Source organism: Haemophilus haemolyticus, assembly GCF_003490595.1.
Lineage (GTDB): Bacteria > Pseudomonadota > Gammaproteobacteria > Enterobacterales > Pasteurellaceae > Haemophilus > Haemophilus haemolyticus_L.
On the sequence record NZ_QQGY01000003.1, the window covers coordinates 115,343 to 207,310 of the forward strand.

Genomic DNA, 91,968 nt, shown 5'->3' on the forward strand with positions numbered 1-91,968 from the left:
CATTTCTTCTTTAGAACCAAAACGAATAGCACCAGTTGGACAGGTTTTCACACATGCAGGCTCTTGACCTACAGAAACACGGTCCACACAAAGGGTACATTTGTACACGCGGTTGTCGTCTGGGTTCATACGTGGAATGTTGAACGGACAACCAGCGATACAGTAACCACATCCGATACATTTATCAGATTGAAAGTCCACGATACCGTTTTTGTACTGAATGATAGCACCAGGTGATGGACAAGCTTTTAAACAGCCTGGTTCAGCACAGTGCATACATCCATCTTTACGGATTAGCCATTCTAAACGATCGTTTTCTTCCACTTCGTTAAAACGCATCACAGTCCATGCTTTAGCATTTAGATCTACAGGGTTATCGTAAATACCATGACACTGCGCATTTACATCAGAGCGGATGTCATTCCACTCTGAGCAGCCAACTTGGCAAGCTTTACAACCGATACATGTACTGACATCGATTAATTTTGCCACTTCAACTTTATGATCACGCGCTTGTGGTGCAGGAGTTAAACCTGAAGTTGCGGAGATTTTAATAATATCTTGAGATTGTACATCCATTGCTCGCATATTATGCCTCCGCCTTTTCTACGTTCACCAAGAAAGTTTTGTATTCTGGTGTTTGTGTAATTGATTCACCCCAAGATGGTGTTAAGGTATTTGCTGAGAAACCGCGGTTACCTTTACCATTTAAGGATTTCATATTCCAGTGAATTGGAATACCAATATGGTGAACTGTGCGTCCATCGATTTCTAAATCTTTCAAACGTTTAGTCACAACAGCAACCGCTTTGATGTAACCACGTCTTGAAGTGACTTTTACCATATCACCTTTTTGGATGCCTTTTTCTGCAGCTAATTTCTCACCAATTTCCACAAACTGTTGTGGTTGAGCGATGATGTTTAGAGCAGATTGAGCTGTCCAACTGTGGAAGTGTTCAGTTAAACGATAAGTTGTAGCCACAAATGGATACTCTTTATTTGAACCAATAAACTCACGGTCTTCCTTATAGATACGGATAGTTGGATCCGTTACTATACTTGGATGAAGTGGGTTCGTATCAATTGGGCTTTCAATTGGTTCGAAGTGTTCTGGTACTGGACCATTATTGATTTTATCAACCGCAAATAGACGACCAACACCTTCCGCAGACATAATAAATGGACCCGCATCTGAACCAGGTGGTTGCGCACCGTAGTCAGCAATGTCATACCAGTTCCAGTTTTTACCATTCCATTTAATTAATTGGCGGTGTTTGTCCCATGGATTACCGTTGATATCTAATGATGCGCGATTGTAAAGAACACGACGGTTTGCAGGCCATGCAAAGCCCCAACCTACAGTACAACCTAATCCTGAAGGGTCAGAATTATCACGATTTGCCATTTGGTTACCTTTTTCTGTCCATTGACCAACATAGAGCCAGTTTCCAGATGTGGTAGTACCGTCATCTCTTAAGTGAGCAAATCCATTTAATAATTGACCTTTCTTATAGATGAGATTGTTATTCGCATCATAAAGATCCTCAAGTGCATAACCATTAAGTTCTTTGGCTAGTTCAGTTGAGCTTGGTGAATGTGGTTGAGCATAATTCCAGGTCATCGCTTCAAAGGATTCAATACCACGACCACCTTCTTTTTTATAAAGGTCATGCATTTCTTCACGAATCATAGAAAGAATTTCAACATCAGGCATCGCTTCGCCAGGTTGATCACAACCTTTCCAGTGCCATTGTGCCCAACGACCTGAGTTGGCAATAGAACCATCTTCTTCTGCGAAACAGGTTGTTGGTAAACGGAATACCTCAGTTTGAATCTCTGCTGGATTTACATTGTTAGATTCACCAAAGTTTTTCCAGAACTCAGAACTTTCAGTTTGTAATGGATCAAGTACAACTAAGTATTTTAATTTACTCATACCAGCAACAGTTTTGTTTTTGTTCGGTAAAGAGTTTAATACGTTGAAACCTTGTAAAATCCAGCCGTTTAATTCACCATCATGCATCATTTTTACGTGCGTGATAGGGTCATAAACACGGTCAACTTTAGGGATGAAGTCAAAGCCCCAGCCATTTTCTTTTGTAGCTTTATCTCCGTAGAAGGTTTTCATCATACTTACGAAGAATTTTGAGGTATTACGATAATAGTTGACTTGATTAGGCACGATATCTTTCGGCGTAATCGCATTCATATATTGTTCGTAAGAGGTTTCTTTTTCGTTTGGTAAACGCATATAGCCTGGCAACATTGTTGGTAGTAGGCCCATATCAGTTGTACCTTGAACGTTTGAGTGTCCACGAAGTGCATTAATACCGCCACCTGGCATACCTATATTACCTAAAAGTAATTGGATCATCGCCATAGAACGAATATTTTGTGTACCGATTGTGTGCTCTGTAAAACCTAATGCATATAAGTGCGTCATTGTTTTATTTGGCGCAGAAGTTTTACCAATTTCTTCACAAATTTGTAAGAATACTTTTTGTTTTACGCCGGTAACGCGTTCAACCATTTCTGGAGTATAACGAGAAACGTGATCTTTTAAGATATTAATGACACAACGAGGGTGTTGTAATGTCATATCACGTTTTGCATTGCCGTTTTCATCAAATTGGTAATTCCAAGTTGATTTATCGTAATTGCGTTTTTCTTCGTTAAAGCCGGAGAATAAACCGTCTTCAAACTTATAGCCTTCATTAATTAAGAATGATGCATTGGTATAGTGTTTAACGTATTCGTGTTGGATCTGATTAGTTTCCAATAGGTAACGGATTACGCCCATTAAGAACGCAATATCAGAACCAGAACGAATTGGTGCGTGAAGATCAGCAACAGACGCAGTACGGTTAAAGCGAGGGTCTACCACGATGATTTTCGCACCGTTTTTCTTCGCTTCAATTGCCCAACGGAAACCAACAGGGTGAGCTTCGGCAGGGTTACCACCTTGAACAAGAATAAGGTTTGCGTTTTTGATATCAACCCAGTTATTTGTCATGGCACCACGACCAAATGATGGAGCAAGACTTGCTACCGTTGGTCCGTGTCAAGTATTCGCTTGGTTACATACCGGCAACATCCCTAACATTCGGATCCATTTATGGGTGAGTAACGCGGCTTCATTACTGATAGCGGATGCGGTCATAATCCCAGTGGTGGTCCAACGGTTTACAGTATTACCTGCAGCATTTTTTTCAACGAAGTTGGCATCACGGTCATCTTTCATTAAACGGGCAATACGCTTAATAGCATCATGCCAAGAAATGCGTTCCCATTTATCAGAGCCCGGTGCACGATATTCAGGATATAAACAGCGGCTTTCGCTATTTACGTAATCAAGGGCGCCAGCACCTTTAGGACAGAGTGCACCACGGCTAACCGGATGATCTGGATCGCCCTCGAGATGGAATAATTTTGAACGAGTATTGGTGCCAGTGTGGCTGCTTAACGTATCGTAAGGTTTGCCTGTGCTATAAAGCAACATACCACAGCTTACGGAACAATATGTACAAGTGTTACGAGATTCAAATGCGCGTAATAATTTGTATTCACGCGGCGCAGCTAACGCACTTGCTGGAGCAAAGCCCAACATCGCAGCCGATGTTCCCGCCATACCACCTGCACAGACCTTAAAGAATTTTCTTCTTGAGATCTGCATAATCACTCCTTTCAACAACAAGTTGTTGAGATATTTAGATAGTAATAAATTCGTCTAGTGTAACTAGATAATTTGGTTGATTTCGTTAAAATAACGTTACTCAACATCGCAAATTGGTTCAAAAGTGGGCCAATTTATGGGCGCCTAGAATAACGATTTTTTAACGATAAATCTATAATCAAATGGCATTATAACGCAGAAATATTGTGATCTAGATCATGATTTTATAAAAATATTAACATTTTTTTTACATTTTAGTAATGGGTAGGTAAAGAATGGATTGGCTGATTAAACAAACGATTAACTTTTTTAAAAGAAATAAAAGTATAGAAAATTCAACCGCACTTTTACAATCAAAAGAAGATTTTCTAGCTGTCGAAATGCCAGTTTCATTAGTTTATAACGGTATTTCTCATGCGGTTATGATGTGTTCACCGAAAGATTTAGAGGTATTTGCTCTGGGGTTTTCTCTCACGGAAGGCATTATTGAAAAACCTTCGGATATTTACGGCATCGATGTTGTGGAGGTTTGCAATGGTATTGAAGTGCAAATCGAACTGTCTAGCCGAAAATTTATGGCATTAAAAGAGCATCGTCGTAATCTTACAGGACGTACGGGGTGTGGCATTTGTGGCACGGAGCAGCTTAATCAAGTGTATAAAAACTTTCCAAAATTAGACCGCACTTTTAAGTTTGATTTGAATTTGCTCGATGGCTGTTTGTCAGAGCTTCATAAAAATCAACGATTAGGTCAGCAAACAGGTTCGACTCATGCTTGTGGCTTTTTTGATTTAGAAGGTAATATGCTTGCTATTTTTGAAGATGTGGGTCGTCATGTTGCGCTTGATAAATTACTTGGCTGGCATGCAAAATCAGGCAAGCCTAATGGAATTATTGTCGCTTCGAGTCGCGCAAGTTATGAAATGGTTCAAAAAACTATTTCTTGCGGGGTGGAAATGTTAGTGACCATTTCTGGGGCAACTGATCTTGCTGTGAAAATGGCTGAAGCCCATCATTTGACTTTGATTGGCTTTGCAAGAGAAGGTAAAGGGAATATCTATAGTGGAGATGGACGAATTAATAGTTAATATCTGAAGTAACTTTATATACATACGAGATATTTTTTCTATTTATTTGTAATCCAACTAGCCAGCGCGATAAAAATAGCAAAGATGCAAAACCAAATTATGTGGAGTTTTGTACTTTTTCGATTGATTTCAGCATTATGCAGCCGACGTCTTTCTAATTGTTGTTTATAAATTTCTAAATCTGCTTGTTTGAAAGAAAAACCACAATTAGGGCAGTTTTCTGTATTTTCACTAATCTTTTTTCTGCATTCAGGGCATCGAGTTAAGGCCATCTTTTTCTCTATAATTATAAAATTACTTATTTATTAGTATTCTAATAGAATTCTTCGGTTTTACAAATGTGATGTAAGTCACAAATCCATAAAATTTCTTAAATTCAATTTTTGATTTTAAACAATTTGAAATAGAATACCGCGGCTTGTTTAGGGCATACACTAAATATTTTTGTTTATCTTTGAGGAGCCTTTCTATGTTATGGTTTTTCTTTTGTGTAGCCATTTTGATTCTTGGTTACTTTGTTTATGGAAAAATTATCGAAAAAATCTTTGTGATTAATCCACAACGTCAGACCCCTGCTTACCAGGTAAATGATGGCGTGGATTATATGCCAATGTCAAAAACCAAAATTTGGTTAATTCAATTATTAAACATTGCTGGAACTGGTCCTATTTTTGGTCCGATTCTTGGTGCGTTATACGGACCAGTGGCAATGCTTTGGATTGTAATCGGTTGTATTTTTGCCGGTGCAGTACATGATTATTTCTGTGGTATGTTGAGTATCCGTCATGGCGGTGCAACTATGCCTCATTTAGCCGGTAAATTCTTAGGTCGTCCTGTAAAAGTATTTATTAACACATTAGCACTTGTACTTTTATTATTAGTAGGTGTTGTATTTGTATCAAGCCCAGCTCAATTAATGGGTACGATTACCATGGACTTATTGGGCGCATCTCAAGGCGCGTTACAATTAGGTGATGCTGAAGCTGTTCATCATGCAGTTGAAGCCGGTGGTATCAAAGTATGGGGAATGGATAAAGCAACTGTTGTTGCAGTTTGGACTATTATTATCTTTGCTTACTATATTCTTGCGACTTTATTACCGATCGACAAAATTATCGGTCGAATCTATCCGCTCTTTGGCGCGTTGTTGCTATTTATGTCTATGGGTATGGTGTATGGCTTAGTTTCTGCACACTTTAGTGCTGTTGATCCTATTGAGTTCTTCCGTACTATCAATGTAGATGGTCAAGGCTTAACTTTAGAGAAATTCACGCAAAATTTCCAAGTGAAAGGTGATGTTCCAATTTGGCCATTATTATTCTTAACTATTTCTTGTGGTGCATTATCTGGTTTCCATGCAACTCAAACTCCTTTAATGGCGCGTTGTGCTGAAAATGAAAAAGAAGGCCGTTTTATCTTTTACGGTGCAATGATTGCTGAAGGTGTAATTGCGTTAATCTGGTGTATGGTTGGTCTTGCATTCTATGAAAACCCACAAGCATTACAAGATGCAATTGCAGCAGGTTCACCATCTAAAGTTGTATATGATAGTTCATTACACTTCTTAGGTTTTATCGGCGGTATTTTTGCTGTATTAGGTGTGGTGGTTTTACCTATTACTTCTGGCGATACCGCATTCCGTGCTGCTCGTTTACAATTAGCAGAAATTTTCCATATCGACCAACGTTCATTACCTAAACGTTTATTAATTGCTGTACCATTATTCGTATTAGGCTATTTCGTTTCAACCATTGACTTTAGCGTGTTATGGCGTTATTTCACTTGGGCAAACCAAATGACAGCAATGGTAATGTTATGGACAGCAGCAGCATACTTATATCGCTACCATAAATTCCACTGGGTTGCGTCTATTCCGGCTTGGTTTATTACAACAGTATGTGCAACTTACTTGTTCTACAACAAAATCGGTTTTGGTTTAGATTATCAACTTTCAGTTTATCTTGGTTTTGCAACAACAATTGTTTGTATCGTGTTATTCTTCGCTATGCTTAAGCCATTAGGCGAGCGTGATGAAGAAGCGTATGTGAATAATTAATCAAGATAATTTGGTTTAAAAAGCCGTTTGGGATATTTTCTCAAACGGCTTTTATTTTGATAAAAAATAGGGTTGTTTCAGGGTTAATCGCTTGCAACTTAATCAAACAAATTATAAACTTACGGCAGATGTGGAGAAAAGTGGTGTTTTGTGGAGATTTTTAGAAAAATTTCTCAAAATAAGTTCAATTTTTAAGGCGTAATATGTTTCGTGGTGCAACAGCGGTTAATTTAGATTCTAAGGGACGTGTAGCGATCCCAACCCGCTATCGCTCTGAAATTCTTGAAAAGAACCAAGGGCAAATGGTTTGTACTGTGGATATTCGCCAACCCTGCCTTTTACTTTATCCCCTTGATGAATGGGAAAAAATCGAACAAAAACTTCTCGCACTTTCTAACTTTGATCCTACCCAACGCCGTTTGCAACGAGTAATGCTTGGTCACGCTACTGAATGTGAGATGGATGCTCAGGGCCGTATTTTACTTAGTGGACCATTACGTCAACACGCAAAATTAGAAAAGGGCTTAATGTTGGTAGGGCAGTTGAATAAATTTGAAATTTGGAGTGATACCGAATGGTATGCACAAATTGAAGAAGATATGGAAATTGGTTCAAGTGCAGACTTTGCGTCTGAGGCTTTGAAAGATTTCTCATTATAGAAAATGATTCACCGTTTTTTACTTTTATATTGTATTTATGGATACCGAAAATTCCTTTTCTTCACCTGAACATATCACAGTTTTACTTCACGAAGCCGTGAATGGCTTGGCATTGAAGGAAAATGGAATTTATATTGATGGTACTTTTGGTCGTGGTGGACATTCTCGTTTAATCCTTTCTAAATTATCCTCAAATGGTCGCCTCATTGGCGTTGACCGTGATCCTAGAGCCATTGCTGAAGCGCAAAAAATTCAAGATTCACGTTTTCAGATTGAACACAACAGCTTTTCCCATATTCCTGAAATTTGTGAAAAATTAAATTTAGTGGGCAAAATTGACGGTATTTTGCTTGATCTTGGTGTGTCATCCCCACAGCTTGATGAAGCAGAGCGTGGTTTTAGTTTTATGAAAGATGGCCCGCTTGATATGCGTATGGACACGACTCAAGGCTTGTCAGCAGAAGAATGGTTAAAACAAGTATCGGTTGAGGATTTAACTTGGGTTTTGAAAACTTTTGGCGAAGAGCGTTTCGCTAAACGTATTGCAACGGCCATTGTTGATTACAACAAAAGTGCGGCCAAAAATGGCACCGAATTTTTATCGCGTACTAGTCAATTAGCTGAGCTTATTTCACAAGCGGTACCTTTTAAAGATAAACATAAACATCCTGCGACTCGCAGTTTCCAAGCTATCCGTATTTTCATCAATGCAGAATTAGATGAATTGGAAAGTGTACTTAATTCTGCTTTAGACATGCTAGCGCCAGAAGGCCGTTTATCAATCATTAGTTTCCATTCTTTAGAAGATAGAATGGTAAAACATTTTATGAAAAAACAAAGTAAAGGTGAGGATATCCCTAAAGGTTTACCGCTGAGAGAAGACCAAATTCAACGTAATCAAAAATTAAAAATTATAGGTAAAGCAATTCAACCAAGTGATGCAGAAATTCAAGCAAATCCTCGTTCAAGAAGTGCGGTATTGCGTGTGGCGGAGAGAATTTAGTGATGTCTGAAAATAATAAACCTCGTTATCCGTTACAGCAGATTTTGGTTGAAGACCTATTTTCTTCAAATAAATTAATTGTGTTGCTATTGGTGGCGATTTTGATTTCATCAATGAGCGTGATTTGGGTAACTCATCAGACTCGTCGATTAATTTCTGAAAATGGTCAATTGGTTTTGCAGCGCCAAGCACTGGAAAGTGAATATCGAAATTTGCAAGTGCAAGAAGCAACAGAAGGAGACAGTACTCGAGTCGAGTCTATTGCTGTTGGCACCTTAAAAATGAAAACATTATCCCCAGAACAAGAAGTTGAAATTAGAGAATAATAGGTAGAAAAGATGGTTAAGTTCAATTCTTCTCGTAAATCAGGTAAAGCAAAAAAAACAATTAGAAAATTGACCACACCTGAAACCGTAAAACATAACAAACAGAAAATTGTGTTTGAAAAATGTTTTATGCGTGTTCGTTATGGAGTTTCTGCTTTTTTTATTTTGGCTGGTTTATGTGCTTTAGTTGCTCGTGCGGCTTATGTGCAGTCTGTTGATTCGAGTACCTTATCTGGAGAGGCTGATAAACGTTCTTTGCGTAAAGATGAAGTGTTATCTGTGCGTGGTTCAATTTTAGATCGTAATGGTCAGCTTTTATCTGTAAGTGTACCGATGAATGCTGTGGTTGCAGATCCGAAAACCATGTTAAAAGAAAATGCACTTGCGGATAAAGAACGGATTACTGCTTTGGCCCAAGAATTGGGTATGAGCGAAAATGATTTGGTGAAAAAAATTGAGAAGAATTCCAAATCAGGTTATTTGTATTTGGCCCGTCAAGTAGAATCGAACAAGGCAGATTATATTCGTAAACTTAAGATTAAAGGTATTAATTTAGAAACTGAGCATCGTCGTTTTTATCCTCGCGTAGAAGAAGCTGCGCATGTGGTGGGTTATACCGATATTGATGGAAACGGTATTGAGGGCATTGAGAAAAGCTTTAATTCCATGCTTGTGGGTAAAGATGGTTCACGTACTGTTCGTAAAGATAAACGCGGAAATATCGTTGAACATATTGCGGATGAGAAAAAATATGATGCGCAAGATGTCACCTTGAGTATCGATGAAAAATTACAATCCATGGTATATCGTGAGATTAAAAAGGCGGTGTCTGATAATAATGCCGAGTCTGGTACTGCGGTATTAGTCGATGTTCGAACCGGTGAAGTGTTGGCTATGGCTACTGCACCATCTTACAATCCAAACAATCGTGTCGGTGTGAAATCCGAGTTAATGCGTAACCGCGCAATCACTGATACGTTTGAGCCAGGTTCTACTGTAAAACCTTTCGTAGTTTTAACCGCACTTCAACGCGGAGTAGTGCGCCGCGATGAAATAATCAACACGGGATCATTCACCGTGAGCGGCAAAGAAATTGTGGACGTTGCACCTAGAGCACAACAAACGTTAGATGAGATTTTAATCAATTCGAGTAACCGTGGTGTGACCCGCCTTGCATTGCGTATGCCACCTAGTGCATTGATGGAAACTTATCAAAATGCAGGTTTAAGTAAACCGACAGATTTAGGCTTGATTGGTGAACAAGTTGGGATTTTGAACGCAAACCGTAAACGCTGGGCAGATATTGAACGTGCAACAGTCGCTTATGGTTACGGTATTACTGCGACACCTTTACAAATAGCTAGAGCATATGCAACCCTTGGTAGTTTTGGTGTTTATCGCCCGCTTTCTATTACTAAAGTCGATCCGCCAGTCATTGGAAAACGTGTTTTCTCTGAAAAAATAACCAAAGATATCGTGGAGATTTTAGAGAAAGTAGCAATTAAAAATAAACGCGCAATGGTGGAAGGCTACCGTGTTGGTGTGAAAACAGGTACAGCGCGTAAGATTGAAAATGGTCACTATGTGAAGAAATATGTGGCATTTACTGCGGGTATTGCACCGATTAGTGACCCTCGTTATGCATTAGTGATTTTGATTAATGATCCAAAAGACGGTGAATATTATGGTGGTGCAGTCTCTGCGCCAGTATTCTCTAGCATTATGGGCTATGCTTTGCGTGCAAATGCTATTCCACAAGATGCTGAACCTGTTGAAAAAACAGCAACTAAAAGCGCAAAACGTATTGTATATGTTGGTGATCACAAGAATCAAAAAGTGAATTAAGGAAAAATTATGAAAAAACTCACCGCACTTTTTAATTTGCCTCAATTAAAGAATGATATAGAACTCCATAATATGGTGTTGGATAGCCGTAAAGTTAAAGCAGGAGATCTTTTTGTGGCGATAAAAGGTCATCAAGTTAATGGAAATCAATTTATTGATTCGGCTATTCATTCTGGTGCGAGTGCGGTGGTGTCTGAGACAGAATTATCTGGCGAGCATTTAACTGTAGAGTTTATTGGGAATGTGCCAGTAGTTAAATATTATCAACTTGCGCGTCATCTTTCATCTTTGGCGGATGTTTTCTATGATTCGCCTTCTAAAAAATTAACGCTTGTTGGTGTCACGGGGACAAATGGTAAAACCACTATTTCTCAATTATTAGCGCAATGGGCGGAGTTATTAGGTCATCGTGCGGCTGTGATGGGGACTATTGGCAATGGCCTTTTAGGTCAAGTTGTCGAAGCCAAAAATACAACTGGCTCAGCAGTAGAAATCCAATCATCACTTTCCAGTTTTAAGCAAGCTGGCGCAGATTTTGCCTCTATTGAAGTTTCATCGCATGGTTTGGCACAACATCGTGTTGAGGCGCTGCGTTTTAAAGCAGGGATTTTTACGAACTTAACACGTGATCATCTAGATTATCACCAAACTATGGAAAATTACGCTTCCGCTAAAAAACGCTTGTTCACAGAATTAGATACGCAAATTAAAGTGATTAATGCTGATGATGAGATTGGAAGCCAATGGTTAAGTGAATTACCTGATGCTATTGCGGTAAGTACGAGCGCTGACTTCCAATCAAACTCACATCAATGGATGAAGGCAACAAATATCCACTATCATGCTAAAGGCGCAGATATTACTTTTGAATCTAGCTGGGGTAATGGTGTATTGCATAGTCCATTAATCGGTGCTTTCAATGTAAGCAATTTGTTATTGGTGATGACCACGTTATTATCATTTGGTTACCCATTGGGAAATTTACTCGCTACGGCGAAATCTTTGAAAGGAGTATGTGGAAGAATGGAAATGATTCAATATCCAAATAAACCAACAGTTATTGTAGATTATGCGCATACACCTGACGCACTAGAAAAAGCCTTGATGGCAGCACGTGAACATTGCCAAGGTGAGTTATGGTGTATTTTTGGCTGTGGTGGAGACCGCGATAGAGGCAAACGTCCATTAATGGCACAAGTTGCAGAGCAGTTTGCTGAAAAGGTGATTGTGACAAAAGATAATCCTAGAACAGAATCACAAAGCCAAATTGAATCAGATATTGTCGCCGGCTTTAAAAATATGGATAAAGTTGGCATTATTCCTGATAGAGAACAGGCCATTCAGTTTGCGATTGAAAGTGCGGTTGAAAATGATGTGATTTTAATTGCTGGCAAAGGCCATGAAAATTATCAAATTATTGGCACTGAAATCGTGCATTTTTCCGACCAAGAAATTGCCCATGATTTTTTAAAATAATAACAATTAAATTATGATTAAACTCTCTACTGAACAATTAGCACAGATTCTTCAAGCTAAATTAATTGGCGATAAAAATGTGCAAGTTGAAGATATTAATACAGATACCCGAAAAAGCGTATCAAATAGTTTATTTTTTGCGTTGAAAGGTGAAAAGTTTGATGCTCACCAATATCTTGAACAAGCGGTAGCTCAAGGTGCGGTAGCCGTTGTTGTTCAGCAAGAAAATTCTTCCATTTCTGTTCCTCAGCTGGTGGTTAAGGATACTCGAATTGCTTTGGGCGAACTTGCAAAATGGTTACGCAAGAAAATAAATCCGCATACTGTTGCGATGACAGGGTCTTCAGGTAAAACCACGGTAAAAGAAATGACGGCAAGTATTTTGCAACATACCGCGAGTGATTCAGACGCGGTACTTTTTACCAATGGTAATTTTAATAACGATATTGGTGTGCCTTTAACCCTTCTTCGCTTAACAGAAAAACATCGTTTCGCCGTGATCGAACTTGGTGCAAATCATCGAGGTGAAATTGATTACACCACAAAATTAGCTCAACCTGATGCTGCATTGATTAATAATATTGCGCCTGCGCATTTAGAGGGCTTTGGTTCTTTAGAGGGCGTAGTGCAAGCTAAAGGTGAGATTTATCGTGGTTTAACATTGAATGGTGTAGCGATTATTAACTCTGAACATAATCATTTAAATGTTTGGCAAAAAGAAATCGGTGAACATGAGATTCAATATTTCAACGGTAAAGATTATTCTGCAAAAAATATTCATCATACTGCCCAAGGTTCCACTTTTACACTTATTTCCCCACAAGGTGAAATTGAGATTAACTTACCTTATCTGGGGGAACATAATGTAAAAAATGCCTTGGCAGCGACCGCACTTGCAATGAATGTCGGTGCCACTCTTACCGATGTAAAAGCTGGGTTAGAACAACATTCACAAGTGAAAGGGCGTTTATTCCCAATTCAAGTAACGCCTAATTTATTGTTATTAGATGATACTTATAACGCAAATAAAGATTCTCTCTGCGCGGCTATTGATGTCCTAAAAAGTTATGATGCTTTCCGTATTTTGTGTGTTGGTGATATGAAAGAGTTAGGGGAAAACTCTCTCTCTATCCACCGTGAAGTAGGACAACATGCCAACTCGGCAAATTTAGATTTAGTTTGTTCTTATGGCAATGAAAGTGCGGTTATTTCTGAGGCTGTTTCGGGTAAGCATTTTACTGATAAGGTGGAAATGGTTGATTTTCTTGTGCCATTGATTGAAACCCAATTACAACAAAATAACAAAGTCGTAGTGCTAGGAAAAGGCTCGCGCTCAATGAAAATGGAAGATGTGATCTATTCATTAAAGGATAAAATTAAATGTTAGTCTGGCTTGCTGAATATCTTGTTCGTTATGAAACCGCATTTAATGCGATTTCTTATATTACCGTCCGTGCAATTCTTGCATTATTAACCGCACTTTTTATTTCACTTTGGATTGGCCCAAAAGTGATCAAACGTTTACAGATCTTAAAATTTGGTCAAGAAGTGCGAAATGATGGTCCTGAAAGTCATTTTGCCAAAAAAGGCACCCCTACTATGGGCGGTGTGATGATTTTATTCTCTATTGGAGTAAGTACGTTATTATGGGCAAATCTTGCTAATCCTTATATTTGGGTTTGTTTATTTGTATTATTTGGATACGGTGCAATTGGTTTTGTGGATGATTTCCGTAAAATTACCCGTAAAAATACAGATGGTTTGATTGCGCGTTGGAAATATTTCTGGATGTCTGTTGTGGCATTAGTGGCAATCCTTTGGCTTTATTGGCTTGGCCACGACACTGATGCCACCCGTTTAGTGATTCCATTCTTTAAAGACATTATGCCTCAATTAGGTTTGTTCTATATTGTGTTGTCTTATTTTGTGATTGTTGGAACCGGTAATGCGGTGAATTTAACAGATGGTTTGGATGGATTGGCGATTATGCCAACCGCGCTTGTCGCAGGCGCGTTTGCCTTAATTGCATGGGCAACGGGTAACGTGAATTTCGCAGAATACTTGCACATCCCATACATTAAATATAGTTCTGAGGTGGTTGTATTTTGTACCGCCATCGTTGGTGCAGGGTTAGGATTCTTATGGTTCAATACTTATCCCGCACAAGTCTTTATGGGCGATGTAGGTTCTCTTGCATTAGGTGGAGCACTTGGTGTCGTGGCGATCCTAGTTCGTCAGGAATTTTTACTTGTGATAATGGGCGGAGTATTTGTTGTTGAAGCGCTCTCTGTTATTTTGCAAGTAGGGTCTTATAAGTTACGCAAACAACGCATTTTTAGAATGGCACCGATTCACCACCATTTTGAATTGAAGGGATGGCCAGAGCCAAGAGTGATTATTCGGTTTTGGATTATTTCCTTAATGTTGGTGTTGATGGGATTGGTCACCTTGAAGTTGCGTTAATGAATATAGCTAGGTTCGCTCTTTCAGTTTTTGAAAGGGCGACCTTTTTTACGTTAGTAAAGGAAATTTATATTTCCATTGATAATATAATTTTAAAATTTATAGCAATTAAGAAGAAAGAAAATGAACGCCTATCAAAACAAAAATATTACTATCATCGGGCTTGGCAAAACAGGTCTTTCTTGCGTGGATTATCTCTTATCCCAACAGGCTAATATTCGTGTGATTGATACCCGAAAAAATCCTACTGGTGTTGATAAACTTCCTCAAAATATCCCTCTTCATACTGGTAGTTTAAATCAGGAATGGTTACTTGAAAGCGATATTATTGTTATCAGTCCAGGGCTTGCGGTAAAAACACCTGAAATTCAAACCGCACTTAAAGCCGGCGTAGAAGTAATCGGTGATATTGAATTATTTTGCCGCGCGGCGACGAAGCCAATTGTGGGAATTACCGGTTCAAATGGAAAAAGTACCGTAACTACTTTAGTTTATGAAATGGCGAAAGCTGCTGGCGTGAAAGTTGGTATGGGCGGCAATATTGGAATTCCAGCTTTGTCATTATTGAATGAAGATTGTGAACTTTATGTATTAGAGCTGTCTAGTTTTCAGCTTGAAACAACTTATAGCTTAAAAGCTGCGGCTGCAACTGTCTTGAACGTAACTGAAGATCATATGGATCGTTATGTGGATTTAGAAGATTATCGCCAAGCAAAATTACGCATTTATCATAATGCTGAGGTCGGCGTTTTGAATAATGAGGATACGCTGACTTTTGGTGAAGGTGAAAATCAAGCGAAACAAAACGTTTCTTTTGCGGAAAATACAGCAGATTATTGGCTAAAAACGGAAAACGGCAAGCAATACTTAATGGCAAAAGATGAAGTAATTTTGCCTTGTGAAGAAGCAACATTAGTCGGTCGCCATAATTATATGAATATTTTGGCGGCAACGGCATTGGCACAAGCTGTCGGTATTAATTTAGATTCAATTCGTACCGCACTTCGTCATTTCAAAGGGTTAGATCATCGTTTTCAATTAGCGCATCAAGCTAATGGTATCCGTTGGATTAATGACTCTAAAGCAACAAATGTGGGGAGTACAGTTGCCGCATTAGCAGGCCTTTATGTGGAAGGCAAATTGCACTTGTTGTTAGGCGGTGATGGAAAAGGGGCTGATTTTTCAGAATTAGCTGACTTAATTAATCAACCACACATTATTTGTTATTGTTTTGGTCGAGATGGTGCGCAACTTGCTAAGCTTTCATCGCAAAGTTATTTGTTTGATACAATGGAGCAAGCGATAGAATTTTTACGCCCAACATTGCAAAGCGGAGATATGGTATTATTGTCGCCAGCTTGTGCAAGCCTAGATCAGTTTGCCTCTTTTGAAAAGCGCGGTGAAGAATTTACTCGTTTAGCTCAATATTCAGCCTAATTTAGTCATTAATAAAAATAAGATGGAATTTTTACAAAACATCAAAAAAAATTACGATGAATGGACACGCATCACACCGCAAGGTTTGCTGTATGATCGTGCGCTATTTTGGTTATTTGTTATTTTGCTTTTAATTGGTTTAGTGGCAGTAACATCTGCATCTATTCCTTATAGCTCTCGTTTATTTAATGATCCTTTTTACTTTGCAAAACGCGATGCTTTTTATGTATTTCTTTCTTTAGCGACTTGTTATGCCATGTTGTATATTCCAACTGAAAAGTTGGAAAAATGGAATGTAAATATTTTCTGGGCAGCCGTGGTTTTATTGATAGCCGTATTATTTATCGGTACATCAGTGAATGGTGCTAAACGTTGGATTTCATTGGGGATTTTGAATTTTCAGCCAGCTGAATTTGCGAAGCTGGCACTGACTTGTTTCTTGGCAAGCTACTTTACTCGTCGTTATGATGAGGTTCGAGGTAGAAAATTTAGTGCGATAAAACCCTTTATTGTGATGGGCGTAATGGGGATGTTCCTATTAGTTCAGCCTGATATGGGAAGTACAGTTGTACTGTTTGTTATTACTTTCGGTATGCTATTTATCGTTGGTGCGCACTTTTTCCAATTTATTTTACTTGGTGCAACAGGTGTAATTCTTGGCGCTTGGTTAATCATCTCTGCTTCTTATCGTTTAAAACGTTTCACTGGTTTTTTAGATCCATTTAAAGACCCTTATGGTACAGGCTTCCAATTAACGAACTCTCTTATGGCATTTGGTCGTGGAGAAATAACGGGGGAAGGGTTAGGTAATTCAATTCAAAAACTAGATTATTTACCTGAAGCGCATACTGACTTTATCATGGCGATTATTGGTGAAGAGTTTGGCTTTATAGGCATTTTAATTGTTGTTATTTTACTCGGCTTGCTTGTATTTCGTGCGTTGAAGATCGGAAAGGAATCTTTAATGTTAGAACAACGTTTTAGAGGATTTTTAGCGTTAGGCATTGGCTTTTGGATTTTCTTCCAAGGCTTTGTTAATTTAGGTATGGCGCTTGGAATGTTGCCGACTAAAGGTTTAACCTTTCCACTCGTGAGTTATGGTGGTTCGAGTATTATTATTATGTCAGCGACTATTGGCATTTTATTACGTATTGATCACGAAAACCGTTTACTTCGCGCAGGTCAAGCACGCCTACGCGATGATTAGAGATAAAGAAGATGAAAAATAAAAAATTATTAGTAATGGCTGGTGGAACTGGCGGTCATGTTTTTCCAGCGATAGCTGTGGCCCAATTTTTACAAAAACAAGGATGGGATATTTGCTGGTTAGGTACGAAAGATCGAATGGAGGCCCACCTTGTACCAAAATATGGAATCCCGATTAGATTTATCCAAATTTCGGGTTTGCGTGGTAAAGGTATAAAAGCTTTATTAAGTGCTCCTTTTGCTATTTTCCGTGCCGTGTTGCAAGCAAAAAAAATTATTCAAGAAGAAAAGCCTGACGCTGTACTTGGAATGGGGGGATATGTTTCAGGCCCTGGTGGTATTGCTGCAAAACTTTGTGGTGTCCCGATAATTTTACATGAACAAAATGCGATAGCGGGTTTAACGAATAAATGGTTAGCTAAAATTGCAACTCGTGTATTGCAAGCATTTCCAAGTGCTTTTCCTCATGCTGAAGTTGTAGGAAATCCAGTTCGAGAAGATTTATTTAAGATACCATATCCTGAAGTTCGTTTTGCGGGGCGTGAGGAAAAATTACGTGTCTTAGTGGTCGGTGGTAGCCAAGGCGCGAGAGTGCTTAATCATACTTTACCTAAAGTAGTCGCCCAACTTGCAGATAAATTATACGTTCGTCATCAAGTAGGTAAAGGTGCGGTAGAAGAAGTTACCAAACTTTATGGTGAGAATTCAGAACAAGTTAAAATAACAGAATTTATTGATGATATGGCTGAGGCTTATGCTTGGGCTGATGTTATAATTTGCCGTTCTGGCGCATTAACTGTATGTGAAATTGCGGCAGTTGGCGTTGCAGCTATTTTTGTACCTTTTCAACATAAAGATCGTCAACAATATTTGAATGCGAAATATTTGGCTGATGTGGGGGCTGCAAAGATTGTAGAACAGGCAGATTTAACGCCTGAAATTCTGGTGAATTATTTAAAAAACTTTACTCGTGAAAATTTATTACAAATGGCTGAGAAAGCGAAAGCAATGTCGACCCCTCTCTCTGCACAGCGAGTTGCTGAGGTTATTATAGAACATTCAAACTAATTGATATTCCAAAGAATAAGAAAAACATTGCGATTTTCAACCGCACTTTTAGAATAGGCACCAATATTTTGCCAATGTGTCAAAAAGGAAAAATAAATGAAACATTCCCACGAAGAAATTAGAAAAATTATCCCTGAAATGCGTCGAGTGCAACAAATTCATTTTATTGGAATTGGTGGCGCGGGAATGAGTGGTATTGCTGAGATTTTATTGAATGAAGGCTATCAAATCTCTGGCTCAGATATTGCTGACGGCTTAGTAACTCAACGTTTAGCTCAAGCTGGAGCAAAAATCTACATTGGCCATACAGAAGAACATATTGAAGGAGCTAGTGTTGTTGTCGTATCTAGTGCGATAAAAGATGATAACCCTGAATTAGTTGCAGCGAAACAAAAACGCATTCCTGTGATTCAACGAGCACAAATGTTGGCTGAAATCATGCGTTTCCGTCATGGTATTGCTGTTGCAGGAACACACGGGAAGACGACAACAACTGCTATGATTTCTATGATTTACACTCAAGCAAAACTCGATCCAACGTTCGTTAATGGTGGTTTGGTGAAATCTGCAGGTAAAAATGCACATCTAGGCGCAAGTCGTTATTTAATTGCCGAAGCCGATGAAAGTGATGCCTCGTTTTTACATTTGCAGCCAATGGTATCTGTTGTGACTAACATGGAACCAGACCATATGGACACCTACGAAGGTGATTTCGAAAAAATGAAAGCCACCTATGTGAAATTCCTGCATAATTTGCCATTCTATGGTTTAGCTGTGATGTGTGCAGATGATCCTGTATTAATGGAACTTGTGCCAAAAGTTGGTCGCCAAGTGATTACATATGGTTTTAGTGAACACGCAGATTATCGCATTGAAGATTATGAACAAACAGGTTTTCAAGGTCATTACACAGTGATTTGCCCAGATAATGAACGTATTAATGTTCTGTTAAATGTTCCTGGAAAACATAATGCGTTAAATGCAACGGCTGCACTTGCTGTAGCAAAAGAAGAAGGTATTGGCAATGAGGCTATTTTAGAAGCCCTTGCTGATTTCCAAGGTGCAGGTCGTCGCTTTGATCAGTTAGGTGAGTTTATTCGTCCAAATGGTAAAGTTCGTTTAGTTGATGACTATGGTCATCACCCAACAGAAGTGGGCGTAACGATTAAAGCCGCACGAGAAGGATGGGGAGATAAACGTATTGTGATGGTTTTCCAACCTCATCGTTATTCTCGTACTCGTGATTTATTTGATGATTTTGTACAAGTGCTTTCGCAAGTGGACGCATTAATTATGCTTGATGTGTACGCAGCAGGAGAAGCCCCAATTGTTGGGGCTGATAGTAAATCTCTTTGTCGTTCCATTAGAAATTTAGGAAAAATCGATCCAATCTTGGTTTCTGACACATCACAATTAGGCGACGTTCTTGATCAAATTATTCAAGATGGCGATTTGATTTTGGCACAAGGTGCGGGTAGCGTAAGTAAAATCTCTCGTGGCTTAGCTCAATCTTGGAAAAATTAAGACTTTTATAAATAGATTTTAGAAATTTGAGATGGTCTTATCTATTAATTAAGGCAACCAGAATAAGATATATAAGTAGGATAAAATGAATTTAAAACAAGAAAAAATTGTAGTGTTATTAGGCGGAACATCCGCTGAGCGTGAAGTTTCTCTTAATTCAGGTAAAGCGGTATTAGAGGCTTTATTAAATCAAGGTTATGATGCTCATCCTATTGATCCTAAAGAATATAATGTTGCCAATCTTAAAAAGGATGGTTTTCATCGAGTGTTTAATATTTTGCATGGCCGAGGTGGTGAAGATGGCACAATGCAAGGTTTATTAGAGCAAATTGGTTTACCTTACACTGGTTGTGGAGTGATGGCTTCCGCATTAACTATGGATAAAATGCGTACAAAAATGTTGTGGAAAGCATTTGGATTACCTGTAGCAGATATGGAAGTAGTAACCCGAGAAACCTTTGCTGAATTAGACGCTCAGGCTGTAGTGGTAAAACTAGGTTTACCATTAATGGTGAAACCTTCTTTAGAAGGATCTAGTGTTGGATTAACTAAAGTTAAAACAGTGGATGAGCTAAAAAGTGCGGTGGAATATGCACTTAAATTTGATAATACGATTCTGATTGAAGAATGGTTAGCTGGCGATGAATTAACAGTGCCTGTATTGGATAGCCAAGTGCTTCCCGCTATTCGTATTGTTCCTGAAGGTGAGTTCTATGATTACAATGCGAAATATATTTCTAATAATACTCAATATTTCTGCCCAGCAGGTTTAACGCCTGAGCGTGAGCAAGAGTTAGCTCTATTAGTAAAACGCGCTTATGATGCAGTGGGCTGTCGCGGTTGGAGCCGTATTGATGTCATGTGCGATGCGAAAGGTGATTTTCGTTTAGTTGAAGTGAATACGAATCCAGGAATGACGAGCCACAGTTTATTCCCAAAATCTGCCGCAAGCGTGGGTATTTCTTTTGAACAGCTTGTTGTGAAAATTTTGGAGCTAAGTGCGTAATGAACATTCTGAAAAGGAAAACTCCACAGAATATTCGTTTTGGTGAACAAAAGCCTAAATATTATTTTCATATTCGGGCTTTCTTGGCTTTGCTTGGTATACTTTTGGCTCTTGGTATCTATTTTAATTGGCAAACGCTGCTAGAGAAAATGGATGATAAGCCTATTAGTGGTTTTGCACTGGCTGGACAAAAGGTTTTTACTACAGATGCCGATATTAAGGAAAGCTTATTAAAAATGGGCACTCTTAAAGGCTTTTGGGGGCAAGATGTTGAGCCAATTCAAGCGCAAATAGAAGCTTTACCTTGGGTTAAAAGCTCAATTGTGCGAAAAATATGGCCAAATCGTTTAAGTATTTGGATTACTGAATATCAACCAGTGGCATTTTGGAATCAGAACCAATTTGTTACTCAGGATGGCGTTGTATTCCAACTTCCAATTGAACGCTTAAAAGAAAATACTTTGCCTTATTTAGGGGGGCCTGATTATCAAAGTTTAAAAGTATTGGAAGCATGGAATCAGATTTATGCCGATTTCAAATCAAAAAATTTAATTGCAAAAGGCATGAATATTGATGAACGCGGTGCATGGCAAGTAACACTTGATAATGACATTGTGTTAAAGTTAGGTCGTGGAGAATGGAAATCTAAGCTTGAACGATTTATCACGATTTATCCGCAAGTTGATGTTCCAGAAAATAAAAAAATAGATTATGTAGATTTACGATATGCGGCAGGCGCTGCAGTGGGTATGGCTGATAAATAAAAACTAGGTGCGAAAATGGTTAAAGGTGTGGAAGCTAAAACAATTGTAGGATTAGAAGTCGGTACGTCAAAAGTTGTTGCCGTAGTGGGCGAGGTATTTCCTGATGGCGTAGTGAATGTGTTAGGTGTTGGTAGTTGCCCATCTAAAGGGATTGATCGTGGCAGTATCACCGATCTTGAAGCTGTCGTAAATTCTATTCAAAGAGCCATTGAAGCTGCTGAATCTATGGCTGATTGTCAGATTATGAGTGTCACTTTGGCAATTACTGGGGAACATATTCAAAGTTTAAATGAAAGTGGTTTTGTGCCAATTTCAGATGGCGAAGTAACACAAGATGAAATTGATTCCGCACTGCATACAGCGAGCTCCATCAAGTTGCCTGAAGGCTTATCCTTATTGCATGTGATTCCACAAGAATATGCGGTGGATCGCCAGTTAAATATTAAAAATCCATTGGGTTTGCAAGGTGTCCGTTTAAAAGCACAAGTACATTTAATCGCCTGTCATCAAGATTGGCAAAACAACCTGAAAAAAGCGGTTGAGCGCTGCGGTTTACAGGTAGATAAAGTCGTTTTTTCTGGTTTTGCAGCAACACATTCAGTATTAACCGAAGATGAAAAAGATCTTGGTGTTTGCTTGATCGATTTCGGTGCAGGCACAATGAATGTGATGGTTTATACAAACGGCGCATTACGTTTCAGTAAGGTTATTCCTTATGCAGGAAATATTGTGACTAACGATATTGCCCACGCTTGTACTATTTCGCGTGCAGAAGCTGAACGAATTAAAGTTAATTATGCAAGTGCATTTTACCCAGCTCGTTTGCACGGTGATAAAAAAATTGAAGTTGCAAGTATTGGTGGGCGAGCACCTCGTTCATTAACAAAGAGTGATTTATCCTTAATTACATCTGCTCGCTACACGGAACTTCTAGGTGTGGTGAAAGATGAATTAGATAAATTAAAGGCTGAGTTGGAAACAAAACATGTGAAGTTTGAGCTTATTGCTGGCGTAGTGATTACTGGTGGTGGAGCACAAATAGAAGATTTGAAAGAATGTGCATCTGACGTATTTAATTGCCAAGTACGTATTGGTAGCCCGCTGAATATTACTGGATTGACAGATTACGTGAATCGTCCTCAATATTCAACGGTAGTGGGATTGTTGCAGTATAACCATAGTAACAGTGATGATGATTTGATTTCAGGAAATGATGAATCTGATGACGGAGTACTAAAAACAATTTGGAATGGAATTAAAAAAATTGTGAATAAAGTGCGGTCAGAATTTTGATTATTTTAATTTTTCATCTACAATAGAGGGAATTTATATTTTATATATTTAGTCAGCTTATCTGGCAGTAACGGAGAACATCAATGCTATACCCAGAGTACCCTGAGTACGACAATTTTAACGAATCCGGCGCACTGATCAAAGTCGTAGGTGTAGGCGGTGGCGGTGGCAATGCCGTAAACCATATGGTAATGAATATGGTAAAACAAGAAATGGGCGGAACCTTTGTTGGCGAAAGTTCATTAACATCAGAGGAACACGGTCGCATAGTATTTTATGCTGTCAATACTGATGCTCAAGCATTGCGTAAAAGTCAAGTTCAACAGACCGTACAAATTGGTGGAGAAACAACCAAAGGTTTAGGTGCTGGGGCAAATCCGAATATTGGTCGTAAGGCAGCAGAAGATGATCAGGATGAAATCCGCAAAATGCTTGAAGGTGCCGATATGGTCTTTATTGCAGCTGGTATGGGCGGTGGTACTGGTACTGGTGCAGCGCCTGTTGTCGCAAAAATAGCTAAAGAATTAGGCATTTTAACTGTTGCTGTAGTGACGAAACCTTTTGCCTTTGAAGGCAAAAAACGTATGCAATTTGCAGAGCTTGGTATTAAAGATTTATCCCAATATGTTGATTCAATGATTATTATTCCGAATCAACAAATCCAAAAAGTTCTCTCTAAAAATGCTAAATTAATTGAAGCTTTTGCTGCTGCAAACGACGTATTGCGTAATTCTGTAATGGGAATTTCAGATATGATTACCTCTCCTGGTTTAATTAACGTGGACTTCGCTGATGTAAGAACGGTAATGTCAGTTCAAGGGCAAGCTATGATTGGTTTTGGTTCAGCTGTGGGAAAACCCAGTGAGGGTAGAGCAGAAGAGGCAGCTCGTCTTGCAGTACGCAATGATCTTCTAGAAAAAATCGATCTTTCTAACGCTCAAGGAATTTTAGTTAATATTACTGCTGGAATGGATTTAGTTTTTGAAGAGTTTAACATTATAGGTGAGACAATAGGTAGTTTTGCTTCTGAAGAAGCGACAGTTGTTGTTGGTACGAGTTTAGTGCCTGAGATGAGTGATGAAATTCGAGTGACTATTGTGGCAACAGGATTGGGGGAAATCGCTCCAAATGAGTCTGTTCAAGTATTGCGTCCTTCTCGTCCAGTTGAGCCAGAAGGTACAGGTCGCGTAAATATTGTGCCTGATATACATACTCGTGAGCCAGTAGAAACTCAAAAAACTCCAGCAGAAGAATACCATCGTCCGTTGGATAAACCTATCACAGATCGTTTAGAAGCATTTAAGAAAAACAGTTTCTTTAATCCTGCGCAACGTGAAGAGAATTAATTTAATTGGTTTTGAGAAATACCTGGAATATTAAGGTAGTAGAATGATTAAACAAAGAACATTAAAACAAAGTATTAAAGTAACTGGCGTTGGTTTGCATAGCGGTAAGAAAGTGACTTTAACATTACGTCCAGCTATGCCAAACACTGGTGTTGTTTACTATCGTACAGATTTAAATCCAGCTGTGGCATTTCCAGCTGATCCTAATTCAGTACGTGATACAATGCTTTGTACTGCATTAATTAATGAGCAAGGTGTACGTATTTCTACTGTTGAACATTTGAATGCTGCACTATCAGGTCTTGGTATTGATAATATCATTATTGAGGTTGATGCGCCTGAGATTCCTATTATGGATGGTAGCGCAAGTCCATTTATTTATTTGTTGTTAGATGCTGGAATTGAAGAACAAAATGCGCCTAAGAAATTTATTCGTATTAAAGAATATGTTCGAGTTGAAGATGGTGATAAATGGGCTGAATTTAAACCTTACAATGGTTTCCGTTTAGATTTCACTATTGATTTTGATCATCCCGCTATTGGCAAAAATGTTCGCAATTATGTCATGGATTTCTCTGCTCAAGCATTTGTTCATCAAATTAGTCGAGCAAGAACATTTGGTTTCATGAAAGATATAGAATATCTTCAATCTCAAGGGCTAGCATTAGGTGGTAGCCTTGATAATGCTATTGTTCTTGATGATTATAGAATTTTAAATGAAGATGGTTTACGCTTTAAAGATGAACTTGTTCGTCATAAAATGTTAGACGCAATTGGCGATCTTTATATGGCTGGTTATAACATTATTGGTGATTTTAAAGCTTATAAGTCTGGTCATGGTTTAAATAACAAGTTACTACGTGCTGTATTAGCAAATCAAGAAGCATGGGAGTTTGTAACTTTCGAAGATAAAGAACAAGTACCGCAAGGATATGTTGCGCCTGTTCAAGTATTTATCTAATCATTTTATTTTTGAAAAAGCTATATTTCTGCTAAGAAGTATAGCTTTTTTATTTTCATCGCACTTTAAATGACTAAGGCTTAAAAGTGCGGTTTATTTTTCTCGTTTTTTATAAGGGGATGCTATGAAGCTAGAATTATCTGAAATTCGCCAACAAATTACGCAAATAGACCGTAGTTTATTAAAATTGCTTTCTGAGCGTCATCGTTTAGCTTTCGATGTAGTGAGAAGTAAAGAGATCTCGCAAAAAGCTTTACGTGATGTAGAGCGAGAACAACAACTTTTACAAGAATTAGTTCAATTTTCAGAAAATGAGAATTATCAACTTGAACCACAATATATCACTTCAATTTTCCAAAAAATCATTGAAGATTCAGTATTGACACAGCAAGTCTATTTGCAGAATAAACTTAATGAACAACGTAATCAAAATTTACATATTGCTTTTTTAGGTAAGAGAGGGTCTTATTCAAATTTAGCTGCACGTAATTATGCTGCCCGTTATCAAAAACAATTTGTAGAACTAGGATGTCAGTCTTTTGAGCAAGTATTTGAAAAAGTGCAAAATGGTGAAGCGGATTTTGGTGTATTACCTTTAGAAAATACAACATCAGGCGCTATTAATGAAGTCTATGACTTGCTCCAACATACTGACTTATCATTAGTAGGCGAGCTCGCTTATCCAATTCAGCATTGTGTTTTGGTAAATGGCAAGACTGAATTAAGCGAAATCGATACTTTATATAGTCATCCGCAAGTGATTCAACAATGTAGTCAATTTATACATAGTCTTGATCGAGTACATATTGAGTATTGTGAAAGTAGCTCCCATGCAATGCAACTTATTGCAAGTTTAAATAAGCCGAATATTGCGGCATTAGGGAATGAAGATGGTGGTAAATTGTATGGACTTAGTGTATTAAAAACTAATATTGCTAATCAAGAGAACAATATTACGCGTTTTATTGTTGTTGCTAAAGAACAGCGTGAGGTTTCACCACAGATACCGGCAAAAACATTATTGTTAATGACAACTTCACAGCAAATTGGCTCATTAGTTGATGCACTTTTAGTTTTCAAAAAACATCAAATTAATATGACGAAATTAGAGTCTCGTCCAATTTATGGAAAACCTTGGGAGGAAATGTTTTATCTCGAAATAGAAGCGAATATCCATCATCCTGATATTCAGCAAGCGTTGGAAGAGTTAAAGAATTGTAGTAACTATCTAAAGATTTTAGGTTGTTATCCTAGCGAGATTGTAAAACCAGTTAATTTATAAGAAAGTGCGGTCAATAGAATTATTTTTGACCGCACTTTTTTATGCCTTTTTATTTCGTTCTAAAGATTTGTGCTGAATTTGGACGATTTTCCCTTTCGCTTGAAAATATTCGCCTAACTGCTGTGCAATATAAACGGAGCGGTGTTTTCCCCCAGTACATCCAATGGCAATGGTTAAATAGCTACGATTGTTTTTTTCTAACATTGGCAACCAAGTATCAATATAGTTACGAGTGAGGTAGATAAATTCATTTACTTGCGTGTGACTATTTAGAAATTCTGCTACTGGCGCATCTAATCCTGTCATTGGGCGTAACGTTGGATCCCAATGCGGGTTAGGCAAGAAACGCACATCGAAAACATAATCAGCGTCTAAAGGAATCCCATATTTAAAGCCAAAAGATTCAACAACGATTTTTAGTTCTTTATCACTATTTCCTCGTAAAAATTCGCGTAGGCGTTCCGCAAGGGTATGAGTAGAAAGATGGGTGGTATCAATAATAAAGTTTGCGTGTTGAATTAATGGCTCAAGGTAGCGATATTCTTCATCAATTGCGGCTTCAAGAGATAGATCTTTCAAGGAAAGTGGGTGCAGACGGCGTGAATCGCTATAACGACGAATCAATGTGCCACGATCTGTTTCAAGGAAAATAATCTTTAATTGATGATATTTTTGTAAGGTATTTAGAGTTTGTTCGAGAGTATTGGCTGAATTAGGAATATTACGAATATCAAGGCTGATTGCGACCGAAGATTGGGATTGAGATAGAATATCAGTCAACTGAGGAAGTAAATCTAGAGGAATATTATCAACACAATAATATCCGGCATCTTCTAATGCTCGTAAGGCTACGGATTTTCCTGCGCCAGAACGTCCACTAATAATGATAATTTCCATAATTTCCCCTTTAAATTATTCTTGGGTTTCTTCAGGCGAAGTTTCTTCCCTATCTGAAATCTCAAAAACTTGCCAAATTTCATCCGCACTTTTGGCGGAACGTAATTGTTTTAACATATTTTTATCGGTAAGCTTTTCGATTAATGATGCCAATATAGGGGTGTATGTTTCGCACTGCTTCTCTGGAATAAGTATGGCAAAAATTAAATCTACAGGTTTACCATCAAGCGAATCATAATTAATTGGGTTATCCAATTGCATAAACATGGCAATTGCTTTGTCACATACTTCAAGAGGCATTTTCGCCTTAGGCATTGCTATGCCATTGCCTAGTCCTGAGTTACCTAGCTTTTCGCGCTCAAAAAGGGATTCAAAGCACGCTTGCTCACCTTTATCACAGTGAAGTTTTTCTTCTACAAAATGTGCGATAGATTCAAATAATCGTTTTTTGCTAGAAAAACTAACGCCCTGACGAATATTCTCAGGGCTTAATAGTTCAGTTATTTTCATTTTTATAATTTGAATTGTTCGCCCAAATAAACGCGTTTAACGTGTTCATCGTTCATAACTTGTTCTGGTGTGCCTGTTGCGATAATTTTGCCTTCACCTACAATATAAGCGCGTTCGCAAACATCAAGGGTTTCACGAACATTATGGTCAGTAATTAATACGCCTAATCCACGATTGCGCAAATCAGTAATAATTTTCTTAATATCGCTCACAGAAATAGGATCTACACCAGCAAAAGGCTCATCTAATAGAATAAACTTAGGGTTTGCAGCTAATGCTCGTGCGATTTCAACTCGACGACGTTCACCGCCAGATAATGACTGACCTAAATTATCCCGAATATGGCCAATATTAAATTCCTCAATCAACTCATCAGCTTTTTCTCGACGTTGTTGAGAGGTTAAATCTTTGCGGATTTCTAATACAGCCATTAGATTTTCATATACAGTCAAACGGCGAAAAATAGAGGCTTCTTGTGGTAAATAACCGATTCCACGTTGCGCACGATTATGCATTGGGAGTAAACTAATGTCTTCTCCGTCAATAATAATTTTACCTTGATCTTGGCGAACTAACCCGACAACCATGTAGAAGGTTGTTGTTTTCCCCGCTCCGTTTGGTCCGAGCAAACCAACAATTTCATTAGAGTTTACAGTTAAACTTACATCTGAAACAACTTTACGGCTTTTATAGCTCTTAGCTAAATTTTCAGCAGTCAGAATTGACATAAATTACTTCCCTTTAGCTTGTTGTAATTGAGATGGAATAAGGACTGTGGTTACACGTGATTTTCCATTGCCATTAGCTTTAAGTTGCTGTTTTTTCACATCGTAGGTAATTAGTTGTCCATTAATCTTACTATCAAGTTGCTTTAATTCAGCATTGTCAGTTAATGTCAAAAATTCAGTACCAAGATCATAGTGAACTTTGTTTGCTTTCCCATCCACTGGCTTACCATTATCTAGCTGTTGATGGAATGTTACTGGAGTACCAAATGCTTCTACGGTTTCTTTTTTACCTGAATTTTCAGGTGGGCGTGTAATGACAACTTTATTTGCCTTGATTAAAATTGAACCCTGAGTAATTGAAACGTTATCAGTAAAAGTGACAACACTTTTTTCCATATCTAATGATTGATTATCAGAAACAATGTTGATCGGTTGATTGGTATCATCTTTCAAAGCTAAAGCAGAGAAAGAGGTCATGATTAATGCAGCGAGTAAAATAATTTTATTGTTTGTTAATTTCATAATATGTTTTTACCTGTTCTTTTAATGTTGCAATTTGTTGGCGTAGATTGCCAATCATTTTTAAGCCTGTTGAGTTAAAATTTTGTCCGTTTATTTTCACCATTGTATCTGATGAAATATCTTGAGTTTTTAAGTTAACCTCTGCAACTTGTGTTTCGATTCGCTGTAACCGAGAAGTTGGTTCTAAACTTTCAGCAACGACATCACCCTCTAAATAAAGCATTTCATCTTTCGTCAATTTGGCTTTTTTTGCGCTAAGTTTCCAACTTTGTGATTCTAATAATTTTGCTGAATTATTTGATTTTTCAGCATTATTAGATGTAGAGACATCGAATAAGTACACCAAAGGCATTTCAAACTCAGTATGGCCATCAACTGTATAATGTTTCACTTTGTCTGCGGTCGAGAGATATTGTTTCTTACCTTCAGGGGAAAACACCGTAGTTTCCATTTTATTTCCAATATAATCTGGACTATCTGGTTTTTTTACTAAGTTTGACAAATCAGGTTTATCGCTATTTAAAGAATAAAACCATCCCAGTGAACCGAGAGCGATAAGACCTAAAATTACATTCCAACGAATATTCATATTTTTAAATTTGTTACTCGAGAAGTGCGGATAAAAATTTGATATTTTTTAATCTTCTAACATCAATGCTTTGAGCATTTGATAAATTTCTCGATAGGCTTTCGATGGTTTATTCTGCTCACGTTCTTTTTGTGCTGAACGAATAAGATTACGTAGTTGTTGACGATCTACATCGGGATAATCATTTAATAAATCGGTTAGAGCCACGTCACCTTTTTCTACTAATTCATCCCGCACTTTTTCGATTTTGTGCAGCATGGCCTGCTGTTGGTTATGTTTATTTTCGATTTTATCTAATGCTTCACGAATGGGCTCAACATCAATGCCTCGAAATAATTTTCCGATATACTGTAATTGACGGCGACGAGCTTCTTTTTGTAAACGCTGTGCAAGCTCAATGGCATCAAGTAAGGATTCATCAAGTGGGATTTTAGCAAGATTAGCTTTGGTTAAATTTACAATCTTTTCACCAAGTTGTTTTAAGTCTTCAGCATCGCGTTTGATTTCGCTTTTACTTACCCAAATAATTTCTTCTTGGTCTTCATCTTCCCAATCGAAAGCTTCTTTTTTCTTACGTTTCGCCATAATTTCTCTCAACTAAAATTTGGCGCGTATTTTAGCACAAAGTTTCAAAATAATATAAAATGTGACAAATTTTTAACGGGAAAAAATAATGAAAATAGCCGAAAATCAAACCGCACTTTTGAAAGCTCAAGAACAAGAATTACGTCAAGCAGTTAGCTTTGCTGTTGAATTAGCAACAAAATCAGGCGCGAGTGCAGAAGTCGCGGTCACTAAAGTGAGCGGATTGTCAGTATCCACACGTTTGCAAGAAATTGAAAATGTTGAATTTACTAATGATGGTGCATTGGGGATTTCCGTTTATATGGGACAACAAAAAGGCAATGCATCAACATCAGATTTAAGTGAAGGCGCTATTCGAAACGCAGTAGAAGCCGCACTTGCTATTGCAAAATATACTTCACCCGATGATTGCACAGGCCTTGCGGATAAGGATTTAATGGCTTTTGAGGCACCTGATTTAGAGCTTTATCATGCTGCTGATGTGAATGTTGATAAAGCAACAGAACTTGCACTTCAGGCTGAAAAGGCGGCTTTAGAGGCGGACGAGCGTATTATAAATAGTAATGGTGCAAGTTTTAATTCTCATACAGGCGTGAAAGTGTATGGAAATAGCCATGGCATGTTGCAAAGTTATTTATCAAGCCGTTATTCCTTATCTTGTTCGGTTATTAGTGGCGTAGAAGATGCCTTAGAAAATGATTACGAATATACGATCTCTCGTGAATTCGATAAACTCCAATCGCCAATTTGGGTTGGTGAAAATTGTGCAAAGAAAGTCGTTTCTCGTTTAAATCCTCAAAAATTGAGTACACGAGAAGTGCCTGTCATTTTTTTAAATGATGTTGCAACTGGTCTTATTTCTCACTTTGCTGCTGCAATAAGTGGTGGCAGTTTATATAGAAAATCGAGTTTCTTGCTCGAACATTTGGGTAAACAGGTCTTACCTGATTGGTTCAATATCAGTGAGAGACCACATTTATTACGTCGTTTGGCTTCAACGCCTTTTGATAGTGAAGGTGTTCGTACGCAAGATCGTGAAATTGTTGAAGGTGGAATATTACAAACTTATTTAGTGACAAGTTACAGTGGTAAAAAACTCGGTATGCCAAGTACAGGGCACGCTGGAGGCATTCACAACTGGCTTGTTAAGCCAAATTTGGCTGGTGGATTGACCGCGCTTTTACATCAAATGGGAACTGGATTGTTAGTAACGGATGTCATGGGACAAGGTGTCAATATTGTTACGGGCGATTATTCGCGTGGTGCATCAGGTTTTTGGGTGGAAAATGGTCAAGTTCAATATCCAGTCGCCGAAATTACCATTGCAGGGCAATTACAAGATATGTTGAAGAATATGGTTGCTGTAGCGGATGATATAGAGCATCGTTCTAACATCCAAACTGGTTCTATTTTGTTAGATAAGATGAAAATTTCAGGAAATTAAAAAATATTTTTAAAATTGAGAATTATTCTTATTGACAATAACTAAATGTCTGCTACTATACGCACATCTGTTAAGCGATTGCAGGTTGCTCCAACAGGTAGAGTAGAAAGTAAATTCGTTAGGGTTCAAAAAGGCTGAAGGTTTAAACTTCAGCCTTTTTTTTGTAAAATAGCAAACGATTTTATCCCCTGTCATTTCATAAGGAAACACAATGAAAAAACACCACGTTGACGTTTTAATTTCAGAGAACGATGTTCATGCTCGTATTGCTGAATTAGGTGCTCAAATCACAAAATTTTATCAAGAAAAACAGATCGATAGCCTTGTTGTTGTGGGGCTTTTACGTGGTTCCTTTATGTTTATGGCGGATATCGTTCGTCAGATAAATTTACCTGTGGAAATTGAATTTATGACAACTTCAAGTTATGGCACAGGTATGACCACTAATCACGACGTTCGTATTACCAAAGATTTAGACGGTGATATAAAAGGTAAGCACGTTTTAATTGTGGAAGATATTATTGATACGGGCTATACATTGGAAAAAGTGCGTGATATTTTGAATTTGCGTGAGCCTGCGAGCCTTGCAATTTGTACTTTGCTTGATAAACCTTCTCGCCGCGAAGTGGAAGTGCCTGTTGAATGGGTTGGTTTTGAAATTCCTGATGAATTTGTGGTGGGGTATGGTATCGATTACGCACAACGCCATCGTAATTTAGGCTATATCGGTAAAGTTGTTTTAGAAGAATAATTTGATTTTATTGAAAAGTGCGGTTGAAATTTTAAATGAATTTTTAGCCGCACTTTTATAACTTAAATCGATGAATAATTTGATTTGCTGAACCTCGCCAAACTAAACTTGGGTCTGCCTGTTCTTGAATAAACTTCCCATCAATTAACACATCAATATAAGGCAAAATAGCACGTTGTTGTTCATCTAATTCATCTAGTTTATAACCCGTCCAAACCCAGATGTCTTTATCGGGACATTCTCGTTTTACACGTTGCACAAAGGGCAATAATGTTTCTACGTTAAGGGGATGAAGTGGATCGCCACCTGAAAGCGTCAACCCTTGGCGTTTAATGCGTGTGTCTTTTAAATCATTGATGATTTGTTGTTCCATTGCTTCATCAAATAGTACACCCGCTGAAAATGACCAACTTTTTTGGTTATAGCAACCTTTGCAAGCATGCGTACATCCACTGACGAAAAGTGTGCATCTTGTACCTTCGCCATTGATCACATCGGTCGGGTAGTATTGGAGATAGTTCATTTCATAAAAATCCTAAAAATGTGGCTTAAATTCTCGCCAAATTCACCGCACTTTTTAATTAATCTTTGCAATGCGGCGGTAATTTCTGCATAATAGCGCGCAATCGCATTGCGATATCAATGGAAACCTTCTCGGTCTCTCGCAACGGTGTCTGGTTTACTCGGTCAGGTCCGGAAGGAAGCAGCCAAAGTCGGAATTACTGTGTGCCGAGAAGAAGCTGGGAAGGTTTCCGCCCAACTTCCTTTTCTTATACCCGCTCAATCAATCTTTTAAAGAAACCATTTTCTTTTGTGATTAAGCTATTGTAATCACCTTCTTCGATTAATCTTCCGTTATCAATTACACAAATTTTATTGAATTGTTCAATTGAACTGAGACGGTGAGTGACCATAATTAGGGTTTTATTTTCGGCATGTTGCAGAATTAAACGTAAAATCTGACGTTCAGTTTCGCGATCTAAGCCTTCTGTTGGTTCATCTAATAATAAAATTGGCGCATTATTGAGTAAAATACGTGCTAAACCTAAACGGCGTTGTTCTCCGCCAGAAAGCGGACGACCGCCATCTCCCAGCCAAAGATTTAAACTATCTTCTTGCTCAAGTAATTTGCTTAAGCCAACTTGATGTAGCACTTCAATCATTTTTTCATCGGAAATTTTATCCGCACTTGCAAATTGTAAATTTTGACGAAGTGTATCGCTGAATACGTGAACACGTTGAGTTAAAAAACAAATTTGGCGGCGTAATGTTTCTTCTGAATAGGCGGAAATGGGTTTTTCTGCCAATAAAAGCTCACCTTGATTCGCATCATAATTGCGTACTAAAAGTTGAAGAAGTGAAGATTTTCCACTTCCAGTTTTGCCTAAAATAGCAATTCTTTGGCCTTGTTCTAAATCTAATGTAAGATTTTTTAATACAAGCGTTTCTTGCCCTGGATAGGAAAAACTTAAATCCTTCGCAGAAATTAACCGCACTTTTGTTTCAAATTCCTCGTTGCCATTAAACTCAACAAGCGGTTTTTGCTCAATGATTTCGGTCACACGTTCTGCTGCCGCAATAACTTGACCTATATGTAAAAATGCCGCACCCAATGGCATGATGATCTCAAAGGCGGCAAGTGCAGCAAAAGTGAAAAGTGCAATATAAGCCGTGCGATATTCATCTGTGCCAAAATCGGCGTTACTTGCAAACCATAGCATTCCAGAAATCAACAAACCATTAAGAAACAGAACAAGTGCGGTAGAAAATCCACTTAATTTTGCTTCTTTGGCTTGATCTTCCTGCCATGTTTTTTCTGTGGCTGACATTTTCTCTTTTAATTTATCTTCTGCATTAAATAATAAAAGCTCGGCTTGTGCTTGGATAAATTCTAAAAACTGGGTTCGATAGGTCGCGCGTGCTTGGATTAAGCGTTCGCCAAATTGCTGTCCTAAGCGATAAAAAATGGTTGGGATAATTATTAATAAAATCAACAAAAATAAGCCTAAACCAAGTGCGAGTGGAATATTGATAAAGCTAAGTCCAATCGTCATGGCAATGATTACAAATGCAGCAGTGAAGAATGGTGCAAGTAAACGTAAATAGAGGCTATCAAGTGTATCAACATCGGACACTAAACGATTTAACAAATCGCTGTTGCGATAACGATTTAATACCGCTGGGCTTAAAGGAATAATTTTTTCAAAAACTTGTACGCGTAATTTGGACAAAATGCGGAATGTTGCATCATGCGTCACTATTTTTTCAAAATAGCGCATGACGGTTCGTCCGATAGCTAAACCTCGCACACTGGCTGAAGGGTAGAAAAAGTTAAATAGCGTGCCTAGTCCTGCAATGGCTGTGGCGGCTAAAAACCAGCCTGAAACGGTAAGCAAGCCCATGCTGGAGCCTAAACCTAAAATCATCAGCACCAAGCCTAAAATGAGAGGGAACTTGGCGAATTTAAATAAACGTATAAACGGAAGTAATGTGCCCATTATTGGATATCCTGTTGTCGTTGAGCGAGTAGTTCAGCAAAGAAACCTTCATGTTGTAATTCAGCAAATTTACCTTGCTGTACTATTTCTCCTCGTTGCATCACAAAAATTTGATCACATTGTTTCAAATCTTCAATTCGGTGGGTAATCATCAGCGTAGTTTGATGCTGGCTTGCTTCATTCAATGCTTGTAAAACAAGATTTTCTGATTGCGCATCTAAGCTTGCGGTTGGCTCATCGAGCAAAAGTAAATCGCCTTTGCGTAATAGTGCACGAGCAATAGCAAGGCGTTGCGCTTGTCCCACCGAAACGCCTAATCCACCATCTTTGATTTCGTGATGAAGTCCAAGTTTATCGGTAAATTCTTTCGCTTGAGAGCGTATTAACGCTTGATTAATTTCTTCATCGTTAGCTTGAATATCGCCAAGGAGTAAGTTTTCTTCAATTGTACCTTGTAATAACAATGGATTTTGTCCTACCCAGGCAATATGTTTGCGCCAATCAGCTAGATTGCTTTCGCGAAGTTCTTGACCATTAATTTTGAGAGAGCCCTCATAAGGCAAAAAGCCCAAAATTACATTCATTAATGAGGTTTTCCCTGCACCACTTTGTCCTACAAGCGCAACATTATGATTCGCTGGAATCTGGAAGTTTAACGGCTTAGTTAATGCTGATCCTTGTGTCGAAAGCACCACTAAATTTTCGGCAGAAATTTCAACCGCACTTTCTAAAGAAATTGTTTTTTCGTTTTGATGAACGGTTAAATAATCGGATTCTAAAAAATTAACAATGGCATCTGCTGCACCAATGCCCGCTGCGCGGTCGTGGTAATAAGCGCCAAGATCGCGTAAGGGTTGATAAAATTCAGGTGCAAGAATTAAACAAAAGAAACCTGTGAAAAGTGTAAGCGGTGCATTATAGGTGCCAAATTCAATTTGGCCCAAGTAGCTAAAACCAAAATAGACCGCCATCAGTGCAATGGAAATAGAGGTAAAAAATTCCAATACGGCAGAAGAGAGAAAAGCGAGTTTTAGCACATCCATTGTGGTTTCTCGGAAATCTTCAGTGGCGTTTTCAATATGTTCAGTTTGTTCAGAAGTGCGGTTAAAAAGACGCAAGGTTTCCAAGCCACGTAAGCGATCTAAAAATTGGGCGCTGAGGCGAGAAAGGGTATCCATATTTTTTTGGCTGTTGTCAGCCGCAGCAATACCGACAATAATCATAAACAGAGGAACAAGTGGTGCGGTAATCATTAAGATTAAGCCAGCAGCCCAGTTCAACGGAAATACAGCAATTAAAATAACGACTGGAACAATGGCTGAAAGACTTTGTTGAGGCAGAAAACGAGCATAGAAATTATGTAAGTTTTCAACCTGTTCCAACATAATGCTTGCCCAACTTCCAGCTGGTTTTTGATTGATTGTCGCAGGGCCGACAAGATGGATTTTATCCAGAATCTTTTGACGAATATGATTGCGTAATAATTGTCCGCTTTGGAAACCTATTTTTTCGCGTGCCCATAAAATAATTGCACGCATCCCGAAGCCGATAATTAGCCCGAGAAAATAAGGAATGAGTTCATCACGAGGCACATTTTGCATAATCAGTTTATCAAGCAACGTCGCAAGAAAATAAGTTTGCGCGACTAAAATGAGTGCAGAAAGCGTAGCCAGGACAATGTTTGCGCGCATTAATTTTTTGATGGGTTCTTGTTGTGCGCGAAGCCATTTTTGTAAATATTTTTGGCGAAGTTTGTTCATAGTTTTATCGTGATATAGAAAAAGTTCCCCTCTTTTAAAAAGAGGGGAATGAGTTAGAGAATTTATGCTTCTTGAGCATCTAAATAGCGTTCTGCATCTAATGCTGCCATACAACCAGTCCCCGCGGAGGTAATGGCTTGTCGATAATTGTGATCCATTACATCGCCTGCTGCGAATACGCCTTCTACAGAGGTGGCTGTTGCATTTCCTTCAAGACCAGATTTTACAACGATATAGCCATTATTCAATTCTAGTTGCCCTTGGAAAATTTCCGTATTTGGCGAGTGACCAATCGCTACGAATAAGCCATCTAATTTGAGTTCTTCTTTCTCCCCTGTTTTAGTGTCGGCTAAACGTAATCCAGTTACGCCCATGTTGTCACCCAACACTTCATCTAAAGTGCGGTCAGTATGAAGAACGATTTTTCCTTCTTCTACTTTTTTGTATAAACGGTCGATAAGAATTTTTTCCGCACGGAAGCTATCGCGACGGTGAATTAAATGCACTGTACTTGCGATATTGGCTAAGTAAAGTGCTTCTTCTACCGCAGTATTTCCACCACCAATCACACCAACAGGTTTATTACGATAAAAGAAACCATCACAGGTTGCGCAAGCCGAAACACCACGGCCTTTGTAGTTTTCTTCTGAAGGTAAGCCAATATAGCGTGCAGAGGCACCCGTTGCGATAATTAACGCATCACAAGTGAAATTTTGTACATCGCCAAAAAGTTTGAATGGGTGAGAGGATAAATCGACGCGATTGATATGATCGAAGACGATTTCTGTCTCAAATTTTTCTGCATGTTGCAACATACGTTGCATTAAACCTGAACCAGTAGTCATCTCAAAATCACCCGGCCAGTTTTCGATTTCATCTGTGGTGGTAAGCTGGCCACCTTGTTGCAAACCAGTCACTAATACAGGTTTTAAGTTTGCACGTGCCGCATAAATGGCTGCTGTATAACCAGCAGGGCCTGAGCCTAAAATTAAAAGTTTTGCGTGTTTGATATCTGACATAAAGAATCCTTGTTTTTCGTAAAGAGAGAATTAATTAAATTCAAGCCTATTCTAATGATTGCAATGCATGGAATTATTCCATACACCTTATCAATTATAAACCTTTCGATTAATAGAGCAGTGAATAAAGCAATCGGCGAAACTTATTTGTTAACGGATCAGCATTGCCCATTGCACTTAAAATGGATAAAAATTGTTGTTTCACTTCACCATTCTGCGCGCCTAAGTCGGTTTTTAAAATACCGAAAAGTAGTGTCAGTGCTTCTTCATTTCGTTCAGCTTGATGAAGTTGTATGGCAAGTTTTATAGCGATTTCAGGTGTTGGGTTTTTAGCATAATCAGCCTGTAATTGTTGGATTTCAGGTGTATCGGCAGCTTGAATCTGTAGCTCAATTTGTGCTTGTAATCCGTGCCAACGACTATCACGATCTTGCAATGGAATTTGTTTTAGAATTTCCTGTGCTGGCTCTGTTTTTTTCATTGCAATATAGGTTTCAGCGTAGAGTAGGGCGACATCACTATTTTTCTTATCAGAAAGTTCCCATGCATCTTTCAATAATGGCAATGCTGCCTCATAATTTTCTACTTGCAAGAAATCTAACGCTTGCTGGAATTTTAAATCTTCTTCTTTCGGTAAAATAATACTTAATCGTTGGATTAATGACGCTTTATCAAGTGCGTCTGGAAATGCATCTAATGCCTGTGCTTCTTTAAACAAATAGGTGGTTGGCAATGCTTGGATGCGGAATTGTGCGGCAATCATTTGCTCTTTTTCACAATTTACTTTTCCAAGAATAAATTGTCCTTGATATTGTTCTGCAACTTGCTCAAGTAGCACCAAAAAATCCGCCGATTCTTTATGTGTTGGCGCGTAAAAATTGATGACAAGTGGTTTTTCTAAGGATTGTTGCAGTATTTCAGTAAGATTTTGTTTGTTGATGTCAACGATAAAAGGAAAATCAGCCATGTTTTATCCTTGTGAAAAAATAATGGCTGATTTTAGCAAAGTGCGGAAGATTTTAGAAACGTTTTACCATTTCTGTTATTAAGCAAGTTTTTCTAGGATCAATTTTCCCATCATTTCAATATGTGTATGCTCTACATTAAGTGCGGGAATATATTGATAAGATTGTCCGCCATTATTTAGGAAATTTTCTCGATTTTCTTTGTCAATTTCTTCAATGGTTTCTAAACAATCAACGGAAAAACCAGGGCAAACAACGGCAATTTTTTGAATGTTCTGTGTTGCAGCAGATTCTAAAAATTTATCGGTGTAAGGCTGTAGCCATTCTTCACGCCCAAAGCGAGATTGAAACGTCATTCCCCATTGGTTTTCTGTTAAGCCCAGTTTATTAACAACTGCAATAGTTGTTTGTTTACAATGTTCACGATAATAATCGCCCATTTTTTCATAACGCAGAGGAATACCGTGATAAGAAAATAGTAAAAACTCATCAGAGTTTAACCGCGCTTTTATGGAATTGGCTAAGGCGTTAATGTAATTTTCATCAATATGATAAGAATGGATGAAATCAAAAGGCACTAATCCTCGTTCTTCTTTAAGGGCGTTAGCGAAAGCATCAAATACTGCGCCCGTGGTTGAGCTAGAGTATTGAGGATAAAGAGGCAAAACAATAATTCGCTCAACTTGATTTTTAAGCAAGTTTTTCACCGCACTTTGCATTGAGGGATTGCCGTACGTCATGGCAATTTCTACTTGAGTATCGATATTTTGTTTATCTAAATAGGCTTGTAATGCGTCTTTTTGTTGTTGTGAAATGGCAAGTAAAGGCGAGCCTTGTTCTGTCCAAATCGCTTGATAATTTTTAGCGATACGTTTTGAACGCAATGGCAAAATAATGGCTTTTAGCAGTGGATACCATTTGCAACGTGGTAAATCTACCACGCGAGGATCCGTTAAAAATTGCCATAAATAACGGCTAATTGACTTCGGTGTCGGACTATCTGGCGTACCTAGATTGGCAAGTAATACGCCGATTTTTACTGGTTTTGTCATAAATTGATTACGGAAAGGGTTAATCTAGAAACACAACAAAGTTTATTCTCTTCTGTGCGGATGTCAATTTGCCAAACCTGGATATTTCTGCCCAAATTAATTGGCGTGGCTCTCGCGGTCACTTTACCTGAACGAACTGGGCGAAGATGATTGGCATTAATATCCAATCCCACCGCAGTTTTGCCTTCTTCTAAACAAAGCGAACCCGCAAGGGAACCAATTGTTTCAGCTAAAGCAACCGAAACCCCGCCATGTAATAAGCAAAACGGCTGCATAGTACGATGATCCACTGGCATTGTCGCTTCAATCCAATCCTCGCCAAACGCAGAAATTTCAATGCCAAGATGGCTAACTGCACTGTTAGCACAAAGTTGATTTAAGTTTTCAAGGGTAAAAGTTTTTTTCCAGAGCATTTAATCTATTCCATATTATCAATTATCTTGGCTCCACCTATTTATGGGGAGCTGCCGAAGGCTGAGAGGGGATAAATGTTCAATTTCAACATAAATTGTTTTAGGTACATTATCTATTTTTTTAATATTTCATCATTCCAAAATTTTATTTCGCATATCTCTATATCCCCCTTCCGCCCTTCGGGCATCTTCCCCCGCAAGCAGGGGAAGGTAAGTTATCATTATTTATTTTATAACTTCTAATCTTGGCTCCACCCATTTATGGGGGGAGCCGCCGAAGGCTGAGGGGGGATAAATGCTCAATTTCAACATAAATTGCCTCAAGTACATTATCTATGTTTTTTAGTACTTCATCATTCCAAAACCGAATAACTTTATAGCCTTGTGCTGTTAAGAATTTTGTTCTTTCTAAATCATATTGTTCTTGTTCTACGTGCTGAATGCCATCTAATTCAATAACAAGTTTTAATTTTCTACTGCAAAAATCCACAATGTAATGACCAATAATAACCTGTCTATTAAAACGGATACCACAAAAGAGTTTATTTCTCAAATGGTACCATAGTGCATACTCTGCATCTGTCATATTATGTCTTAATTCTGTAGCATATTGGGCTAATCGTTTATTTTTATTTCGCATATCCTTATATCCCTATATCCCCCTTCCGCCCTTCGGGCACCTTCCCCCGCAAGCAGGGGAAGGCAAGTTATCATTCTTTATTTAAATATCTCAAGTAAGGCCTGCACAGGGTGTTTTAGCACCACATGTTCATAACGTTTTACCTGACTGCGGCAAGAATAACCAGTAGCTAAACAAAAGTGCGGATCTTTTCCATGCAGTTTTTTATGCCACGATACATCGTAGATTTCTCGGCTCATTTTTTGATTTTGCACTTCATGTCCAAATACACCAGCCATACCGCAACATCCTACTTTTTCTACATTCAGTTGTTGCCCAAATCTTCCAAAAATTTCTTGCCATTCTTTTAGACTGTTTGGCATAAAGGTAGATTCCGTACAATGCGGGAATAAATACCAATTGGAAGTGCGGTCAGTTTTGGCGATGTTTTTCAGTTTATCTTGTAACGTCGCATTTTGTAATCTTTGTTTTAACCATTCGTGTGCGGTGAGAACGTGAAAGTCGCCACGTTTTTCTTGTAGTGCCTCTTTGTATTCATCTCGATAAGACAGCACGATGGCTGGATCAACGCCTACAAGTGGAATGCCTAATTTTGCCATTCGATTTAAAAACTCTGCTTGGTTTTGTGCTGTTTTGCTAAAGCGTTTTAAGAAGCCTTTAATGTGCATTGCTTTGCCGTTTGGTTTAAATGGCAACAGAATTGGTTTAAAGCCTAATTTTTGTGTAAGCATAACAAAATCGCGTACCACTTTTGCATCATAGTAAGAGGTATAAGGATCTTGCACAATAAATAAAATATCGTTTTTTTCTACCGCACTTAGGTCTTCCAATTCTTCCAAGGATTTGCCTTGATAATGAATTTCCACCAGCTGTTGTTGCAAATTAGGTTCTGAAAGCAAGGGCAAATCGGTCATGCCTAGCGTTTTTTCCACTAATGTTTGCGTGACTTTTAGCTTGGTAAAATAATTAAAGAATTTTGCCTGTTTTGCCATATAAGGCGCTGCGATTTCTAAATTTGCCACAATGTGATCTTTTGCGGGCCGTAAGTAGCGGCTGTGATAAAAATGAAAGAATTTCGCGCGGAAACTTGGTACATCAATTTTAATCGGGCATTGGCTTGCACAGGCTTTACAAGCAAGGCAAGTATCCATCGCAGCTTTCACTTCGTGAGAAAAATCATAATCGCCTCGCCATTTTTGAACTGTATTGCTTAGTCTTTTCACAAGTGCGGTTAGTTTTATTTCTGTTTTACGGAAGTCTAATTGTTCGGGCGAAACATTTTCATTCGCCATTAATCTAAGCCATTCTCGAACCATGGCTGCGCGACCTTTCGGCGAAAATACACGGTTTTTACTGACTTTCATCGATGGGCACATAATGCTGTGTTCATCAAAATTGAAACATAAACCGTTTCCATTGCAGTTCATTGCACCTTTAAATTCATCGCGTATTGTGATAGGAATTTGCCGATCGTTATCAGCTCGCATCGGCGAAAGAATAGAATAAAGTTCCTCTTTGGAATCCAAAGGCGTACAGATTTTACCAGGATTTAAGCGATTGTTCGGATCAAACAAGGTTTTGATATAACTAAGTTCCTGCCAGAGTTCTGGCGTAAAGAATTTTTCGCCGTAATGGGAACGCACGCCTTTTCCATGCTCTCCCCAGAGTAATCCACCATATTTAATCGTAAGTTCTGCCACTTCATCTGAAATTTGTTTAAATAATTTCACTTGTTCTTTATCGCATAAATCAAGCGCAGGGCGAACGTGCAACACGCCCGCATCGACGTGACCAAACATGCCATATTGTAAATTGTGTTGGTCTAATAAAGCACGAAATTCACTAATGTAATCCGCAAGATTTTCTGGAGGGACACAAGTATCTTCTACAAAAGGAATTGGTTTGGCTGCACCTTTTGCATTACCAAGTAAGCCCACGGCTTTTTTTCGCATTGCATAAATACGTTCAATAGAATGTAAATCAGAACAAACTTGATAGCCAATAATGTGATCTTGGTTGTGTTCGATTTTTTCATCAAGTAAGCGATAAAGTGCGGTAACTTGGCGGTCTATTTTTTCTCTATTATTACCAGCAAATTCCACAATATTTAAACCAAGAATTGGATCTTTTTCATCTTCTGTAAGAAGTTCATTCACCGAGTGCCAAATAATATCTTGTTTGGCGAGGTTTAAAACTTTGGAATCAACGGTTTCCACAGAAAGTGCATTGGCTTTTACCATAAAGGGCGCATTGCGTAATGCTGCATCAAAAGAACGATATTTAATATTGATGAGCGTGCGATACTGCGGAATAGGCAGAAGATTGAGTTTGGCTTCGCAAATAAATGCGAGAGAACCTTCAGAACCAGTGAGAATTCTAGTGAGATTAAATTCACTTTCATCTTCATTGAATACATTTTTCAGATCGTAACCTGTTAGAAAACGGTTAAGTTGTGGCAGATCTTTAATGATTACCGCTCTTTTTTCTTTACAGTGTTGTGCGATTGTTTGATGGAGTCTTTTGCTACTCTCACTTAATTCAAGCGCATCAATGTTTTCTAAAACATCAACAGAATTGACCGCACTTGTATCTAAAATTTCACCGTTCATTAATACGGCACGCAATGCCAAAACGTGGTTAGATGTTTTACCGTATTGTAATGAACCTTGCCCCGAGGCATCTGTGTTAATCATTCCGCCTAAAGTCGCTCGATTGCTGGTGGATAACTCTGGAGCAAAGAATAAACCATGTGGTTTTAAAAATTGATTAAGTTGATCTTTTACGACACCTGCTTGTACTTTAACCCAACGTTCTTTTACATTGAGTTCTAAGATGGCAGTCATATGACGAGAAAGATCCACTATTATATTGTTATTAATGGATTGACCATTAGTGCCAGTGCCTCCACCGCGAGGCGTAAAGCTGATAGATTGATATTCAGGTAAATTTGCCAATTTTGTTATACGCACTATATCAGCAACAGTTTTTGGAAAAAGAATAGCCTGTGGAAGCTGTTGGTAAACGCTGTTATCCGTAGCAAGACTTAATCTATCTGCATAATTTGTAGCGATATCTCCTTCAAAATGTTGTTTTTTAAGTGCTTGGAGATAGTTAAGGACATCTTGTTCAATTTGTGGAGTGCGATTTAGGCTTGGTAACATAGCATTTAACTCATTTAAAGATATAAATAGCTGGGTGTTCTCGATAATATCTTAAGGTGCGAACAATGTCGAATTAGATTTTGAGCGTTTTTAAGAAGCTTTTTATGGAGTAAATTAGTCAAGAAAAGAGTATTTTTGGATAAAAAAATAAACAAAAAGTTCAAAAGAATTTGATCTTTTCAATTTTTATAGGATAATAGGCGCACTTTTGAACGTTCCTTTGGCGTAAACAAAGGAATTGAATTTGTCAAAAGGTAAAAAGTAGGGCAAATTCAAAACCCTAGTTAAGCGACTGTTTAGAATGTAACTTTAATTAAAAGTTCAGTATAAACAAGGACACTTTTTTATTACTATTCGATGACTAAATAGAGGACATCAAAATGAAAAAAACTGCAATCGCATTAGTAGTTGCTGGTTTAGCAGCTGCTTCAGTAGCTCAAGCAGCTCCACAAGAAAACACTTTCTATGCAGGTGTTAAAGCTGGTCAAGCATCTTTCCACGATGGCGTTCGTGCTATAGCTCGTGAAGGTGGTTTTGGTTATCATCGTAATTCTTTCACTTATGGAGTATTTGGTGGTTACCAAATCTTAAATCGTGATAACTTAGGTTTAGCGGTTGAATTAGGTTACGATGATTTCGGTCGTGTTAAATTCAAAGATGCTGGTAAAGTAGCAGTAAAACACACTAACCACGGTACTCACTTAAGCTTAAAAGGTAGCTATGAAGTGTTAAATGGCTTAGATGTTTATGGTAAAGCAGGTGTTGCTTTAGTTCGTTCTGATTATAAATCCTACGATCCAGATGGCGTTCGTGATCACAAAGAAGGTCGTCACAGCTTACGTACCTCTGGCTTATTTGCAGTGGGTGCAGAATATGCAGTATTACCAGAGTTAGCGGTTCGTTTAGAATACCAATGGTTAACTCGTGTAGGTAAATACCGCGAACAAGATAGACCAAATAGTGCAATCAACTACAACCCTTGGATTGGTTCTATCAACGCGGGTATTTCTTACCGTTTTGGTCAAGGCGCAGCGCCAGTTGTAGCAGCACCTGAAGTTGTAAGCAAAACTTTCAACTTAAACTCTGATGTGACTTTCGCATTCGGTAAAGCAAACTTAAAACCACAAGCTCAAGCAGCTTTAGATGGTATCTACGGTGAAATCGCACAAGTTAACAACGCTAAAGTAGCTGTTGCTGGTTACACTGACCGTATCGGTTCTGACGCTGGTAACTTAAAACTTTCTCAACGTCGTGCTGACACTGTAGCTAACTACTTCGTGTCTAAAGGTGTTTCTGCAGATGCAATCTCTGCAACTGGTTATGGTAAAGCAAACCCAGTGACTGGCGCAACTTGTGACCAAGTTAAAGGTCGTAAAGCGCTTATCGCATGTCTTGCTCCAGACCGTCGTGTAGAAATCGCAGTTAACGGTACTAAATAATTTTAGTATTCGTTTAACGAAAGATTAAATACAGCAAAAGGCTTAAACTTCGGTTTAGGCCTTTTGTTTTATATGAATCTAAAACCAAGCATTTCAATCAAGTTTTAACTTGTGATAGAATGAGGTACTCATTTATTTATAGGGAACATTATGGAAACCTTAGACAAAATCAAAAAGCAAATTAGTGAAAATCCAATTCTTATTTATATGAAAGGTTCACCAAAATTACCATCTTGTGGCTTTTCTGCTCGTGCATCTGAAGCATTGATGAATTGTAAAGTACCTTTTGGTTATGTGGATATTTTGCAACATCCAGATATTCGTGCTGAATTACCAGCATATGCAAACTGGCCAACTTTCCCGCAATTATGGGTAGAGGGGGAATTAATTGGTGGTTGTGATATCATTTTAGAGATGTATCAATCTGGTGAATTACAAACTTTATTAGCAGAAGTGGCAGCAAAACACGCTTAAGATATGAGAAAAATGAAACCCGCTTATAGCGGGTTTTTTATACAAATAAATTTGTTTTTATTGAACACATAGTCTAGGCAAGTTTTAATACCTTAGAAAGTGCGGTAAAAAATCGATCATTTTCTTCAGGTAAACCAATACTTATGCGTAAATGATTCGGCATGCCATAACCAGCAATAGGGCGAACAATTACGCCTTCGCGTAATAACGCATCATAAATTGGGGCTGCAGATTGTTTGAAATCAATCGTTATAAAATTTCCTTTGGAAGGAATATATTCTAATTGATGATGTTGGCAGAACTCTTCATAACGTCGCATTTCTACTCGATTATTTTCAGCTACTTTCTCAACAAATTCATCGTCATTCATTACGGCAACTGCAGCGGTTAATGCCAAAGAATTACAGTTAAATGGTTGTCGAACTCGATTTAATAAATCTGCGATTTCTGGATTAGATACAGCATAACCAATGCGTAAACCTGCTAAACCATAGGCTTTAGAAAGAGAGCGTGAAATAATTAAATTTGAATATTTTTTTAATAAACGGAATGAGTCTACTCGTTCTTCAGATCTGGTAAATTCAGTGTAGGCTTCATCTAATACCACGATTACATTTTGGGGAACTTCTACTAAAAAATCTTCAATTTCTTGTGACGTTAAAAAATTACCCGTTGGATTATTGGGATTAGCAATGTAAATGAGCTTTGTTTTATCAGAAAGTGCGGTCAAAAATCCTTGTAAATCGTGCCCCCAATTTTTAGCTGGAACTTCTTTCGAAATTGCATTAATCGCTTTAGTTACTAAAGGATAAACGATAAAGGCATATTGTGAATAAATGATTTCATCGCCTTCGGTTGCGAAAGTGTGAGCAAAAAGTTCTAATAAATCATTTGAGCCATTTCCGAGCGTAATTTGATTTGGTTGAACGCCAAATTTTTTTGCGATAGTTTGTTTTAGTTCAAAGCCATTCGCATCTGGATAACGAGTCAGTTTATCTAATTGTTCGAAAATTGCTTTTTTTGCACTTTCTGGAAAACCAAATGGGTTTTCGTTTGAGGCAAGTTTAACGATATTGGAAATACCAAGTTCTCGTTCTAATTCTTCAATGGGTTTGCCTGCTTGATAAGGGGATAAGGATTGTACGCCACGATTGGCAATGTTGATGTACTGCATAGTGTTATTTGAAAATATTGATGTGGATTAGGATGAATTTTCAAGTAAATTTGGGCGTAGTAAATACGCCCATTGAAAATGTTCTTTAACTATTGAGGAAGATTTTCAGCTTCAAATTTTTTCATAAATGAAATGAGTGCCTCAACGCCTTCCTGTGGCATAGCATTATAAATAGATGCTCGCATTCCACCTAAAACCTTGTGGCCTTTCAAAGCTTGTAAGCCCGCAGCAGTAGATTCTGCGACAAATTTTGCATCTAATTCAGCATTACCAGTGATGAAAGTGACATTCATTGTTGAGCGGTTTTCTTTTGCTACCACATTGCGGTAAAGTTTGCTCGAATCAATATAATCATAAAGGGTTTGTGCTTTTAGCGTATTACGTTTTGCGATCACTGCTAAGCCCCCCATCTCTTTAAGATGTTTAAATACGAGGGAACATAAATACCAAGCAAATGTTGGTGGTGTATTGATCATTGAGTCTGCATCACGTTGAGTAGCATAATTCCAAATAGATGGGGTTTCTTTACGTGCATTGCCGATTAAATCATCACGAATAATGACTAATGTAATGCCCGCAGGACCAAGATTTTTTTGCGCACCAGCATAAATTACACCAAATTTACTGATATCGATTTGGCGTGAAAGAATATTTGAAGACATATCAGCGACCAATATGGCATCGCCCACATTTGGTACATCAAAAATCTCTACACCACTAATAGTTTCATTCGGGCAATAATGAACGTAGTCATATTGATCAGCAATATGGCTAAAATCAAGATCGGTAATTTGAGTCTGTTCGCCATTTTCTACGATAGTGATTTCATCAATTTCTGCAAAATTTCTTGCTTCTTTTGCCGCTGTCGCTGACCAATGTCCACTATTTAAATAAAGGGCTTTGCCTTTTTTACCGATTAAGTTCATCGGAATCGCTGCAAATTGACCGCGAGCACCACCTTGTAGGAAAAGTACGCGATAGTTATCAGGAATATTGTAAACCTCACGTAGATCTTTTTCTGCTTGAGCAATAAGTTCCATGAAATATTTACCGCGATGGCTTACTTCCATCACGGACACACCTTGATTGAGCCAGTTTGTCAGTTCACCTTGTGCTTTTTGTAGCACTTCTGGAAAAATCATCGCTGGGCCAGCGCTAAAATTAAAGACTTGTGACATTGTGTTTCCTTATTTTTGTAGATAGTTGGATCTGTTTTATCACTACAAAAGCAGAGAATCAACGGTTTTTCGGTAAATAAAAAATTTTTTTGAGCTGACTCACAAAATTTACTTTCAGCTTTTGACGAATTACCAAAAAGAGGCTACATTACCGCCATCAATTTTCTTACTAAAAGAGAGTCATTATGGAAACTGTAAACAAGCAATCTTTCCAAGAAGTGTTGGAATACGTGCGTATGTATCGTTCGAAAAACAAAATTAAGCGCGACATGGAAGACAATAATCGTAAAATCCGTGACAATCAAAAACGCGTATTATTGTTAGATAACTTAAATCAATATATTCGTGATGATATGACCATAGAAGAGGTGCGTGGAATTATTGAAAGTATGCGTGATGACTATGAAGGTCGTGTTGATGATTATACGATTCGTAATGCAGAGCTTTCTACGCAACGTCGAGAGATCAGTGCGAAAATGAAAAGTCAGAAAAAAGCTCATGCGGAATTATTGAAAAATTCTGAAAAATAAAAAATAAGCCGACTGAATCAGTCGGCTTATTTTTTATAAGCTATTCATTGCATTAATGATTTTAATTTCATCAAAATTGACAATATCTTCTTGGAATATTGTGCTTTCTTGAATTTTCCCCTCTTGTAATAATTTTTCTCGTTGTGTGCCTCTAAGTAATGGGGTGTCTGGTGTGTACCATTTTTCTCCTTGGCGGAAGATTAAATTCCCAATGGAACAATCTGTCACTTTTCCATTTTTGATAATAATAATTTCATCACAAGTGCCTCGTTGAGTAAATAATGTATTAATTAAACTGCGATCAGAATATTTCAAGCCATATTCGATATCGTCAAAAATTATAGGTTGAAAAGTGCGGTAAATTTTTCGATAGTATTCAAAATATTGAATTTGTGTGGTTTCGGCATTGTAATCAATGCGGCAGCGAACTAATCGATTTTGTAAGTAAGCAGGCAGTTGAATGAGTGAAAAAAGATTAAAAATTTTCACCGCACTTTCGCCATAATATTCACGCAAACTACGTTCATATCGCGCTTGGTGTAAATCGATATTTTGAATTTTCCCGTTTTCAATACAAAGGGTTTCAAATAGAGGATACATTAATGAGCACCTTCAATCGGTAAATAGACTTTTTCTAACAATTCTTCATATTCATCTTGCACATTGCTATGAATGGTAATTCCGCCTCCGCTATGAAAATAGAATTTTTCATCTACTTGGGAAATAAATCGAATTGCCACCGCACTTTGTAGTGTTTTACCATCAAATATGCCAAAAATTCCTGTGTAATAACCGCGTTTTTGTTTTTCTGCCTGTTGAAGAATTTGTGTGGTTTTTTCTTTTGGCGCGCCACTAATGGAACCGGCAGGCAAGAGTGTCGCTAAAATATCCCCAATTTGATTTTGCCAGTTTTCATTCAATTTTCCGCAAATTTCAGAACTGGTTTGCAGTATTTCACCTTTTTGTGTTTTGATACGATCGATATAACGAAATTTTTTCATCTGAATGTTTTGTGCCACCATGGATAAATCGTTACGCATCAAATCAACAATCGTGTAATGTTCGCGTTGTTCTTTTTCATTTGTGAGCAACTGATTTTCTGCATCGAGCAGAGATGCATTAATTGTCCCTTTCATGGGATAAGTAAAAATGTTGTTGTCATGAATATTGACAAAACATTCTGGTGAGAAGCAAACAAATTGATCTTTTAACCACAATTTATAAGGTGCATTTGTTTGATGAAAAATCTGTTCAAGTGAAATATTTCCTGAAATTTCAGTGGGGTAGGTGAGATTTAATAAATAAGAATTGCCTTTTTGCAATTCACTTTGAACAAGTTCAAAACCTTGTTGATAACGCGAGAAGGGCATTGGATGTTTGGTAAAATTAAGAGGGATAGGTTGTGGAAAAATTGTGCTATTTTTTTTCCCTAAAATATCAAAATAAATGCCTTGTTGTGCAGAATTTTCGAGAGGACAAATCAATGGCTTTTCTTTTTCAAAATCAATGAGAAAGAAAAATGGCGTGCGTTGTTTGCCATAATGATTAGCCTGTTCAATAAAATGTTGCATTGTGCTTTGTGCCATTTTGCGTAAAATTGCCCGATTATAACGAATGCCGAGCGGTTATGAAATTACTCATCATTAATAATCACGATTCTTTTACTTTTAATTTGGTGGATTTAATTCGAAAATTAAATGTGCCTTATGATGTTTTAAACGTGGAAGATTTGAAAGAAAATACAGCGGAGAACTATAGTCATATATTGATTTCACCGGGGCCTGATGTGCCACGCGCTTATCCACAACTTTTTTCCATGTTGGAAAAATATTATCAGCAAAAATCTATTTTAGGTGTGTGTTTAGGGCATCAAACCTTATGCGAATTTTTTGGTGGTACATTGTATAACTTACAGAAAGTCCGTCATGGGCAGAAACGAACATTAAAAGTGCGGTCAAATTCTCCATTATTTTTTAGCCTTCCAAGCGAATTTAATATCGGGCTATATCATTCTTGGGGCGTACAGGAAGAAGATTTTCCTGATTGCCTAGAAATTACCGCACTTTGTGATGAGGGCGTGGTAATGGCGATTCAGCATAAATCGTTACCAATTTATAGTGTTCAGTTTCATCCAGAATCTTATATGTCTGATTTTGGTGAACAAATTCTGCGTAATTGGTTGGCTATTCCTGCTACGATTAACCCATAATACCGCTTGCTTATTAAGCAAAAATACGTATTATAGCCGTCTATACGTCAATACATCCAAATTTAAAAGAAAAAGAGAGAAAATATGTCTAGCTATTTATTTACATCTGAATCTGTCTCTGAAGGGCATCCAGATAAAATTGCCGATCAAATTTCTGATGCGGTACTTGATGAAATCCTAAAACAAGATCCAAAAGCTCGAGTAGCTTGTGAGACCTATGTAAAAACTGGTATGGCATTGGTTGGTGGTGAAATTACAACATCAGCATGGGTCGATATTGAGAATTTAACGCGTAAAGTGATTTGTGATATTGGTTATGAACATTCTGAAATGGGTTTTGATGGCCATTCTTGTGCGGTGCTTAATGCGATTGGTAAACAATCTGCAGATATTAATCAAGGCGTTGATCGTGAAAATCCATTAGATCAGGGCGCAGGAGACCAAGGTATTATGTTTGGTTATGCCACCAATGAAACAGATGTATTAATGCCAGCAGCTATTACTTATGCACATCGTTTAATGGAAAAACAAGCTGAAGTGCGTAAAAGCGGTAAATTAGCATGGTTGCGCCCTGATGCGAAAAGCCAAGTCACGTTAAAATATGAAGATAATAAAATTGTTGGTGTGGATGCGGTTGTACTTTCTACTCAACATTCTGAAGAAGTTAGCCAAAAAGATTTACATGAAGGTGTGATGGAAGAAATTATCAAACCTGTATTACCAAGTGAATGGCTTTCTAAAGAAACAAAATTCTTCATTAATCCGACTGGCCGTTTTGTTATTGGTGGACCGATGGGGGATTGTGGTTTAACTGGTCGTAAAATTATCGTAGATACTTACGGTGGTGCCGCTCGTCACGGTGGTGGCGCATTCTCAGGAAAAGATCCATCTAAAGTAGATCGTTCCGCTGCTTATGCTGCACGTTATGTCGCAAAAAACATTGTGGCAGCTGGTTTGGCAGATCGTTGTGAAATCCAACTTTCTTATGCGATTGGTGTGGCTGATCCTACTTCTATCATGGTTGAAACCTTTGGAACTGGAAAAGTTGCGAATGAATTATTAGTGTCATTAGTGCGTGAATTTTTTGATTTACGTCCTTATGGCTTAATTAAAATGTTAGATTTAATCCAACCAATCTATCGTGAAACGGCAGCTTATGGTCATTTCGGTCGTGAACAATTCCCTTGGGAAAAAGTGGATCGCGCAGCAGAATTGCGTGTTGCAGCAGGATTAAAATAATAGGCTTGAATTTTTAGTTTGAAAGGCTTATATTTAGAAGGCAACAAGGTTTCTTGTTGCCTTAGTTGGTTTAGGTTGCTACCAAGCTGGGGAGCTAAAGGACAGCAACAAGAACCCGATAATAATCATTAAGATGATTTTTATCATAAGGCTATCTCCTTTCAGAGTTGTTAAACAAAGCTGATCGAGATTGAGTTACTGCCTGACCCGCCAGTCAGGCAATAACGTACCTGACCAACCACTGGTTATTCTATCATATGAAAGCTGCTTATTTAGCAGTTTTTTCTTTTCAATCATGACATCAATATCACTCATTCCATTTCGTCATTTAAAAATGCAAGTGCAACGTAAATTGAATCAGTCTTTTCAGCTTGCAGAGGCTTATTTTAAGCGAAAATTTACAATGCCTGAGGTAAATTATGAGTTGCGTGGCATAAAGGCAGGCGTGGCTTACCTACAAAAAAATGAAATAAAATTTAATCGCACTTTGTTATTAGAAAATGCAGATGAATTTATTCGACAAGTTGTACCGCATGAGCTTGCGCATTTGATTGTGTATCAAATGTTTGGCCGTGTAAAACCTCATGGGAAAGAGTGGCAGCTTGTAATGAATAAAATTTTTAAGCTTCCTGCGGATACTTGTCATCAATTTGATATAAAAAATGTGCAAGGTAAAACCTTTGAATATTGTTGTGCATGCCAAACACATTTTCTAAGTACTCGTCGTCATAATAGAATAGTGAGAGAAAAGATTGAATATTTATGTAGAAAATGTAAGGGAAAATTAGTTTTTGTCGATGAAATAGAATAATTTTTGTGATATATTCTTCCAGTTTATTCAATAAATAAAGGAGTGATCCAATGAAAAAATCTTTATTAGCAGTTATTGTTGGTGCATTTGCCTTTACTTCTGTTGCAAATGCGAATATCTATGCTGAAGGCGATATCGGTTTATCTCAAACTCAAGCAAACGGCAGTAATAATACTCGAATTGAACCTCGTGTAGCGGTTGGTTATAAATTAGGAAATACGCGTGTTGCGGGTGATTATACTCATCATGGAAAAGTTGATGGTGCTAAAATTCACGGTTTAGGTGCATCAGTATTATATGATTTTGACACGAATTCTAAAGTGCAGCCTTATGTAGGTGCTCGTGTTGCAGCTAACCAGTTTAAATATGATAACAGAGCTAACCAACCATATAGAAGTTCTTCAGAAATTAAGCTCGGATATGGTGTTGTAGCAGGTGCGAAATATAAATTAGATGGCAACTGGTACGCTAATGGTGGGATTGAGTACAATCGTTTAGGTAATTTTGATAGTACCAAAGTTAATAACTATGGTGCGAAAGTTGGTGTGGGTTACGGATTCTAATTTTTAGAATACAAAAATCTTTTTTATAAAACACTTTAATTTAACGGTGATCGTTTAAAACAATCACCGTTATTTATTTTGGGATTATTTCAATACGCTAAAACCCAAAACTTACCCCAGTTGCAGCACCCACACCGTTATTGGTATCAGCAGAGCCTGAAAGGCTAATTACCATATTCGGTTTAGGTGTATAACGAACCCCAACTGCAACAGCAGATTGTCCTCGATAAGTCCCTGCTGCCGCCCCAACGGTAAAACGTTTTCCTTGTACTGGGTAAATTTGCCCCATTGCCATTGCTGCGGCAATACCCGCACGGCTTTCACGAGTGGTTTTTCGGATTTGTCGATTGATTTCGCCAGTCGCTTGATTCAATCCTTTGATTGCTGCACGAGTGAGATCAGTTTCATTGGCAGAAAGTCCATTTGTTCCATTGTTACCATTTATACCGTGATTAGCGTTTGCTCCATTTTGTCCGTTAGCACCGCTTTGACCTGCCGAACCATTGTGACCTGTTGTTCCATTTGTACCTTGATTACCAGCAGAACCAGCATTACCTGTCGAGCCTGCGCCACCAGCTTGTCTATTTTGTCCGTTGGCACCGCTTTGACCTGCTGTGTTGTGATTACCGTCTGTTCCATTATTCGGGGTTTGTGGTTTTTCTTTGACTGCATTGTCTGTTTCAGGTGCTTTTTCTGCCTGAATTAAATGGGCTTTACCATCATCGCCTGTTTTAGCATAAAGTTCTAAAGATTTACTCGGATCATCTTTATTGACTAAGGTTAAACGGTCAAATACTGGATTAGTTTTCATTGCAATGCGAATACCGTCATTGTCGTTATAAGTAATCAAGTTGCGACTGCTATACAAATCTGCTTTATAGCCAACACCACTCTCGCCTAAAATAGAGAGCGTTTCGCCCACGTGTTTGTAGAAGTTGTGGGTTTTATCCGTATCAGCAAAACCTTGATTGTCGGAATTAACTGCAAAACGCAAGCCTGCAGATTTCAACTGTGCCAAGTTTACGGCATCAGTGTCTTCCGTCCCTGCAGCTACGCCAGTAATTTGGCGGGTTATGCCTGTTATTTCATTACCCACTGAAACCGAACCCGCAGTGCCTTTCCAAGTTGAAACTAATTTATTTTGCTCTTGTTGTTTTTTATTTAGGTCTGATTCGGCTTTATCTGCTTTCTTTTCCGTTTCAGTTAATTTAGCTTCAATTAGTGGTTTTGCTTTATCATAATCCTTTTCTTGAATAGTTGTTTTGGTTTGAAGAGCGGTCAATTTTTCCTGCATTTTTTCTAATTCATTTTTAGCTGTTTCATAAGATTTAGTTGCTTTGTCAATCTCAGCTTGATTTGGATTAGTTGCAGCTTTCAATTTTTCCATATTGGCTTTTAATCCATTAACTTCCTCTTCTTTTTTCGGCAAATCGTAAAGAATATTACGTAATTCTGCCAAGTCGGCATAATTTTGACGCTCTTTTTCATAAGCCTCTTTTAGAGGAGCAATTTCAGCTTGCAATTCCTGATATTTTTTACCCGCTTCGCCTAACAAGGTCATTTGTTTCTTATTGCCATTTATTTCAAGTTTTGTTGCTTGCTCACTAATGTCATAGCCGATAGTAGCAAGATCACGATTATTAAATGAATCTGAACCTAAAGCTACCCCGCCATTTACGCCCTCGTTAATACGAGTATTCGCTCCTAAAGCTAAGGAATTTTCTGCACGAGCGGCGGAAAAATGTCCAAATGCAGAAGAATAATCTTTATAAGCAATAGCGTGAGAGCCGAGTGCAGATGAATAGAGTCCTCGTGATTCTGCCCCAATACCAACTGATAAAGAATCAGATCCTGATGCCTCTGCCGTGCCGCCTATGGCAATAGTTTGAAAGCCATAGCCTTTTGCGTTCAACCCGATAGCAATTGAGCCTTTGTATCGTTTTTCAGGTTCAGGATTAGCAATGCTATAATCATTACTTTTAGTACGGTGACTACCTGTTTCTCCAACCTTACCATCTGCCACGAGAGTATCACGCTCTTTATCTATATAAAGAATACTGCCTGCTGCTGGAGAACGTTTTTTACCAACGTATGCACCGTTACCCATTGCGATGGAATAATTAGATGCATCTTCAATTTCACTATTTCTCCCAATAGCAATGGTATCTTCTCCACGAGATAAAGCATAATCTCCAATGGAGATACCAGCATAATTGTAGGATTTTGCACTGTTTCCTAGTGCTATTGTTCTATCGCCTATCGCTCTAGCACCAGTGCCTAGTGCAGTAGAATATTTTCCTAACGCATTAGTACCAGCCCCAATAGATACCGCTTGAACAGCTTGTTCTCCAGTCGTATTCAATATACCAATAGAAATTGAGCTATCAGCTTGAGCTTTTGTCTCGTATCCTCCTAAAGCAATACTTCCAGATTTCGTAACAAGAGAACCGTAACCAATTGCAACGCTAAAGCCTCCAGCAAATCTAACAGTGGCACTATTTCCTATAGCCACAGAATTGTTCGCAGCATTCGTTTTATAGCCAATTGCAACACCTCCTTTACTATTTACTCTAGACTCTACACCAATAGCCACATCTTCAAGATTATTAATGTATGCATCTTTTTTATCTTTTACTTTATCGTAAGGCATTGTGCCAACATATTTTTTTAATACAGCTAGTTTTTTCTCTTGTTCCTCTATTTTTTTCTCTTGTTCCTCTATTTTTGTTTGTTGGGCTTGATATTTCTTTTCTAAATCTGTTAATTTCTGAGTATTATCCGCAGCAGGTGCTGACGTAGACGTAGGTTCATCTGCCAACACCGCACCACTCACTAATGCCATACAAAGTGCGGTTAATTTTACCGATGTTTTTGCAGATTTTACTTTTCCTTTAGCAAGTTCAGAGACCACTTGAAAAACGCCTGATGCCCGATTAAAAATAATTCTATAAATATGATTCATACTAACCTCGATTTGATTTTTCGTTTATGTTTACAATAAAAAAGACAAAGAAAACCCCAGCCGTGTTTTAACGTTGAAAAACACAGTGAGACTAAAGAATGATGTTTTCTTTAAAATGAACTGGATTTGTGTGAGGAAGTGCAGAAAAAATAAATCCACACAACACAGAAGAGATGTATCGCCTCAGCTTAAAAGGTGTTGTGCCTCTGGCGGAAAGTGCTAGTATTGTTTGTTTGTTTGTTTGTTTGTTTGTTTGTTTGTTTGTTTGTTTGTTTGTTTGTTTGTTTGTTTGTCATTACGTTTATCTTTTTTTGATTTTGAGATATATAAAATTAACGTGCTTTTAACAAATTACTATATACAACCTGTAGTAATTAATATTAAATGATCAGAGATTCGATTTCTCGCTAAGGTAGTCTTTTTATTGGGCGAATAATTGTTTAACAAATAATAGTTCTTGTCGTTCAAATTCTTCATTGGTAATCGGTGCGCTAGCTCTTTCAAGCATAGTAGAAAATGCGCTATCGCCCATATCCGCTCCTTCAATTTGATTACTGATATGGGCTTCTTTTAGGGCTTTAATACGTTGTTCAATAATTTGCTCAAAATTCATTATTTTCCTCGCTAATACTATACTTTGGCAAAGTATAGCACAAGGCAAGGATGTGACGAAGTAGCTTTTACTTTTCAAATAGAAAATCCCAATCTAGGTTGGGATTTAAAATCACTAAAAATTTTACCGCACTTTATGCTTTGCTTACTTCAAAACGTTCAAATGCCAATACTTTTTTCTCTAATTTACGTAGTAATAATGTTGTAATGCCTGTGATAATTAAATAAATACCACCTGCGATGCCATAAATTGTTAGTGCATCATATTCTGTACCATAGAGTTGGCGTGCGTAACCCATAATATCCATAATGGTAATGGTGGAAGCTAACGCCGTGCCTTTAAATACCAAAATAATTTCGTTACTGTAAGACGGCAATGCGCGTTTTAAGGCATAAGGAATTAAAATTTTTAAAGTTTGTATGCGGTTTAGTCCTAATGCGGCACAACTTTCCCATTGTCCTTTTGGAATAGCTTTCACTGCACCGTGAAATAATTGGGTGGAATAGGCTGCGCTGTTTAGTGCTAAAGCTAATGCGGCACAGAACCACGCATTGGATAAGACATACCATAATGGGCTGTCAATAATCCATTGGAATTGACCGGGCCCTGCATAAATTAAAAAGAACTGTACTAACAGTGGCGTGCCTGTGAATAAAGTAAGGTATAAATTGACCGCACTTTTTATCCATTTATTTTCCATTGAAAGTAAAAAAGTAAGAAATAAGGCTAAAAAGAAAGCAATCAGTAAGGATACGACTGTGAGTAGTAAACTCGTTGGGATCCCTTGTGCGATCACAGTTAAATATTCTTGAAACATTATTTCACGCCCCTTTCAAAACGAGTAAAACGCAGCTCTAATTTTCGAATACCAACTTGGCTAATTAATGTCACCGCTAAATAAATTAACGCAGCAATACCGTACCAAGTGAAGGGTTGATGTGTATTGGTATTAATCAGATCTGCTTGGCGCATCAAATCGTCCACGCCGATTAATGAAACCAATGCTGTATCTTTTAGTAATACAAGCCATTGATTGCTTAAACCCGGTAAAGCGTGACGCCATACTTGTGGCATGACAATATGAATGAACGTATAGCTTTTGCTTAAGCCTAACGCTGCACCTGATTCCCATTGTCCTTTTGGTATGGCTTGAATTGCGCCGCGTAATGTTTGTGAAGCATAAGCTGCAAAAATGAGAGAAAGCGCAAACACACCACAGCCAAATGCCCCAAATTCAATGTATTCTCCTGTCAGCATTTCGACTAATTCGGTGGAACCAAAATAGACAAGTAATACAACGAGAATTTCAGGTAAGCCACGTAATAAGGCAATGAGTATTGCTGTTGGTTTTCCAACAAAACGATTTGCTTCAAGCACGGCAAAAATTAGGCTTAAAAATAAGCCTAAGATTAATGAACAGACCGCAAGCCCTAAAGTCATTAGGGCTGCGGTAAGCATTAAAGAAAGAAAATCATAACTCATAGATTATTTTGTCATCCATTTATCATAGATTTTTTGGTATTCACCATTTGCTTTAATTGCAGCTAAACCTTTGTTTAATTGTGCAGCCAAATCTTTGTTTGATTTGTGCATTGCAATACCTAAACCATTACCAAAATATTTTTTATTTGCTACTTTCTCGCCAACAAATTGCATTTCTGGTTCTTTGCTAATCATGTCAGCAAGCACGGCGGTATCGCCAAAAATCATATCAATTCTACCGCTCTTTAAGTCTAAAATTGCGCTTTGTAAGCTCGCATAAGCCTTAGTTGTATATTGTTTAGTTTCAGCTACTGTGTATTGTTGGAATGTGGTTCCATTTTGAACGCCAACGTTTTTTGCACTTTCTAATGTCGCTTTGCCTTTAAGAGCAACATAGCTTGCTGTGCTGTCGTAATACGCATCAGAGAATAAAACCTGTTTTGCTCTCGCATCTGTAATATCAATAGCGGAAATGGATGCGTCAAAGCGTTTTGCTTTTAAATTTGGAATTAATGCATCAAAAGCTTCGCCTTTGAATTTACAGGTTGCTTGGATTTCTTTACAAATTGCATTCGCTACATCGACATCAAAACCAATAATCTCGCCTTTTTCATTTGTGGTTTCAAATGGTGGATAGCTAGGTTCCATTGCAAAAGTGAGTTCTTGTGCGCTTGCTGCTACGGATGCGCCTAATAAAATTGCAGTTAATAATGTTTTTTTCATCGTAAGCTCCTTATTTTCTAGTGAGAAAGATAGTGTTTAAATTGTTCCGTTTTTGGATTTTCAAAGCAATCAGCCGATCCCATTTCGACGATTTTACCTTGTTCCATATAGACGACTTTTGTTGCCACTTTTTGCGCCACATTGACTTCGTGGGTCACAATCACTTGCGTAATGCCAGTTTCTTGTAATTCTTTAATTATATCTACAACTTGCGCTGTAATTTCGGGATCCAATGCTGCCGTTGGTTCATCAAATAACAGAACTTGTGGTTTCATCATCAGGGCGCGGGCTATTGCTACACGTTGTTGTTGCCCGCCTGACAAATGTAATGGAAAGCGATCAGCAAGTTGTTCTAAACGTAAACGTTTTAACAACTCCATTGCATCTGCTTTGGCTTCATTTTCGCTTACGCCACGCACTTTCATTGGCGCTTCAATTAAGTTTTCAATAACAGTTAAGTGCGGCCAAAGGTGATATTGTTGAAATACCATTCCTACATCTTGGCGTAATTGTCGGATTGCTTTGGGATTTGCCATTGCATTGGATAAATTAAAATCATTATTTGCAATGCTTAATTCGCCAGATTTTGGCACTTCTAACAAATTTAATGTACGAATTAATGTGCTTTTTCCTGCGCCACTTGGGCCCAGTAACACAACGGTATCGCCTTCTTCTGCTTCAAGGTTAATATCAAATAACGCTTGTGATGAACCGTAAAAGAAATTGAGATTTTTAACACGAATAGCCATTTTTCTTCTCTATGCTTTACAAGATGAAAAAATATTACATTTTTATGCATAATTATGCAAGTGGCGTAAATAAAAAATCCCAAAAAAATTTGGGATTTTAAAAATTTGATTGAAATCAACCGCACTTTAGGCTTCTTTAGCCATCTCGAATTCAATTAACATCATTAAAATATGAATAACTTTGATATGGATTTCTTGAATACGATCTGCATAACGGAAATGTGGCACACGAATTTCAACATCCGCTAATCCAGCCATTTTGCCCCCATCTTTGCCTGTCATCGCAATGACTTTCATGCCTTTTGCTTTTGCGGCTTCAATGGCGTTTAAAATATTTTTTGAATTGCCAGAGGTCGATAAACCGAATAACACATCGCCTTTTTGACCCACCGCTTCAACATAGCGTGAAAAGACATATTCATAGCCAAAATCATTACTTACACAGCTTAAATGGCTTGCATCTGAAATCGCAATGGCGGGATAACCTGGGCGATTTTCACGATAACGACCCGTTAATTCTTCTGCAAAATGCATCGCATCACAGTGTGAACCGCCATTACCACAAGAAAGCACTTTTCCGCCTTGTTTAAAACTATTGGAAATTAATAATGCGGCTTCTTGAATTAATTTACTGTTATTTTCATCAGCAATAAATTTGTTTAACACATCTTGTGCTTCCACAAGTTCTGCTTTGATTTGATCTAAATACATTGATTGCTCCTTGTTGGGAATAAAATCGCGTTGGCATTGTATAGCAGATAAACATTCTCCGCTAGCCTAAATAAAAATTCATCTTTTTCCAATGAAGTAAAGATTTTTTGCGATTTAGATCGTAATAGTGAATTTGCGTGCTTTTAGATTATTCCAGATAAACTTATTCTGAGAAAAATGACCAGTACTAAAATTGACAAAAATATCATGAAATTTTACCGCACTTTGTTACTTTTCTTCGTGAGCTCTTTCGCTTTAGCTAACACAGATTTAATGCTTCTTCATACCTACGATAATCAATCAATAGAAGGTTGGGTGATGTCTGAAAAATTAGATGGTGTACGCGGTTATTGGGATGGAAAGCAATTATTAACTCGACAAGGGCAACGTTTATCACCGCCAGCCTATTTCACTAAGGATTTTCCGCCTTTTGCCATTGATGGTGAATTATTTAGTGAGCGAAATCATTTTGAGGAAATTTCATCAATCACAAAGTCTTTTAAAGGCGATGGTTGGGAAAAACTGAAATTGTATGTTTTTGATGTGCCTGATGCGGAAGGTACTTTATTTGATCGTTTGGCTAAATTGAAAGCGTATTTAGTTGAACATCCAACAACTTATATTGAAATTATTGAACAAATTCCAGTGAGAGATAAAGCGCATTTATATAAGTTTCTTAATCAAATCGAATCTTTGAAGGGGGAGGGCGTCGTAGTACGAGATCCTTATGCACCTTATGAACGAAAACGTAGCCATCGGATTTTAAAATTGAAGACAACTCAAGATGAAGAGTGTACGGTCATTGCACACCATAAAGGCAAAGGACAATTTGAAAATGTGATGGGGGCTTTAACTTGTAAAAATCATCGGGGAGAATTTAAAATCGGTTCAGGTTTTAATTTAAACGAACGAGAAAATCCCCCTCCGATAGGATCCGTGATTACTTATAAATATCGAGGTCTCACGAGTCGTGGAAAACCTCGATTTGCAACCTATTGGCGAGAGAAAAAATAAGCCTATTTATCAGTCTGACAAAATGAATTTAATCAATATGGAAACAAGCGATTAATTTTCCATCAGTATATTGTTCCAAGTGCGGTTGATTTTCACGACATTTTTCTGTTGCTTTCCAACAACGAGGATTAAATGCACAGCCTTTGGGCGGATTAATCGGGCTTGGTAATTCTCCTGTCAGTTTTATACGTTCACGGCGCAAGTTTGGTGACAAACGTGGTGTTGCTGAAAGTAACGCTTTGGTATAAGGATGTTGAGGATTAGAGAAAATTTGTTCTGTTGTTCCTTTTTCGACACAACGACCTAAATACATCACCATCACTTCATCAGCGATATGTTCTACCACAGAAAGATCGTGAGAAATGAACACGTAAGACAAGCCTAATTCATCTTGTAAATCCATCATTAAATTCAGTACTTGCGCACGCACGGAAACATCCAATGCAGAAACAGGTTCATCGGCAACGACAACATCAGGTTCTAACATTAATCCACGTGCAATAGCGATGCGTTGGCGTTGTCCACCTGAAAACATATGGGGATAACGATCATAAAATTCAGCACGCAATCCCACTTTTTCCATCATTGATAAAACTTTTTCTCGACGTTCTTTGGCGGAAAGTTTTGTGTTGATGATTAATGGTTCTTCCAAAATTGAACCAATCTTTTTGCGTGGATTTAATGACGCGTAAGGATTTTGGAAAACTATTTGAATTTTTTTACGACGTAGTGCTTTTGTTTCTGAATCATTTTCTAAAAAATTATGCCCTTTGTAATACAATTCGCCTTCGCTGGGTTCTTCAATCATTGTCAATAAACGACCTAGCGTTGATTTTCCACAACCAGATTCCCCCACGACAGCTAAAGTTTTACCACGTTCAAGCTGAAAAGAGACACCGTCTAAGGCTTTTACTTGCTGTGGTTTTGCAAATAAGCCTTTTTTTACAGGGTAATATTTTTTTAAGCCAATCGCATTTAATAATGGCGTATTTTCTTTTACTTCATTCGTCATTATTAAGCTCCTTGATATTCAACTGGATTGCCTTGCTCGTTCAGTGGAGTATGGCATTTTACTTTGCGAGAACCGATATGATGCAATTGAGGTTCGACTTGGCGACAGTATTCGGTTGCATAAGGACAGCGAGGATTTAATAAACAGCCTGTTGGGCGATCGTATTTTCCAGGTACCACACCTTGTAATGACGCTAAGCGAGATTTTCCTTCTGCAAATTCAGGCAATGAACGTAACAAGGCTTGAGTGTAAGGATGTTTGGGCTCGCGGAAAATATCTTTTGCAGTGCCTTCTTCAACGATTTGTCCTGCATACATCACGATAATTCGATCTGCAGCTTCAGCAACAAGCGCAAGATCGTGAGTAATCAAAATTAGGGACATGCATTCTTTTTTCTGCAATTCGAGTAAGAGTTCCATAATTTGTGCTTGAATAGTGACATCTAGCGCAGTGGTTGGCTCGTCTGCAATCAATAATTTAGGTCTGCAAGCAATTGCCATCGCAATCATCACGCGCTGGCTCATTCCACCAGACAGCTGATGGGGATAAACATCAATCCGAGATTCAGGATCTGGGATACCGACCAATCTTAAAAGCTCTAAAGTGCGGTCTTTTCTCGCCTTTTTTGTGCCACCTTCGTGAGTTTTTAACGCTTCCATAATTTGGAAACCCACAGTATAAGCTGGATTCAAGCTTGTCATCGGATCTTGGAAAATCATCGCAACATCAGCACCAATAAGCTGCCGTTTAGCTTTACTCTCTAAAGTGAGTAAATCAGTATTTTCAAATTGCAAGGATTCTGCCGATACACGTCCTGGATGATCAATTAATCCCATAATAGCGAGCGAACTCACCGATTTACCTGAGCCCGATTCACCCACAATGCCAAGTACTTCGCCTTGTGCGACTTGATAGCTGATGCGATCCACTGCTTTAAATGGCGTTTTTTTATCGCCAAAGTGAACAGAAAGTTCTTTTACGTCTAATAATGCCATTCTGTTTTCCTATTGTTTGAGTTTTGGATCAAGGGCATCACGCAAGCCATCGCCCATTAAGTTGAAAGCTAATACCAAAGATAAAATAACTAAACCGGGAATTGTAACCAACCAGTTTGCCGCTTGCATAAAACCACGAGCTTCTGAAAGCATTGTACCAAGTTCAGGTGTTGGTGGCTTTGCACCAATGCCTAAGAAACCAAGTGTCGCGAGTTCTAAGATAGCATTGGATATTCCCATTGTCATTTGTACAATCAAGGGCGCTAAACAGTTTGGTAAAATCACAATAAACATGAGGCGTAAAATACCTGCCCCTGCCACTTTAGATGAAGTTACATAATCACGATTTTTTTCATTCATTACTGCCGCTCTGGTTAAACGCACGTAACTAGGAATCGATACTACGGCGATCGCTAAAGTGGCATTGGCGAGTGATGGCTCTAAAATAGAGACGACTACAATCGTTAAGAGCAAGTTTGGAATCGCGAGCATAATATCAATTAGGCGAATGATAATTGTATCTAGCACGCCGCCATAATAACCAGAAATCAAGCCAAGACTGGTACCAAAGGCGCAGGATAGCAATACGATGACAAATCCCGCAAAGACGGAAATTCGCGTTCCGTAAATGATGCGAGAAAGGATATCTCGCCCAATATCGTCTGTACCGAGTAAATAGGCAGGATTGCCGCCTTCATACCAAGCAGGGGGAAGTAAAAGTGCGGTACGATTTTGTTCTGTTGGATCAAAAGGCGCAATATAAGGCGCAAAAATGCTGATTAAGGCAACAATCAAAATAAAAATTAAACCAATTAGCGCACCACGATTTTGTTTAAAGTAAAACCAAAATTCTTGCAAGGGCGTTTTCGGCGCGAAAGTTGAAGGCGTGTCAGACATAATTTCTCCTACAATTAATGACGGATACGCGGATTGACCACGCCGTAAAGTAAATCGACAGTTAAATTCACCACAATAATAATCGTCGCAATAATCAGTACAGAACCTTGCAACACAGGATAATCACGCGCTTGAATGGCATCAATAATCCATTTTCCAATTCCCGGCCAAGAAAAAATGGTTTCTGTCAGTACGGCGCCAGAGAGTAATTGACCAACGATTAATCCCACCACAGTGACAACAGGAATTAACGCATTACGCAATGCGTGAACAATAACAATTCGAGTATAGCTTAAACCTTTTGCTTTTGCCGTGCGAATGTAATCTTCGCCTAATACTTCCAGCATCGCAGATCGTGTCATACGCGTAATAATGGCGAGAGGAACGGTGCCTAAGACGATGGCAGGAAGAATTAATGATTTCACCGCATTTTCGAAGGCACCAGAAACACCTGAAAGCCAGCTATCAATAAGCATAAATCCTGTTGGTGTATCGATCCAAAATTCATTATCTAAACGCCCGCCTTGTGGCAAACCGAGTTGTGGCGAAACATATAAAATTAAAATTAAACCCCACCAGAAAATTGGCATAGAATAACCGGTGAGCGACGCAGCTGTAACGGTGTGAGAAATCCAACTGTCTTTTTTTACGGCAGCAATCGTGCCTAAAATAACGCCGCCTAATAACGACCAAAATAACGCAGAAAAAGCTAATTCAGCGGTAGCAGGAAAAAGCGTAAAAAATTCAGTAAGGACAGGTTGTTGAGTGCGGAACGATGCACCGAAATCCCCTTGAATTACATTGCCAATATAGTGGAAATATTGCTGATAAAGAGGTAAATCTAAACCCAATTGGTGCATCATTTGTTGATGTGCTTCTGGTGTTAAGCCACGTTCACCCATCATTATTTCAACTGGATCGCCAGGAATAAAATGCACAAGGGCAAACGTGATAAAAGTAATGGCAATAAAAGTTGGAATTACCATTAAGATACGTTTGAAGAAAAATTTAAACATTCAATCACTCAAATACAAAAAAAGCGCAGTTAAAATTCACCGCACTTTTCAAAGAAATTAATCGGTAGAAGTAAAACTCTCTTGGATTCTACCGCACTTTTTCCAGTTTTGCCAAATGTGCAATGAGCCATTTAATGCCTTGCGCTTGGAAGGCAATTTGGAGGCGAGTATTGTTATCTAAGCCTTCGACATTAATGACTGTGCCAAAACCGAATTTTTCATGTTTGACTTTTTGCCCCATTTTCCATTCATTTTCGACCGCACTGGTATTAGACAATGAACCGACTTTGGCTAGATTCATCGCGCGAGTAACTGTTCCTCGTAAACGAATTTCTTGGATACACTCTCTCGGTAATTCAGCGATAAAACGTGATGGTAAATGGCGTTCTTCTTTTGCATATAACCGACGGCTTTCCGCATAAGAGATGGTCAGCTTTTTCTTCGCGCGAGTAATACCTACGTAAGCTAAACGACGTTCTTCTTCTAAACGTCCCGGTTCTTCAAAAGAACGGAAACTTGGGAATAAACCTTCTTCTACGCCAACCATAAATATACGAGGAAATTCTAAGCCTTTCGCAGAGTGCAACGTCATCATTTCTACACAAGATTGATGTGGAGAGGCTTGTTCTTCACCAGCTTCTAAAGAAGCATGAGTTAAAAAGGCAGTGAGTTCCGTCATATCTTCTGCATCATCAGGTTTGATGAATTCACGGGTTGCGGTAACTAATTCTTCCAAGTTTTCAATACGCACTTCGCCTTTTTCACCTTTTTCTTGCTTATACATTTCATATAAACCCGAATGTTTAATTACAAAATCAGTTTGTGCGAAAAGCGGCATTTCTGCGGTATCAAGTTGTAGTGAATTAATTAATTCTTGGAAACGCAATAATGCTGTTGAGGCTCGCCCAGCCAACATATTTTCTTGTGTTGCAACTTGTACTGCTTGCCATAAGGTAATTTGGCGTTCGCGTGTTAAGTTACGCAATATATCTAAAGTGCGGTCGCCAATGCCACGGGTGGGCGTATTAATTACACGCTCAAAAGCGGCATCATCTTGACGATTATTAATCAAACGAAGATAGGCCAAAGCATCTTTAATTTCTTGGCGTTCGAAGAAACGCATACCACCATAAATACGATATGGAATTTGACAACGAATTAAGGCTTCTTCAATAACGCGTGATTGGCTATTACTACGATAAAGTACAGCGCAATCATCAAGTTTTCCGCCATGTTCTACCCAATCCTGAATTTGTGAGGCAACAAATTTTGCTTCGTCCAATTCATTAAAGGCAGCATAGATGCCCACAGGATCGCCTTTTTCATCCTCTGTCCATAAATTTTTACCAAGACGATCACTATTGTTTGAAATTAATTCATTTGCGCTGTTTAGGATATTGGCGGTAGAACGATAGTTTTGTTCAAGGCGGATTGTTTCGGCTTTGAAATCTTTCAAGAATTTTTGAATATTTTCGATTTGTGCGCCACGCCAACCGTATATAGATTGATCGTCATCGCCTACTATCATGACTTTGCCCGTTTCTCCAGCAAGAATTTTAATCCACTTATATTGAATTTTATTGGTATCTTGAAACTCATCCACCAAAATATGCTGAAAACGTTGTTGATAACGTTGCAAAATTAATGGTTTTTTCTCAAATAATTCATAGGCTCGAATTAATAATTCGGCAAAATCGACCAATCCTGCGCGATCACAAGTATCTTGATAGATCTTATAAATTTTAATCCATTCACGCTCTTGGCGATCATTAAAATCTTCAATGTCGTTTGGGCGCAAGCCTTCATCTTTTTTGTTATTGATGTACCAACAAGCCTGTTTGGGTGGAAAGGCTTTTTCATCAAAATTATGTAATTTTAATAAGCGTTTAATTAAACGAAGTTGATCTTCTGAATCTAAAATTTGGAAATCTTGTGGCAATCCCACATCTAAATGATGAGCTCGTAATAAACGATGGGCAATACTGTGGAAGGTGCCAATCCACATACCAAATAATTGATGTTGTGCATGTTTGGCAAGGGTAGCTTGAATACGATGACGCATTTCTGCTGCGGCTTTATTGGTAAATGTCACCGCCATAATGCTGCCTTCAGAAATATTTTCTACCGCAATTAACCAAGCGATACGGTGCGTCAATACGCGCGTTTTGCCAGAGCCTGCACCGGCTAGCACTAAGTGATTACCAAGAGGAGCAGCTACGGCTTCGCGTTGTTTATCGTTAAGTCCGTCAAGTAATTCAGAAATATCCATAATGAAATTTTTATCTGTTCAAATTTACAGGAATTATAAGTCTAATTTTTTTATATCACAATCAAGAAAATCATAAACTTATCCGACTTTACAAAAATAGTATTACAACTTATATTGATTTGCGGTTAGTCGGGGTGCGGACATCGCTGAGAAAATACCCGTGAACCTGAAACAGTTAGCACTGGCGTAGGAAACTAATCTCTCCTCCTTAAGGGCTGACTTACTTTTTTCTGTATTCATATAAGTAAGGATGCATCATGGCACTCTCTTTTTCTTTAAAAAATTCTTTTAAATTGACCGCACTTTTCAGCGTGCTTGGTTGTAGCTTATTAGGATTAAGTTTATCAACTCCTGCTCAAGCGGAAGGCAAATTAGTGCTGTATTGCAGCGTCCAAAACACGACTTGTGAAAAAGTCGCTCACGCTTTTAGCAAAAAATATAATGTGGACACTCAGTTTGTGCGTAATAGTACTGGGACTGTATTAGGAAAAATCAAATCCGAAAAAGAAAATCCACAAGCAGATGTGTGGTATGGCGGTACATTGGAACCGCACTTTCAGGCTCGAGATGCAGGTTTGTTAGAAACTTATCGTTCGCCTCTGCAAAAAGAAATTATGCCTCAATTCAAAAAGCTCACTGAACAACGTGGCGATACTACGTCGATTATTTATCTTATGGAGCTTGGCATTGGGATGAATGAAAAACTGCTAGCTGAAAAAAATATCGCGAAACCTCAATGTTATGCTGATTTATTAAAACCAGAATTTAAAGGGTTAATTCAATATCCAGATCCTCGAGTATCGGGCACTGGCTACACTATTCTTACAACTTTAATTGAAATTATGGGCGAAGATAAAGCCTTTGCTTATTTGAAAGAACTTGACAAAAACATTGCTCAATACACGAAAACTGGATTAGCAACGGCTAATATTTCTACGGGCGCAGCCGCTGTTGATATTGGTTTTATGCATACTTATGTGCGTGAAAAGGATAAAGGTGCACCGGTTATTGGTGCTTTACCTTGCGAAGGCACTGGCTATACGTTAGGGGCGGTCAGTATCATTAAAAATGGACGCAATTTAGATAATGCTAAACGCTTTGTCGATTTTGTTCTTTCTGCAGAAGCTCAAGAAATTCCTTGGCGTGAGGCGGATTCTTACCAACTGCCAACAAATATTCATGCCAAAGCGCATCCACATCTTTCTGATCCTGCGAAACTTAAATTGATTGATATTGATTTCATCAAATTTGGTTCGGATCAAGAGGCGAAACGATTAATAGAACGCTGGGTTGAAAATGTGAAGGAAAGAAAAGAGTAATTGATATTAGCCTGATAAAAGTGCGGTGAAAATTCACCGCACTTTGCTTTTCCCCTTGAAATCTTTCTTTTTATTCTTATATCTGTGACGTTCAATTTTTATCTTTATGAAGGAAAAAATTATGTCACAAAATCAAGAAACTCGCGGCTTTCAATCTGAAGTCAAACAACTACTCCAATTAATGATTCATTCTTTGTATTCCAACAAAGAAATTTTCTTACGTGAATTAATTTCTAATGCCTCTGATGCGGCAGATAAATTACGCTTTAAAGCGCTTTCTAACCCTGATTTATATGAAGGCGATGGCGACTTACGTGTGCGTGTTAGCTTTGATGCGGATAAAGGAACGATCACGATTACTGATAACGGCATTGGTATGACTCGCGAGCAAGTCATCGATCATTTGGGGACGATTGCAAAATCAGGAACAAAAGAATTTTTAACCGCACTTGGCCAAGACCAAGCAAAAAATAGCCAACTTATTGGGCAATTTGGTGTGGGTTTTTATTCAGCTTTTATTGTGGCAGATAAAGTGACTGTAAAAACCAGAGCAGCTGGCGAAGAGGCGGATAAAGCGGTACTTTGGGAATCTGCGGGTGAAGGCGAATATTCTGTGGCGGATATTGAGAAAAAATCCCGTGGCACTGATGTGATTTTGCATTTACGCGAAGATGAAAAAGAATTTTTAAACGAATGGCGTTTGCGTGAAATTATCGGTAAATATTCTGACCATATTGGCTTGCCAGTGGAAATGCTGACGAAAGAATACGATGATGAAGGCAAAGAGTGCGGTGAGAAATGGGAGAAAATTAATAAATCCGATGCACTTTGGACGCGTTCTAAAAATGATGTGTCTGATGATGAATATAAAGAGTTTTATAAACACTTAAGCCATGATTTTGCTGATCCTGTCACTTGGGCACATAACAAAGTGGAAGGTAATCAGGAATATACCAGCCTGCTTTATGTGCCAAGTAAAGCACCTTGGGATTTATTTAATCGCGAACATAAACATGGCTTAAAACTTTATGTTCAACGTGTATTTATTATGGATGATGCTGAGCAATTTATGCCGAATTATCTACGTTTTATGCGTGGTTTAATCGATAGTAATGATTTGCCATTAAATGTATCTCGTGAAATTTTGCAAGATAATAAAATTACTGCGGCATTACGCAAAGCATTAACTAAGCGTTCATTACAAATGCTAGAAAAATTAGCAAAAGATGATGCAGAAAAATATCTTCAATTTTGGAAAGAGTTTGGTTTAGTCTTGAAAGAAGGCCCAGCAGAAGATTTTGCTAACAAAGAAACTGTCGCGAAGTTATTGCGTTTTGCTTCGACACATAATGATAGCAGTGAGCAAACTGTCTCTTTAGAAGATTATCTTTCACGTATGAAAGAGGGGCAAAAAGCTATCTATTACATTACAGCAGATAGTTATGTTGCAGCGAAAAATAGCCCCCACTTGGAATTATTCAATAAAAAAGGCATTGAGGTTTTATTGCTTTCAGATCGCATTGATGAATGGATGTTAAGTTATTTAACTGAATTCAATGGTAAACAATTACAAAGTATCACGAAAGCAGATTTGGATTTAGGCGATTTAGCCGATAAAGAATCTGAAACACAAAAACAACAAGATGAAGCCTTTGGTAGTTTTATTGAGCGTGTGAAAAACTTGCTTGGTGAACGCGTGAAAACGGTGCGTTTAACTCACAATTTAACGGATACACCAGCGGTGGTTTCTACGGATAATGATCAAATGACGACCCAAATGGCGAAATTGTTTGCAGCCGCAGGGCAACCTGTACCAGAAGTAAAATACACTTTTGAACTTAATCCAGAACACCATTTAGTGAAAAAAGTGGCTGATATTGCCGATGAAACAGAATTTGCTAATTGGGTGGAATTGTTGCTTGAACAAGCTATGTTAGCAGAGCGAGGATCTTTGGAAAATCCAGCTGTGTTTATTAAACGCATAAATAAATTATTAGGCTAACTAAAAATAAATAAGCCCGATTAAATCGGGCTTATTTATTGGGATAGTATTTAGGATAATCCTCAATCCATTTTTTCATTGTTTTTTGTTGCTTGAGCGTATTCGCAAAATTAAATGTTTTTCGTTTATTATTAAATTTAGCACCTAAAATAATGACTTTTCTTTCGTCTTCGGCCACTTCATATAAAAAATAGATATTATTTATTGTAATGTATTTATAGCCTGTTTTTCCCCAGAACGGTCTAAGTTGCGGGATATTTGTTAAAATCATTTTTAGTTTATCAAGATCATCTTGAGTTAGATAAGTCACGATAAATTGTTTTAGAAGATTTTTTTCAAGATAATCCCCAGATGTTTCAGCAATATAAACATCGTATGTCGGCAGCATAATCAACCCTATTTTTTAAAATCGAATGGCTCAATTTTATGATTTAAAATAGCTTGCCAAGCTTCCGAACTTGCTTTTGCAGCTAATTGTCGTTCTTCCAAACTAAAAGCGTATTCTTCCTTGTCTTTTTTTTGCGTTTTGAGTAAATCAGAAATTTGTTCAAAAGTGAGTTCCATTTGAGACTCCTTACTGTGAATATTGACAATATTATGCCTGACTAAGTGACTTTTTTCATCTGTTTTTTCATCGAATTATTGCTCGTTTTTCAGGTATAATGCATTAATTAAATGGCGAGAAAAGAGAGAAAAATATGATTACAGTTTACGGCATTAAAAATTGCGATACGGTGAAGAAAGCGTTGAAATGGCTGGCGGATCACAATATTGAACACAAACTTCACGACTACCGTGTTGATGGTTTAGATTTGAATTTTTTAACTCAGGCAGAAACTCAATTTGGCTGGGATGTATTGGTGAATAAACGTAGTACAACTTGGCGTAATTTGGATGAACAAATTAGAAATTCTCTTGATAAAGAGACCGCACTTTCCGTGTTGGCTGAGAATCCAACCTTAATTAAACGCCCAATTATTTTACAAGATGGGAAGGCTCTAATTGGTTTTAATGAGAAGGAATATCAGGCTGCTTTTGTCTAGAGTGCGGTTATTTTTTTAGGAGTTTTTATGAGAGAAAAAGTGGTTTTGTTGGCGCAAGATTTAATTCGTCGCCCATCTATTAGCCCGAATGACGAAGGCTGTCAGCAAATTATTGCCGAACGTTTAGAAAAGTTAGGTTTTCAAATTGAATGGATGCCTTTTAATGATACGCTGAATTTGTGGGCAAAACACGGAACGGGTGAGCCAGTTATTGCTTTTGCAGGTCATACGGATGTTGTACCTACTGGTGATGAAAATCAATGGTTGTATTCTCCGTTTTCTGCTGAGATTATTGATGGCATGCTTTATGGCCGTGGTGCGGCGGATATGAAAGGATCCCTTGCCGCAATGATTATGGCGGCAGAAGAATATGTAAAAGCAAATCCTAATCATAAAGGCACAATTGCATTATTGATTACCTCTGATGAAGAGGCCGCCGCAAAAGATGGTACCGTGCGTGTGGTTGAGACTTTAATGGCGCGTAATGAAAAAATTACTTATTGTATGGTTGGCGAGCCATCGAGTGCTAAAAACTTAGGCGATGTTGTCAAAAATGGTCGTAGAGGCTCAATTACAGGAAACCTTTATATTCAGGGGATTCAAGGACACGTGGCATATCCGCATTTAGCTGAAAATCCAATCCATAAAGCCGCCCCATTCTTGCAAGGATTGACGACCTATCAATGGGATGAAGGTAATGAGTTTTTCCCTCCAACAAGCCTACAAATTGCTAATATTCACGCAGGTACGGGAAGTAATAATGTGATTCCAGGCGAGTTATATATTCAGTTCAATTTGCGTTATTGCACAGAAGTAACGGATGAAATCATCAAGCAAAAAGTGGCTGAAATGCTAGAAAAACATAATTTGAAATATCGTATTGAATGGAATTTATCAGGTAAGCCTTTTTTAACGAAACCGGGTAAATTATTAGATTTGATAACCTCCGCTATTGAGGAAACCACAGGCATAACGCCAAAGCCTGAAACAGGTGGTGGCACGTCAGACGGTCGTTTTATTGCATTGATGGGTGCAGAAGTAGTGGAATTTGGTCCGCTTAACGCAACAATTCATAAGGTAAATGAATGTGTCAGTGTAGAAGATCTTGGCAAGTGCGGTGAGATTTATCACAAAATGTTAGTGAATTTATTGGATAGCTAAAATGAAATTAACGCCAGAAATGCTTACAGGAAAGTCCCGTGAGCATTTAGTCAATTTACCCGCAATTCATTCCTCAAATCATTTTTTGCAAATGCAAGCAGTGAACGCATTTCAAGGGTTGCAACAAAGTGCAGAAAAAAATGGCTTTAATTTACAGCCAGCGAGTAGTTTTCGTGATTTTGAACGCCAACAGCTTATTTGGAACAGCAAATTTAAGGGCGAGAGAAAAGTCCATGATGACGAAGGAAAAGCATTAGAGTTGAGCCAATTAGATGACTGGCAAAAATGTCAGGCGATCTTACGTTGGTCTGCATTGCCAGGGGCGAGCCGTCATCATTGGGGAACGGAAGTGGATATTTTCGATCCTGATCTTTTGCCACAAGGTCAATCTTTACAACTGGAGCCTTGGGAATATGAAAAAGGCGGCTATTTCTTTGAATTGAGTGAATTTCTTACTGAAAATTTACCGCACTTTGATTTTTCTTTGCCTTTTATAAATATGCAGTCCAATAAGAAAGTAGGGCGGGAGCCTTGGCATATCAGTTATTTGCCGTTAGCTGAATTGGCAAGCCAGCAATTTTCTCCAGACATTTTACAACAGGCATGGAAAGGGGAAAATATTTTAGGCGCAGACTGTTTAATATCAAATCTTGAACAAATTTTTTCTGAATATATTGTTTAAAAATAAAGCCTTATCGTGAAGATAAGGCTTTATTCTTAGGTGTAAAAAAGCCCTTTTCCATGCAAATAAATTGGCAGCTCATCGCCAATAGATAAATCGGGGGAAATGATGTTCTCAATCCATATTGCGTAGCCATTAATTTCAATTTGAATAGTGGTAATTTTCCCCTTAAATTCGATTTGTTTTACTTGCCCTTTGAAAAGTGAGGTTGGATTTTCCGATGTTTTAAACAGGCTAAATTGTTCTGGGCGAAGTAAAATCTTACCTTGTTTCAGCGAGATTGATTTGTTTTTTACAGGAATATTACCTAATTGGCATTGAACTGTGTTTTCATCAATCAGATTCGCCGATAGCACGATGTTGTCACCAATAAAACTTGCGGTTTCAATATGATTAGGCGACCAATAAAGTGTACGAGGCGTGTCGATTTGTAAAATTTTTCCTTGTTGGATAACAGCGATTTTATCCGCATAACGTAATGCTTCATCACGATCATGGGTGACGAAAATCGCTGATGCACCACTTTGACGCAGCGCTTTTAGCATATCATGACGAATTTGCTGGCGTAGATGTTCATCTAAGGCACTAAAAGGTTCGTCTAATAAAATCAGTTCTGGATTCGGTGCTAGTGCTCGAGCTAGCGCCACACGTTGTTGTTGTCCGCCTGATAGTTGATGAGGAAAACGTTCTGCCAATTCACTAATTCCAGTGAGTTGCATTGCCTGCTCAATCCGCATTTTCTCTTCATCCGTTTTCCCTTTTCCATTCCCTAATCCATAAGCAATGTTGCGATAGACATTTAAGTGAGGGAACAGAACGCCTTCTTGTACCACATAACCTAGATGGCGCTGTTGCGTTGGCACATTAGAATTCTCGCCAAAAATTAACCGCTCTTTTAGCCAAATTTCACCCGTATTGGGTTGTTCAAATCCTGCGATCGCTCGTAATAACGTTGTTTTCCCACAACCAGAAGCACCAAGCAAAAAGAGGATTTCACCTCGTTGCAGGGTAAAGGAAATATCGTGTAGAACTTGTTGTTCATTAAAAAATTTATTGAGATTTCTAATGGATAATAACGGATTATTTATCATTTTATTTAAATGCACATTTTTTCAATAAAAACACAGGAATCCCTGAAAAGAGAACGAGCATGAGTGCATAAGGCGTTGCTGCAGCGTATTGCGCATCACTGGTATATTCCCAAACGGCAATCGAAAGGGTTTTGATGTCGTTTGGCGTGAGCAAAAGTGTTGCAGTAAGCTCTTTCATTAAATTCAAAAATACTAGAGAGAATGCCGCCGCAATACCTGGTAGCATTGCAGGTAATGTTAAAGTTCGGAAAATATAGAATGGGCTTCGTCCTAGGCTTTGTCCTACTTTCTCAATATTATCAGAAAGTTGCTCAAGTGAGGCTCTAAGTGTGGTTTGTGCCATTGGTAAATAGAGCATAAAGTAAGCTACGATGATAATTAAAAAGGTTTGATATAAGCTGTTGGCATAGTTGATCGTAAAGTAGATCAGCGATAATGCGATAACTAAGCCTGGTACAGCGTGTAATAGGTAAGGTAAGCGATCGATCCAAATGGTTAATTTGCTACGATAGCGTACAGCTGCCCAAACCAATGGCAAAGCACAAACTACGGTAAGCAATGCGCCTAGTCCTGAAATGATAAATGAATTACTGAATGCCGATAAAAATTCTGAAAAATCACCCGCACTTTCGAGTGAAGTTCCCACAATAAGCCAGTAAATTAACATAATCACAGGCACGCCAATGCTTAAGATGAATATGCTAGAGAAAAATCCGACGGTTAAACATTGTTTGCCAAAAGAAAGTGTTTTTACTGGATAAGGACGAGTGACACCTTTGCCACTGTTGTAAAGTGTTTGTTTACCACGGAAGAATGTTTCTCCCAACACAATAATGCTACAAATTGCCATTAATACAGCGGAAAGTAGTGCTGCGGTGCTGTTATTAAAAGACATTTCATATTCTTGGAAAATCGCAGTGGTGAATGTTTGGTAATTTAAAATTGAAACTGCACCGAAATCCACCAGCATATGTAATGCTATCAGTAATAAACTACTACCGATTGCCGGTTTTAATTGTGGGAAAATAGCGTGCCAAAAGGTGTAAGTTTGGCTTTTTCCTAATGAAAGGCTTACTTCTTCAAGGGAGCGATCTAGTCGTTTAAGTGTGGCTGAAATAGGCAAGTAAGCGAGTGGGAAAGAGCTTAATGTCATGATGCCAATTGTTCCCCAAAAACCTTCTACTCGAAAGGTGAGGCTAATCCAAGTAAAACAGCTCACAAAGGCTGGGATACAAAGTGGTAAGCTCATCGCCACTTCAAAAAATGATTTGCCGAAAAAACGATATCGTTCAAGTAAAAATGCACAAAGCGTACCGAGAAAAATTGATCCAATGGTTACACAGACCATGAGAAGCATTGTGTTGCTCAGTAATTCCGCCATTCTTGGGCGAATAAGAAGCTCAAAGCTACGATCTAATCCGACTTCAATCGCACGGAAAAGAATATATAGAAATGGTAATAAGAGCGGTAAACCAATAAGTAAAATAATGATGGTGAGCCAAAGTGGGGGAGTTCGGGTCAAAAGATAATCCTTTATATGTGGCAACTGTATCTCCACTTTGGGTGAAAATACAGTTGCGACGTTAGCGGGCTTATTTTAAACCAGCTTCTTCAATTAATTTATTTGCTTGTTCTTTGTCTTGAGCAGTAGTTGCTGAAACTACTGGCGCTTGCAATTTAGCATAAGGTTCCATATTGAATGGAGAAGTCACATCTGTACGTAATGGATATTCTGCACGTACAGCAACTAAGGCTTCTTGACCTTTTTTGCTTGCTAAGAAGTCCACGAATTTTTTCGCTTCTTCTTTATTTTTAGATGATTTTAAGATTGCAGCACCTGAGTAAGTGACTAACGCACCAGGGTCTTTATGACGAATAAAGTACAAGCGAGTTTTTAAGTTTTCTGCGCCTTTTTCTTTTGCTAATGCATACCAGTAGTAGTTATTAATTAAGGCTGCAGGCACTTCGCCATTTTCAACAGCTTGCAATGCAACACTGTTTTTTGCGTAAAGTTTACCATTTTCTTTTAAGCCTTTTAACCAATTAAGCGCAACTTTCTCGCCTTTTAGTTTAACAATAGCTACAACTTGTTCTAAGAATGCACCAGAGGTTGGTACATAACCGATTTTATCTTTCCATTTTGGTGTCGCGTAATCAAGCACTGATTTTTCCATATCTTTTTCAGATAATTTAGTGTGATCATAAACCACAACACGAGAACGACCACTTAATGCGATCCAATCCTTTTTAGGCGCCACTGGTACACCTTGGTGAGAGGTTTGTTTGATCGTATTGGCTGAAAGTGGCTCTAATAAACCCGCTTCAGAAAGTGCGGCAAATGGAGATGTTTGTTCTGAATAGAATACATCGGCGGGGCTTTTATCGCCTTCTTCTTTAAGTTGACCAGCTAACTGTTCACTTTTAGCACTATTTAAAGTGACTTTAATGCCAGTTTCCTGCGTAAATGCATCAGCTACGGCTTTTGCAGCTTCTTTATGTTGGCCGTTGTAAACGGTAATATCGGCAAAGCTACTTGCTGAGAATGTAAGCGCGGCAGCGAGAGTCGCAATTTTGAAAGATTTGAATGTCATTGAAAACTCCTTGTTTTGTGAGAATGAATGTTTTAATTAAGTCTGAATGACCCTTATTTTATTTCCAAATCTATTCAAATGCAAATAATTCTCAATTTTTATTTATAGCAAAACAAAAGGAGAGCGGTTAGCTCTCCTTCAATATATTGATTGCTTTGAATTTTGCTTATAGTGCGACTGGTTGGATGTAACCTAAGTTAGCTAAAGTTTCACAAAGAGAATTACACAATCCTGAACAATCATATTCTTCATCAATAAGTTTATTATTGTTCATATCTCTGTATTCATTCTGAATTAAATATTCTTTAAGTGAAGCGTTCAGTGCTTTTTTGGTTGTTGGTTTTTCCATTTGGGACATTATGTGAAGATGAAGTTTATTCAAATCTTCAATACTTCCATTATACATATTGCCCGCACCAATATATTCATTTGCACCCTCTAACAAAGCTTGTATATATTGAGTAAACCGTTTTGGTACATAAGTTTTGTTATCTTCAAATGCATATATTTGATATGGTGTGTGGAAAACATTGATATAGCCTAGAACTGTAGATAGTAATACAGAAGAGTAAATTTCATTTTTAGTGATATTTTTAAACTCTTTATTATTCGATACATAATCAGTTAATGATTTAATAGTAAAACTACCCACTTGATAAATAAAGTGTTCAAGTAATCTTGCTGCGTCTTTATTATTGAATATATTGCTCAGATTATTTTTTTTGTTTTGGTTAATAAAAGTTAATTTATTCAATAATGCTTTATCAATGATTTCTGTACGGTTAATTTTATCTTGTAAATGAGCATGGCATAGTAAACTTCTTCTAAATGCTACATCGTAAAGATAATCTAGGCATTGCTCACGTGCAACATAATCTGTTTCGGATAATTGATTGATCATGTCACGTAAATATTGTGGCATCCAAGAAATATATGAAAGTTGAAAATCTGTATCACCAATATAAGCTAATTGATGTTGATTGACGCTATCTACAAATTGATTTAAATAGAGAGGGTCATTGTGATATTCAAGATATTCATGTGCAATATAATGGTCATCTTGATTTTGAATAGTATCAAAATTTGAAATTCTAAATTTATTTCGTTCTTTTTCTGATTCAATAGATTTAATTGCATCGGAGAATAACTGAACAACGGCCTTGCCACGACGAGTTTGTTCTGCAAGCGGCAAATCCTGCGTATATTTATTGGCATAAAGCATAATATCTCGTGCAACTTCACGGCTTTTCCAACCTGGATAGGTATTATAAGAAATATAAGCAATACCATTCGGGGTTAAATTTTCGCGACAAATTTCAAGAATTTTATCTTTCACATTATCAGGCACCCAAGAATAAATACCATGCACGAGAATATAGTCAAACATGCCAAATTCAGGCGTAATATCGAGAATATTTTTTGCTTCTAAACGAACATTTGTTAATCCCATTGATTTAATAATTTCATTACCTTGGGTAATTTGGATTTCTGATAAATCAATACCTACAAATTCTGTATCAGGATAATAAACCGCTTGAGAAATTAAGTTCCCACCAAAAGAAGAACCTAGTTCTAATACTTTAGCACCTTTGAGTGCTGGAGGGGTTAATCCCCATAATGTTGCATTCCCTTCCAAAAGCGCAATGCTCGTGTAAGAAAAGGGTTTTGAGTAGTATCTAAGTTCGTCGTAAGAGTTATTTTGCTCGGTCATAATATATCCAGTTTATCACATAATTAAAGTCGCATATTATAGAGGGAATAGGGATAAAAACAAAGCGATGATTATTTCCCATGAACTGGTAATTACGCTAGAATAACAGCAATTTTCACCAGCTTAGTATCCTCATGCTTTCATTTACTCTCGAACCTCAAGATAACGCACGTTTGCAATCTTTATGCGGTGCATTTGATGAGCATCTAAAACTTATCGAAAAAGAATTTAATCTTGTCATTGCTCGTCATAATTTCACTTTTAATATTGATATTATGGAAGAGGAGCAAAAACCTCATCATGCAAAATTGATAAAAAGTGCGGTGAAATTAATTCAAGATTTGTATGTAGAAACTGCGCCCGTAAAAGGTAAAGTGAAAGAGTTAGATTTGGAAGATGTGCATATGGCTTTACAAGAAAGCCGAATGCTATCTCAAGTTGAACCGAACCGTGCTGAAAATAATGTTTTCAGTACAACGATTAAAACTAAACGAGGTGTGATTAAACCTCGAGGCGAAAATCAAGTTCAATATTTGCATAATATTTTAACTCACGATATTAGTTTTGGTATTGGCCCTGCGGGAACGGGGAAAACATTCTTAGCGGTTGCTGCGGCAGTGGAGGCTTTAGAGCGTCAAGAAATTCGTCGCGTTTTACTCACTCGCCCTGCGGTGGAAGCGGGCGAAAAGCTAGGGTTTTTACCGGGGGATTTAGGTCAGAAAATCGAACCTTATTTACGTCCGCTTTATGATGCGTTGTTTGAAATGCTAGGTTTTGAGCGTGTGCAAAAATTAATGGAACGTAATGTTATTGAAATTGCTCCTTTGGCTTATATGCGTGGGCGTACACTTAATGATAGCTTTATTATTTTAGATGAAAGCCAAAACACGACAGTTGAGCAAATGAAAATGTTTTTAACCCGCATTGGTTTTAATTCTAAAGCCGTGATTACGGGCGATATTACGCAAATTGACTTACCTCGTAGCACAAAATCTGGTTTACGCCATGCTATTGAAGTGTTGGAAAAAGTATCAGAATTAAGTTTTAACTATTTTGATAGCAAAGATATTGTGCGTCATCCGGTGGTGGCTAAAGTCGTGCAAGCATACGAAGAATGGGAAGTGCAAGATGAAATTCGTCGAAAAGAATTAGCGGAGCTTCGTAAAGCCGAACGTGAAAAAGAGCGGTTAGAAATTACAAAGAATTTAGGAGAGTGAAATGGGAAGTATATTCGTTGATCTGCAAATTGCCACAGAAAATATAGAGGGGCTACCAACAGAAGAGCAAATTGTGCAGTGGGCAACAGCTGCGGTTCAACCGGAAGGGGATGAAGTTGAAATGACGGTTCGTATTGTGGATGAAGCCGAAAGCCATGAATTAAATTTGACTTATCGTGGCAAGGATCGCCCGACTAACGTGCTTTCATTTCCATTTGAATGCCCCGATGAGGTGGAGTTACCGTTGTTAGGGGATCTCGTTATTTGTCGTCAAGTCGTGGAGCGAGAAGCCGCAGAACAAGAGAAACCATTAATGGCGCATTGGGCGCATATGGTCGTGCATGGTAGTTTACATTTACTTGGTTATGATCATATTGAAGACGATGAAGCGGAAGAAATGGAAAGTTTAGAAACCCAAATTATGCAAGGATTAGGCTTTGATGATCCTTATCTAGCAGAGAAATAATCTTTATTCGGAGTAATGATGTATAAAGCGATATTTAGTGATTTTGATGGCACGTTATTAACCTCTCAACATACGATTTCCCCTCGAACTGTTGCAGCAATTAAGCGTTTAACGGCAAATGGTATTCCTTTTGTACCAATTTCGGCGCGTTCTCCTTTAGGTATTTTGCCTTATTGGAAACAGCTTGAAACGAATAATGTGCTTGTTGCATTTAGTGGCGCGCTTATTTTGAATCAACATCTTGAACCAATTTATAGCGTACAAATTGATCCAAAAGATATTTTAGATATTAATACCGTTTTGGCGGATCACCCTTTGCTTGGCGTGAATTATTATACAAATAATGATTGCCATGCTCGCGATGTAGAAAATAAATGGGTGATTTATGAACGCAGCGTCACCAAAATTGAGATTCATCCTTTTGATGAAGTTGCGGCTCGTTCGCCACATAAAATTCAAATTATTGGGGAAGCAGAAGAAATCATTGAGATTGAAATTATTTTAAAGGAAAAATTTCCACATCTGAGTATTTGTCGTTCTCATGCTAACTTTTTAGAGGTGATGCACAAGAGTGCAACCAAAGGAAGTGCGGTGCGTTTTTTGGAAGATTATTTTGGCGTAAAAACCGATGAAGTGATTGCATTTGGTGATAATTTTAATGATTTGGATATGCTAGAACATGTTGGGCTTGGGGTGGCAATGGGAAATGCACCTGATGAAATTAAAAAAGCTGCAAATGTAGTCACCGCGACCAATAATGAAGATGGGTTAGCATTAATTTTGGAAGAAAAATTTCCTGAATAATTGGCAAGAAAAAGGCTCTCAAACGAGAGCCTTGTAGTTATGAATTTTTTGATTCTTTTGAATTATACATATCTTCAATTTGCTTACGATAACGCTCTAAAATCACTTTTCTACGTAATTTTAATGTTGGTGTAATTTCACCTAATTTGATGCTGAATGCTTGAGAAAGTAACGTGAATTTTTTTACTTGCTCGAAATGAGCCAATTCTTTTTGCACCGCATTAATACGTTGCTCAAACATTTTCAGAATGTCAGAATTTTTTAATAATTCTAAACGGTCATGATATTTAATATTGAGCTGTTTAGCGTGCTCTTCCAAACTATCAAAGCAAGGCACAATAAGCGCGGATACATATTTTTTCGCATCGGCGATGATCGCAATTTGTTCGATAAATTTATCTTTACCGATTTTGCTTTCGATATATTGTGGCGCGATATATTTGCCGTTTGAGGTTTTCATTAATTCTTTAATACGATCGGTAATAAATAAATTCCCTTGTTCGTCAAACTCTCCCGCATCGCCAGTTTTTAAGAAACCATCTTCTGTAAAGGCTTGAGCCGTTTCTTCTGGCTTCTTATAATAGCCTTTCATCACCATTCCGCCACGCACGAGGATTTCATTATTTTCCCCAATTTTAACTTCCGCTTTTGGCATGAGTGTGCCGATTGAATTTGGGTTAAATTGGAAATCATGCCAGCAAGAAACGGTCGCAGTTGTTTCTGTCATGCCATAGCCTAATTTGATGTTGATACCAATAGCATGGAAAAATAGCCCAATAGCAGGTTCTAATTTTGCTCCTCCGCAAGGCATCATTTTTATATGCCCCCCCAATAATTGGCGAAGTTTTGAGAGCACTAATTTATCTGCCAAAGCAAATTGTTTTTTCAATAAGAACGGAATAGTTTTGTTATTTGCACGTAAATCAAAGTGTTTTTGTCCTACGGAAATTGCCCAATGGAACATTATTTGGCGAAGTTTTGGTGCTTTTTGAACTTTATCCAATACGGCGGCATAAATTTTTTCGTAAAAACGTGGTACGGCACACATTAAAGTTGGGCGAATTTCCGTTAAAGCTGACCGCACTTGATTGGTGTCTTCTAAATAGCAAAGTATTGCACCTCTATGAAGAATATAAGCCGCCCAGGCTCGTTCAAAAATATGAGAGAACGGTAAAAAAGAAAGTGAAACGTCCTGATCTGTCACATTAAGTGAAAGATCATGTGTTTCTAATTGGTGAGCGAGATTAGCGTAATCTAGCATGACACCTTTAGGCTCTCCAGTAGTGCCAGAGGTATAAATAATCGTAAATAAATCCGATAATTGTTTTTGGTTTAAGCGTTGAGTCAGTTCATCTTGTTGTACGTTTGAACCTGTTTCAATAAAACTTTTCCAAGTGCAAGAAAGGGGATCTTGTTGTAATTGAATTGTGGATTTCATTGCCACAATTTTTTGTAATTTTGGACAATGATGAGCAATTTCCAATGCTTGATCGTATTGCTCTTGATCGCCGACGAATAGAATTTTTACATCGGCATGATTTAGGATAAATTCTGCTTGCTGGGCTGTATTGGTTGCGTAAATAGGTACTGTGATTGCTCGAATTTGTAAGGCCGCAATGTCAGCGATTGTCCAACGTTCCATATTATGGGCAAAAATGCCGATTTTATCTTGCACGCCAATACTGTGAGCAAGCAATGCTCGAGAAAGTTGATTGAGTTGCTCTTGAAAGTTTTTCCAAGAGATATCTCTCCACAAGCCGTGTTCTTTATAGCGAAGTGCGGTCATATTTGCACGAGTTTTGGCTTGTTGTTGAATACGATGAACAAAATGGAGCTCAAGATTCATATTAACCCTATTTTTTTGATTTTATTGAGCGAACAGTTGTGCGCTAATATAATCTTAAATAGGAATGAAAGCTAGAAGAATATTGATTTTTTAAATTATTTTTAGTGATCCCTTGTTCATTTTTAGATCATAAATTAAATTCTAGATAATAAAAAACCGCTCCGAAGAGCGGTTAATTTTTTCAAAGTTTTAATTAGCCTTTGTAGTTGTAGATATGAGCTACTAAGTCTAATACTTTGTTTGAGTAACCCGTTTCGTTATCGTACCAAGATACTAATTTAACGAAAGAATCAGTTAATGCGATACCAGCGTCTGCATCAAATACAGAAGTTAAAGCACAACCGTTGAAGTCAGTAGAAACAACAGCATCTTCAGTGTAACCTAATACGCCTTTTAATTCACCATTGAAAGTTTTACCTTCAGCTGCATCTTTGATTGCTTGTTTGATTGCATCGTAAGAAGCTGGTTTTTCAAGGTTAACAGTTAAGTCAACAACAGATACGTTTGGAGTTGGAACACGGAAAGCCATACCAGTTAATTTACCGTTTAATGCAGGTAATACTTTACCTACTGCTTTCGCTGCACCTGTTGAAGATGGAATGATGTTTTGTGATGCACCGCGGCCGCCGCGCCAGTCTTTAGCTGATGGGCCATCCACAGTTTTTTGAGTTGCAGTCGTTGCGTGAACAGTGGTCATTAAACCATCTTTAATACCGAAAGTTTCATGAACAACACGTGCTAAAGGAGCTAAACAGTTTGTTGTACAAGATGCGTTAGAAACGATATCTTGACCTGCGTATGCGTTGAAGTTTACACCACGAACGAACATAGGGGTTGCATCTTTAGATGGACCAGTTAATACAACTTTTTTCGCGCCTGCAGTGATATGTTTACGAGCAGTTTCATCAGTTAAGAATAAACCGGTCGCTTCAACAGCGATATCAACACCGATTGCACCCCAGTTTAAGTTTGCTGGATCACGTTCTGCAGTTACACGGATAGTTTTACCATTAACCACTAAGTTACCATCTTTCACTTCAACAGTGCCATCGAAACGACCGTGAGTTGAATCATATTTTAACATATAAGCCATGTATTCAACGTCGATTAAGTCGTTGATACCTACAACTTCGATGTCGTCACGGTTTTGTGCAGCACGGAATACGATACGACCGATACGGCCGAAACCATTGATACCAATTTTAATTGCCATAAGATTTTCACCTTTTATTTAAGTTAAACAAATCTGTTTGCTTTGAGTAATACTGCTCACTCAGTAAGACAGCGCACAGAGTATAGCACGAGCATTTTTATAAAACTATAAACCCTACCACTTTTTTGTGATCTATATCAAATCATCATTAGAATGAAAAAGTACCGTAAAAAATCACCGCACTTTTGATGATTTTTTATAGAGAAATCTGCATAATAGACTGAAATTGTTAGAGAAGGTTAAATGTTCTATGTCTCAAGGTAATCTTTATATTTTATCTGCACCAAGTGGTGCGGGAAAATCTTCGTTAATTTCAGCATTATTGGCATCAGATAGTTCAACTCAAAAAATGGTGTCTGTGTCACATACGACCCGTGCTCCACGCCCGGGTGAAGTTGAAGGCGTACACTATTATTTTGTATCAAAAGAAGAGTTTGAATCACTCATTGAGCAAGATTTATTTCTAGAATATGCCAAAGTTTTTGGTGGTAATTATTATGGAACCTCTTTACCTGCGATTGAAGAAAATTTAGCAAAAGGCATTGATGTATTTTTAGATATTGATTGGCAGGGTGCTCAACAAATCCGTAAAAAAGTGCCTTCGGTAAAAAGCATTTTTATTTTACCGCCTTCATTGCCTGAATTAGAGCGTCGTTTAATTGGTCGTGGGCAAGATAGTGAAGAGGTTATCGCTGAACGAATGTCAAAAGCAATCAGTGAAATTTCTCATTATGACGAATATGATTATGTCATTGTGAATGATGATTTTGAGAAAGCATTAAAAGATTTACAAAGTATTTTGCAATCGGAACGCTTAACAAAAGATTATCAACAAAAACAAAATGCAATGTTAATTCAACAGCTACTAGCAAAATAGGGCGAAATTGAGTATTATAACACCCTTTCAATAGAGTAATTTTTGACAAATCGGAGTAAATTATGGCTCGTGTTACTGTGCAAGATGCAGTAGAAAAAATTGGTAACCGTTTTGATTTAATTTTAACGGCTGCGCGTCGTGCAAGACAATTACAACTTAACCAAAGTGCGCCGTTAGTGCCAGAAGATAATGATAAACCAACAGTAATTGCATTACGTGAAATCGAAAAAGGTTTGATTAATCAAGATATTATGGATGCACAAGAATTCCAAGAAATGGCTAAAGTGCAAGAAACGGAAGAAGCAGCTGTTGCATTAATTACAGAATAATCTTTTAAAAGTGCGGTAAAAAATCACGATATTTTAACCGCACTTTCTCTTTCAACAATAAGTAGGTCTCCTTTGGAACTGTTTGCGGATTTAGATCGAATTATTCAAGGGTATTTGCCCGCAGATAAAATTGAACTCATCAAGCGTGCGTTTGTGATTGCAAGAGATGCGCACGAAGGACAATTTCGCTCCAGCGGCGAACCTTACATTACCCATCCTGTGGCAGTAGCATCCATTATTGCTCAACTTCACTTAGATCACGAAGCGGTAATGGCTGCGCTTTTGCACGATGTTATTGAAGATACACCTTATACGGAAGAACAACTGAAAGAAGAGTTCGGTGCCAGTGTAGCTGAAATTGTAGATGGTGTATCAAAACTCGATAAGTTGAAATTTCGTACTCGCCAAGAGGCACAAGTTGAGAATTTTCGCAAAATGATTTTGGCGATGACGCGTGATATTCGCGTTGTGTTAATCAAGCTTGCTGACCGCACCCATAATATGCGCACGCTTGGTGCGTTACGACCAGATAAACGCCGCCGTATTGCGAAAGAAACCCTTGAAATCTATTGTCCGCTTGCTCATCGTTTAGGTATTGAGCATATTAAAAATGAATTAGAAGACTTATCTTTTCAGGCAATGCATCCACACCGTTATGAGGTGTTAAAAAAACTCATTGATGTAGCGCGGAGTAACCGACAAGATTTAATCGAACGTATTTCACAAGAGATTAAAGTGCGGTTAGAAAACGCAGGAATTTTTGCCCGAGTGTGGGGACGTGAAAAACACCTTTACAAAATCTATCAAAAAATGCGCATAAAGGATCAAGAATTCCACTCGATTATGGATATTTATGCGTTCCGTGTGATTGTAAAAAATGTGGATGATTGTTATCGCGTTTTGGGGCAAATGCATAATCTTTATAAGCCACGCCCTGGTCGAGTAAAGGATTATATCGCGGTACCTAAAGCAAATGGCTATCAATCTTTGCAAACTTCAATGATTGGGCCGAAAGGTGTTCCTGTAGAAGTTCATATTCATACTGAAGATATGGAACAAGTCGCCGAAATGGGCATTACTGCGCATTGGGTTTATAAAGAAAATGGTAAAAACGACAGTACAACCGCACAAATCCGCGCGCAGCGCTGGCTGCAAAGTTTGGTCGAAATTCAACAAAGTGTAGGGAACTCGTTTGAGTTTATTGAGAATGTAAAATCAGAGTTTTTCCCGAAAGAAATTTATGTTTTTACCCCAAAAGGTCGAATTGTTGAATTGCCAATGGGCGCAACAGCAGTGGATTTCGCTTATGCTGTGCATTCAGATGTGGGGAATACTTGTGTTGGCGTGACTGTTGAGCATAAACCCTATCCGCTTTCGCAAGCTCTTGAGTCTGGTCAAACGGTCAATATCATCACCGATCCAAATGCGCATCCTGAAGCCGCATGGTTAAATTTCGTGGTAACTGCTCGTGCTAAAACACGGATTCGCCATTATCTCAAGCAGCGTTGTGAAGAGGATGCTGTGAAATTAGGTGAAGTTGAGCTTAATGCAGCATTACAGCCTCATAATTTAGGTGATTTTTCTATTCAACAAATTAGCACTGTACTAGATACTTTTGCACTTTCTTCTTTAGATGAATTATTACGAGAAATTGGTTTAGGCAATCAATCTGCCTCCATCATTGCGCATCAATTTGTGGGCGTACCGTTAGAATCTGCTAATACTAAGAATCTCGAATTTGAATCAAAAATACTCACTATTGCACCAATGCAAGTGGGTAAAACACAATTTGCTCAATGTTGTCATCCAATCCCTGGTGATCCTATCGTGGGATGTTGTACACAAGAAAACACAGTAGTGGTGCACCATCAACATTGTGCAAGTTTGAAAAATGCTTGTCGTCAATCGCTGGCTAAATGGGATAACGTTCAAAGTGCGGTGAATTTTGAGGCAGAATTACAAATAGAAATATTGAATGAGCAGAATGCCTTGCTTAGTTTAATGACTGCAATTTCTGCGAGCGAAAGCAGTCTTCAAAATATTTGGACGGAAGAATTAGAGAACAATTTATTGCTTGTGATTTTGCAGGTTTGTGTAAAAGATATCAAACACCTTGCCAATATCGTTCATCGCATTAAAGGCATCACTGGTGTCGTTAATGTCAAACGCAATATTAATGAGCTATGAGCCTTGAACTTCTCGATGCCGTACCTTTGACTAGCCTCTCTGGTGTTGGTGCGGCCATTTCTAATAAACTGGCTAAAATCGGCATTCATAACCTGCAAGATTTACTCTTTCATTTACCTATTCGCTATGAAGATCGTACGCGAATTACGCCAATCGCTAATCTTCGCCCCGAACAATATTTTACCATTGAAGGAATTGTACAAACCTGTGAAGTCGCTTTTGGCCGTCGCCCGATTTTATCGGTCAGTTTGTCAGACGGCACATCGAAAATTATGTTACGTTTTTTCAATTTTAATGCGGGGATGCGTAATAGTTTTCAAGCTGGTGTGCGGGTAAAGGCCTTTGGCGAAGTGAAACGTGGGCGTCATATGCCAGAAATTCATCATCCAGAATATCAAATTGTGCGAGATAATGCGCCTATTGTATTGGAAGAAACGCTAACGCCGATTTATTCCACGACGGAAGGGTTAAAACAAAATTCATTACGAAAATTAACGGATCAGGCTTTGGCATTACTCGACAAAGTTCAGATTGCAGAAATTTTGCCTAATGAATTTAATCCACATCAATATAGTTTAAAAGAGGCATTGCGATTATTGCATCGTCCGCCGCCAGATATTTCATTAGAAATGTTAGAGCAAGGTAAGCATCCTGCACAACAACGATTAATTTTTGAAGAATTATTGGCGCATAATCTCGCTATGCAAAAAGTGCGGTTAGGAACGCAGCAATTTTCTGCCTTACCGCTACATTATCAAACAGATTTGAAACAGCGATTTTTAGCCACTTTGCCATTTCAACCAACTAATGCGCAAAAACGAGTCGTGTCGGATATTGAACAAGATCTTATCAAAGATTATCCGATGATGCGCTTAGTACAAGGGGATGTCGGCTCAGGAAAAACATTGGTTGCTGCATTGGCTGCTTTAACGGCAATTGATAACGGCAAACAAGTCGCCTTAATGGCACCAACAGAAATTCTTGCAGAACAGCACGCGAATAATTTTCGACGTTGGTTTGAGCCTTTCGGTATCGAAGTTGGTTGGTTAGCCGGTAAAGTAAAAGGAAAATCAAGACAAGCAGAGCTTGAAAAAATTAAAACTGGTGCGGTGCAAATGGTGGTGGGGACGCACGCTTTATTCCAAGAAGAAGTCGAGTTTTCTGACTTAGCATTAGTGATTATTGATGAACAGCACCGTTTTGGGGTGCATCAACGATTAATGTTGCGTGAGAAAGGCGAAAAAGCGGGATTTTATCCCCATCAGTTAATTATGACGGCCACGCCGATACCAAGAACGTTAGCAATGACTGTCTATGCCGATTTGGATACATCAATTATTGATGAATTGCCTCCCGGTCGTACGCCTATAACAACAGTGGTGGTTTCTGAAGAACGTCGCGCTGAAATTGTGATGCGTGTAAAAAACGCTTGTGTTAATGAAAAACGCCAAGCCTATTGGGTGTGTACGTTAATTGATGAATCAGAGGTTTTAGAAGCTCAAGCCGCAGAAGCGATTTGGGAAGATCTAACTAAGGCATTGCCTATGTTAAATATTGGGTTAGTACACGGGCGGATGAAACCACAAGAAAAACAAGATGTCATGATGCGTTTTAAAAATGCAGAATTGGATTTATTGGTGGCAACGACAGTAATCGAAGTGGGTGTTGATGTTCCGAATGCAAGTTTGATGATTATTGAAAATGCAGAGCGTTTAGGTTTATCGCAACTTCATCAGTTACGAGGGCGGGTCGGTCGAGGCAGTACGGCTTCTTTTTGTGTACTAATGTATAAACCTCCGCTCGGTAAAGTTTCGCAAAAACGCTTGCAAGTGTTACGAGATAGCCAAGATGGGTTTGTTATTTCGGAAAAAGATTTAGAAATTCGCGGGCCTGGTGAAGTGCTTGGAACGAAACAAACAGGCATTGCTGAATTGCGAGTAGCAAATTTAATGCGAGATAGAAAAATGATACCAACGGTGCAATTTTATGCAAAATCACTTATCCTAAAATACCCAGATCTAGCAGAAAGTCTGATTCGTCGTTGGTTAAATAATAAAGAGATTTACTCGAACGCTTAAAAGTGCGGTCAATTTTCAAAGAGTTTTAAATGGATAAAAAAGAAAAACGCCCAACTGTACTTTTTTTTGACTCTGGAGTGGGTGGGTTTAGCGTATATCGTGAAGCCAAAAAATTATTACCAAATTGGCATTATCTCTATTGTTTTGATAATGCCGGTTTCCCTTATTCAGAACGCGAAGAAGAAAGTATTATTCAGCGCACTTTAGCGGTTTGCCAACTTATTAATCAACGTTATCCATTAGATGCCATCGTGATAGCTTGCAATACAGCGAGTACTGTTGTGCTTCCGCCTTTGCGAGCTGCTTTTGATATTCCTATCATTGGGACTGTACCAGCTATTAAACCTGCATCAGAAATAACAAAGACAAAACATATTGGTTTATTAGCTACAAAGGGTACAGTAAAGCGTCATTATGTCGATGAGTTGATTGATAAATTTGCGCAAGATTGTGTTGTTGAGAGATTGGGAACAACAAAATTAGTAGAAATTGCGGAACAAAAAATTCGTGGTCATTCCGTTGATCTAATTGGTTTAAAAGATGAGTTATCTCCGTGGGCAGACATGGCAGATTTGGATACATTAGTTTTAGGTTGTACTCACTTTCCACTCATCAAAGATGAAATTCAGTTGTGCTTGCCACAAATTAAATATTTTATGGATCCTGGAGCAGCGATTGCTAAGCGGATAAAATATTTGCTCGATGGTAAAAGTATACGTGCTCAAGGTGAAAAACATAATCAAATGTTTTGCACCGAACATTTTCCTGAAGAATCTCAATTTAAAAAAGCTTTACACTTATGGGGATTTGAATCTTTAGATGTAATAAAAATAGACTAAAATTGATGTTAAATAGACCTTTTTGTATTAACTTTATCCAAAAGATCATTTTTTTAAATATTTTTACAAAAAGTACTTGCAAGGGTTTTGAAAATCCCTATAATGCACCGCACACAACGACGCACTGTTGTGAAGTATTTAAGTTTCCACGTGCGTCGTTGTTTTTTGCTCTTTAACAATGTATCAGACAATCTGTGTGGGCACTTGTTGATTGACTTGTTTTAAAAAATTTTTAATTTTGAAGTCTTAATAGGTGCTTAACTGAAAATTCATCATTACTTTTTTAAGTAGTGTTTTATTTATAGCTAAGCAGTTTATTGAGCGATTGAACTTGAATTGAAGAGTTTGATCATGGCTCAGATTGAACGCTGGCGGCAGGCTTAACACATGCAAGTCGAACGGTAGCAGGAGAAAGCTTGCTTTCTTGCTGACGAGTGGCGGA

General features: G+C 38.1%; 84 protein-coding genes, 1 rRNA gene, 1 other RNA gene and 1 riboswitch (1 of these 87 running past the window's edge). Of the genes, 44 read left to right on the forward strand and 42 right to left on the reverse strand.

Annotation, left to right across the window (positions count from 1 at the left end):
* A protein-coding gene (gene fdxH, locus DV415_RS03285) for a formate dehydrogenase subunit beta (protein WP_005635030.1) crosses the window boundary here: on the reverse strand, nucleotides 1-588 show its 5' portion. The gene continues 345 nt to the left of window position 1, outside the view; 588 of the gene's 933 nt are visible here — the first part of the coding sequence; it begins with the start codon at nucleotides 586-588; the stop codon falls past the left edge of the window.
* Between the two features lies 1 nt (nucleotide 589).
* Nucleotides 590-3,673 (reverse strand): formate dehydrogenase-N subunit alpha, encoded by a 3,084-nt coding sequence (gene fdnG, locus DV415_RS03290; protein WP_153062923.1) that lies wholly within the window; start codon nucleotides 3,671-3,673, stop codon nucleotides 590-592.
* 275 nt (nucleotides 3,674-3,948) lie between these two features.
* Here fdnG and fdhD point away from each other — a divergent pair, with 275 nt between their 5' ends.
* On the forward strand, nucleotides 3,949-4,761 hold the full coding sequence (fdhD, locus tag DV415_RS03300) for a formate dehydrogenase accessory sulfurtransferase FdhD (RefSeq protein ID WP_118790241.1): 813 nt from the start codon (nucleotides 3,949-3,951) through the stop codon (nucleotides 4,759-4,761).
* Nucleotides 4,762-4,799: 38 nt separating this feature from the next.
* On the opposite strand, the gene DV415_RS03305 is transcribed toward fdhD, so the two are convergent.
* Entirely contained in the window at nucleotides 4,800-5,033 is a 234-nt protein-coding gene (locus DV415_RS03305) for a zinc ribbon domain-containing protein (protein ID WP_118790242.1), read from the reverse strand.
* A 197-nt stretch (nucleotides 5,034-5,230) separates the two neighbouring features.
* Between DV415_RS03305 and DV415_RS03310 the strand changes: the two genes are divergently transcribed.
* The 18 genes from DV415_RS03310 (at nucleotide 5,231) to DV415_RS03395 (ending at nucleotide 26,476) form a co-directional block, all read left to right on the forward strand.
* Complete coding sequence (locus DV415_RS03310; RefSeq protein ID WP_114909309.1) at nucleotides 5,231-6,817, forward strand: carbon starvation CstA family protein; 1,587 nt, start codon at nucleotides 5,231-5,233, stop codon at nucleotides 6,815-6,817.
* A 203-nt stretch (nucleotides 6,818-7,020) separates the two neighbouring features.
* A complete protein-coding gene (mraZ, locus tag DV415_RS03315) occupies nucleotides 7,021-7,476 on the forward strand; it encodes a division/cell wall cluster transcriptional repressor MraZ (protein WP_118775190.1) in 456 nt (151 codons plus the stop codon).
* A gap of 37 nt (nucleotides 7,477-7,513) precedes the next feature.
* The gene (gene rsmH / locus DV415_RS03320; RefSeq protein WP_118791506.1) at nucleotides 7,514-8,479 is read left to right on the forward strand and encodes a 16S rRNA (cytosine(1402)-N(4))-methyltransferase RsmH; all 966 of its coding nucleotides are present in this window, start codon (nucleotides 7,514-7,516) and stop codon (nucleotides 8,477-8,479) included.
* 2 nt (nucleotides 8,480-8,481) lie between these two features.
* On the forward strand, nucleotides 8,482-8,805 hold the full coding sequence (ftsL, locus tag DV415_RS03325; protein ID WP_005643553.1) for a cell division protein FtsL: 324 nt from the start codon (nucleotides 8,482-8,484) through the stop codon (nucleotides 8,803-8,805).
* A 12-nt stretch (nucleotides 8,806-8,817) separates the two neighbouring features.
* The gene (locus DV415_RS03330) at nucleotides 8,818-10,650 is read left to right on the forward strand and encodes a penicillin-binding transpeptidase domain-containing protein (protein WP_118791505.1); all 1,833 of its coding nucleotides are present in this window, start codon (nucleotides 8,818-8,820) and stop codon (nucleotides 10,648-10,650) included.
* Nucleotides 10,651-10,659: 9 nt separating this feature from the next.
* The gene (murE, locus tag DV415_RS03335; protein ID WP_118791504.1) at nucleotides 10,660-12,126 is read left to right on the forward strand and encodes a UDP-N-acetylmuramoyl-L-alanyl-D-glutamate--2,6-diaminopimelate ligase; all 1,467 of its coding nucleotides are present in this window, start codon (nucleotides 10,660-10,662) and stop codon (nucleotides 12,124-12,126) included.
* 13 nt (nucleotides 12,127-12,139) lie between these two features.
* Nucleotides 12,140-13,513, forward strand: coding sequence for a UDP-N-acetylmuramoyl-tripeptide--D-alanyl-D-alanine ligase (murF, locus tag DV415_RS03340; RefSeq protein ID WP_118791503.1), 1,374 nt, complete (start codon nucleotides 12,140-12,142; stop codon nucleotides 13,511-13,513).
* Nucleotides 13,507-14,589 carry a phospho-N-acetylmuramoyl-pentapeptide-transferase gene (mraY, locus tag DV415_RS03345; protein WP_005630348.1) on the forward strand — a complete coding sequence of 361 codons (1,083 nt, stop codon included), beginning with the start codon at nucleotides 13,507-13,509 and terminating at the stop codon, nucleotides 14,587-14,589. The genes murF and mraY overlap by 7 nt, the downstream gene beginning before the upstream one ends.
* Before the next feature lie 123 nt (nucleotides 14,590-14,712).
* Entirely contained in the window at nucleotides 14,713-16,026 is a 1,314-nt protein-coding gene (gene murD / locus DV415_RS03350; protein ID WP_118791502.1) for a UDP-N-acetylmuramoyl-L-alanine--D-glutamate ligase, read from the forward strand.
* Nucleotides 16,027-16,048: 22 nt separating this feature from the next.
* Nucleotides 16,049-17,233 carry a putative lipid II flippase FtsW gene (gene ftsW / locus DV415_RS03355; RefSeq protein WP_118791501.1) on the forward strand — a complete coding sequence of 395 codons (1,185 nt, stop codon included), beginning with the start codon at nucleotides 16,049-16,051 and terminating at the stop codon, nucleotides 17,231-17,233.
* Nucleotides 17,234-17,244: 11 nt separating this feature from the next.
* Nucleotides 17,245-18,300 carry an undecaprenyldiphospho-muramoylpentapeptide beta-N-acetylglucosaminyltransferase gene (gene murG, locus DV415_RS03360; protein ID WP_118791500.1) on the forward strand — a complete coding sequence of 352 codons (1,056 nt, stop codon included), beginning with the start codon at nucleotides 17,245-17,247 and terminating at the stop codon, nucleotides 18,298-18,300.
* 96 nt (nucleotides 18,301-18,396) lie between these two features.
* Nucleotides 18,397-19,824 (forward strand): UDP-N-acetylmuramate--L-alanine ligase, encoded by a 1,428-nt coding sequence (gene murC, locus DV415_RS03365; RefSeq protein WP_118794415.1) that lies wholly within the window; start codon nucleotides 18,397-18,399, stop codon nucleotides 19,822-19,824.
* 85 nt (nucleotides 19,825-19,909) lie between these two features.
* On the forward strand, nucleotides 19,910-20,830 hold the full coding sequence (locus DV415_RS03370) for a D-alanine--D-alanine ligase (protein ID WP_118794416.1): 921 nt from the start codon (nucleotides 19,910-19,912) through the stop codon (nucleotides 20,828-20,830).
* Nucleotides 20,830-21,594: a cell division protein FtsQ/DivIB gene (locus DV415_RS03375; protein ID WP_118794417.1), complete on the forward strand. Its 765-nt coding sequence runs from the start codon at nucleotides 20,830-20,832 to the stop codon at nucleotides 21,592-21,594. Before DV415_RS03370 ends, DV415_RS03375 begins: the two co-directional genes overlap by 1 nt.
* 15 nt (nucleotides 21,595-21,609) lie before the next feature.
* Nucleotides 21,610-22,887 carry a cell division protein FtsA gene (gene ftsA / locus DV415_RS03380; protein ID WP_118789065.1) on the forward strand — a complete coding sequence of 426 codons (1,278 nt, stop codon included), beginning with the start codon at nucleotides 21,610-21,612 and terminating at the stop codon, nucleotides 22,885-22,887.
* An 83-nt stretch (nucleotides 22,888-22,970) separates the two neighbouring features.
* Entirely contained in the window at nucleotides 22,971-24,233 is a 1,263-nt protein-coding gene (ftsZ, locus tag DV415_RS03385; protein ID WP_118782132.1) for a cell division protein FtsZ, read from the forward strand.
* Between the two features lie 43 nt (nucleotides 24,234-24,276).
* Entirely contained in the window at nucleotides 24,277-25,194 is a 918-nt protein-coding gene (gene lpxC, locus DV415_RS03390) for a UDP-3-O-acyl-N-acetylglucosamine deacetylase (RefSeq protein ID WP_005630366.1), read from the forward strand.
* A gap of 124 nt (nucleotides 25,195-25,318) precedes the next feature.
* A complete protein-coding gene (locus DV415_RS03395; RefSeq protein ID WP_118790252.1) occupies nucleotides 25,319-26,476 on the forward strand; it encodes a chorismate mutase in 1,158 nt (385 codons plus the stop codon).
* A 39-nt stretch (nucleotides 26,477-26,515) separates the two neighbouring features.
* On the opposite strand, the gene rapZ is transcribed toward DV415_RS03395, so the two are convergent.
* From rapZ to yjgA, 6 genes are read right to left on the reverse strand one after another with little or no spacing between them, the layout of a single operon-like run.
* A complete protein-coding gene (gene rapZ, locus DV415_RS03400) occupies nucleotides 26,516-27,373 on the reverse strand; it encodes an RNase adapter RapZ (protein ID WP_114909296.1) in 858 nt (285 codons plus the stop codon).
* A gap of 15 nt (nucleotides 27,374-27,388) precedes the next feature.
* A complete protein-coding gene (gene ptsN, locus DV415_RS03405) occupies nucleotides 27,389-27,883 on the reverse strand; it encodes a PTS IIA-like nitrogen regulatory protein PtsN (protein ID WP_118790253.1) in 495 nt (164 codons plus the stop codon).
* 2 nt (nucleotides 27,884-27,885) lie between these two features.
* Complete coding sequence (lptB, locus tag DV415_RS03410; protein ID WP_118790254.1) at nucleotides 27,886-28,611, reverse strand: LPS export ABC transporter ATP-binding protein; 726 nt, start codon at nucleotides 28,609-28,611, stop codon at nucleotides 27,886-27,888.
* A gap of 3 nt (nucleotides 28,612-28,614) precedes the next feature.
* Nucleotides 28,615-29,133, reverse strand: coding sequence for a lipopolysaccharide transport periplasmic protein LptA (gene lptA, locus DV415_RS03415; RefSeq protein ID WP_046942790.1), 519 nt, complete (start codon nucleotides 29,131-29,133; stop codon nucleotides 28,615-28,617).
* Complete coding sequence (gene lptC / locus DV415_RS03420) at nucleotides 29,114-29,722, reverse strand: LPS export ABC transporter periplasmic protein LptC (RefSeq protein WP_118790255.1); 609 nt, start codon at nucleotides 29,720-29,722, stop codon at nucleotides 29,114-29,116. Before lptC ends, lptA begins: the two co-directional genes overlap by 20 nt.
* Nucleotides 29,723-29,770: 48 nt before the next feature.
* A complete protein-coding gene (yjgA, locus tag DV415_RS03425; RefSeq protein WP_065246834.1) occupies nucleotides 29,771-30,307 on the reverse strand; it encodes a ribosome biogenesis factor YjgA in 537 nt (178 codons plus the stop codon).
* A gap of 88 nt (nucleotides 30,308-30,395) precedes the next feature.
* Here yjgA and pmbA point away from each other — a divergent pair, with 88 nt between their 5' ends.
* Nucleotides 30,396-31,751, forward strand: a complete 1,356-nt coding sequence (gene pmbA / locus DV415_RS03430) for a metalloprotease PmbA (protein ID WP_118790256.1) — start codon at nucleotides 30,396-30,398, stop codon at nucleotides 31,749-31,751.
* Nucleotides 31,752-31,962: 211 nt separating this feature from the next.
* Nucleotides 31,963-32,502: a hypoxanthine phosphoribosyltransferase gene (gene hpt, locus DV415_RS03435; RefSeq protein ID WP_005627201.1), complete on the forward strand. Its 540-nt coding sequence runs from the start codon at nucleotides 31,963-31,965 to the stop codon at nucleotides 32,500-32,502.
* A 55-nt stretch (nucleotides 32,503-32,557) separates the two neighbouring features.
* On the opposite strand, the gene nrdG is transcribed toward hpt, so the two are convergent.
* A complete protein-coding gene (gene nrdG / locus DV415_RS03440) occupies nucleotides 32,558-33,025 on the reverse strand; it encodes an anaerobic ribonucleoside-triphosphate reductase-activating protein (protein ID WP_118790257.1) in 468 nt (155 codons plus the stop codon).
* A gap of 128 nt (nucleotides 33,026-33,153) precedes the next feature.
* Between nrdG and ffs the strand changes: the two genes are divergently transcribed.
* An RNA gene (ffs, locus tag DV415_RS03445) (signal recognition particle sRNA small type) lies at nucleotides 33,154-33,252 on the forward strand.
* Between the two features lie 20 nt (nucleotides 33,253-33,272).
* Here the strand turns inward: ffs and cydC are convergent.
* The 8 genes from cydC to ydiJ form a co-directional block, all read right to left on the reverse strand.
* Nucleotides 33,273-35,000: a heme ABC transporter ATP-binding protein/permease CydC gene (gene cydC, locus DV415_RS03450; RefSeq protein ID WP_118790258.1), complete on the reverse strand. Its 1,728-nt coding sequence runs from the start codon at nucleotides 34,998-35,000 to the stop codon at nucleotides 33,273-33,275.
* The gene (cydD, locus tag DV415_RS03455) at nucleotides 35,000-36,760 is read right to left on the reverse strand and encodes a heme ABC transporter permease/ATP-binding protein CydD (protein ID WP_118790259.1); all 1,761 of its coding nucleotides are present in this window, start codon (nucleotides 36,758-36,760) and stop codon (nucleotides 35,000-35,002) included. The genes cydC and cydD overlap by 1 nt, the downstream gene beginning before the upstream one ends.
* 62 nt (nucleotides 36,761-36,822) lie before the next feature.
* Nucleotides 36,823-37,779: a thioredoxin-disulfide reductase gene (trxB, locus tag DV415_RS03460; protein WP_118790260.1), complete on the reverse strand. Its 957-nt coding sequence runs from the start codon at nucleotides 37,777-37,779 to the stop codon at nucleotides 36,823-36,825.
* A gap of 109 nt (nucleotides 37,780-37,888) precedes the next feature.
* On the reverse strand, nucleotides 37,889-38,746 hold the full coding sequence (locus DV415_RS03465; RefSeq protein WP_118790261.1) for a co-chaperone YbbN: 858 nt from the start codon (nucleotides 38,744-38,746) through the stop codon (nucleotides 37,889-37,891).
* Between the two features lie 78 nt (nucleotides 38,747-38,824).
* On the reverse strand, nucleotides 38,825-39,796 hold the full coding sequence (gene hemH / locus DV415_RS03470; RefSeq protein WP_118790262.1) for a ferrochelatase: 972 nt from the start codon (nucleotides 39,794-39,796) through the stop codon (nucleotides 38,825-38,827).
* Entirely contained in the window at nucleotides 39,793-40,209 is a 417-nt protein-coding gene (locus DV415_RS03475) for a hotdog fold thioesterase (protein ID WP_065245214.1), read from the reverse strand. Before DV415_RS03475 ends, hemH begins: the two co-directional genes overlap by 4 nt.
* 259 nt (nucleotides 40,210-40,468) lie before the next feature.
* Nucleotides 40,469-40,849 carry an endonuclease domain-containing protein gene (locus DV415_RS03485; RefSeq protein ID WP_192879083.1) on the reverse strand — a complete coding sequence of 127 codons (381 nt, stop codon included), beginning with the start codon at nucleotides 40,847-40,849 and terminating at the stop codon, nucleotides 40,469-40,471.
* Between the two features lie 77 nt (nucleotides 40,850-40,926).
* Nucleotides 40,927-44,010 (reverse strand): D-2-hydroxyglutarate dehydrogenase YdiJ, encoded by a 3,084-nt coding sequence (gene ydiJ / locus DV415_RS03490; protein WP_118791495.1) that lies wholly within the window; start codon nucleotides 44,008-44,010, stop codon nucleotides 40,927-40,929.
* Nucleotides 44,011-44,390: 380 nt separating this feature from the next.
* Here ydiJ and ompA point away from each other — a divergent pair, with 380 nt between their 5' ends.
* Both ompA and grxD read left to right on the forward strand, forming a co-directional pair.
* Nucleotides 44,391-45,449 carry a porin OmpA gene (gene ompA, locus DV415_RS03495; protein ID WP_118790264.1) on the forward strand — a complete coding sequence of 353 codons (1,059 nt, stop codon included), beginning with the start codon at nucleotides 44,391-44,393 and terminating at the stop codon, nucleotides 45,447-45,449.
* 150 nt (nucleotides 45,450-45,599) lie between these two features.
* Nucleotides 45,600-45,923, forward strand: coding sequence for a Grx4 family monothiol glutaredoxin (gene grxD, locus DV415_RS03500; protein ID WP_005627223.1), 324 nt, complete (start codon nucleotides 45,600-45,602; stop codon nucleotides 45,921-45,923).
* A gap of 73 nt (nucleotides 45,924-45,996) precedes the next feature.
* On the opposite strand, the gene hisC is transcribed toward grxD, so the two are convergent.
* Nucleotides 45,997-47,097: a histidinol-phosphate transaminase gene (gene hisC, locus DV415_RS03505; protein WP_118790265.1), complete on the reverse strand. Its 1,101-nt coding sequence runs from the start codon at nucleotides 47,095-47,097 to the stop codon at nucleotides 45,997-45,999.
* Between the two features lie 89 nt (nucleotides 47,098-47,186).
* Nucleotides 47,187-48,275 (reverse strand): 3-phosphoserine/phosphohydroxythreonine transaminase, encoded by a 1,089-nt coding sequence (gene serC / locus DV415_RS03510; protein WP_118782114.1) that lies wholly within the window; start codon nucleotides 48,273-48,275, stop codon nucleotides 47,187-47,189.
* Nucleotides 48,276-48,460: 185 nt separating this feature from the next.
* On the opposite strand from serC, the gene DV415_RS03515 reads away from it, so the two are divergent.
* Nucleotides 48,461-48,805: a DUF496 family protein gene (locus DV415_RS03515; RefSeq protein ID WP_005630430.1), complete on the forward strand. Its 345-nt coding sequence runs from the start codon at nucleotides 48,461-48,463 to the stop codon at nucleotides 48,803-48,805.
* Between the two features lie 33 nt (nucleotides 48,806-48,838).
* On the opposite strand, the gene DV415_RS03520 is transcribed toward DV415_RS03515, so the two are convergent.
* Complete coding sequence (locus tag DV415_RS03520; RefSeq protein ID WP_118790266.1) at nucleotides 48,839-49,405, reverse strand: aminotransferase class IV family protein; 567 nt, start codon at nucleotides 49,403-49,405, stop codon at nucleotides 48,839-48,841.
* Entirely contained in the window at nucleotides 49,405-50,391 is a 987-nt protein-coding gene (locus DV415_RS03525; protein ID WP_118782112.1) for an aminodeoxychorismate synthase component I, read from the reverse strand. The genes DV415_RS03520 and DV415_RS03525 overlap by 1 nt, the downstream gene beginning before the upstream one ends.
* A 41-nt stretch (nucleotides 50,392-50,432) precedes the next feature.
* Here DV415_RS03525 and DV415_RS03530 point away from each other — a divergent pair, with 41 nt between their 5' ends.
* From DV415_RS03530 to DV415_RS03545, 4 genes are all read left to right on the forward strand, one after another.
* Entirely contained in the window at nucleotides 50,433-51,014 is a 582-nt protein-coding gene (locus DV415_RS03530) for an anthranilate synthase component II (protein ID WP_118782111.1), read from the forward strand.
* 84 nt (nucleotides 51,015-51,098) lie between these two features.
* Nucleotides 51,099-52,253, forward strand: coding sequence for a methionine adenosyltransferase (gene metK, locus DV415_RS03535; protein ID WP_005627231.1), 1,155 nt, complete (start codon nucleotides 51,099-51,101; stop codon nucleotides 52,251-52,253).
* A gap of 295 nt (nucleotides 52,254-52,548) precedes the next feature.
* Entirely contained in the window at nucleotides 52,549-53,064 is a 516-nt protein-coding gene (locus tag DV415_RS03540) for a SprT family zinc-dependent metalloprotease (protein ID WP_118782110.1), read from the forward strand.
* Between the two features lie 50 nt (nucleotides 53,065-53,114).
* On the forward strand, nucleotides 53,115-53,627 hold the full coding sequence (locus DV415_RS03545; RefSeq protein ID WP_118782109.1) for an opacity family porin: 513 nt from the start codon (nucleotides 53,115-53,117) through the stop codon (nucleotides 53,625-53,627).
* Between the two features lie 97 nt (nucleotides 53,628-53,724).
* Here the strand turns inward: DV415_RS03545 and DV415_RS03550 are convergent, their stop codons facing one another.
* The 7 genes from DV415_RS03550 to lpcA all read right to left on the reverse strand — a co-directional run bounded on the left by DV415_RS03550 (nucleotide 53,725) and on the right by lpcA (nucleotide 60,867).
* Nucleotides 53,725-56,589 carry an ESPR-type extended signal peptide-containing protein gene (locus DV415_RS03550; RefSeq protein ID WP_118794418.1) on the reverse strand — a complete coding sequence of 955 codons (2,865 nt, stop codon included), beginning with the start codon at nucleotides 56,587-56,589 and terminating at the stop codon, nucleotides 53,725-53,727.
* A gap of 421 nt (nucleotides 56,590-57,010) precedes the next feature.
* A complete protein-coding gene (locus DV415_RS03555) occupies nucleotides 57,011-57,202 on the reverse strand; it encodes a hypothetical protein (RefSeq protein WP_105898688.1) in 192 nt (63 codons plus the stop codon).
* Nucleotides 57,203-57,335: 133 nt separating this feature from the next.
* Complete coding sequence (gene artM, locus DV415_RS03560) at nucleotides 57,336-58,019, reverse strand: arginine ABC transporter permease ArtM (RefSeq protein WP_118782107.1); 684 nt, start codon at nucleotides 58,017-58,019, stop codon at nucleotides 57,336-57,338.
* Complete coding sequence (artQ, locus tag DV415_RS03565) at nucleotides 58,019-58,684, reverse strand: arginine ABC transporter permease ArtQ (protein WP_005646437.1); 666 nt, start codon at nucleotides 58,682-58,684, stop codon at nucleotides 58,019-58,021. The genes artM and artQ overlap by 1 nt, the downstream gene beginning before the upstream one ends.
* 3 nt (nucleotides 58,685-58,687) lie before the next feature.
* A complete protein-coding gene (locus DV415_RS03570; RefSeq protein WP_118782106.1) occupies nucleotides 58,688-59,407 on the reverse strand; it encodes a lysine/arginine/ornithine ABC transporter substrate-binding protein in 720 nt (239 codons plus the stop codon).
* Between the two features lie 17 nt (nucleotides 59,408-59,424).
* Entirely contained in the window at nucleotides 59,425-60,156 is a 732-nt protein-coding gene (gene artP / locus DV415_RS03575) for an arginine ABC transporter ATP-binding protein ArtP (protein WP_118782105.1), read from the reverse strand.
* 126 nt (nucleotides 60,157-60,282) lie between these two features.
* Nucleotides 60,283-60,867 (reverse strand): D-sedoheptulose 7-phosphate isomerase, encoded by a 585-nt coding sequence (gene lpcA, locus DV415_RS03580; protein WP_118782104.1) that lies wholly within the window; start codon nucleotides 60,865-60,867, stop codon nucleotides 60,283-60,285.
* 207 nt (nucleotides 60,868-61,074) lie between these two features.
* On the opposite strand from lpcA, the gene DV415_RS03585 reads away from it, so the two are divergent.
* The gene (locus tag DV415_RS03585; protein WP_118782217.1) at nucleotides 61,075-61,881 is read left to right on the forward strand and encodes a DNA ligase; all 807 of its coding nucleotides are present in this window, start codon (nucleotides 61,075-61,077) and stop codon (nucleotides 61,879-61,881) included.
* A 28-nt stretch (nucleotides 61,882-61,909) separates the two neighbouring features.
* Here the strand turns inward: DV415_RS03585 and DV415_RS03590 are convergent, their stop codons facing one another.
* The 5 genes from DV415_RS03590 to uvrD form a co-directional block, all read right to left on the reverse strand.
* Entirely contained in the window at nucleotides 61,910-62,893 is a 984-nt protein-coding gene (locus DV415_RS03590; RefSeq protein WP_118782103.1) for a peptide ABC transporter ATP-binding protein, read from the reverse strand.
* Nucleotides 62,894-62,895: 2 nt separating this feature from the next.
* Nucleotides 62,896-63,888 (reverse strand): dipeptide ABC transporter ATP-binding protein, encoded by a 993-nt coding sequence (gene dppD / locus DV415_RS03595; RefSeq protein WP_118782102.1) that lies wholly within the window; start codon nucleotides 63,886-63,888, stop codon nucleotides 62,896-62,898.
* 9 nt (nucleotides 63,889-63,897) lie between these two features.
* On the reverse strand, nucleotides 63,898-64,785 hold the full coding sequence (locus DV415_RS03600) for an ABC transporter permease subunit (protein ID WP_118782101.1): 888 nt from the start codon (nucleotides 64,783-64,785) through the stop codon (nucleotides 63,898-63,900).
* Nucleotides 64,786-64,799: 14 nt separating this feature from the next.
* On the reverse strand, nucleotides 64,800-65,801 hold the full coding sequence (locus DV415_RS03605; RefSeq protein WP_192877494.1) for an ABC transporter permease subunit: 1,002 nt from the start codon (nucleotides 65,799-65,801) through the stop codon (nucleotides 64,800-64,802).
* Nucleotides 65,802-65,889: 88 nt separating this feature from the next.
* Nucleotides 65,890-68,070 carry a DNA helicase II gene (gene uvrD / locus DV415_RS03610; protein ID WP_192879084.1) on the reverse strand — a complete coding sequence of 727 codons (2,181 nt, stop codon included), beginning with the start codon at nucleotides 68,068-68,070 and terminating at the stop codon, nucleotides 65,890-65,892.
* Between the two features lie 120 nt (nucleotides 68,071-68,190).
* A riboswitch (TPP riboswitch) is annotated at nucleotides 68,191-68,280 on the forward strand.
* 47 nt (nucleotides 68,281-68,327) lie between these two features.
* Between uvrD and DV415_RS03615 the strand changes: the two genes are divergently transcribed.
* Nucleotides 68,328-69,389 carry an ABC transporter substrate-binding protein gene (locus DV415_RS03615; protein WP_118790268.1) on the forward strand — a complete coding sequence of 354 codons (1,062 nt, stop codon included), beginning with the start codon at nucleotides 68,328-68,330 and terminating at the stop codon, nucleotides 69,387-69,389.
* Nucleotides 69,390-69,510: 121 nt separating this feature from the next.
* The gene (gene htpG, locus DV415_RS03620) at nucleotides 69,511-71,391 is read left to right on the forward strand and encodes a molecular chaperone HtpG (RefSeq protein ID WP_192879085.1); all 1,881 of its coding nucleotides are present in this window, start codon (nucleotides 69,511-69,513) and stop codon (nucleotides 71,389-71,391) included.
* Between the two features lie 31 nt (nucleotides 71,392-71,422).
* On the opposite strand, the gene DV415_RS03625 is transcribed toward htpG, so the two are convergent.
* Nucleotides 71,423-71,779, reverse strand: a complete 357-nt coding sequence (locus DV415_RS03625; protein WP_118790270.1) for a hypothetical protein — start codon at nucleotides 71,777-71,779, stop codon at nucleotides 71,423-71,425.
* An 8-nt stretch (nucleotides 71,780-71,787) separates the two neighbouring features.
* The gene (locus DV415_RS10185) at nucleotides 71,788-71,955 is read right to left on the reverse strand and encodes a hypothetical protein (protein ID WP_005643664.1); all 168 of its coding nucleotides are present in this window, start codon (nucleotides 71,953-71,955) and stop codon (nucleotides 71,788-71,790) included.
* A gap of 134 nt (nucleotides 71,956-72,089) precedes the next feature.
* On the opposite strand from DV415_RS10185, the gene DV415_RS03630 reads away from it, so the two are divergent.
* The 3 genes from DV415_RS03630 to DV415_RS03640 are packed head-to-tail and all read left to right on the forward strand — an operon-like array spanning nucleotide 72,090 to nucleotide 74,277.
* Entirely contained in the window at nucleotides 72,090-72,434 is a 345-nt protein-coding gene (locus tag DV415_RS03630; protein WP_118790271.1) for an ArsC family reductase, read from the forward strand.
* Between the two features lie 27 nt (nucleotides 72,435-72,461).
* Nucleotides 72,462-73,595 (forward strand): succinyl-diaminopimelate desuccinylase, encoded by a 1,134-nt coding sequence (gene dapE / locus DV415_RS03635; protein ID WP_118790272.1) that lies wholly within the window; start codon nucleotides 72,462-72,464, stop codon nucleotides 73,593-73,595.
* Between the two features lies 1 nt (nucleotide 73,596).
* Nucleotides 73,597-74,277: a M15 family metallopeptidase gene (locus DV415_RS03640; RefSeq protein ID WP_118790273.1), complete on the forward strand. Its 681-nt coding sequence runs from the start codon at nucleotides 73,597-73,599 to the stop codon at nucleotides 74,275-74,277.
* 35 nt (nucleotides 74,278-74,312) lie between these two features.
* Here DV415_RS03640 and fbpC read toward each other — a convergent pair whose 3' ends face one another.
* From fbpC to DV415_RS03660, 4 genes are all read right to left on the reverse strand, one after another.
* Complete coding sequence (fbpC, locus tag DV415_RS03645; RefSeq protein ID WP_118790285.1) at nucleotides 74,313-75,368, reverse strand: Fe(3+) ABC transporter ATP-binding protein FbpC; 1,056 nt, start codon at nucleotides 75,366-75,368, stop codon at nucleotides 74,313-74,315.
* Between the two features lies 1 nt (nucleotide 75,369).
* Complete coding sequence (locus tag DV415_RS03650; protein ID WP_118790274.1) at nucleotides 75,370-76,890, reverse strand: ABC transporter permease; 1,521 nt, start codon at nucleotides 76,888-76,890, stop codon at nucleotides 75,370-75,372.
* Between the two features lie 70 nt (nucleotides 76,891-76,960).
* Nucleotides 76,961-77,959, reverse strand: a complete 999-nt coding sequence (locus DV415_RS03655; RefSeq protein WP_005643670.1) for an iron ABC transporter substrate-binding protein — start codon at nucleotides 77,957-77,959, stop codon at nucleotides 76,961-76,963.
* A 166-nt stretch (nucleotides 77,960-78,125) separates the two neighbouring features.
* Nucleotides 78,126-79,670, reverse strand: coding sequence for a class I SAM-dependent methyltransferase (locus DV415_RS03660; protein WP_118789029.1), 1,545 nt, complete (start codon nucleotides 79,668-79,670; stop codon nucleotides 78,126-78,128).
* Nucleotides 79,671-79,804: 134 nt separating this feature from the next.
* Between DV415_RS03660 and DV415_RS03665 the strand changes: the two genes are divergently transcribed.
* The 3 genes from DV415_RS03665 to DV415_RS03675 are packed head-to-tail and all read left to right on the forward strand — an operon-like array spanning nucleotide 79,805 to nucleotide 82,157.
* Nucleotides 79,805-80,887, forward strand: a complete 1,083-nt coding sequence (locus tag DV415_RS03665; protein ID WP_118790275.1) for a PhoH family protein — start codon at nucleotides 79,805-79,807, stop codon at nucleotides 80,885-80,887.
* A 1-nt stretch (nucleotide 80,888) separates the two neighbouring features.
* On the forward strand, nucleotides 80,889-81,353 hold the full coding sequence (ybeY, locus tag DV415_RS03670; RefSeq protein ID WP_009766889.1) for an rRNA maturation RNase YbeY: 465 nt from the start codon (nucleotides 80,889-80,891) through the stop codon (nucleotides 81,351-81,353).
* Nucleotides 81,354-81,371: 18 nt separating this feature from the next.
* Entirely contained in the window at nucleotides 81,372-82,157 is a 786-nt protein-coding gene (locus DV415_RS03675; protein WP_192879086.1) for a Cof-type HAD-IIB family hydrolase, read from the forward strand.
* Nucleotides 82,158-82,194: 37 nt separating this feature from the next.
* On the opposite strand, the gene DV415_RS03680 is transcribed toward DV415_RS03675, so the two are convergent.
* Entirely contained in the window at nucleotides 82,195-84,003 is a 1,809-nt protein-coding gene (locus DV415_RS03680) for an AMP-dependent synthetase/ligase (RefSeq protein WP_118790277.1), read from the reverse strand.
* Between the two features lie 193 nt (nucleotides 84,004-84,196).
* Nucleotides 84,197-85,216: a type I glyceraldehyde-3-phosphate dehydrogenase gene (gene gap, locus DV415_RS03685; RefSeq protein WP_118790278.1), complete on the reverse strand. Its 1,020-nt coding sequence runs from the start codon at nucleotides 85,214-85,216 to the stop codon at nucleotides 84,197-84,199.
* A gap of 250 nt (nucleotides 85,217-85,466) precedes the next feature.
* Between gap and gmk the strand changes: the two genes are divergently transcribed.
* From gmk to DV415_RS03715, 6 genes are all read left to right on the forward strand, one after another.
* Nucleotides 85,467-86,093 (forward strand): guanylate kinase, encoded by a 627-nt coding sequence (gene gmk, locus DV415_RS03690; protein WP_005634932.1) that lies wholly within the window; start codon nucleotides 85,467-85,469, stop codon nucleotides 86,091-86,093.
* Between the two features lie 62 nt (nucleotides 86,094-86,155).
* Complete coding sequence (gene rpoZ, locus DV415_RS03695; protein ID WP_005625717.1) at nucleotides 86,156-86,422, forward strand: DNA-directed RNA polymerase subunit omega; 267 nt, start codon at nucleotides 86,156-86,158, stop codon at nucleotides 86,420-86,422.
* A gap of 72 nt (nucleotides 86,423-86,494) precedes the next feature.
* Nucleotides 86,495-88,609, forward strand: coding sequence for a bifunctional GTP diphosphokinase/guanosine-3',5'-bis pyrophosphate 3'-pyrophosphohydrolase (gene spoT / locus DV415_RS03700; RefSeq protein ID WP_118790279.1), 2,115 nt, complete (start codon nucleotides 86,495-86,497; stop codon nucleotides 88,607-88,609).
* Nucleotides 88,606-90,687, forward strand: coding sequence for an ATP-dependent DNA helicase RecG (gene recG, locus DV415_RS03705; protein ID WP_118790280.1), 2,082 nt, complete (start codon nucleotides 88,606-88,608; stop codon nucleotides 90,685-90,687). Before spoT ends, recG begins: the two co-directional genes overlap by 4 nt.
* 29 nt (nucleotides 90,688-90,716) lie before the next feature.
* Nucleotides 90,717-91,526 (forward strand): glutamate racemase, encoded by an 810-nt coding sequence (murI, locus tag DV415_RS03710; RefSeq protein ID WP_118790281.1) that lies wholly within the window; start codon nucleotides 90,717-90,719, stop codon nucleotides 91,524-91,526.
* Between the two features lie 333 nt (nucleotides 91,527-91,859).
* Nucleotides 91,860-91,968 (forward strand): 16S ribosomal RNA (locus DV415_RS03715); the annotation flags it as partial.

Excerpts from the sequence above, each read along its gene's own strand:
- fdhD (WP_118790241.1), top strand. The coding sequence starts at position 3,949 with ATGGATTGGCTGATTAAACAAACGATTAACTTTTTTAAAAGAAATAAA.
- DV415_RS03305 (WP_118790242.1), bottom strand. The coding sequence starts at position 5,033 with ATGGCCTTAACTCGATGCCCTGAATGCAGAAAAAAGATTAGTGAAAAT.
- DV415_RS03310 (WP_114909309.1), top strand. The coding sequence starts at position 5,231 with ATGTTATGGTTTTTCTTTTGTGTAGCCATTTTGATTCTTGGTTACTTT.
- mraZ (WP_118775190.1), top strand. The coding sequence starts at position 7,021 with ATGTTTCGTGGTGCAACAGCGGTTAATTTAGATTCTAAGGGACGTGTA.
- rsmH (WP_118791506.1), top strand. The coding sequence starts at position 7,514 with ATGGATACCGAAAATTCCTTTTCTTCACCTGAACATATCACAGTTTTA.
- ftsL (WP_005643553.1), top strand. The coding sequence starts at position 8,482 with ATGTCTGAAAATAATAAACCTCGTTATCCGTTACAGCAGATTTTGGTT.
- DV415_RS03330 (WP_118791505.1), top strand. The coding sequence starts at position 8,818 with ATGGTTAAGTTCAATTCTTCTCGTAAATCAGGTAAAGCAAAAAAAACA.
- murE (WP_118791504.1), top strand. The coding sequence starts at position 10,660 with ATGAAAAAACTCACCGCACTTTTTAATTTGCCTCAATTAAAGAATGAT.
- murF (WP_118791503.1), top strand. The coding sequence starts at position 12,140 with ATGATTAAACTCTCTACTGAACAATTAGCACAGATTCTTCAAGCTAAA.
- mraY (WP_005630348.1), top strand. The coding sequence starts at position 13,507 with ATGTTAGTCTGGCTTGCTGAATATCTTGTTCGTTATGAAACCGCATTT.
- murD (WP_118791502.1), top strand. The coding sequence starts at position 14,713 with ATGAACGCCTATCAAAACAAAAATATTACTATCATCGGGCTTGGCAAA.
- ftsW (WP_118791501.1), top strand. The coding sequence starts at position 16,049 with ATGGAATTTTTACAAAACATCAAAAAAAATTACGATGAATGGACACGC.
- murG (WP_118791500.1), top strand. The coding sequence starts at position 17,245 with ATGAAAAATAAAAAATTATTAGTAATGGCTGGTGGAACTGGCGGTCAT.
- murC (WP_118794415.1), top strand. The coding sequence starts at position 18,397 with ATGAAACATTCCCACGAAGAAATTAGAAAAATTATCCCTGAAATGCGT.
- DV415_RS03370 (WP_118794416.1), top strand. The coding sequence starts at position 19,910 with ATGAATTTAAAACAAGAAAAAATTGTAGTGTTATTAGGCGGAACATCC.
- DV415_RS03375 (WP_118794417.1), top strand. The coding sequence starts at position 20,830 with ATGAACATTCTGAAAAGGAAAACTCCACAGAATATTCGTTTTGGTGAA.
- ftsA (WP_118789065.1), top strand. The coding sequence starts at position 21,610 with ATGGTTAAAGGTGTGGAAGCTAAAACAATTGTAGGATTAGAAGTCGGT.
- ftsZ (WP_118782132.1), top strand. The coding sequence starts at position 22,971 with ATGCTATACCCAGAGTACCCTGAGTACGACAATTTTAACGAATCCGGC.
- lpxC (WP_005630366.1), top strand. The coding sequence starts at position 24,277 with ATGATTAAACAAAGAACATTAAAACAAAGTATTAAAGTAACTGGCGTT.
- DV415_RS03395 (WP_118790252.1), top strand. The coding sequence starts at position 25,319 with ATGAAGCTAGAATTATCTGAAATTCGCCAACAAATTACGCAAATAGAC.
- rapZ (WP_114909296.1), bottom strand. The coding sequence starts at position 27,373 with ATGGAAATTATCATTATTAGTGGACGTTCTGGCGCAGGAAAATCCGTA.
- ptsN (WP_118790253.1), bottom strand. The coding sequence starts at position 27,883 with ATGAAAATAACTGAACTATTAAGCCCTGAGAATATTCGTCAGGGCGTT.
- lptB (WP_118790254.1), bottom strand. The coding sequence starts at position 28,611 with ATGTCAATTCTGACTGCTGAAAATTTAGCTAAGAGCTATAAAAGCCGT.
- lptA (WP_046942790.1), bottom strand. The coding sequence starts at position 29,133 with ATGAAATTAACAAACAATAAAATTATTTTACTCGCTGCATTAATCATG.
- lptC (WP_118790255.1), bottom strand. The coding sequence starts at position 29,722 with ATGAATATTCGTTGGAATGTAATTTTAGGTCTTATCGCTCTCGGTTCA.
- yjgA (WP_065246834.1), bottom strand. The coding sequence starts at position 30,307 with ATGGCGAAACGTAAGAAAAAAGAAGCTTTCGATTGGGAAGATGAAGAC.
- pmbA (WP_118790256.1), top strand. The coding sequence starts at position 30,396 with ATGAAAATAGCCGAAAATCAAACCGCACTTTTGAAAGCTCAAGAACAA.
- hpt (WP_005627201.1), top strand. The coding sequence starts at position 31,963 with ATGAAAAAACACCACGTTGACGTTTTAATTTCAGAGAACGATGTTCAT.
- nrdG (WP_118790257.1), bottom strand. The coding sequence starts at position 33,025 with ATGAACTATCTCCAATACTACCCGACCGATGTGATCAATGGCGAAGGT.
- cydC (WP_118790258.1), bottom strand. The coding sequence starts at position 35,000 with ATGGGCACATTACTTCCGTTTATACGTTTATTTAAATTCGCCAAGTTC.
- cydD (WP_118790259.1), bottom strand. The coding sequence starts at position 36,760 with ATGAACAAACTTCGCCAAAAATATTTACAAAAATGGCTTCGCGCACAA.
- trxB (WP_118790260.1), bottom strand. The coding sequence starts at position 37,779 with ATGTCAGATATCAAACACGCAAAACTTTTAATTTTAGGCTCAGGCCCT.
- DV415_RS03465 (WP_118790261.1), bottom strand. The coding sequence starts at position 38,746 with ATGGCTGATTTTCCTTTTATCGTTGACATCAACAAACAAAATCTTACT.
- hemH (WP_118790262.1), bottom strand. The coding sequence starts at position 39,796 with ATGACAAAACCAGTAAAAATCGGCGTATTACTTGCCAATCTAGGTACG.
- DV415_RS03475 (WP_065245214.1), bottom strand. The coding sequence starts at position 40,209 with ATGCTCTGGAAAAAAACTTTTACCCTTGAAAACTTAAATCAACTTTGT.
- DV415_RS03485 (WP_192879083.1), bottom strand. The coding sequence starts at position 40,849 with ATGCGAAATAAAAATAAACGATTAGCCCAATATGCTACAGAATTAAGA.
- ydiJ (WP_118791495.1), bottom strand. The coding sequence starts at position 44,010 with ATGTTACCAAGCCTAAATCGCACTCCACAAATTGAACAAGATGTCCTT.
- ompA (WP_118790264.1), top strand. The coding sequence starts at position 44,391 with ATGAAAAAAACTGCAATCGCATTAGTAGTTGCTGGTTTAGCAGCTGCT.
- grxD (WP_005627223.1), top strand. The coding sequence starts at position 45,600 with ATGGAAACCTTAGACAAAATCAAAAAGCAAATTAGTGAAAATCCAATT.
- hisC (WP_118790265.1), bottom strand. The coding sequence starts at position 47,097 with ATGCAGTACATCAACATTGCCAATCGTGGCGTACAATCCTTATCCCCT.
- serC (WP_118782114.1), bottom strand. The coding sequence starts at position 48,275 with ATGTCACAAGTCTTTAATTTTAGCGCTGGCCCAGCGATGATTTTTCCA.
- DV415_RS03515 (WP_005630430.1), top strand. The coding sequence starts at position 48,461 with ATGGAAACTGTAAACAAGCAATCTTTCCAAGAAGTGTTGGAATACGTG.
- DV415_RS03520 (WP_118790266.1), bottom strand. The coding sequence starts at position 49,405 with ATGTATCCTCTATTTGAAACCCTTTGTATTGAAAACGGGAAAATTCAA.
- DV415_RS03525 (WP_118782112.1), bottom strand. The coding sequence starts at position 50,391 with ATGGCACAAAGCACAATGCAACATTTTATTGAACAGGCTAATCATTAT.
- DV415_RS03530 (WP_118782111.1), top strand. The coding sequence starts at position 50,433 with ATGAAATTACTCATCATTAATAATCACGATTCTTTTACTTTTAATTTG.
- metK (WP_005627231.1), top strand. The coding sequence starts at position 51,099 with ATGTCTAGCTATTTATTTACATCTGAATCTGTCTCTGAAGGGCATCCA.
- DV415_RS03540 (WP_118782110.1), top strand. The coding sequence starts at position 52,549 with ATGACATCAATATCACTCATTCCATTTCGTCATTTAAAAATGCAAGTG.
- DV415_RS03545 (WP_118782109.1), top strand. The coding sequence starts at position 53,115 with ATGAAAAAATCTTTATTAGCAGTTATTGTTGGTGCATTTGCCTTTACT.
- DV415_RS03550 (WP_118794418.1), bottom strand. The coding sequence starts at position 56,589 with ATGAATCATATTTATAGAATTATTTTTAATCGGGCATCAGGCGTTTTT.
- DV415_RS03555 (WP_105898688.1), bottom strand. The coding sequence starts at position 57,202 with ATGAATTTTGAGCAAATTATTGAACAACGTATTAAAGCCCTAAAAGAA.
- artM (WP_118782107.1), bottom strand. The coding sequence starts at position 58,019 with ATGTTTCAAGAATATTTAACTGTGATCGCACAAGGGATCCCAACGAGT.
- artQ (WP_005646437.1), bottom strand. The coding sequence starts at position 58,684 with ATGAGTTATGATTTTCTTTCTTTAATGCTTACCGCAGCCCTAATGACT.
- DV415_RS03570 (WP_118782106.1), bottom strand. The coding sequence starts at position 59,407 with ATGAAAAAAACATTATTAACTGCAATTTTATTAGGCGCATCCGTAGCA.
- artP (WP_118782105.1), bottom strand. The coding sequence starts at position 60,156 with ATGGCTATTCGTGTTAAAAATCTCAATTTCTTTTACGGTTCATCACAA.
- lpcA (WP_118782104.1), bottom strand. The coding sequence starts at position 60,867 with ATGTATTTAGATCAAATCAAAGCAGAACTTGTGGAAGCACAAGATGTG.
- DV415_RS03585 (WP_118782217.1), top strand. The coding sequence starts at position 61,075 with ATGAAATTTTACCGCACTTTGTTACTTTTCTTCGTGAGCTCTTTCGCT.
- DV415_RS03590 (WP_118782103.1), bottom strand. The coding sequence starts at position 62,893 with ATGACGAATGAAGTAAAAGAAAATACGCCATTATTAAATGCGATTGGC.
- dppD (WP_118782102.1), bottom strand. The coding sequence starts at position 63,888 with ATGGCATTATTAGACGTAAAAGAACTTTCTGTTCACTTTGGCGATAAA.
- DV415_RS03600 (WP_118782101.1), bottom strand. The coding sequence starts at position 64,785 with ATGTCTGACACGCCTTCAACTTTCGCGCCGAAAACGCCCTTGCAAGAA.
- DV415_RS03605 (WP_192877494.1), bottom strand. The coding sequence starts at position 65,801 with ATGTTTAAATTTTTCTTCAAACGTATCTTAATGGTAATTCCAACTTTT.
- uvrD (WP_192879084.1), bottom strand. The coding sequence starts at position 68,070 with ATGGATATTTCTGAATTACTTGACGGACTTAACGATAAACAACGCGAA.
- DV415_RS03615 (WP_118790268.1), top strand. The coding sequence starts at position 68,328 with ATGGCACTCTCTTTTTCTTTAAAAAATTCTTTTAAATTGACCGCACTT.
- htpG (WP_192879085.1), top strand. The coding sequence starts at position 69,511 with ATGTCACAAAATCAAGAAACTCGCGGCTTTCAATCTGAAGTCAAACAA.
- DV415_RS03625 (WP_118790270.1), bottom strand. The coding sequence starts at position 71,779 with ATGCTGCCGACATACGATGTTTATATTGCTGAAACATCTGGGGATTAT.
- DV415_RS10185 (WP_005643664.1), bottom strand. The coding sequence starts at position 71,955 with ATGGAACTCACTTTTGAACAAATTTCTGATTTACTCAAAACGCAAAAA.
- DV415_RS03630 (WP_118790271.1), top strand. The coding sequence starts at position 72,090 with ATGATTACAGTTTACGGCATTAAAAATTGCGATACGGTGAAGAAAGCG.
- dapE (WP_118790272.1), top strand. The coding sequence starts at position 72,462 with ATGAGAGAAAAAGTGGTTTTGTTGGCGCAAGATTTAATTCGTCGCCCA.
- DV415_RS03640 (WP_118790273.1), top strand. The coding sequence starts at position 73,597 with ATGAAATTAACGCCAGAAATGCTTACAGGAAAGTCCCGTGAGCATTTA.
- fbpC (WP_118790285.1), bottom strand. The coding sequence starts at position 75,368 with ATGATAAATAATCCGTTATTATCCATTAGAAATCTCAATAAATTTTTT.
- DV415_RS03655 (WP_005643670.1), bottom strand. The coding sequence starts at position 77,959 with ATGACATTCAAATCTTTCAAAATTGCGACTCTCGCTGCCGCGCTTACA.
- DV415_RS03660 (WP_118789029.1), bottom strand. The coding sequence starts at position 79,670 with ATGACCGAGCAAAATAACTCTTACGACGAACTTAGATACTACTCAAAA.
- DV415_RS03665 (WP_118790275.1), top strand. The coding sequence starts at position 79,805 with ATGCTTTCATTTACTCTCGAACCTCAAGATAACGCACGTTTGCAATCT.
- ybeY (WP_009766889.1), top strand. The coding sequence starts at position 80,889 with ATGGGAAGTATATTCGTTGATCTGCAAATTGCCACAGAAAATATAGAG.
- DV415_RS03675 (WP_192879086.1), top strand. The coding sequence starts at position 81,372 with ATGTATAAAGCGATATTTAGTGATTTTGATGGCACGTTATTAACCTCT.
- DV415_RS03680 (WP_118790277.1), bottom strand. The coding sequence starts at position 84,003 with ATGAATCTTGAGCTCCATTTTGTTCATCGTATTCAACAACAAGCCAAA.
- gap (WP_118790278.1), bottom strand. The coding sequence starts at position 85,216 with ATGGCAATTAAAATTGGTATCAATGGTTTCGGCCGTATCGGTCGTATC.
- gmk (WP_005634932.1), top strand. The coding sequence starts at position 85,467 with ATGTCTCAAGGTAATCTTTATATTTTATCTGCACCAAGTGGTGCGGGA.
- rpoZ (WP_005625717.1), top strand. The coding sequence starts at position 86,156 with ATGGCTCGTGTTACTGTGCAAGATGCAGTAGAAAAAATTGGTAACCGT.
- recG (WP_118790280.1), top strand. The coding sequence starts at position 88,606 with ATGAGCCTTGAACTTCTCGATGCCGTACCTTTGACTAGCCTCTCTGGT.
- murI (WP_118790281.1), top strand. The coding sequence starts at position 90,717 with ATGGATAAAAAAGAAAAACGCCCAACTGTACTTTTTTTTGACTCTGGA.